Raw genomic sequence first — 114,673 nt, forward strand, 5'->3', positions numbered from 1 at the left:
GCGGCGCGAGCGCATCCGCGCGGGCGTGGCGGCGGGCGAGATCCCGGTCGTGGTCGGCGCCCGCTCCGCCCTGTTCCTGCCGTTCCGGAGCCTCGGCCTGATCGTCGTCGACGAGGAGCACGAGGCCGCCTACAAGCAGGAGGACGGGGTCTGCTACCACGCCCGCGACATGGCGGTGGTCCGCGCCAAGCTCGAGAACGCCGCCCTGGTGCTCGCCTCGGCCACGCCCTCGATCGAGACCCGGGTCAACGCCCAGCGCGGCCGCTACCGCCGCGTGGTCCTGCCCGAGCGCTTCGGCGGCCGGCGCCTGCCGGAGATCCGGGCGATCGACATGCGCCGGGAGCAGATCCCGCGCGGGCGCTACCTCTCCCCGACCCTGACCGCTGCCATCGCGGAGACGAACGGCAGGGGCGAGCAGGCCCTCCTGTTCCTCAACCGGCGGGGCTATGCGCCCCTCACCCTCTGCCGGGCCTGCGGGCACCGCTACCAATGCCCGAACTGCTCGACCTGGCTCGTGGAGCACCGCTTCCGCCGCGCCCTCGTCTGCCACCATTGCGGGCACGCGGAGCGGCGGCCCGAGGCCTGCGTGGCCTGCGGCACCTTCGACACCCTCGCGGCCTGCGGGCCGGGCGTCGAGCGCATCGCCGAGGAGGTCGCGGCGACCTTCCCCGAGCGGCGGGTGATCGTGCTGTCGAGCGACTTCCCGGGCGGGGCCGAGCGCCTGCGGGCGGAGCTGCAGACCGTGGCGGAGGGCGGCTGCGACATCGTCGTGGGCACGCAGCTCGTCGCCAAGGGCCACAATTTCCCGCACCTGACGCTGGTGGGCGTGCTCGACGCCGATATCGGCCTCGCCTCGGGCGATCCGCGGGCGGCGGAGCGCACCTTCCAGCTCCTGCAGCAGGTGACGGGCCGGGCCGGCCGCGGCGAGAAGCCGGGCCGCGCCCTCGTCCAGACCTACCAGGCGGAGCATCCGGTGATCGCCGCCCTGATCTCGGGCGATGCGGAGCGCTTCTACGAGGAGGAGACGGCCGCCCGCTCCATGGCGGGGCTGCCGCCCTTCGGCCGGCTCGCCGCCCTGATCGTGTCGGCGGCCGAGCGCGAGGCGGCGGAGGCGCATGGCCGGGCGCTCGCCCAGGTCGCGGAGCCGCCGCCCGGCGTGATGGTGCTCGGGCCCGCGGAGGCGCCCCTCGCCCTGGTGCGCGGGCGCCACCGCTTCCGGCTGCTGGTCAAGGCCGAGCGCGAGGTCGACATCCAGAGCTACCTGCGCGACTGGCTCGCCCGCGGCCCGAAGCCCCGCGGCAGCGTGCGGGTCGGCATCGACGTCGACCCGCAGAGCTTCCTGTAATCGGGGCGGCTCGGCCGCGCCAGGCAGAGTTGGGCGGGGCACCTCCGCTCCACTCTTGTTCTTGAATCCTCTTCGCCGCCGAACCGGTGACCCCTTCGGCACCGGCCGGTCCCGGCCGGCGGGATGATGTCATCCGACATCCGGTTGATGGCTTCGCCATCTCCGATTTCGGCCATGCGGATGTCGGCTTCGCTCGGGCGCCGCGCTCGGGCGCCGCGCGGGCTTGTGATCCGGGACCCGCTTTGATCAAGCGGATCCCGGATCAGGGCAGGTCCACCCTGGTCAGTTCGGCCGAGAGCGCCCAGAGCCGCTCGGCCTCCCGCGGCGACCGCTTCGCCTTCGCGGGAGAACCCGCCGGGATGCTGCTCCGCGACCTGCCGGCCCTGCTGCACGTGCGCGAGGCCACCGCCCAGGCGGCGGTGCTGCGCTGGGCGCTGGAGCTGTTCGCGGACGAACTGCAACGGCCCCGGCCGGGCGGCGCGCTCATGGCCGACCGGCTCGCGCAGGTCATGCTGGTCCAGGTGCTGCGCCTCTTCCTCGCCGCCGAGCCCGGGAGCCGGACCGGCGAGCCCGAAAGCCGGACCGGATGGCTGCGGGCGCTGGCCGACCCGCAGCTCGCCCGGGCGATCGGGGCGATGCACGCCGCGCCCGGACGGCGCTGGACGGTGGCGGACCTCGCTGCGGTCGCCCGCATGTCGCGGTCGAGCTTCGCCGACCGCTTTCCGCCGCACGGTCGGCCAGCCGCCCCTCGCCTACCTGGCGGGCTGGCGCATGGCCCTCGCGGCCGACCGCCTGCGGCGGACGAGCCAGAGCCTCGCCGCCATCGCGGCCGCGCTCGGCTCCGCGTCCGAGGCGGCCTTCCGCACGCAATTCCGACGCCGGATGGGCTGCACGCCGGGCCGCTATCGCCGACGGGGATGACCATCCGCCGCCCCGGCGCGAGGCACGCGGCGCCCGCGCCGGCAGGGAGGGCCGGGATCGCCAGATGCGCGGCCCGGACTCACTCGGCGAGCGGGCGGGCCTCCTCGGGCAGCATGATCGGGATCCCGTCGCGGATCGGGTAAGCGAGCTTGGCCGAGCGGCTGATCAGCTCCTGGCGGGCGGAATCGTATTCGAGCCGGCCCTTGGTGAGCGGGCAGACCAGCAATTCCAGCAGCTTCGGGTCGATGCGGGTCGGTTCGACGGAGGGCGTATCGGCCATGGCGGGATCCTCTGAGGCTCGTCGCGCACTCCTAAGCGGAGTCGGGCGGGCAGGCCACCGCTTCGTCCGCCGAGAGATCCGCCGCGGGCTCCCGGCGGCGCGGGACCCGGCGCGGCCCCCGCCCCGCCGCTCCGCATCTTCCGAGCATGGCCCGAGCATTGGCGCGGGACCCTCGCCCGACACGGGCCGAGTCCGCCTTCCTCGTCGGAATCCACGCGAGAATACCTGCGGATGAGCGCGGCCGCCTTCATCCGGCCCTTGCATTGCAGCATTGTTTGGGGGCATGACAAGCGGACGCTCTCCTTAGGGAACATTCATCACGGAGGGTCGCCGCCGCTGCCCTCCGTCTTTCCGAGGCGACATCCAGCATGGGCCTTCAGACCATTCGTCCTTTCAGCGTGATCCGCGACATCGCCGCGACCGACGCGCCCGCGCGGCGGGGTCATGCCGCAGATTCTCCCGTGGAGATCCGGGGGCCCGCCTCGTCCGAATACTGGACGATCCCGTCCGGACTCGATGTCGCCGAGGCCCGCGAGGCCGATCCGCCGCGCCTGACCGAGGCGACGACTTCCCCGCTCGGGACGGTCGCGGCGGCCGGTCTCGACGCGCGGGAGGCGGCGCTCACGGCCGCGCGGGTGCGGGACGCCCTGTCCAGCGAGCGCCTGCCGATCGGCAACACGGCGCCGCAGAACCTGCGCACGCTGTTTCGCGTCTGATCCGCTGTCCGGACGATCACGTCCGGACAGCGCCTGATCCGGGATCCGCTTGATCGAAGCGGATCCCGGATCCCAAGCCTGCGCGGCGCCTGAGCGACGCCGACATCCGCATGGCCGAAATGGGAGATGGCGACGCAATCCGTCGGATGGCGGATGATCCCGCCCGCAGGGCGGGCCGCGGCCCGCCGTCTCAGGCGGGACGAAGCGCCGCCAGCGCCGCCGCGCACTCGGCCCCGCTCAGGCGCCGGATCACCGGACCGGCCGTCCAGACGAGGAGCGGGATCACGGCGCGGTCCGGATGGATCCGGGCGAGCAAAGCCGCGTAGAGCGCCACCTGCGCGGCCATCCCGCCCGGGACCGGGGCGCCCTCGGCGGGCGGACGGCCGGTCTTGAAGTCGCAGAGCCAGACCGCCTCCTCGGTCACGGCGAGCCGGTCGATCCGGCCGTGAACCGGCCATTCCACGCCGCCCAGGCTCACCGTCCCGGCGAGCGCCACCTCGGCCCGGGCCAGGGGTCCGAACAGCACCGAGAGGTCGGGATCGGCGAGGAGGCGCAGGACCGAAGTCGCGAGCGCCTCCCGCTCCGCCGCCGGGAGGCCCGGCGCGCGAGCCGCCACGAAGGCGCGCGCCGCCGCCGCGCGCCGCTCCGGCGCCAGGGCCGGCAGGTGCTCCAGCAGGGCGTGGATCAGCACGCCGCGGCGGCGCGCCGCCGGGTCGCCGGAGCGCGGCTGCGACCGGCGCGGCTCGTCGGCGGCGCCGAGGCCGGACGGGCGCAGCGGCGGAAGCGGCTCGGCCTCGGGCGCGACCGGGCGGAAGAGCCAGTCCGGCCGCTCCCCGGGCGGCGCCGGCGGCACCGCCGTGGCCGGGGCGGCCGGCAGCGCGGCCCCGTGCCGCCACGTCTCGGCCGGCCCGTAGGGCATCTCGGCCCGCTCGACGCCGCCGAAGGCCGCCACGAGGCCGCGTCGGACCATCTCGCACCAGGATTCCGGGGTCTCCCGGTCGCGGCCGCGATAGGGGGCGATGACGAGGCGGTCCTTGGCCCGGGTCATCGCCACGTAGAGCAGGCGGTTGTGCTCCTGGCGCGCCCGCTCGTGCAGGGCCTCGCGGGCCGCCGCGCCCGCCGGGCAATCATGTCCCTTGGAGGGCGACCAGACCGGCACCGTCCCGTCGGCGACGCCGCCCGCGCCGCGGACCGGGACGGGCAGGAGCGGCGGGTCGTTGCGGCCGAGGGGCTCGCAGCCGTCGATCAGCACGAGGAGGCCCGCCTCCAGGCCCTTGGCGCCGTGCACGGTCATCACCCGCACCTCGTCGCGGGCCGATTCGAGGTCGCGCTTGACCGTGTGCCCGCCCGCGTCGCGCCCGCCGCTCGGGGCGTAGCGCGAGAGGAAACCCGTGAGGGAGGGCGCGTCCGCCCCCTGCTCGGCCTGGGCCGCCGCGGTGAGGAAGACGTCGATGGCGTCCCCGGCCTCGCCCCCCAGCCGGGCGACGAGGCGCGCCCGCCCGCCCAGGGGCCCGAGCAGGTCCGCGTAGAAGCCGAAGGGGCCGCTCTCCTGCGCGAGGCGCCGCCAGGTGGCGAGCGCCGCCGCGCCCCGCAACGCCGCCGGGTCCCCCGCGCCCGCGTGCCGCGCCAGCGCCGCGGCGAGGGATTCCTCGGGCGCGCGCCGGGCCGCGAGCCGCACGAGGTCGTCGTCCGTGAGGCCGACCAGGGGAGTCTTGAGGGCGCAGGCCAGCGTCAGGTCGTCGTCGGGCAGGAGCGCCGCGCGGCCGGCCGCGACGAGGTCCATGACGGCGATGTGGGCCGCGATGTCGAGCCGGTCCTGGCCGGCCACCGGCACGTCCTCGGCCTTGAGCGCCCGGATCACCCCCTCGAAGGCCGCCGAGCGCTTGCGGACCAGGATCAGGATCTCGCCCGGTCGCCAGATCCGGCCGTGCTCGTCGCCCTCCCGCGTCCAGTGCCGCACCGCGCGGGCGACCCGCCGCGCCACCACTAGGGCCGGCGCCCCGGCCTCGACGGCGTCGACCGGCTGGACCCAGGCGTCGGGTTCCGGCTCCTCGCAGGGCTCCTCGGTCGGCCACAATTCCACCTGCCCGGGCGCGCCGACCCGCACCGTCTCGTGCACGGTGCCGATCGCCCCGTCGCCGAAGGACAGGCCGCGGTAATGCTCGGCGAGGGCGAAGGTGGCGTCGACCCCGCGCAGCACGCCCTTGGCCGAGCGGAAGGAGAGCGTGAGCCCGACATCCTCGAAGGCGAGCCCGGCCCCGCGCGCGGCCCGGCGCCACGCCTGCCGGGTCGTCTCGAACTCCTCGGGCGCCGCCCCCTGGAAGCTGTAGATCGACTGCTTCGGGTCGCCCACGGCGAAGCGGGTGCGCGGCAGGGGGCCGCGGCGCGCGCCCTCGCCGGCGCAGAAATCCTCGGTGATCCGGCGCAGGATCTCCCATTGCTCGGGATTGGTGTCCTGCGCCTCGTCGATCAGCACGTGGTCGACGCCGCGGTCGAGCTTGTAGAGCACCCAGGCCGAATCGACCCGGGTCAGCAGGTCGAGGGTCTTGTGGATCAGGTCGTCGAAGTCGAGGGCGCCGAGGCGGGCCTTCTGGGCCTCGACCCGCCGGTGGATCTCGGCCGCGAGGGTGAACAGGGCGGCGGTGCGCTCCTGCGCGCGGGCGGCCTTCAGCCGCTCGCGCAGGCGCCCGAGCCGGGCCTGCTCGTCGAGGAGCAGCCGCCTCACCGCCTCCGGCACCGCCTTGGTGCCGAGGCTCGCCGGGGCGTAGGGGTCGCCCTCCCCCTCGTCCTTGAAGAACGCCGCGAGGTAGAGCGGCAGGTCCTGCGGCTCCTCCGCCGCCGCGGCGCGCGCGAGCGCGTCGGCCCGCTTCTCGTCCGTGGCCTTGCCGGTGCGGAGCTGAGCGGCGAGCCCGGCCCAGTCGGCGGGGGCGCCCTCCCGCATCCGCGCCTCGATCGTCCCGACCGCCTCGTCCGGGGCGAGGCCGAGCGCCTCGCGCAGGCGCTCCAGGCGCGCCGGCAGGCCCTGCGGGTGGAGGAGGACGGCGCGGGCGCGCACCGCCTCGCCGATCGCCCGGCGCAGGGCCTCGCCCGCCGCCTCGGGCGCGACCCGGGCGAGGGCCTGGGCGAGGTCCGGGCGGGTGCCGTCCACCGCGTCCGCCAGCACGTTGTCGATCGTGCGGTCCACCGCCTCGCGGGTCTGGGCCTCGTCGAGGACGACGAAGCGGGCCGGCACATTCGCCTCGAACGGGACGAGGTGGAGGAGCCGCTCGCAGAGCGCGTGCAGCGTCTCGATCTTGAGGCCGCCCGGCGTCTCGACCGCGCGGGCGAAGAGGCGCCGCGCCCGGCGCAGGGTCGCGGGGTCGGGCCGCTCGCCCTCGAGGGCGGTGAGTTCGGCGCGCAACGCCTCCTCCGGCAGGGTCACCCAGCGCCCGAGCCGCTCGAAGACGCGGATCGCCATGTTGGCGGCCGCCGCCTTGGTGAAGGTGAGGCAGAGGATCTTGGCCGGCGGCGCCCCGTGCAGCAGGAGCCGCACGACCCGGTCGGTGAGCACCTTGGTCTTGCCGGCCCCCGCATTGGCCGACACCCAGGCGGAGGCGCGCGGATCCGCGGCGCGGCGCTGCGCGGTCTGCGTGACCGCATCGACCACGAATCCCTCGATCCCCATCACGTCCCCGCCCCTCGGCGCCCCTCGGCCGCCCGCCGGCTCGGCCCTTCACGCCTGCCGGGAGCTTGGCCCTTCATGCCTGCCGGGGGCTTGCGCGGGGTCAAGGAAGCGGGAAGCGGCGACGCTTATGCACAGGCAATGCCGCCGCACGGGCCGCGCCGAAGCGGCGCGGTGCCGCGTTGCAATTTAGAATCATTCTAATATGTGAGGCGCGAACGCGATGGAGGTGGCGATGGCCCGTTCCGCGACCGCGGCGCCCGAGGAGGCGCTGGTCCGCTACGACACGACGACGATCGTCCTGCACTGGCTGACCGCGCTGCTGGTGGGGCTGCTCTGGATCCTCGGCCAGACCAACGATTGGTGGCCGCGCGGCCCGCTGCGGGGCGGGCTGTGGTCGCTGCACGTCCTGCTCGGCTTCGCCCTGATGGCGACGCTGGCGACCCGGGTGGTCTGGCGGATCGGCCCGGGCCGGGCACTGCCCTCGGCGGAGGACGGGCCCCTGCGCCTCCTCGCCCGCGCGACCCATTCGGGGCTCTACCTGCTCCTGATCGCGGTGGTGGGGCTCGGCCTCGCCGACGCGCTGGTGCGCGGCTTCGTCCTGTTCGGCGCGATCCCGCTGCCGCAGGTCGGCGACCAGGCCCTGCGCCGCCCGATCAACGCGCTGCACGAATGGGCGGCCAACGCGGTGATGGCCGTGGCGGGACTGCACGCCGCCGCCGGGCTCTTCCACCACTACGTGCGCCAGGACGGGGTGCTGGGGCGGATGTGGCGGGCCTCGTGAGGCGCCCCGCGGCCGGGGCGGGCCCCGGTCCGGCCGGGGCGGGCCCCGGTCCGGGGGGCGCGGCTACGCCCCCTCCCCCTCCACCAGCGACCATTCCTTCACCCGCGCGAGGTGGTCGTAGGGCGAGAAGGCGCGGGCGTATTTCGGGTAGGGCCGCGACAGGTAGGCCGCCTCGCCCCGCAGGAAGCGGGCGACGAGGCCCTGGAAGCGGCGCGCATGCTCGTCGATCAGCTCCTCGACCGAGCGGGCCTCGCCCCGCGGCGGCTTGAGCGGCACCGGGTCGAGGGGCACCTTGCCGCCGCTCGCCCGCACGTAGAGCAGCTCCGGCGCGCCGGTTCCCGGGCCGAGATCGCGGAAGCCGCCCGCCTGCAGCATCGCGGCCTCCAGGGTGAGCTGCGGCGCGAAGCCGGCGAAGACCTCCCTGGCGCTCGGCGGCTGGCCGGTCTTGAAGTCGACGATGACGTGGCCGCCGTCCCGGCGCGCCTCGATCCGATCGGCCCGGGCGCGCAGGGTGAAGTCCTCGGCGGGGCCGATCGGGATCCGCCAGCGGCCCGAGATCTCGGCATGGACCCGCCTGAGGCCCGGCCGCCGCTCCACCTCCCAGGCGAGGAAGGACGCCGCCATGCGCTCGAAGCGCGGCCACCACTCCGCGTAGAGTTCCGGATAGGCATCGGCGATCGGCGCGAAGGCGTTGACCGCGAGGTCGTAGAGGGGCAGGCGCGGATCCGCGGGCAGCGCCTCGGGGAAGCGCTGCGCGAAGCCGCCCAGCACGTCGTGCACGATCGTGCCCCGGTCGCTGGCGCTCGGCTGCACCGCCACCGGCTCCAGCGGGTCGAGGCCCAGCACGTGCCGCGCGAAGATCCCGTAGGGGTCGCGCACCAGGGTCTCGACCTCGGTGACGCTGAGCGCGCGCGGGAACAGGGCGGGGTCCGGCCTCGGGGCCGGGCGCGCCGGGCGGGGCGGCAGCGGCTCGGTGCCCCGGTCGAGGGACGCCGCCAGCGCCCGCAGCCGCCCGCCCGCCGCGAGGCAGCCGGACCACGCCGCCTCCCCCATGAAGGCGCGCAGCCGCTGCAGGAAGCGCGACGGCACGGTCGGCGAGCCCTCGCGCTTGTGGGCGCGGGTGATCACCGCGTCCGGGCAGCCGAGCGCCTGCACGAGGTCGTGGGCGGTCTGGCCGAGGCGGCGCTCCGGCGAGGAGAGGCCCACAGCCGCGCGCATCGGCCGGTTCAGGAAGGCGTCCGTCTCGGCCTTGGGCGGCCAGACGCCCTCGTCGAGGCCGCCCAGGACCACGCGGTCGACCCGCAGCAGCCGCGCCTCCAGGAGGCCGAGGATGCGCAGCCGCGGATGCGGGCGCTCCGCCCGCGCGCTCACCACCCGCTCGCGGGCGAGCGCGGTGAAGAAGGCCGGGTAATCCGAGAACCGGCCCTCCAGCATGCCCGCCTGCGCGAGGGCGAGATCGTCGAAGAGCCCGTCGAGCACCGCGACCGAGGGCTCGTCCTGCGGCGCGTCGGGCCCGTCGAGCAGGAGGTCGCAGGTCTCGCGATGGGCCTGCGCCAGGGCGACGAGGTCGCGGACGCCCTCCTCCTGGTCGGGGGCGAAATCTCGGGGGGCGAAATCCCGGAAAGCGCGGTCGAGCCGGGCGACGAGGTCGGCCGCCGCCTCCCAATCGGCCTGGGTCAGCCGCCGCACCGGCCGGGGGGCGTGCGGGCGCTCGCCGCCGCGCGCGACCCGGAGCGCCTCGGCGAGGCCGGCGAAGCCCTTGGCGGGAGCGGGACCGCGCAGCACCCCGATCTCCAGGGCGGCGGCGGCCCGCTCCAGCGCGGGCCGGGCCAGGCCGAGCCGCACCATCGGATGGGCGAGGAGCGCCAGCACCCGCTCGGGCTTGGCGTCGAGGGCGGCGACGTCGGTGGCGAGCCGCGCGAGGCGCCCGGCGAGGCTCAGCGCCAGCGGCTGCCCGGCCGTGTCCTCCGCCACGATCTCCCAGCGCCCGAGCTCCGCCGCGACCCGGCGGGCGAGGCCGCGGTCCGGGGTGATCAGGGCGGCGCGGCAATCCGGCCGCTCCAGCGCCTCGCGCAGGGCCACCGCGATGGCGAGCGCCTCCTCGCGCTCGTCGGCCGCCTCGACGAGGGCGAGCCCGGCGCCGCCCGCGCGGGCGAGCGCCTCGCGCGCCCCGGGATCCAGATCCGCCCAGGCATCCGTGGTCTCGGCCGGGCGCAGGGCCTGCGACAGGAGTTCGGCCCGGGCCCGCGCGGCTGGTCCCGGCGCGCCGAGGGGCCGCACCGCGGCGCGGGGGCAGTCGAGGCCGCGCAGGAGCCGGTGCAGGATCGCCTGCGGGTGGCCGTGCGCGACCGCCTCCCCGGTCTCGATCGCCGCCCAGCCCTCCTCGTCGAGGGCGAGGTCGAGGCCGGGCAGCACCACCGCCCCGCGCGGCATCGCCGCGATGGCCCCGATCAGGGCGGCGGTGGCGGGGATCGAGCCGGTCGAGCCGGCCACCACGATCGGGTCGGCCGGGCGCTCGCGGCGCAGGCGCGCGGCCTCGGCGAGCACCAGGGCGCGGCCCCGCGCCACCGGGTCGCTGACGCCCCGCTCGGCCAGGATCGCCGGCCAATGCTCGGCGGCGATGCGCACGAAGTCGAGGGTAAGCGAGAAGTACTGCGAGTATTCCGCCTCGACGGCGCGCCCGATCTCGTCCCAGGGCAGGCCCTCGACGGTGAGCGCGTCCATCAGCCCCTCGAGATCGGCCGCGAGGCCGACCGCGTCGGCCGGCGAGGACGGCACCCGGAAGGGCACCTCCTCGCCCATCGGCAGGAGCCGGCGGTCGATGCCGGCGGCCCAGGCCTGGACGAGGCGGGCGAGGATCAGGCGCCGCTCCAGGGCAGGGATCGGCGGGTGCGCAACCGCCTCCGGGCACTCGCCGGGGGCGAGCGCCGCGAGGTCGAGCTCGGCCTCGTCCGCCTCGCCGAGGGGCGTCATCCGCGGCAGCAGCACCGCCGGCCCGCAGCGCGCGGCGAGTTCCGCGGCGAGCGCCCGGGTGGCGCGCCGGGTCGGCAGGAAGAGCGTGACGGCGGCGAGGCCGAGCGGCCCCTGCGCGACCGGGCCGACGAGCGTGCCGTCGAGGAGCGCGTCGGCGAGGGTCGCCAGGAACGGCGCGCCGGGCGGGATGGTGAAGATCCGGGCCGCGCTCACGGCTGCACGGCGCTCGCGCGCACGCGCTCCTCGGCGGCCTGCAGCGCCTCGGGCGTGCCCACGTGCAGCCACTGCCCGTCGAGGCGCAGGCCGTGCAGCCGCTCCCGGGCCACCGCCCGGTCGAACAGCAGGTTGAGCGAGAAGGGGCCCTCCGGCGTGTCGGCGAAGAAGGAGGGGCCCACGACGGCGACGCCCGCGTAGACGAAGGGCGCCACCTCCCGCTCGGCGCGGCGGGCGAGCCGGCCGGCCTTGTCCATCTGGAAGTCGCCGAGCCCGTCATAGCCGAGGCTCGTCGCCGCGGAGGCGACGAGGAGCAGCATGTCCATCGCCTCGGGGTCGAAGGCCGCGACCATGCGGGCGAGGTTGGGGCGCGGCCCCTCCAGCCAGAAGGAATCCGAGTTGAGGATCAGGAAGGGCGCCTCGCCGAGGAGCGGCAGGGCCTTGCGCACACCGCCGCCGGTCTCCAGCAGCCGGTCGCGCTCGTCCGAGAGGACGATCCGCGGCGGCCCGTTCCGGCGCCGCAGATGCGCCTCCATCAGGTCGGCGAGGTAGTGGACGTTGACCACGACCTCCGCGATGCCGGCCTCGGCGAGCCGGTCGAGGGCGTGGTCCACGAGGGCGCGGCCCGCCACCTCGACGAGGGGTTTGGGCATGGTCGCGGTGATCGGGCGCATGCGCTTGCCGAGCCCGGCGGCGAGCACGAAGGCGCGGGTGATGGCGGACGTGTGGGGCATGTCGCTGATCGGCGGGATTGGAGGATCGGGCGGGGATCAGGCGGCGGGGACGAGGCCGGGCAGGCAGGCCTCGTACCAGGCCCGCACGCCCGCGAGCGCCGGGTGGGCGAGGTTGCGGTTGAGGTAGCCCTCGATGCGCGGCACGTGGGCGAGGTAGCCGGGCTTGCCGTCCCGCCGGTCGAGGCGGGTGAAGATGCCGAGGATCTTGGTCGCCCGCTGGGCGCCCAGCACCGCGTAGGCGTGGGCGAAGCCCTGCACGTCGAAGTCCGGTTCGCGCAGCTTGCGCTCGCGGGCGTAGAGGCCGAGGAGCCGCAACTCGAACTCCGCCGAGGCGTCGACCCGGGCATCCTGCAGCAGCGAGGCGACGTCGTAGGCCGGGTGGCCCAGAACCGCGTCCTGGAAGTCGATCAGGCCGATCCGCTCCAGCCCGTCCCGGCCCGGCAGCCAGATCAGGTTGGGGGAATGATAGTCGCGCAGGACCCAGGTCGGGCGCTCCGGGGGCAGGCCGGTCAGCGCCTCGGTCCAGGCGGCCGTGAAGGCGGCGCGCTGCGCCCCCGAGAGCGGGGTGCGGGCGTGGTGGGGGGCGTACCAGTCGATGAGGAGTTCGGTCTCGAACAGCAGGGCGTCGAGGTCGTAGGGCGGCAGCGTGTGGTCGCTCCCCTCCGCGACCGGGAGCACCGCCGGCAGGGCCGTGCCGTGCAGCCGCGCCAGCACCTTGACGGCCTCCGCGTAGCGCTCGGGCCGCGGCCCGCTCGCATCCGCCACCGGCTCGGTGCCGAGATCCTCCAGGATCAGGAGCCCGGCCTCGAGATCCTGCCCGAGGATCTTCGGGGCGCTGAGGCCGAGCGCGCGCAGGCCGCGGTCCACGGCCACGAAGGCGTGGACGCTCTCGGCGAGGTGGACGATGGCGCTGTAGGGCTTGCCGTCGCGCACGGGCGGGCCGTCCGCGCGCGGGGGCGAGATCATCAGGATCGCGGTGGTGCCGTCGGGCTGGGTCAGGCGCTCGTAGGCGCGGCTCGACGCGTCGCCCTGCATGGGGGTGCGGGTCGCCTCGCCCCAGCCGCTGCGGTCGAGGAGCGCGCGCAGGGCCCGCGCCCGCTGCAGCCGCTCGGCCATGCCGCCGCCGCCGATGAGCCGGGCGAGCCGGGCGGTGTCGCCGAATTCGGGCTTGAGCGCGAGGTCCAGGGCGAGGGTCGGCCCGCTGCGCGGCGGCAGGCGGTCGGGCCACTCGACCAGGGTGATGGCGCGCTCGGTCAGTTCGTCGAAGCCGAGCTCCACGAGCTCGTCGGGCCCGCGCAGGCGGTAGAGGTCCGCATGCACGACGGCGACGCCGCCCCTGCCCTCGTAGGGCTGGATCAGCGTGAAGGTCGGGCTCGGCACGTCGAGGTCGGGCTCGCCGGTCAGCTCGCGGATCAGCGCCCGCGCGAGGGTGGTCTTGCCCCCGCCGAGCCCTCCGGAGAGCGCCACGAGGTCTCCCGGCTGCAGCAGCTCCGCGAGGAAGCGCCCGAGATCCTCGGTCGCGCTCTCGTCGGGCAGCACGATCTCCCAGGGTGTGCGCGCGTCCATCGCCTCCCGGTCCACTCCGGTCTCCTCCGCGGCCCCGCGGCCTGTGCGTGTCATAAACGAGGAACCTTAATTGAACCACGCGTCCGCGACATGGCGCGTTTCCGGGGTGGGACGGGGATCGGTGCTGCCGAGACGCGGGAGATCCTGTTTCCCCATGGGAATTGACTGGACCGTCGATCCGATTCCTCCTTGCGACCGGAGCGATGCGGCGGCGAAAAGAGATTGAGGATCGAGCAGGAGCTTTCCCGCAAGCCGGTCCGGATTTCAGCGCCGCTGCCGCGCGGCTTCGCTTCGCGGCATCTTGTGCCGGGTCCCGCATCTTCCTCCGCCGACGCCAGCGCAGGACCAGGATATCTGATACCAACCGCTCGGAATGCTGACGCATCGAGCCGTTGATTCATCTCGAATTTTCAACTTCACGCCAACGGCTCGGCGAGAATTCGAGAGCAGCACCACCGGTCATTGGAAATGACCGGTGGTATTACGCCGCCGCCCGCGCGAACTCTCCCCTCACGCAGGTCCCCCAGACGACCAGATCGCGATCGAGCACCACCAGGTCCGCCGCGAGGCCCGGGGCGATGCGGCCGATGCGGTCGTCGCGGCCGATCCAGCGCGCGGGCGTGAGCGAGGCCATCGTGAGCGCCTCGGCGAGCGAGGCGCCGCCCCGGCGCACCATGTGGCGGACCGCGCCCGCCATCGTCAGGGCCGAGCCCGCGAGCGTGCCGTCCGGCCCGGTCAGGCGGTCGCCCCGGCACGCGATCGCGCGGCCGAACAGGGTGAAGCCCGCTTCCGGGCGGGGATCGCCGACCGGCGGCATCGCGTCGGTGACGAGCATCAGCCGGCCCGGCCCCTTGAGGCGGAGGGCGAGGACGAGGGCGGTGTCGCCCACGTGGTGGCCGTCCGCGATGATCCCGGCGAAGACCCGGTCGTCGACGAGCGCCACGCCGACCGCCCCCTCCTCGCGTGCGGTGAGCTGCGACATGGCGTTGAAGAGATGCGTGGCGCCGGTCAGCCCCTCGGCGAGGGCGCGGCGGAAGGCCGTCCCGTCATCCGCCGTGTGGCCGGCGCTGACGCGCGCGCCGCGGGCGACGAGCGCCGCCACGGTGCCGGGCGGGGCGACCTCGGGCGCGAGGGTCACCAGGGTGACGCCGCGCGCGCCCAGGCCGGTCAGCAAGTCGACGTCGCCGGGCGCGAAGGCGGCGAGCCGGGCCGGATCGTGGATGCCGGGCCGGCGGGGGCTCAGGAAGGGGCCTTCGAGGTGGATCCCGAGGATGCCGGGCATCCCCGCGGCGATCGCCTCCGCCACCGCCGCCACCGCCGCGCGGATCACCGGGCGGTGGTCGCTGATCAGCGTCGGCAGCAGCGAGGTCGTGCCGCCGCGCCGGTGCGCCGCCGCGATCCGGGCGAGCGTGCCGGGCGTCGGCGCGTCGTTGAGGAGCGCGCCGCCGCCGCCATTGACCTGGAGGTCGACGAAGCCCGGCGCCAGGATCGTGCCCGGCGGCAGAATCGTGCAGGGCAGGCCGGGCGGCGGCTCCGCCGCGAGGTCCTCGATCCGCCCGTCCCGGATGACGAGCGTGCGCGGGCCGAGTTCGGCCTCGCCGTCGAAGACGCGGGGGGCGGCGAGCGCGAGGCCGGGGCTGCTCACAGAGTCTCCGTCACCTTGGCGAGGCCGGGGGGCGAATCCGGGTCGAAGCCGCGCCGGCGCGCCTCCGCCTCGATGGCCCGGTAGGCCGGGACGAGCATCAGGATCGGGTCGCAGGCCGGGTGGCCGTCGCCGGGCCAGGGCAGGCTGCCGAGGGGCCCGCCGCAGGCCTGGACCGGCACGCCCGCCCCGCGCAGGTCCCGCACGAGGCCGTCGATGCCCGCGCTCAGCCGGTCGGCCTGCCGCAGGGCGAGGACGGGCGTGCGGGGCGAGAGCGCCGCCCGCGGCCCGTGCCGCAGCTCCGCCGCGCTGTAGCCGAGGGCCGGCAGGCGCAGGGTCTCGGCGAGCTTGAGGGCGATCTCGCGCACCGGCCCGAGCCCGTGGCCGCGCCCGGTGACGAAGGCGGCGGTGGCGGCGGCGAGGTCGGTGCTCCAGGCCGACCAGTCGAGGCCGAGCGCCCGGTCGAGCCGCGCCGGCAGGGCCGCGAGGCCCGCCGCCAGGGCCCCGTCCTCGGCCCAGGACGCGACCAGGGCCGCCCCGGCGACGAGGGAGGTCACCACGGTCTTCGTCGCCGCGACGGCGCGCTCGGGCCCCGCCCCGATCGGCAGGACGAGGTCGGCGGCCTCGGCGGCCGGGGAGCCCGGATCGTTGACGATGGCGAGGGTGAGCGCCCCGCCCTCGCGGGCGGCCCGCGTCGCCGCCACGAGGTCGGGCGAGCGGCCGGATTGCGAGATCACCACGAAGAGCGCGCCCTCGACCTGCGGCGGGCGGCCGTAGCCGGTGACCACGGAGGGCGCCGCCGCCGAGACGGCGAGGCCGAGCCGGGTCTCGATCAGGTAGCGCAGGTGGATCCCCGCATGGCTCGAACTGCCCCGCCCGCAGATCACCGCGAAGGGGAAGCGGCGCCGCGCCAGGCCGCGGCCGATCCGCGCCGCCTCCGAATCCCCCGCGCAGAGGGGGGCCGCCACCGCCGGGATCTCGGCGATCTCCCGCGCCATCAGGGTGGCGGGGGGGCTCACGGCCGGGGCTCACGGCCGCCCGCCGCCGCGAGGGCGTGGCGCAGGGAGCCGCCGTGGCGGGCGAGGAGGCGGGCGGCGCCCTCCGGATCGGCGCCGCAGCCGATCAGCACGGCGCGCTTGATGTCGCCCTCCGCCTCCGCCAGGGCCCGGGCCGCCGCCTCGGCGCCGCAGCCGGCGAGTTCGGCCACCATGGCGACGCCCCGCGCCCGCAGCTTCCGGTTGGTGGCCCGCATCGCCACCATCCGGCCGCGATAGACGCGGCCGAGCCGGATCATGATCAGCGTCGAGAGCAGGTTGAGCACGACCTTCTGGGCGGTGCCGGCCTTGAGCCGGGTCGAGCCGGCGAGCGCCTCCTCGCCGGTCGCGACCAGGACGGGGTGGTCGCAGCTCTCCAGGACCGGCGTGCCGGGATTGTTGGCGATGCCGATGGTGACGGCGCCGCGCCCGCGGGCGCCGCGCAGGGCCGAGACCGTGAAGGGCGTGGTGCCGCTCGCCGAGAGGCCGACCACCACGTCCCGCGGCCCGACCCCCGCGCCGGCGATCCAGGCGGCGGCCTCGGCGCTCGAATCCTCCGCGTCCTCGACCGCCTGGGTGAGGGCGCCGTGGCCGCCCGCGATCGCGAAGCCCAGGCGCGCTTCCGGCCAGTCGAAGGTCGGCGGCAGCTCCGCCCCGTCCTGCACGCCGATCCGCCCGGAGGTGCCGGCGCCGACGTAGATCAGGCGGCCGTCCTCGCGCAGGGCCGGGGCGGCGGCCTCGGCCGCGGCGGCGATGGCCGGCAGCGCCGGCCCCACCGCCGCCACCGCGGCGAGCTGCCCCTCCCAGAGGGCGCCGAGCACGTCGAGGCCGTCCCAGGCGTCGAGGTCGACGTAGCGGGGGCTCCCGCGCTCGGTGCTCATCCGTCCCGGTCCCTGAGGCGCCGCAGCCGCGCTCTGGCACGGCTTCCTGGTCTCTAACTCGACCCTTCCGTCAAGGATCCCTCGGGGCGGCCGGGCCGCGGCACGGCGGCGCGGGGCTCAGGCCAGCGTGGTGAGGTCCTGGAACCAGTGCTGCGCCTGGGTATAGCCCTTCACCTTGGCCGAGAGGGCGTGCGGGTTGGTGTCGTGCACCACCCAGACCTGCACGGCGTCGTCCACCACGATCTCGTGGATGCGCGCGAGGAGCCGGTCCTGCTCGGCCGGGTCGAAGCTCGCCTGGACCTTGTCGCAGAGGGCATCGACCTCGGGGTTGCGGTAGTGGCTCCAGTTCACGCCGGTCGGGGCGATCTGCCTGGAGGAGTAGAAGCGCAGGATCGCGTAGAGCGGGTCCGAGGTCACGTAGGCGATGTTGCCGCCGGTGACGCCCTTCAGCGAGGGATCGGCCGCGCCCTGGCGCCAGGCCGTGTAGGCGACCTCCAGCTCCACCGGCTGGAACTCCACCGCGATGCCGATTTCGGCCCAGCTCTGCTGCACGAACTCGTTGATCGGCAGCGACAGCATCTGGCCCGAGCCGCCGGTCGGGATGATGAACTTGGTGCGCAGCGGGTTCCGGACCGAGTAGCCGGCCTCCTCGACGAGCTTGCGGGCGGCCTCGACGTCGGTGCGGATCGCGAAGCTCGGCTTGCCGAACCAGGGGCTCGACGGCTGCACCTGCCCGACCGCCGGGGTGGCGAGCCCGCCCATCAGCGCCACCACGCCCTCGCGGTCGATGGCGAGGTTCGCCGCCCGGCGCAGGCGCAGGTCCCGCCAGGGGCTGCCCTCCAGTATCGACAGGTGGTAGTTCCAGACGTGCGGCGTGTCGTTGCCGACGACCCGCATGCCCGCCGCCTTGAGCCGCGGCACCGCGTCGGGGGCGGGCGTCTCGATCAGGTCGACGGTGCCGCTGAGCAGCGCGTTCGCGCGGGCGAGCGCGTCGGGGATGCAGGTCAGCGTCAGCCGCGCGAGCTTCGGCATCCGCTTCCTGTTCCAGTAGGTCTCGTTGGGCACGAGGTCGAGCCGCACCCGCGGCACGAGCTGGCCCATGCGGTAGGGCCCGGTGCCGGAGGGCTGGAAGGCGAACTTGGTCCAGTCGCGCCCCACCGCCTCGTACTGGGCGGGCGAGGAGATCAGGAACCACAGCATCTGGTAGGGGAACAGCGCGTCGACCGCCTTGGTGGTGACCTGCACGGTCATGGCGTCGAGCTTCCGGTAGGAGGCCACCGAGGGCAGGCGCGGGCGCACCTGCGAGGCCTGCCGCTGGTCGTAGTGCGCGGCCTTGTCGTTGAGCACCTTCTCGAAGTTCCAGATCACCGCGTCCGCGTCGAAGGCGGAGCCGTCGTGGAAGGTCACGCCCTCGCGCAGGCGGAAGATCCAGTTCCGGCGGTCGGCCGGATCGCTCTCCCAGGCGGTGGCGAGGCCCGGGATCAGCTTGCCGGGCCGGTCGGCCACGTCGAGTTCCCAGGCGACCAGCGGGTCGTAGAGGGTGAGCCCGGTGAATTGGTAGCCGCCCGCACCCCGGTCCGGCTGGCCGGTGGTGAGGGGCAGGTCGAACATCGAGATGCCGTAGGTCAGGCTCCCGGAGGCTGCTCCCTGGGCGAGCGCGGACCCGGTCGGACCCAGGGCCGCCAGGGCCGCGGCGCCCGCGACGAAGCGCCGGCGGGAGAGGGACAACTCACTCATCGAAGACCCCGTGTGACGCGCGGCCTTCCCGGCCGCGGCGGTTGCGCGGCCGACCTCTGCAAATTGTATGCAACATGCCAGCGGCCGGCCTGCGGCGGGGCGCCGCCCCGCCCCCAGGCCGGTCCGGGGCCGAGCATCCTTCCGCCGGCCGGGACCGGCCGGTGCCGAAGGGGTCACCGGTTCGGCGGCGATCCGACGGACCGCGTATGCGAAACCAAGAGACCAAGCAGAATTGCCCCATGCAGTTCCGCTTGGCCGGGGCTCGGCGGCTAGAGCATTTTCCGACGAAGGGGATGCCGGTTCGTCGCAGAACATGCGGCAAGATCAAAGATCGAGAGCGGCACCCGGTTGCAACGTGATCGGGTGCTGCTCTAGGCCGCCCGCGCCGCCTCGACCAGGGCCGCCAGGCGCGCCGCGTTCGGGCAGTAATCCGGGTGGGCGACGGCGGCGAGGCCCGCCGCGAGGTCGCGCTCGCAGCGGCTGCCCTGCCCGCATCCCGCGCAGGCCCGCTCCAGCGTGGCCATGGTGGCGGGGGCGGTCCGCCCGACCGCCTCGGGGTCGAGGCCGAGGGCGTGCATCAGGGGCACGAGGCCGAGCGCCGGCCCGGTGCCGTCCGCCGCCGCGGGCGGGGCGAGGCGCTCCTCCAGCATCACGCGCAGGCACTCGTCGTCGACGGCGCGGATCTCCTGCGCGGCGGTGAACAGCCCGGCCCAGGCGGAGAGCGGGGCGAGCATCCAGTCGCAGGGACCGGCAAGGTCTCGGGTGGCGTGCGCGGACATCGGCGTTCTCCCTTCACCAACCCGCCCCGGATCGCCCTTCGGCCCGCCGGCCGCCTTGAGCCAAATCAAGGCGCCGCCCGCAACCGGGGCGAGCGGCCCGCCCGCGACACGCATAAAGACATCTTTATGTCTTGATTGCTTCCTGGCCGGCCCCCTGCTATAGGCCGGCGCGGGACGCCGTCAGGGAGCACCAGGATGCCGAGCAACCAGGATTACATTGTCAGGGACATCGGGCTGGCCGATTTCGGCCGCAAGGAGATCGCGATCGCCGAGACCGAGATGCCCGGCCTGATGGCGGTGCGCGCGGAATACGCGGCGAGCCAGCCGCTCAAGGGCGCCAAGATCGCCGGCTCCCTGCACATGACGATCCAGACCGCGGTGCTGATCGAGACCCTGAAGGCCCTCGGCGCCGACATCCGCTGGGTGTCCTGCAACATCTACTCGACCCAGGATCACGCGGCCGCCGCCATCGCGGCCGCCGGCATCCCGGTCTTCGCCGTCAAGGGCGAGACGCTGACCGAGTACTGGGACTACACCGCCAGGCTGTTCGACTGGCACGACGGCGGCATGCCGAACATGATCCTGGACGACGGCGGCGACGCCACGATGTTCGTTCATGCCGGCCTGCGCGCCGAGCGCGGCGACACCGCCTTCCTCGACGCGCCCGGCTCCGAGGAGGAGGAGATCTTCTTCGCGCTGATCAAGCGCATGCTCAAGGAGAAGCCGAAGGGCTGGTTCGCCGGCCTCGCCGAGTCGATCAAGGGCGTCTCCGAGGAGACGACCACGGGCGTGCACCGCCTCTACATCCTCGCCAAGGAGGGCAAGCTGCTCTTCCCGGCGATCAACGTGAACGACTCGGTGACGAAGTCGAAGTTCGACAACCTCTACGGCTGCCGCGAGTCGCTCGTCGACGGCATCCGCCGCGGCACTGACGTGATGATGGCCGGCAAGGTCGCGATGGTGGCGGGCTTCGGCGACGTGGGCAAGGGCTCGGCCGCCTCGCTGCGCAACGCCGGCTGCCGCGTCATGGTCTCGGAGGTCGACCCGATCTGCGCGCTCCAGGCCGCGATGGAGGGCTACGAGGTCACCACCATGGAAGATGCCGCCCCGCGGGCCGACATCTTCGTGACCGCCACCGGCAACAAGGACGTGATCACCATCGACCACATGCGGTCGATGAAGGACCGGGCCATCGTCTGCAACATCGGCCACTTCGACAACGAGATCCAGGTCGCGGGCCTCAAGAACCTGAAGTGGTCGAACATCAAGCCGCAGGTCGACGAGATCGAGTTCCCCGACGGGCACCGCATCATCCTGCTCTCCGAGGGCCGGCTGGTGAATCTCGGCAACGCGATGGGGCACCCCTCCTTCGTGATGTCGGCCTCCTTCACCAACCAGACCTTGGCCCAGATCGAACTCTGGACCAATCAGGGCAAGTACGAGAACCAAGTCTACACCCTGCCCAAGACGCTCGACGAGAAGGTCGCGGCCCTGCACCTGGAGAAGATCGGCGTGAAGCTGACGACGCTGCGTCCCGATCAGGCCGCCTATATCGGCGTCCAGGCGAGCGGGCCGTTCAAGCCCGACCACTACCGCTACTGAGCGACGCGTTCCGGCCCCGCGGGGCCGGGACCCGACGGATGCGCGGGCCGGGCCGAGGAGCCGGGCCCGCGTCGCGGCCGGACCGCGCTACGGCCCTGCGGGCGGATGCTTTCCGAGATTGCATGCAATACCGCATAATCGCCGCGCCCGTTCCATCTCCGTTCCGCCGCAGGTGTGGCATTTCTGTGCCCAGCCACGCTGAGACGCGGTGCGCATCGGCCGAGCCGGTGTTTTCGCTTCCGGCCGGATTCGGGTGCACGCTACAGTCCCGGTGATTCTGAAGTGTGGCCCGGAGTCGCCGCGTCCGCCGGCGACGGCGGGACGCCGGAGGGCGTGGCGCGGCCCAGCGGGAACGGGACGAGTGATGGGGGTAGGACGGACGCTGCGCCGTCGGCCATCGGCCGGCGCGATCGCGGGCGCTTGGGCGGTTTCGGCCGTGCTCACGGGTCTGCCGGAGGCGGCCATGGGGGCGCCGGCCCTCGTCCCCGTGCCGAGCTCGCTCGCCCACAGCGCGATGGCGCTCGCGCTGCTCGTCGGCCTCATCGTGTTCTCCACCATCCTGTCGCTGCTGCACATCCGCGAGCGGGCGCGCTGGGCACGGCGGGAGCGGGACCTCTCGGCCGAGGTCGCGGACCTGCGCGGGGCCCATGACCGGGCGGCCCTGCTCCTCGGCTCCGAGCGGCAGATCGTGGTGGTCTGGAGCGGGCGGGACGAGCCCCTGATCGAGGGCGACGCGAGCCTCGCCATGGACGGGACCCGCACGGCCTCGCCGCGGCGGGTGCTGGCCTTCGGCACCTGGCTCACGGCCGCCGACGCCGCCGCCCTCGACGCGGCGGTCGATACCCTGCGCAGCCGGGGCGAGCGCTTCCGCCTGACCGCGCGCACCCTCGGCGGGCGCACGGTCGAGGCGCAGGGCCAAGCCGTGGGCGGGCGGGCGCTGCTGCGCCTTCGCGAGATCACCGGCGAGCGCCAGGAACTGGTCGAGCTGCGCGCGACGCTGCAGGAGGCGCGCGGCAGCCTCTCCGTGCTCGCCGCCCTCCTCGACGCCATCCCGCAGCCGGTCTGGCGCCGGGGCCGCGACGGGCGGCTGCTCTGGGCCAACGCCGCCTACGTGGCGGCCGTGGAGGCGACCGACCGCGAGCGCGTGGTCGCGGAGGGGGTGGAACTCCTCGACCGGGCCGCCCGCGACGAGGCGGAGCGGCGCCGGACCAGCCGCGAGGCGGGTGCCCTGCGGGTCTCGGCCGTGGTCGCGGGCGCGCGGCGCACCCTCGACGTCACCGAGGTGGCGCTGGAGACCGGCAGCGTCGGCATCGCCGTCGACGTGTCCGAGCTCGAGAGCGTGCGCGCCGACCTGCAGCGGCAGATGGAGGCGAATGTCCGCACCCTCGACCAGCTGCCGACCGCGGTGGCGATCTTCGACGCCCGCCAGCGCCTGATCTTCCACAACGCCGCCTACCGGCAGCTCTGGGACCTCGGCCCGGCCTTCCTCGACGGCTCTCCCCTCGACGGCGAGATCCTGGACGCGCTGCGCAACGCCCGCAAGCTGCCCGAGCAGGCGGATTTCCGCTCCTGGAAGACCGGCGTGCTCTCGGCCTACCGGGCCGCCGAGGCGCAGGAGAATTGGTGGCACCTGCCGGACGGGCGGACCCTGCGCGTCGTCGCCGACCCGAACCCGCAGGGGGGCCTCACCTACCTGTTCGACGACGTCTCGGAGCGCGTCCACCTCGAATCCCGCTACAACGCCCTGATGCGCGTGCAGAGCGAGACCCTCGACACGCTCAAGGAGCCGGTCGCGGTGTTCGGCTCGGACGGGCGCCTCAAGCTCGCCAACCGCGCCTTCATGGCGATCTGGCGGATCGGGCCGGAGACCCTCGCGGCCCAGCCGCACGTGGACGAGATCATCGGCCTGTGCCGGTCGCTCAGCGCGGCCGAGGAGCCCTGGACCGAGATCCGCGGCGCCGTGACCGGGCTGATGGATGCCCGCCACGCCGTCGCCAGCCGGCTCGAACTCAAGGACGGCACCGTGCTCGACTGCGCGGCGCAGCCGCTGCCGGACGGCGCGACGCTGCTCACCCACATCGACGTGACGGCGAGCGTCAACGTCGAGCGGGCGCTCACCGAGAAGAACGAGGCGCTGGAGCGCACCGCCCGCCTGCGCGACGAGTTCGTGCACCACGTCTCCTACGAGCTGCGCTCGCCGCTCACCAACATCATCGGCTTCACGGAACTGCTCGGGGACGAGACGGTCGGCGCGCTCAACACGCGGCAGCGCGAATACGCCGACCACATCATGCGCTCCTCGGCGGCCCTGCTCGTCATCATCAACGACATCCTCGACCTCGCCTCGATCGATGCCGGCTCGATGGAGCTGACGCGCGAGGTGGTGGACGTGCAGGCGACGATCGCGGCGGCGGTGCGGGGCATCGAGGACCGCCTCGCCGAGGCGGCGATCACCCTCGACCTTGACGTGCCGGCCGATATCGGGGGCTTCGTGGCGGACGGCAAGCGCATCCGCCAGATCCTGTTCAACCTGCTGTCGAATGCGATCGGCTTCTCGGCGCCGGGCCAGACGGTGGTGGTCCAGGCCCGCAAGACGGGCGCCGAGATCGCCTTCTCGGTGATCGACCAGGGCCGCGGCATGCCGCCCGAAGTGGTGGCCCGGGTCTTCGACCGCTTCGAGAGCCACACGCTGGGCACGCGCCACCGCGGGGTGGGGCTCGGCCTGTCGATCGTGCGCTCCTTCGTGGAGCTGCATGGCGGGCGCATCGACATCGCCTCCGCGCCCGGCCAGGGCACCCGCGTCACCTGCACCTTCCCGATCGGCAACGGCAAGGCGAATCTCGCGGCGGCGGAGTGATCCGAACTCCGACGGATCGCGTCGCCATGCGGATGTCGGCGTCGCTCAAGCGCCGCGCGGGCGTGTCACCCGCTGTCCGGAAATGATCGTCCGGACAGCGTCCGAGCCATGATTCCGGACAGGCGATGACGGCTTTGGCCGGTGTCGTGACGGGCCGATCACCAGAGCGCCGCATCGCCCGCCGCGGGCTCCGGCCCCGCCCGCTCACCCCTGCGCCGCCTCCAGCGCCCGCACGAAGCGCCGCGCCAGCCGCCCGCAGGCGACCGGGTCCGCGCAGGGCCGGTGCAGGATCAGCCGGTCTCCCCGGCGCTCCACCTCGGCGATCGCCCGCGCCACCGCCGCGGCGCGGCCCGGATGGAAATCCGCCGCGAGGCCCTGCGGGCCGGCGCCGAGCTGCGCGATGCCGAGGTCGCGGCAGGCCATCCGCAGGCCGGCCAGGGTCAGCAGCGTCTCGGTCTCCGGCGGCAGCGGGCCGAAGCGGTCCTCGATCTCGTCGCGCAGGGCTTCCGCCTCCTCGGGGGAGCGCAGCCGCGCGATCCGGGCCGCGAGGCCGAAGCGCAGCTCCGGCTCGGGCAGGTAGGCGGCCGGGATCGCCCCCGCGAGGCCGAGGCGGATCTCGGCCGGCGCCGCCTCGGGCGGCTCGCCGCGGGCGGCGCGGATCGCCCGCTCCAGGAGGTCGCGGTAGAGGCCGAGCCCGATCAGCTTGACGTGCCCGGCCTGCTCCTCGCCGAACAGGTCCCCCGCCCCGCGCAGGTCGAGGTCGCGGGCGCTCAGCGCGAAGCCGGCGCCGAGCCGGTCCAGGGCCGTCAGGGCGCGCAGGCGCGCCTCGCTCGCCGGCGGGGGCGGCGCCTCCGGGTCGGTGAGCAGGTAGGCCGCCGCCCGGCGCTGGCCGCGCCCCACCCGCCCGCGCAGCTGGTGGAGCTGCGCCAGCCCGAAGCGCTCCGGGTGCCAGACCAGCATCGTGTTGGCGCGCGGCACGTCGAGCCCGCTCTCGATGATGTTGGTGGCCAGGAGCACGTCCCCCTCCCCTTCCGCGAACCGCACCATCGCCTCGTCCATCGCGGCCGGCGGCATCTCGCCGTGGGCGACGGCGAGGCTGAGGTCCGGCACGATGGCGCGCAGCCGCGCCTCCATCGGGGCGAGGTCGGCGATGCGCGGGCAGACCACGAAGCTCTGGCCGCCCCGGCGGTGCTCGCGGGTGAGCGCGGCCCGCACCGTCTCGGGGTCGAAGGGCGCGACCACCGTGCGGATCGGCCGGCGCACCACCGGCGGCGTCGCGATCACGCTCAGGTCCTGGAGCCCGACCAGGGCCGATTGCAGGGTGCGCGGGATCGGCGTCGCCGTGAGGGTGAGGACGTGCGCGCCGGACGCGGCGCGGCGCAGCCGCGCCTTCTGGGCCGCGCCGAAGCGCTGCTCCTCGTCGATGACGACGAGGCCGAGATCGGCGTAGACGAGGCCGCGCCCGGCAAGCGCGTGCGTGCCGATCACGAGGCGCACGCTCCCATCCGCCAGGCCGGCCCTCACCCGCTTGGCCTCGGCGGGCGGCACGAGGCGCGAGAGCTGGGCCGGGACGATCCCGAAGCGGGCGAAGCGGCGCCGGAAGGTCTCGACGTGCTGGCGCACCAGCACGGTCGTGGGTGCCGCCACCGCCACCTGCTTGCCGGCGAACAGGGCCGCGGCGGCGGCGCGCAGGGCGACCTCGGTCTTGCCGAAGCCGACATCGCCGCAGACAAGGCGGTCCATCGGGCGGCCGGCGGCGAGGTCCGCCATCACGGCGTCGATCGCGGCCGCTTGGTCCGGGGTCGGCGGGAAGCCGAACCCGGCGCCGAACCGCTCCATCTGGCGCTCCGGCGGGACGAGGGCGGGAGCCGTCGCGCGCCGGCGCGCCTCGGCGAGGGCGAGCATGCGCCGCGCGCTCTCGGCGACGGCCGCCTCCACGCCGGCGCGGCGCGTCGCCCAGGTACCGCCGGGGAGGTTGCCGCCGTCGAGGCGGTCGAGCGTCACCGCCTCGGCGGCGGCGCCGTAGCGCCAGATCCGGCCGGCCTCCGAGAGGGGGCGAGCCGCACCGCGTCGTCGGCGAAGCGCAGCCGCGCCGCCTCCCCGCCCCCGCCCTCGGGCCCGCGCAGGAGCTCCAGCCCCTCGAAGACGCAGAGCCCGTGATCCTCGTGGATGACGACGTCGCCGCGATGCAGGTCGGGATCGGCGAAGGGCAGCGCGGCGGGGGCGCCCTCCCGGCCGGGCGCGGCCCGGGCGGGCGCGGCCCAGGCGGGCGCGGCCCGCTTGCCGAGCAGGTCGGCCGCGGCGATCACCGTGAGGGCGTGGTCCGGCACCCGGAACCCCTCGGCGATCGGCGCCTCCAGCACCGCCACGCGGCCGGGCTCGGCCCGGAGCGCGGCGGCCCAGTCGCGCGCCCGCAGGAGCTTGTGCCCGAGCTGGTCCACGGCCTCGCGGGCGAGGCGCCCCAGCGCGCGGCCGGGCCCGGCCAGGATGACGCGGTCGCCCGCCTCGCACCGCGCGGCGAGGAAGCGCCCGAAGGCGGCGGCGGGGCGGCGCTCGCGGGCGAAGGCCGGCACCGCCCGGTCCTCGGACGGCAGGGCCGTGGCGATCCGGCGCCGCCCGAGGAGCGCCCGCCACTCCTCCGGCGCGAGGTAGAGCCCCGCGCCCGCCCGCGCGCCGCCCGCCTCCGCCAGCTGCTCGAAGAAGGCCTCGGCCCGCGCCTCCGCCCCGGCCTCGACCACGAGGCGGGCGCCCGGCACCGGGTCGAGGAGCGTCGCGAGGCGCGGGTAGAAGGCGGGAAGGCGGTGCTCCTGCCCGGTGAAGGGCCGCAGCGGCTCGGGGGAATCGGGACCGAGGATGAGCTCGGTCGCCGGGTCGATCAGCAGCTCGGCCGCCTCGCCGAGCGAGCGCTGGGTGACCGGATCGTAGGAGCGGATCGCCGTGATGTGCCCGTCCTCGTGCTCGACGCGGCACGGGACGGGGGCGGCGGCCGGGAAGACCTCGAAGGTGCGGCCGCGCAGGGCGATCTCGCCCGGCTCGTCGACCCGCTCGTCGGGGATGTAGCCGAGGCGCGTCAGGGCCGCCTCCAGCGCCTCGGCCTCCACCTGCTCGCCCACCCGCAGGAGGACGCGGGCCTGCGCCCAGGTCTCGGGCGGCGGCACGCGCTGGATCAGGGCGGGCGCGGTCGTCAGGACGATGGCGGGAGGAGCCGGCTCGGAGAGCCAGCGCAGCACCCCCGCCCGCGCGCCCATGGCGCCCCGCGAGGGCGAGGTGCGGTCGCCCGGCAGGCAATCCCAGGCGGGATAGACGGCCACGCCGAGCCCGGGGGCGAGCGCCCGCAGGATCGCGGCGATCCCGTCGAGGCGCCGCGCGTCCCGGGCCACCAGCACGAGGGGCGATGCCGCCGCGCTCAGGCTCAGGAGCGCCTCCGCGAGGGCGCCGTCGGGGAGGGCCGGCGCCACGATCTCCGCGCGGCGCGCGGCGCGCGGCTGACGCTTCACCATGCTTCCATCGACGTCTGATCCCTCCGCGCGGCGCGGACAACGTCCCGGCAGGCGGCAGGGTTCGCGGCGCGGGCCGCAGGAACAGCGCGCCGTCGCGAGCGGTTCTCCGAGCCCCGTCCCGGCCGCCAGGAGGCCCATGCCGCTCTCGCCCGGAGGCCCGCGCCGCCGCGGGACAAGTCCGCTCACCCGCCGGGGATCCGCGCGATCCTGTCCGGGATCGCCGCGATCCTGCCGGGGATCGCCGCGATGACGCATCAGCAGATCATCGCCTGCGCGCTCATCGCCGGCACGATGCTGCTCTTCGTCTGGGGGCGCCTGCGCTACGACATCGTGGCCGGGCTCGCGCTGCTCGGCGGGATCGCGAGCGGCCTCGTCCCGGCCAGGGAGGCGTTCGGCGGCTTCTCGGACGACATCGTGATCATCGTGGCGAGCGCCCTCGTGGTGAGCGCCGCGGTGGCGCGGTCGGGCGCCGTCGAGGCGGCCCTGCGCCCGATCGCACCGCGCCTGCGCAGCGCCCAGGCGCAGGTGGCGCTCCTCGTCGCGACCGTGGCGGTGCTCTCGGCCTTCATCAAGAACATCGGCGCGCTGGCGATCATGCTGCCGATCGCCTTCCAGCTCGCGCAGAAGGGCGACCGCTCGCCGTCGCTCTTCCTGATGCCGATGTCCTTCGCGGCCCTGCTCGGGGGCCTCGTCACCCAGATCGGCACCTCGCCCAACATCATCGTGGCGCGGCTGCGCGGCGAACTCACGGGGACGCCGTTCCGGATGTTCGACTTCGCGCCGGTGGGGATCGGCCTGATGGTGGCCGGGGTGGCGTTCCTGTGCGTCGGCTACCGGCTGCTGCCGCGCGACCGGCGCGGCACGCCCGGCCTCGACGCGGCGGTGGCGATCAGCGACTACGCCACGGAGGCGCGCCTGCCGCAGGACTCGCCCTTCGCGGGCCGCACGCTCTCCGACCTGACCGCGAATGCCGACGGCGAGGTCAGCGTCACGGGCCTCGTGCGGGACAAGACCCGCCGCACCGTGCCGCTGCCGGACGCGGTGCTGCGCGCCGAGGATCGGGTGATCCTGCGCGGCGACCCCACCGCCCTCGACCGCTTCATCGGCGAGGCCGGCCTGCTCCTCGACGGGCAGGACCGGCCGACCCGCGAGGAGGACGGGGCGGAGGACGAGGTCGGCACCGTCGAGGCGGTGATCGGCCCGACCTCGGTCCTGATCGGGCAATCGGCGGGCCGCATCGCCCTGCACGAGCGCTTCGACGTGAACCTGCTGGCGGTCAGCCGGGCGGGCAAGCGCTTCACCGAGCGCCTGCGCGACATCCGGCTGCGCACGGGCGACGTGATCGTTCTCCAGGGCCGCGAGGCGGGGCTGCCGGCGCGGCTGCGCGACCTCGGCCTGTGGCCCCTGGCGGCGCGCAACCTGCCCCTCGGCAGCGCCCGCCGGGGCTGGATCACCCTGTCGATCCTGGCCGCGACGGTGATCGCGGTCGCCTTCAGCCTCGTGCCGGTGATGGTCGCCTTCTTCGCGGCGGCCCTCGGCGTGGTGCTGTTCCGGACCCTGCCGGCCCGCGAGGCCTACGAGGCGATCGAGTGGCCGATCCTGGTGATGCTCGGGGCCCTGATCCCGGTCAGCGACACGCTGCGCACCACCGGCACCACCGACCTCTTCGCGGGCTGGCTGTCGCAGCTCGGAATCCTGCTGCCGGGCTGGGGCGCGGTCGGTCTCATCATGCTCGCCGCCATGGCGGTGACGCCCTTCCTCAACAACGCCGCGACGGTGCTGGTGATGGCGCCCCTCGCCGCGAGCTTCGCCACGACGCTGGGCTACCGCCCCGACGCGTTCCTGATGGCGGTGGCGATCGGGGCGGGCTGCGACTTCCTCACGCCGATCGGCCACCAGTGCAACACGCTGGTGATGGGGCCGGGCGGCTACCGGTTCGGGGATTACGCCCGCCTGGGCGCGCCGCTCTCGCTGCTGGTGCTGGTCGCGGGCGTGCCGCTGATCCTGCTGGTGTGGCCGCTGGCCTGACGCCCCCCTCCGGGTCCCGGAGGGGCCGCTCCGTCAGGCCTCGGCCGGCGCGGTGGCGAGGCGGCGCAGCAGGTTGCGCAGCCAGCGATGGGCCGGGTCGTCGTCGTAGGAGGCGTGCCAGAGCATCGACATGGCGACCTCGTCGAGGGGGACCGGCGCCGGGCTCACCGTCAGGCCGAGCGCCTCCGCGAAGAGGTGGGCGAGCCGGGCCTGCATGGTGGTCAGGACCGGGGCGCTGCGCACCAGGAACGGCACGGCGAGGAAGCGCGGCGAGGTGACGGCGAGGGTCCGGCTGCGGCCGAGCTTGGCGAGCGCGTCGTCGACCACCCCGTGCGCGGTCTCGCGCAGGCTCGTCAGCACGTGGGGAAAGCGCAGGTAATCGTCGAGCGAGATCGGCGGCGCGAGGCCGACCAGCGCCGCGTTGAACAGGCAGACGTAGGAATCGCGATAGAGCAGGCGCTGCTTGTGGTGCTGCTGGCCGCGGAACGACAGGTCGATGGCGAGGTCGACCCGGTCGGCATCGATCTCCTGCAGGATGTGGGCGCGGTCGACGGAGCGCAGGAGCAGGCTGATGCCCGGCGCCTCGGCGCGCAGGTAGGCGAGCAGCGTCGGGCCGAGCAGCACCTCGGTGGAATCCGGCAGGCTGATCGTGAAGGTGCGCGCGACGGTGCGCGGGTCGAAGGCCTCGTCCCGCCGCACCAGGACCTGGACCTGCCGCAGCAGCGTCCGCACCGGCTCGGCGAGGGAGAGCGCCCGCGGCGTCGGCCGCATGCCCTCCGGGGCCCGGGTCAGCAAGTCGTCGCCGAACAGCGCGCGCAGCCGCCCGAGGCTGCTGCTCATCGCCGACTGCCCCACCCCGACCCGCGCCGCCGCCCGCGTCACGCTGCGCTCGGCCAGCAGCGCGTCGAGGGCGACCAGGAGGTTGAGGTCGATCCGAGAAAGATCGATGTGATCAATAGTCATTATCGATGCGATCTGTTTGATCCATGCTGCGGCGCAGCGCATATGGGGCCCAGACGCGGTGCCGGATTGGGCGCCGCCAGCCTGAAAGTCTCGCCATCATGAACGCTCGCACGCTCGTCGTCGCGGCCGCGGCCGCCCTGTCCCTTCTCGGCCCCGCGCGGGCCGAACCGCTCGCGCCGGCGCGGGCCGGGTCCCTCGGACCCGCCCAGGCCCGGAGCATCGACCTCGGTCCCCTCGCCGGGGTCGCCTACTACACGCCCGAGCCGCGGGGCTACCACGTCGTGGTGACGCTCGCCCCGCGGGCGGCGGCCCCGGCCGTGCGGCTCGAAGGCGTGCTCGCCGAGGGCCAGAGCCTCACGGTCTCGACGCCCCGCCAGAGCGGCGCCGCGGCGCGGGTGATCGAGATCCGCCGCGAGGGCGACGCGGTCAGCGTCTCGGCCGGGCCGGTCGAGGTGCAGGAGACGGCGGCCCTCCGGTGAGGACGCCCGGGCCGGCGCGGAGCCCTCCGCGCCGGCCGCCCGGCCATCCAGGTCCGAGGGGGCCGCCGAGGGGACCGCCGAGGGGGCCGCATCGCTCCCGACCCGGTGTTTTCCCAGCACGACGCCCCGCTGACGCAAGGTTCACCCCGGGCCTGTCACGAAGCCGACACGGACGGAAGTAGTAGAACGTTCCAATTGCGCTCGGCGGGCTCTGCGGCGCCGATCGTCGGCGTGCCGGGACCCCGCCCATCCCGGGATTGCACGATGGACGCCGCAACGTTCTCACCGTCGGCCATGTTCTTCCAGGCAGGATTGGCCGGCCGGGCCGTGATCCTGACCCTCGTCGCCTCCTCGGCGTGGTGCTGGGTCCTGATCCTCGAGAGCCTCTACACCACCGCCAAGCTTCGGCGATCGCTGAGGGGTCTGGAGCGCGGCGAGGTTCCGGACCTCCTGCGGCCGGTGGTCGAGGCGGGGAGGCAGGCGGCGGCCCTCGTGCTCCCCGAGGAGAGCCCCGGCGAGGTGCAGCGGCGGACCGCCGCCGCGATGGAGCGGGCGGCCGCCCGCGCGATGACCGCCACGGAGGGCGGCTACTCGCACCTCGCCGTGATCGCGTCCGTGGCCCCGTTCGTGGGGCTGCTCGGCACGGTCTGGGGCATCATGAACAGCTTCATCAGCATCGCCGACGCCAAGGACACCAGCCTCGCCGTGGTGGCGCCCGGCATCGCCGAGGCCCTGGCGACCACCGCGATCGGCCTGATCGCCGCCATCCCGGCCGCCGTGGCCCACGGCCGCCTGGGCGCCGTGCTCGGCCGGCTGTCGCAGCATATGGGCCATCTCATCGAGGCGCTCGCCGTCGACCTCGTCGTCAAGGCCCGCGCGGTCGACCGGGGAGCCCGCTGATGGCCTTCTCCAGCCGCGGGAGCGGCCCGTACGGGTCCTCCGCCGACATCAACGTCACGCCGCTCATCGACGTGATGCTGGTCCTCCTGATCGTCTTCATGGTGACGGCACCGCTGCTGACGACCGGGATGAAGGTGAACCTGCCGCAATCCCGGGCCGCCAAGCCCATCGACCCGAAGGAGCCGGCGGTCGTCGCCGTTGCCAAGGACGGCAGGGTCTTCATCGGCACCGACGAGATCGCGCTCGACCGGCTCGTCCCGGCGGTGACGGCGGCGATCGAGAACGACCTGTCGCGGGTCGTTCACCTGAGGGGCGACAAGGACGCCTCCTACGGCGACGTGGTCAAGGTCATGGACCTGCTCGCATCGAGCGGGATCACGCACCTCGCCGTGGTCGCCAACCGCAGGAGCGCCGGCGAGGCGGGACACCCCGCGCCCCGGCGGGCGACGGGATCCGAGCCATGACCGCGGCGGGACTCGCCGAGGCGCGGGACCTCGCGCCGCCGCGGTCGAAGGGGGACCATCCCCGCGCGCTGGCGCGCGCAGCGGCCTTCGCCGTCGCGCTCGCGGCCCATGGGCTGCTCCTGTGGGTGCCGCGGCCGTCCCCGGCGCCGCCCTCCGCCGTCGAGACCCTCGAGATCAGCGTGGTGGCGCAGGGCGACGCCACGACCGACGAGGCCGAGGAGACGCGCAGCGCGGCCGAGATGCCGCCGGAGCCCGAACCCGCGCCGCCGGAGCCGCCGCTCCCGCCCCCGCCGGCGGAGGCCGAACCGCCGCCGGTCCGGGAGAGCCCGGCCGCCCCGGCGATCCCGGTCCGCCCGCCGGAGCCGCCCGCGCCGCCGCGACCTGCCCCGCCCAAGCCGCCCAAGCCGCGCCCGCCGGAACGGCCGCGGGCGGAGACGAGGCCGCCGCGCAAGCCCGACTCCAAGCCCAGCCAGGCGAGCATGGCGCAGCACCGGGCGCATGCGGGGGCCGACCAGGGCGCGAATATCCGGTCCGGCCAGGCGGTCGCGGCCTACGGCGCGATCCTGAAGGCGGAGATCAACCGGCACAAATCCTATCCGGCCGCGGCCCGCGACAGGCAGGCATCCGGCGTGGTGATGGTCAGCTTCGCGATCGGGCCGTCGGGCCGCATCGCGAGCGCGGCGATCGGCCGATCCTCGGGCGATCCGGCCCTGGACGCGGCCGCGCTGCAGGCGGTGCGCGCCGCCAGCCCGCCCCCGCCGCCCGGAGGGCATTTCAGCGGCCGCATCGCGATCGAGTACGCGCTGCGGCGATGACGCGGCGGTCCCGCCGCGTCATCGCCGCGCCTCCGCGAAGGGCCGCGTGGAGTCGCGCACCACGAGGCGCCCCGGGTACAGCTTCTGCGCCGGATCGTGCGGCGCCCGCACGCCCTCGATCATCTCGATCAGGGTCGTGACCGCGAACTCCACCATCTCCAGCGTCGGAACCTCGATGGAGGTCAGGCGCGGCACCGTGTAGGCGCACTGGACCAGGTTGTCGAAGCCGACGACGCTGATCTCGTCGGGAACCCGGACGCCCTGCTCGTGCAGCGCCTTCAGCACGCCGAAGGCGACCCGGTCGTTGGCGGCCACGATCGCGTCGGGCCGCGGCGCACGCCTGAGCAGGCGCAAGGTCGTCCGGTATCCGCTCTCCGAACTCCAATCGCAGGGGACCACGAGGTCGTCGCGCGGGCGCAGGCCCGCCGCCGCCAGGGCCTCCCGGTATCCGCTGAGCCGATCGGCCACGGCGGGCAGGTGCCGGCCGTCGCGCTCGCCCTTGTAGAAGCAGATCGCCTTGCAGCCGGTCCGGACGAGGTAGCCGACGATCTGGCGAACCGCGTCGCGCTCCGCCCGCATCGCGAAGCTCGCCTCCGGCACGTCGAGGCCGAACACGAAGAACGGGACGGACTTGGCCCGCAGCGAGGCGATCAGCGGGTCGTCGCGGCGGTCGGCGAGCACGACCATGCCGTCGACCCGGGCCTCGCTCACGAGGCTCGTGATCCTGCTCAGGCCGTCCGGCTCTCCGGCGTTCCAGCGGCGATGGACGAGCATGTAGCCGTGGCGGTCCGTGACGTGGGCGAAGGTCTGCAGCACGATGCCCTGGTAGGTCTCCTGCATCATGCCCGTCACGTCGTCGTAGGGCTGGGCGCCGACCGAGAACACGCAGGCGATGCTGCGGCTCGGCTTCTTGCGCAGCGAGCGGGCCGCGAGGCTGGGGACGAAGTCCAGCTCCCGCATCGTCGCGCCCACCATCTCCCGCGTGGAGCGCGCCACCTTCTCCGGGTGATTCAGCACCAGCGACACCGTCTGAAAGCTCACGCCGGCGCGGCGTGCGACATCCTTGATCGTCACGCGAGCCATCTTCACCTCAGAGAACGTGATGGGATCGAAATTCCGGTCTCCAGAGGCCCGCCAGCCGGTCGGCTCTCCTGCGATCGATGACGGTCATTGCGAAACGTTCATGCTCATTCAGATCGGCCCTGATGTCGAAGATCCGGCTTCGCACGCGGGAGCGCTTCTTCCCAGGTACAGGGGTCGCCAGGTACAGGGGTCGAGTATTGGCGCCGGGTGGAGGACCCGGTCCTCGATCACCCTGGGTTCATGATCCCCGGACATCGTCTTACCGATCGAACCTGAAGCGATCCGGCGCCGTTGTCCAGGCTCGGCCGAAGGATTCGTCGGGCGCGGGGCTGCCGGCCTCGACGGGGAGCCGGAGGTGATCTCGGGCACCGGACGCGGCCGGGCGAGGCACGGCGCCCGACCGCCGCGTTCAGGCCGGGGCGGGCGTTGCGCCGCCTCCATCCCGCCCGCGCTCCCGACGCGCGGGCCGAAAGCCGAGCGGCAGCCGAGGGCGAAGCGCCTCGTCCCGGGACACGATCCACCCTCAGGCCGCCGGATCACGGCGCCCCCGAGCGGACCCGCCTCGGCAGGCCGGCGCCTCGCATGATGCGAAAACAAGAGATCGAGCAGAATCGCCCCATGGCATTCTGCCTAGAGCATTTTCCGACGAAGTGGATGCCGGTCCGTCGAAGACAATGAGGAAAAATCAAAGGCCCGTCGCATGTCCCGCTGAAGTGGATGCCGGCTCGGCGCAGGTGATGCCATAGGTGCCGGATCCGCCGCAGGTTTGCGTGGCAGAACCGGCGACCGCGCTCGTGATCCGGGATCCGCTTGATCGAAGCGGATCCCGGATCCCAAGCCCGCGCGGCGCCTGAGCGAAGCCGACATCCGCATTCCCGAAATGGGAGATGGCGAAGCCATCAACCGGATGGCGTATGAAACCCGTTCAGGGCCGACGGCGCGCGAGACGAAGCCGCGGGCGGAACTGGAACATGTCGTCGAAGAAGCAGAAGGCCGGCGGCCCCAGTTCGAGGACCGGCAGCGCGGCGGCGAGCGCCGCGATCGCCTCGCGCCGGACGACCCGGTAGCGGGCCGCCTCGGCCTCGGTCAGGGGGGCGATCGCGTAGGTCTGCGTGGTGTGGAAGCGGTAGGTGTCGTGACCCGGCTGACGCAGCTTCAGGAGATCGGACAGGCGGTCGCGCAGGCCCCGCAGCTTCGCCTCCTCGGCGGCATCGACCGGGATCAGCCGGATCGCCTCGCCCGGCCGCACGTCGCGGTTGGAGGCGCCCTCGGCCACCTTCATCCGGAAGCGCGGCGCGCAGCCGAGGTCGAAGGTCTCCAGCTTCTCCAGGAAGACCCGGTCGCACTGGCCGAGCGGCGCGTCGAGGGGCAGGTCCGCCGGCCAGAAGCCGGGCTTCCGGACGAGATCGACCACGCCCTCGAAGACCGTCATGTGATAGCTCGACGGGGGCGTGAAGACGAACTTGTCCGCGTAGGGTTCCGCCGCGATGGTCGCGCGATACGCCATCAGGGCGGCGGCCGGACCGTCGATGTCGATGGGGCACACGATGGTGTTGCCGGGACAGGGCAGCAGCTTGCCCCGCGACGTGAACTTGACCCCGATCCAGGGGAAGGGCCGGGACGCCGCCGCCGGATCGGAACTCGCCAGGGCGGCGCTCACCGGCCGTCCCGGCCCGCTGCCCCACGCGGCGGCGCCGGAGAGTTGCAGGATGCGGCGGCGCGAGATGATCCGGCTCCCGCCGTCGCACCGCCTTTCGCGCCTCGTCATGGCTCAGAAATCCAAGGTCAGGCTGGCGGTGACCGCGAAGGGCGAGCCGAGATAGAAGCTCGGCGCGTTCGCCGCGCTGAGCGCGAAGCCGGTCGTGTTGCCAGGGTTGATGTAGATGTACTTCTTGTTGAAGAGATTCGTGACGTTCAGCTTGAATAGCCCGTCCTGCGCGCCCGGGATCGCCTCGACCAGGGATGTGCCCTTCAGCTTGTAGCCGAGACCGAGATCGACCGTGGCGTAGCCCGGCAGGGAGATGTCGTTGGTGAGCGTGGCGTAGACCTCGCTGGTGTACTTGGCGCGGGCGAAGGCGAAGAAGGGCCCGTTCTCGTACATCACGGTCGACGCCGTCAGGGACAAGGGGGAGTTGAAGTAGAACTTGCCCTTGGTGCGCAGCGCCGGCGATTTCGGGTCGGGAACGATGTTGCCGTCGATCGTGTCGTGGTTGATGGCCTGGGAGAGCAGCACGCTCCAGCCCTCGTACGGCTTGGTCGCCACCTCGACCTCGGCGCCGACCGCGGTGGTGCTGCCGATGTTGGTGTACTTGCTCGAGAGGGAGCCGTCGCCGTTGGCGGTCTGGGCGATCCGGTCGCTGTACTTGATCAGGAAGCCGGTCGCGTTGACGTCCAGGAAGTCGCCCTTCAGGCGGTAGCCCAGATCGAAGCTCAGGGCGCGCTCCGCCTTGATGGTCGGCACCTGGATCAGGTTGGTGGCGCCGTTGACCAAGCGGCCATCCGCGAAATTGGGCGGGACCCTGGCATTCATCGACGCGTTCGCGAAGACCTGGTTCGCCGCGTCGAGATCGTAGCGCATCCCCACCGCCGGCAGCAGGAAGGCGTAGCTTCTGTTCACCGTGTAATCCAGGTACGAATCCGTTCTGGTACTCGTGCCGGACGGAAGATTATGGAAGCTGCGCGAGTAGAACTTCTGCCGCAGCGAGAGATCGACGTGCATGGCGTCATCGAGCAGCGATATGCTGTCGGAAATCGCCACCGTCGTATTGTAATAATCCGTCTTCCAGTTGCGGTTCGTGACGATATTTCCGTCGAAGCCGCGCAGAAGGTTCGACTTGAACCAGATATCAGGCAAAGTGTTATTCGTCTGATCGATCTGCTGGAACGGATTCATTTGATGCTGATAGGTGTACTCGGTCCAGAGGCTGCCCGTGACGGTGTGGTTGTCGAGCCGCCCGGTGAGGCTGACGACGTTGCCGACCCGGTCGAAGTCGCTCTGGCTCATCTGGCCGAGCAGGGCGTTGGTGCCCCGGGTGCCGTAGGCCGAGAAGGCGCCGATCGGGCTCGACAGGAGCTTGCCGGCGTAGCCGGCCTCCTTGAGCACGATCTCGCTCGTGCTCCCGGATTCCTGGTGCAGGAAGTAGGGCGTCAGGCGCAGCTCGACGCCGTCCGAGAGCGGGAAGCGCCCGTCGATCGACGCGTAGGCGTGGCGGCCGGGCTCCCAGGAATAGCCGGAATAGCCGGTATTGGCCGGCGTGGGGGTGACCGCCAGACCGATCGCCGAGAAGACCGCGCCCGGACCGGTGAGGATCGTCGGCGGCGTCCGCAGCCAGCCATTGCGATAGCCGAAGGCTTGGTACTGATCCTTCGTCACGGTCCGGACGAAGGTATTGGCGAACTCGTTGTAGAACGACGTGAAGCTGATGCTGCCGCCATTGTCGAGCTTGACGTCGAACCGGCTGTCGACGTGATGCCGCTCCGCCTCTCCGGGGCCTGCGAAGTAGTCCGACCGCGCGTGCGAGTAGGACACGTAGCCCTTCAGCACCTCGTCGAAGAGGGGGCCGGTATTGGCGCGCAGGAACGTCTTGTTGAGGAAGTAGGAGCCGAACGATTGCGAGAAGGTGACCGCCGGCGCGTCGGCCGGTCGGCACTGCTCCATGCTGACCTGGCCGCCGATGGCGCCGTGCTGCGCGACCGTGCCGGCGCTCGTCCCCTGCGTGACGTCGACGGCGCAGAGATTCTCGCTGTCCGTGTAGATCTGGGGCAGGACCGAGAAAGTGCCCGGATCGTTGAGCGGCACGCCGTTGAGGGAGAGGCCGATCTGCGTGCTGTCGAAGCCGCGGATCGAGTATCCCCCGCCGAACAGACCCGAGGGATCGCGCGAATAGGAGTTCACGCCGGCGATTCCGCCGATCCGCTGCGCCAGATTCGCGGTGCCCGGCTGCCGCGCGATGTCCTCCCGGCGCAGGGTGGTGGCCGCCGCAGTACCGTTCTGCTCGGCCAGGAGCGGCGCCCCGCGGTCGCCCGCCCCCTCGCCGCGCGCCGCCGCCGCCTCGACCGAGACCGTGCCGAGGTCGGTTGCCCCCTGTGCCAGGGCGGCGTGCGGGAGGGCGGCCGCGGCCAGACACGCGATCAGCCCTTTATAGAACGTTCTAATTTTCACCGACATGCCCCCACAGCACGCGTCGCGCCGCGGCCCGCCCCCTCGTGACGCGCCGGCTCACGGACCAGATTCGGCGCCGCGCCGCGGCGGGCGGGCCCGATTTCTCCTGGAACGTTCTAATTCTTACCCAGAGGAAGCTGCAGATTTGTGACACCCGCGCGGGACGCGGCCGGACCGGCCGGCTGGCCGAGGCGACCTCATCCGGGATCCCGAATGCCGGCCGCGCCGTTCTAGGGGCTGTGAGGGACCGGAGGCGGGTGTCGTGCTGGCCCGGGCCGAGCGCCCGGCAGGAGCCGAGGGCAGCCCACCCGATGGGCGCGGGCCGCAGCGAGGGAGGCCAAGGTGGAAGCGACTGCAGAGGCGGACCAGGTCCATGCTCCCATCCCGCGCGTCCCGGCCGCCCTGGCGCTCGGCGCCCTCGGCATCGTCTACGGCGACATCGGCACGAGCCCGCTCTACGCCCTGAAGGAAACGATCCGGGCCGCCTCCTCCGGCGGCCCGCCCCGGGCCGAGGCCGTGGTCGGCTCGGTGTCGCTGATCCTGTGGGCCCTCGTCCTCATCGTCTCGATCAAGTACGCGATCCTGATCATGCGGGCCTCCAACAAGGGCGAGGGCGGCATCGTCGCCATGCTGGCCCTGCTCGGCGCCCGCCACGCGCCGCCCCGCTCCTGGCGCGCCATGCTGCTCGTGCTCGGCCTGGTCGGGGCCGCCCTGCTCTACGGGGACGGCGCGATCACGCCGGCCATCTCGGTCCTCTCGGCGATCGAGGGCCTCAAGGTCGACGCGCCCGGGGTGAAGCCCTTCGTGGTGCCGGTGACGCTGGTGATCCTGATCGGCCTGTTCGCGGTGCAGCGCCGGGGCACGGGCTTCATCGGCCGCATCTTCGGGCCGGTCATGCTGCTGTGGTTCTGCGCCATCGCCCTCGCGGGGGCCGCCGGCATCGTCGGCGACCCGCGCATCCTCGCGGCGCTCAACCCCGCCCACGCCGTCGAGACCCTGCTGACGGCGGGCCTGCCGGTCAGCTTCGCGATGCTCGGCGCGGCCTTCCTGGCGGTGACCGGCGGCGAGGCGATGTACGCCGATATGGGCCATTTCGGCTGCGGCCCGATTCGCCTGGCGTGGTTCTCGATCGTGCTGCCGGCCCTGGTGCTGAACTATCTGGGCCAGGGCGCGCTGCTGCTGCAGGACCCCTCCGCCCTCGAGAACCCGTTCTTCCAGCTCGTGCCGTCCTTCGCGCATTACCCGATGGTGGCCTTCGCGACGCTCGCCACGGTGATCGCCTCGCAGGCGATCATCTCGGGCGCCTTCTCGCTCACCCAGCAGGCGATCCAGCTCGGCTTCTTCCCGCGCATGCGGATCGTCCACACCTCCAGCCGGGAGGCGGGCCAGATCTACATCCCGCTCGTGAACTGGCTGCTCGCCGCCGCGACGCTGGGGGCGGTGCTCGCCTTCGGCTCCTCGGACGCGCTGGCGGGCGCCTACGGCATCGCGGTGTCGCTGCTGATGGTGATCACCACGGTCCTGGCGACCCTGATCGCCCTGCACTGGGGCTTCAACCCGCTCCTGGTGCTGGCCGCCAACGGGACGTTCCTGCTCGTCGACCTCACCTTCTTCGGCGCGAACAGCCTGAAATTCCTGGAGGGCGGCTGGTTCCCGCTGCTGCTGGCGGCCGGCGTCGCCTTCCTGATGCTGACCTGGCGCCGGGGCATGCTGCTGATGGAGGAGGCGCGGGTCCAGGTCCGGCTGCCCGAGAAGGAGTTCCTGGCCCGGGTCGAGGCCAAGCACCTGCCGCGCATTCCCGGCACGGCGGCCTTCCTGACCTCGGGCGACGAGGGCATGCCGCTGCCGCTGATGAATTTCGTGCATCATCTGCGCGTCCTGCACGAGCGGGTGCTGCTGGTGACCGTCAAGGGCCTCGACGTGCCGCGGGTCCCGATGGCCGAGCGCTTCACCGTGGTGCCGATCACCCCGGACGTGACGCGCCTCGTGCTGCGCTTCGGCTTCATGGACGGGACGAACGTGCCGGCGGTGCTGCGCGCCGCGGTGGAGGCCGGCCACCTGCCCGGCATCGACCCCGACCGGCTGACCTACCTCATCAGCCACGAGACGGTGGTGCCGTCGCCGCAGCATCCCGGCCTGTCGGGCTGGCGCGAGGAGATCTTCGCGCTCATGCAGCGCAACGCCGAGGAGACGGCGAGCTACTTCTGCGTCCCGACCAAGCAGGTGATGGAGGTCGGGGCCGAGGTGCCGGTCTGAGGCGGGATCCGGCGCAGGCGGGGAGACGGCGCGGCCCGTCCGGCCGCCTCGCCGCCAGCGCAGTGTTGTGCGCCGGCAACAGGCCGCCCGATTCCGCCGCGCGGCGCGGCGTGATCGCGCCGCGCGTGCTGCCAGCCCGCTGACCTTGGGTTATCCGCGCGCGGATCATCGTGCGGCGACGCAGCAGGCCCATGGCGGATCGGACCATCCAGAGCGGCGGGAGCGACGGCGCGCGGGTGCTCAGCCACAAGTTCGAGCCGCCCGCCGATCCGCGCGACCTGGCGCGCGCGTGGTGCGAGCACATCGCACCCGCCTTCGAGGTCGGCCTGCGGCCCGAGGCCGACCTGTCGGCGCCGATCGCGATGCAGACCTACCACCTCGGGGACCTGATCGTCGGGGACGTGATCGCGCCCGCCCACGTCCTGGAGCGCGGATCGCGGATGATCGAGCGGCAGGGGATCGACCACATCCTGATCCAATTCTACCGGCGCGGGCAGAGCACCGTCGAGCGGCGCGACGGGAGCGAGCGGGTCACGGAGGGGCAATGCGTGGTCTTCGATCTCGCCCAGCCCGTCCGCATCGTCGCCGAGCCGGTCGATGCGACGAACCTCGTCGTGCCCCGCGCCCGCCTGGAGGACCAGGGATGCCAAGTGGGCGGCCTCCACGGCCGCGCCTTCGACTACGACGGCGACCCGTTCGGACGGCTGTTCCACGAGTTCCTCGCCAACCTCGTCGCCTGCGGCGACCTGCTCCATCCGCGCGAGGCCGCCGCCGGCGCGCGCGCCCTGGTGCAGCTCTGCGACACCTTCCTGCGCGGGCGCGCGGGGAACGGCCCCCCGCAGAACCTCGACGCGCGCATCCGGGTCCGGCGCTTCATCGAGCGTCAGCTTCACGATTTCGACCTGGGCCCGGCCATGATCGCGGCGCAGCTGGGCCTGTCGCGCTCCACCCTGTACCGCCTCTTCGGTGAGACGGGCGGCGTGCTGGCCTATATCCGGGACCGCCGCCTGATGCGCGCGATGCGCCTCCTGGTCCGGTCCGACGCGGCGCAGCCGATGCGGATCTCGCAACTCGCCTACGCGGTCGGCTTCGCCGACGAGAAGACGTTCCGGCGCGCCTTCCGGCGCCGGTTCGGGTTCCTGCCGAGCGAGGCGATGGCCTACCAGCTCGGCCCCGACGATGCCGGGATGCCGGTCCTGCGCCGCTGGTTCGACAACCTGTAGGGACGATGCCGGGGAGGCTCGGGATCGGTCCGGCCGAAGCGGCCCGCGCGTGCGGCGCCCCGGGCAAGCCCGGGGCGCCTCTCGGAAGAGCGGCCAGGTGATCGGGACTGGGGACGCGTCCGCCGAGATTCGCTCGAGCGCCCGCTCATCCGACATCCGGTTGATGGCTTCGCCATCTCCGATTTCGGCCATGCGGATGTCGGCTTCGCTCAGGCGCCGCGCGGGCTTGGCATATGCCATCCGGTTGATGGCTTCGCCATCTCCCATTTCGGGAATGCGGATGGCGGCTTCGCTCAGGCGCCGCGCTCAGGCGCCGCGCAGGCTGGTGATCCGGGACACGCTTCGATCGAGCGGATCCCGGATCAGTTGGTCGAGAAGGTGTAGTTCAGGCCGCTGCGCAGCACCATGAAATCGTCGCCGAGCGCGCGACGGCCGGGCGTGCGGAGGAAGACGTCGCCGGTCCCCGTGTTGACGGCGAGCAGGCTGGCGCCGCCGTTGCGCGCGAGGTTCACGTAGAGACCTTCGAGCTTGAGCGTCACCGCCGAGGCGCCGAAGACGTTCAGGAAGGAATCCCTCCCGAGGGCGTACTCGACGCCGCCGACGGTCCAGCCGGTACGCATCTGCGCGTTGTCGGTGGCGCCGAAGAAGCGCCGCGCGCTGCCGCCGCCATACGCGAAGCCGCCGGTCGCGTAGACGAGCGTGCGGTCGAAGGCGTAGCCGAGCCGCCCCCGCGCGGTGCCGAAATACTCGAGCCCCGCCGTGGCGCGCGGATCGAAGAAGATCGCGTTCGGGTTCAGCACGGTGTTGGGGCCCGCGAGGACGCCGGAGCGGCGGCGTCCCGCGTCGAGGTACTGCGCGTCGGCCTCGACGCCGACGACGACGCCGCTGCCGGGCGTCATCTGGTAGTTGGCGCCGACCTGAAGGCCGCCCGTGAAGCCGTTCTGGCCCCGGTTGCTGAAGCCGAAGGTTCCCCGACCGTGCCGATGGCCCGGTCGTCGATCAGGAAAGCCGCGTTCCGGTTGCGGCTCTCGCGGGTGGTGAAGGCGTAGCCGACATTGCCGCCCACGGAGAAGCCCGTCCACGTGAAGACCGGAACCGGCGTGAAGCTCGGCGGCTGCACGCGGCGCGGCAGATCCGCCGCGCAGGCCGGACCCGCCACGGCAATCGCGAGAAGAGCGGATGATAATCTCTTTTTATTCATGGCCTCGGACTCGTTTCGTCGAGGCCGGCTGCATGCCCTGATCTTGGAACAGAGTCTATGACGCGCCCGCAACGTCGTTCTTGTTGGCCATGTCCTGAGACTCCGCGACCTCACTTTGGGACAGGAAGGCGGGACGGCGGCGCGACGGCGGCCGGAGCGGAGCCGCCCGGCCGGCGCCGCACGGTTCGCTTCTCATTCCGCGCGGACCCGGCAGCGTCCCGCGGCGCCGTCAGCGGCCGAACAGGCCGGGATGCCGCGCGCGCAGGGCGAGCGTCAGCGCCAGGGTCTTGAGGTCGGTCAGTTCAGCCCGGTCGGCCAAGGCGGCGAGCGCGTCGAGGGGCATCTCCACGACCCGGATGGACTCGTGCTCGCCGGGCGCCCCGCCGCCCGCGCCGACGCGGTCGGCCTGCCGGTAGGGCGCGAGGAACAGGTGGATCCGCTCCGTCGAGATGCCCGCGCAGGAATAGGTGGTGCCGACGGGCTCGAGGTCGCGCAGGCGCAGGCCGACCTCCTCCAGCGCCTCGCGCCGGGCATTGTCCGCCGGCGTCCCGTCCTCGATGAGGCCGGCCGGCGCCTCCAGCAGCGTCTGGGCGCCCTCGGCGTAGAGGGCCGGCACGCGCAGCTCCCGCACCAGCACCGCCACCCGCCGCTCGGGATCGTAGGGCAGCACGCCGACCGAATCGCCGTGGTCCTCGATCTCCCGCACGGCCTGCGACCCGTCGGCGAGCCGCACCTTCGCGATCCCGAAGCGGCTCCAGCCCTCGTGCAGGACACGCAGGTCCAGGATCTTCGCCTCCACGCCGCCCTCCTTCCGCGCCGGCCCGTCCCCGGGCGCGGCGCGCTCCGGGGCGGGAACCGCTCCCGGGCCCGCGACGAGACGGCAACCGCGAGGGCGGCCGGATGTTGCGTGGCGCGGCGCTCAGCCCTTCCAGTTGCGGAGGGCCGCGAAGGGGCTGTCCTCCGCGGCGGGCCGGGGCGGGGCCAGCACCGGCTCGACCTGGGCGACCGCGTCCGCCAGGGAGAAGGCGGTGCCGCTCGGGAGCTTGCCGCCGGCCGCGTCCTGGTGCCCGCCGCCGCGGAACAGCCGCGCCCCCGCGAGGGCCGTGCCGTCATTCGAGCGGAAGGACAGGGTGCCGGTGCGCTGCACGTTGACCACCCGCGCGGCGCGGCCCTCCGCCATGATCAGGTCCGAGACCCGCTGGAAGGTGCCGGGATCGAGGCCGAAGGACAGCAGCGTCCCGTCCGGGAGCGGATGGAACAGCGCGTCGGAACGGGCGAGCAGGCGGGCCACCCTCAGGCGGGTGGTCAGGGCCGGATCGTCCCCAGGCGCCTGCCGCATCAGGTCGTCCACGATGGCGCCGCGGATCTCGGGGACGCGGCGTTCGAGGTCGGCCGGCGTCGCGCCCGCGCGCAGGGCCGCGGCCGCGTCGAGCAGCAGGCGCGACACGACGCCGTCATGGGCCGGATGCCCGGCCGGCACCAGGGTGGCGACGTTGTCCCAGAACGCCTCGTCGAGCGCCTGCCCGCTCGGGAAGCGCGGATCGTGCTTGCGCCAGAGGTCGACCGCGTCCACGGCCTCGACGAGCACGGCGAGGTCCTCGGCGCGGTCGGGCTCCGGGCGGGTCGCGAACAGGGCGCGGTGGGTGAGGGCCATCCGGGTCGCGCTCGATCCCTCGTCGATCAGCACGGTGACCGCCGGATCCTCGACGCCGAAGCGCAGCAGGCCCGGGCGATCCGGGTCGGGCTGCGGCGCGAAGCCCTGGCGCCCGAGCTGCTCGACCGACGAGGCGTGGTGGTCGAGCACGACGAGGCCGTGCCCGTCGCCCGGCTCGCGGCGCCGGTTCATGGCCGCGAAGCGGCGCAGGAAGGCGATGGTCGGCTCCTCGAGCCCGAGATCGGTGAGGAGCAGGGTCTCGCGCGCCCTGGCGCGGCCGAGCCGCTTCAGCTCGGCCTCCACGACTGGGCCGACATCGCCGTAGCGGGGCACGTGCACGACCCGCTCCGGGTCGCAGAGGCAGGCGACGACCGTCGAGGCGCCGTAGCCGTCGAGATCGTGGTGGGTGATCTGGGTCAGGGTCACGGGTGGGTCTCGGCCGGCGGCGATCGGGCGAGCATAGACGCGGCCCGCCCGGTCCGGCGAGTGGGCCGGGACGCCACAGCCCCCGCCGGGGCCCCGCGCCCGAACCCCGCGCTCAGGTCCCGCTGCGGCCGCCGGAGGTGCCGGCCCCGCGGCCGACATCGCCGCCGCCGGCGAGCGGGTCGTCCCCCATGTCGCCGCCGAGGTCGCCCGTGCTGCCGACGCCCCCGCCGATGTCGCCGGTGCTGCCGCCGGCGACCCCGCCCTGGTTGGCGCCGAGGTCGCTGCCGAGATCGCCGGTGCCGCCGCCGGCCAGGGTCCTGCGGCGGGCGAGCCCTCGCCCGCCGTGCCGACCGACCCGCCGCCGGGAAGCCCGTCCGTGCCGGCCCCCGGCGCCCCGGCGAGCCCGCCGAGGCCGCCGCCGCCCGATCCGGGCGCGTTCGCCCCGAGCCCGCCGGGCGCGCCGCCGCCGAGCTGGCCCGTGCCCCGATCGACCGGCTGGCGGCGCTCGTCGGCGCCCTCGCCCCCGGCCGGGCCGCCGCCGAGGCCTCGCTCCGTCTCGCCCACGCTCATTGCTCCGCCCTCCTGTCCGCCGCCCGGGGCGGCGTCAGCCGGGTCAACGATCCGGCCGGGATCCCGGTTCGCCGGCGGGCGCGCCCTCCCCTGCGGCGCGGCGCTCCCGCCAGAGCGCCGCCACCAGAACGAGGTTGGCGAGGGCGAGCCCGGTCAGGAGCGCGAGGGCCGCCTGCGCGCCCGCCGCCGCGAGCACGAAGGCGCCGGCGGAGGGGGCCAGAGCCTGGGCGACGAGGTTCGGCCGGGCGAGCCGGCCCACGAGCGGCGCGTAGCGCAGCGGACCGAACAGGGCGAGCGGCAGCGTGCCCCGCGCGATCGAGTAGACGCCGTTGCCGGCGCCGTAGAGGACGAGCGCGAGGGCCGGCCACGCGACGCCGAACGCCAGCAGGACGAGCCCGGCCGCGATCAGGCCCATGGCGGCGGTGAGGGTCCAGATCGGGTGGTGCCGGCCCCGGTTCGCCATCTCGATCACCCGCGCGCCGACCTGGGCGGGGCCGACCACGGCCCCGAGGGCGACCGCCGCCGCGAGGGACGCGCCGCGCGCCTGGAGCAGGGTGAGGAGGTGCACCGAGACGATCGCGGTCGTCGCCCCGCCGAGCGTCAGGATGCCGGCGAGGCACAGGAAGGCCCGCCGCTCGCCGGGCGCCAGGGCGGCGCTCCCCGCCGGGGCCGCGGCCGTCTCCGGGAGCGGCGGCGGGGCCGGGATGACGAGGAGGACCAGGGGCAGGGCAAGGGCGAGGAGGAGGCCCGCATAGGCCAGGCAGGTGCCCCGCCAGCCGAGCTGCGCCACCAGGACGGCCGAGAGCGGCCAGCAGACCGTGCTGGCGAAGCCGCCCCACAGGGTCAGGGCCGAGATCGCCGGCCGGGCGCCCGCGCCGTAGAGGCGCCCCAGGGTGGCGAAGGCGGCGTCGTAGAGGCCGCCGCCCATGCCGGCGCCCAGGATCAGCCAGCCGGCGAAGAAGACCGGCAGGCTCGGCGCGAGGCCGATCACCGTGAGGCCGAGCGCCAGCACCAGGATGGCGAGCGCCAGGACCGGGCGGCCGCCCGAGCGGCCGATCGCCCGGCCGACCCGCGGCGAGACCAGGCCGGAGACGAGCAGGCCGGCGGACAGGCTGCCCACGATCCAGGGCAGCGGCCAGCCCGTCTCGGCGGCGATCGGCGGCGCCAGCACCGTGAGCAGGTAGTACGACGTGCCCCAGGTCAGGATCTGGACCACCCCGAGGGCGCTGACCACCGCCAGCCGGGGGCGGGCGCTCACGCGGCCCGGCCGCAGCAGGACCCGGCCCCGGACGAGACCGCGCCGCCGCTGTCCCCGCCCGGGTCCGCGCCGCGCGCGGTCGTGCAGATCCCGGTCTCCGGGAGAACCAGCGCGACCTCGTCGGCGGCCGCGCGATCGCCGGCCAGGGCGGCCGCGATCGAGCGCACCTGCTCGTAGCCGGTCATCATCAGGAAGGTCGGGGCCCGGCCGTAGCTCTTGATCCCGGCCGTGTAGAAGCCCGGCTCCGGGTGGGCGAGCTCCCGGTGGCCGTGCGGCGGGACCGAGCCGCAGGAATGCAGGTTCGGGTCGATCAGCGGGCCGAGCGCCCGGGCGCTCTCCAGCCCGGGATCGAGGTCCAGGCGCAGCTCGCGCGTCAGGGCGAGGTCCGGGCGCTGGCCGGTGGCCGTCACGATCCGGTCGACCGGGCCGAGCGTGCACGGGCCGCTCCCGGTCTCGCCCTCGACCAGGAGGCCCGCGCCGGCCGGGCGCAGGGCCGTGAGCGCGAAGCCCCGCACCAGGCGCGCGCGGCCGGCCTCGACCAGGGCCCGGAGCCGCAGGCCGAGGTCGCCGCGCGCCGCCAGCCGGTCCTGCGCCCCGCCGCCGTAGACGCGCGACAGGTCCGTGCCGCGGGTGGCCCAGAGCAGCCGGGTGCCCTCCTCCTCCTCGGCGAGCCGGCCGAGGTCGAGCAGCACGTTCGCGGCCGAGTGGCCGGCCCCGACCACCAGGGTGGTCCGCCCCGCATAGGCGGCCCGGTCGCGGCCGAGCACGTCGGGGATCCCGGTGGCGATCCGGTCCGCCAGCGCCGCCTCGCCCGCGGCCGGCAGGCCGTCGGCGCCGAGCGGATTGGGCGTCGCCCAGGTGCCGGAGGCGTCGATCACCGCGCGGGCGAGGTCGCGCCGGAGGCGGCCGCCCCGCTCCCGCACCGCGAGCACGAAGGGCCGCGCCGCCCGGTCGCGGCCGGCGGCCTTGTCGAGGCCCTTCCGGCTCAGGGCCGTGACCCGGGCCCCGGTCTCGATCGCGGGCGCCAGGTCGGGGGTCGCGGCGAGCGGGGCGAGGTAGCGGCCGACCAGCTCGGCCCCGGTCGGGTGCGCCGATTCGGGCGGCATCTCCCAGCCCCGGCGCGCCAGGAGCGCCCGCGCGGCCGGGTCGACGTTGAACGCCCAGGGCGAGAAGAGCCGGACGTGGCCCCAGTCCCGGACATGGGCGGCGACCTCCGTCCCGGCCTCGTAGACCTTCACCGGCAGGCCGCGGGCGACGAGGTGCGCCGCCGCCGCCAGGCCGACCGGCCCGGCGCCGATCACCGCGACCGGCAGGAAGGTGGGGGTCTCGGACATCAGCTTTCTCCGCTCTTTCCAGAATGATCGAAATAACGGGCACGAGGTCAGGCGGCGGCGTCCCCGCGCGCGCAGCCCGCATCGGCGCAGCACTCCGCCGTCAGGAAGTCCAGCAGGGCGTCCATGGACGGATAGACCGCGCGGCAGATCAGCGTGGTGGCCTGCCGCTCCTGGGAGACGAGGCCGGTCAGGATCAGGCGGTGCAGGTGGTGGGACAGGGTCGAGGCCGCCGCGAGGCCGACCCGCTCCTGCAGCTGCCGCACCGGCAGGCCGGCGGGCCCGGCCCGCACCAGCGCGCGATAGACCCGCAGGCGCGTCGGGTTGCCGAGGGCCTCGAGCTGCTTGGCGGCTTGTTCGACATTCATCGAAATATCCTGCCCCGAGGCCGTGGAACCGTCAAGCCGCGGATCCGCCGCGGCTCACCCCTCCTGGGGCGCGAGCCGCGCCCGCGCCGCCCCGCGCTCGTACCAGTCCTTGGAGCGGTTCACGATCCGGACCACGCTGAGCATGACCGGGACCTCGATCAGCACGCCCACCACCGTGGCGAGCGCCGCGCCCGACTCGAACCCGAACAGCGAGATGGCCGCCGCCACCGCGAGTTCGAAGAAGTTGGAGGCCCCGATCAGCGCGGAGGGGCCGGCGACGCAGTGCTGCTCCCCGGCGAGCCGGTTCAGGAGGTAGGCGAGCCCGCTGTTCAGGTAGACCTGGATCAGGATGGGGACCGCCAGGAGCGCGATCACGGCCGGCTGGGCCAGGATCTGCTCGCCCTGGAAGCCGAACAGCAGGACGAGGGTCGCCAGCAGCGCCGCCAGCGAGGCCGGCCCCAGCCGCGCCAGGAGGCGGTCGAGGGCGGGCTGGCCGCCCGCGGCGAGCAGGCTGCGCCGGGCCGCCTGCGCGACCACGACCGGGATGACGATGTAGAGCACGACCGAGAGGACCAGCGTGCCCCACGGGACCGTGATGGCCGAGAGCCCGAGCAGCAGCCCGACGATGGGCGCGAAGGCCACCACCATGATGCCGTCGTTGAGCGCCACCTGGCTCAGCGTGAAGTGCGGCTCGCCCCGCGTGAGGTTCGACCACACGAACACCATCGCGGTGCAGGGCGCCGCGGCCAGGATGATCAGCCCGGCGACGTAGCCGTCGATCTGGTCGGCCGGCAGCAGCGGCCGGAACAGGTGGCCGATGAACAGCCAGCCCAGCGCCGCCATCGAGAACGGCTTCACGGCCCAGTTGACCAGGAGCGTCACGCCGATGCCGCGCCAGTGCCGCCCGACGTGGCGCAGCGCGGCGAAGTCGATCTTGAGCAGCATGGGCACGACCATGAGCCAGATCAGCCCCGCCACCGGCAGGTTGACCTTGGCGATCTCGGCCGCGCCGACGGCGCGGAAGACGCCCGGCACGGCGTGGCCGAGCGCGACGCCGACGACGATGCAGAGGGCGACCCAGAGGGTCAGGTAGCGTTCGAAGGTGCCCACGGTGTCCTCAGGCGGTGGCGACGCGGCGGCCGCTCTCGTCGACGACGCGCTCGCCGTCCTCCTTCACGAACTCGCCCTGCTGCGCCGGCAGCAGGTCCAGCACCGCCTCGGAGGGGCGGCACAGGCGCACGCCCAGGGGAGACACGACGATCGGCCGGTTGAGCAGGATCGGGTGCGCGGCGATCGCGTCGAGGAGCTGGTCCTCGCTCAGCGACGGGTCGCCGAGCCCGAGCTCCGCGTAGGGCGTGCCCTTCTCCCGCAGCAGGTCGCGCACGGTGACGCCGGCGCGCCGGGCGAGGGCGCGCACCATGGCGCGGCTCGGCGGCGTCTTCAGGGACTCGACGACGTGCGGCTCGATGCCGGCGTTGCGGATCATCGCCAGGGCGTTGCGCGACGTCCCGCAGGCGGGATTGTGGTAGATGACGACGTCCATCAGGCGACCTCCGGCCGGGGTGGGATGGGGCGCGGAGCCTCCGCGCCGTGCGGCGGGCGGGCGGCCGGACCTGCCCGGCATGCCCGGCCGCGGAAGAGGCAGGCCGCCCGCGCGCTCACGCACGGGACACCGTCTCCTGCGGCCCGCAGCAGGCCGCGAGCGCGGTGACGGCCGGGGCGCAGACCTCCGGGCGTCCGCCGCAGCAATCCCTCATCAGGAACTCGATCAGGCCCGAGAGCGCCCCGTAATCGGCGCTGTAGATGATCGAGCGGCCCTCGCGCCGGGACTGGACCAGGCCCGCATGCGCCAGTTCCTTGAGGTGGAAGGACAGGTTGGAGACGGCCACGCCGACCTCGGCCGCCAGGCTGCCCGCCGCCATGCCGTCGGGACCGGCCGCCACGAGGCGGCGCACGCTCCGCAGCCGGTGCGCCTGCGCGAGGGCCGCGAAGGCGGCGAGGGCTTGCCGTTCGTCCATCGACGATCCAATAATTCTACTCTTGTTGAAACGTACGAGACTCTGCGCCCGTGGACAAGCCCCTTCAGCCCTTCGCCGACGGCCTCCCGAACCTCGCCGAGGCCCATTTCGCGGTGCCGAGCCCGGCGGCGCTGGAGCCCGGCCGGCACCTGACGCACGCGCCGCGCTTCCTGATCCTGTACGGCTCCCTGCGCGAGCGCTCGTTCAGCCGCCTCCTCGCCTACGAGGCGGCCCGGCTCCTGGAGCGGATGGGCGGGGAGGTGCGGATCTACCACGCGCACGGCCTGCCCCTGCCGGACGACGCGCCGGCCGATCACCCCAAGGTGCAGGAACTGCGGGCGCTCTCGCTCTGGTCGGAGGGGCAGGTCTGGGTGAGCCCGGAGCGGCACGGCGCCCTGACCGGCGTGATGAAGAGCCAGATCGACTGGCTGCCCCTGGCCGAGGGGGCGCTGCGCCCGACCCAGGGGCGCACCCTCGCCGTCATGCAGGTCTCGGGCGGGTCGCAATCCTTCAACGCCGTCAACGCCCTGCGCGTGCTCGGGCGCTGGATGCGGATGATCACCATCCCCAACCAGTCCTCGGTGCCGATGGCCTACCGGGAATTCGACGAGGCGGGGCGGATGCGGCCCGGCCCGCTCTACGACCGGGTCGTCGACGTCTGCGAGGAACTGGTCAAGTTCACCCTCCTGACCCGCGATCGGGCCGAGTACCTCGTCGACCGCTACAGCGAGCGCAAGGAGCGCGCCCCCGAGCGGCTGCGGGCGGTCGAGGCGGAGATCGGGACGGGGCGCTGAGGCCCCGCCGCGGCGGCCGGCCTCCCGGGGCCGCCGCCCGATCCCGGGCGAGACCGCCCCGCGCGCGGTCCAGGACGCGGACCGGGACACGCGCACCGGCGGTCATGTCCCGTGGCCGTCGGTTCCGTTCCCGCAGGGTCGTCAGGCCATCGGCGCGTGTCGGCCCTGCGAGAGGCTCAACGGCCCGATGCCGCGGCATCCCGCGCCCTCGGCACGAGCGCGCGGCCCTCGGCGCCTGCCCGAGGGCTCCGATCCGGCCGGGTTCTCCGCGGCGCGCCGGAACCAGATCTGCCCCTACGTTACTAGTTGATGGACGATGTCCGCGCGCATTTCATCAATTCATTAAAACCTTCTCGCGTAATTCGGACCCATACGGCACGTGAGATCCGATAATGCGAAGGCAATTGCGAGCGGCGCTGGCCGTCCTCGGGCTCTGCTCCGCGGTGGTGGGCGGTCGCGCCGAGGCTCAGGAGCGCGTTCTGCGCCTGGGCTACCTGTTCTCCCAGGCGTCCCAGCTCGGCGCCGGCGCGCAGCGCTTCGCCGAGGAGGTCGCCAAGCGGACCGGCAACGGCACCCGCGTCGAGCTCTACCCGAACGGCAGCGTCGGCGGCGAGGTCGAGATGGTCGAGGAGCTGCGGCTCGGCCATCTCGACATGGCCTTCCTGACCAGCGCGCCCTTCGCCAGCCTCATCCCGGAATTCGGCGTCTTCGACATCCCGTTCCTGTTCCGGGACGCGCGCCACGCCCAGGCGGTGCTCGACGGGCCGATCGGCCAGGGCTACCTGCGCAAGTTCCAGCAGAAGGGCATCCTGGCGCTCGCCTGGGGCGAGAACGGGATGCGCCACATCACGAACGGCAAGCGGCCCGTCACCGGCCCGGAGGATCTCCAGGGTCTCTCGATGCGGGTCCCGCAATCCGACGTGATGCTGGCGGGCTTCCGCGCCCTCGGCGTCAAGGCGGAGCCCCTCGCCTTCCCGGCCCTCTACGGGGCGCTGCAATCGGGCCGGTTCGACGGGCAGGAGAACCCGATCGCCGTGATCACGGCCTCGCATTTCGAGCGGGTGCAGACGCACCTGACGCTGAGCGGGCACATCTATTCCTGGGCCGCCATCCTGATCGCCAAGCCCGCCTGGGAGGGCCTGAGCCCGAGCGAGCAGCGGGCCTTCGCGGAGGCGGCCCGCGCGGGCGGCGAGGTCTCCCGCGAGGTGGCCGGGCGGGCCGAGAAGGAGGGCGTCGAGGCCCTGCGCCGCGCCGGCATGGCGGTCGTGGCCTCGGTCGACCGCGCGGCCTTCGCGCGGCGCCTCGAGGCCACGAACGCGGAATTCGGCCGCCGCTTCGGCGCCGACCTCATCCAGCAGATCAAGTCCGTCCCCTGACCGCGAGCCCCCCATGCCCACCCTTGGTCTCGACCGGCTGTCGGTCGCGCAGCGCATCCTGGCCGGCTTCGGCGTCGTGCTGCTCCTCCTCGGCGCCTCGGCCCTGCTCACCTTCCGCAACGCGAGCGTCCTCACCGCGGAGGTCGCCCGGGCGGGCGAGCGCGTCGAGGCGGCCGAGAGCGCCAGCGAGTTCGAGCGCTTCCTGAACGGCGTGCGCCGGCTCGTCCTCAACTACATGCGCACCGAGCAGGGCGAGATGCTCGTCGAGCTCAAGGCCGGGCTCGCCAAGCTCGCCGCCGAGAGCGAGCGCATGGCGCGGTCCGGCGGGGCCGAGGCGGGCCCGCTCGCCGCGCACGCGAAGGATTACGCCGCCCAGGCCGAGACGCTCGTGGCGGCGATGCAGGCGCGCAAGGCCGCCCTCGGCGAGGTGGTGAAGCTCGGCGCGGCGCTGTCCAACGCCGGCTACGCGATCGCCGCGCGCGCCGCCCGCGAGCCCGACCTCGCCGCCGCGTCCTTCCGGGCCGACCGGGCGCTGCAGAGCGCCATCGCGGCCGCCATCCTGTTCCGCAGCAGCGGCAACCCGGCCGATGCCGACACGGCCGGCGTCGAGCTGGCGCGCTACGGCCGCGAGATCGACGCGCTCGCGCGGGGCGACGAGGGCGGCACGCTGCAGGCCTCTCTCAAGGTGGTGGCCGCGAAGCTGCCCCCCTTCAAGGCCGCCCTCGGCAGCAGCCTCGACGGGGCGGGCAGCGTCGAGCAGGCCTACCAGGTGCTGAAGCGGACGGGCGACGCGCTCATCGGGCTCGGCAGCGCGACGCGGGCGCAGGCGGTGCGCGAGCAGCAGCACCTGATGGGCCAGGTCGCGGCGGACGCGGCCGAGCTGCGCCTCATGGTGCTGGCGATCGGCGCGGCGGCCGTGATCCTCGGCGGCGTCCTGGCGTGGCGGGTCGGGCGGGGCGTCGCGCGGCCCCTCGCGGCGATGACCGGGGCGATGCAGCGCCTCGCTTCGGGCGACTACGCGGTCGTCGTGCCGGCCCTCGCCCGGCGGGACGAGATCGGCGCGATGGCGCGCGCCGTGCAGGTGTTCCGGGAGGCGCTGGTCGCCAAGCAGGAGGCCGACGCGCGGGCCGCCCGGGAGGCCGACGCGACGATGCGGCGCGCCGACCTCCTCGACCGCGTCACCCGGCACTTCGAGCAGAACGTGTCGCTGCTGACCCAGGGCCTCGCCGGCGCCGCGACCGAGATGGAGGCGACGGCGCGCGCGATGAGCGCCACGGCCGACCAGACCGCGCAGCAATCGGCGGCCGCGATGGGCGCGGCCGCGCGGACGGCGGGCAACGTCCAGACCGTCGCGGCCGCGAGCGAGGAGATGTCCGCCTCGATCCGCGAGATCGGCCAGCAGGTCGGGCAGTCGGCCCGCATCGCCCACCGGGCCGCCGAGGAGGCGAACCGCACCGACGTCCTGGTCGGGCAGCTCGCCGCCGCGGCCGAGCGGATCGACGCGATCGTCGGCATGATCGGCCAGATCGCCGGGCAGACCAACCTTCTGGCGCTCAACGCGACGATCGAGGCCGCCCGCGCCGGCGAGGCCGGCCGCGGCTTCGCCGTGGTCGCGAGCGAGGTCAAGGCCCTGGCGAGCCAGACGACGCGCGCGACCGAGGAGATCGCGGGCCAGATCCGGGCGATCCAGGACGCCACGCACGAATCCGTGGACGCGATCCGGAGCATCGGCCGCACGATCACCGAGATGGCCGGGGTCGCCGGCGCCATCGCGGCGGCCATGGAGGAGCAGGGCGCGGTGACGCAGGACATCGCCCGCACCGTGCAGGAGGCGGCGCGCGGCACCGGGCAGGTCACCGACGGCATCGCGGGGGTCCGCGACGCGGCGGGCTCGACCGGCGCCGCCGCCACCCAGGTGCTCGGCGCGGCCCAGGAGCTGGCCCAGCACTCGGAGCGCCTCACCCAGGAGGTCGGCGCCTTCCTGTCCGCCGTGAAGGCCGCCTGAGCCGGCGGCCACCCGGCTCCCGGGATCGCGGGTCCCGGGGGATGCGAGCGGGGCGCTCCGGCCCTCGCCGACCGGGAGCGCGGCCGACGGCGCTCCGGCCGGACCGCGGCCCGTCCGTCAGGCCGCGGCGCGCGCCACGGTCACCCGGGCCCGGGCGACCTCGGCGATCAGGCCCTCCGGGTCCGAGAAGTCGAGGTCCCGCTCCAGGAGCACCGCCCGGACCGGAGCCCGCGCCGCGAGGGCGGCGAGGAGTTCCCAGCTCACCTCCGAGACCGGCGCGCCGTGCGTGTCGATCAGCCGGCCGCCCTCCCGCGCGCCGCCGGCGAGGTGGACCTGCACGACCCGGTCGAGGGGCAGCGCGGCGAGGAAGGCCCGCGCGTCGAAGCCGTGGTTGGCCGCGTTGACCTCGACGTTGGTGACGTCGAGGCGCAGGCCGCAGCCCGTCGCCCCGGTCAGCCGGTGCAGGAATTCCGGCTCGCTCATAGTGGCGCCGGGAATCGCGAAGTCCGCCGTGATGGTCTCCGGGAGCAGCGGCCTCTCCAGGCCGTCCTGCACGATGCGGACGTCAAGCGCCGCGCGGGCTCCGGGATCCGGGATCCGCTCCGATCAACCGGATCCCGGATCAGGCGTCCGGGAGGCCCGCCTTCCTGAGCCCTTCGGTGATGCGGCGGTACTCGTCGAGGAAGGTCGGGTCGTCCGACCAATCCGCCTTCGCCCATTTCTCGACCGTGTAGCCGGGCATGAGCTTCAGGAGCTCGGCCACCGCGTGCCCGGCCTCGCTCGCGCGCCCCTTCCACGCGTAGGCCGCCGCCAGGTCGATGTAGGTCTGCCAGAACGGCCCGTCCGCGATGGCCTGGTTGCAGGTGGTGATGGCCTCGTCCCAGCGGGCGAGATGCGCGTTGGCGTGACAGATGAAGTACTTCCAGATCTTGGCGGCCGGGTCGCGGGGACTCAGCCGCAGCGCCTTCTCGGTGTAGGCGAACGACTCGGCGGACTTCCCGGACAGGATCTTGACATTTCCGATCGTCGCGTAACCCTGCGCGAAGTTCTTGTCCAGCTCGACCGACTTCAAGTAGAGCGGAAGGGCGGCATCGAAATTCTTGCGATACTTGTAGATTTCCGCCTTGACGTAGAACGCCATGGGGTCGTTCGCGTGCTCGGCGAGGTAGGCCGTGACGATGCGGTCGGCCTCGGCGATCTCGGCGGCGGGATCCGGGCTCCAGCGCGAGATGACGCGCGAGCTCATCGCCCGGGCGAGCCCGAGCTTGGCGAAGCCGTTGGTCGGGTCGCGGCGCAGCGCCTGCTCGAAGAAGGCCACCGCCTCGCCGAGGCTCTCCCGGCTGCGCGGCTTGTTGACCGCGGCCCAGCCCCGCATCGCGAGATCCGCCGCGTCGGGATTGTCGGGCCGCTCGCGCAGGGACCGCTGGCTCTCGGCCTGGATGAGCTGGATGTCGAGGGAGCGGGCGAGGCGTCCCACGAACTCGGCCTGCAGCTCTCCGAGGCGCGCGCGCTCGCCCTCGAAGCGGTCCGCCCAGAGATGCGCCCCGGTCTCGGCGGAGATCAGCTGCGCGTTCACCACCACCCGCTCGCCCGTCCGGCGCACGCTGCCCTCCAGCGCGTAGCGCACGCCGAGGTCGCGCCCGACCTGCTTCACGTCGGTGGGTTTGCCCTTGTAGGTGAAGGCGGTGTTGCGGGCGATGACGAAGCTGCCGGCGAGGTGGGAGAGGTCCGTCGTGAGATCCTCGGTGATCCCGTCGGCGAAGAAGTCCTGCTCGGGGTCGTTGCTCAGATTGGCGAAGGGCAGCACCACGATCGACAGGCGCGGTCGCGGGGCCGGCTCGCTCTCCCGCGTCGCGGTCGCCGGCGGGCCCGGCGCGGGCGCCCGCGCCGGGCCCGTCCGGTACGACCAGCCGAGGGCGCCCGCGGCGAGCAGCGACAGCACGCCCCCGGCGAGCAGGACCGCCCTGAGCGGCCTCCGCCGCGGGGCGGGGTCGGCCTCGTCGGGCCGCTCCTCGCCCTCGGCCAGGCCCGGGATCGCGGCCGCCGGCAGGGCGTAGACGCCGACCGGCCGGGCGATGTTCCTGAGTTCCTGCTCGCCGCGATCCTCGAACGGGTAGCGCAGCTTGTCGCGCACCTGGTCGTGGACGCTGCGCGAGATGCAGATCCCGCCGGGCTCAGCGAGCGGCTCCAGCCGCGCCGCGACGTTGACGCCGTCGCCGTAGAGGTCGCCGTCCGGTTCCGCGACCACGTCCCCGAGGTTGATGCCGACCCGCAGGCGCAGGGCCCGCTCCTGCGCCTCGCCGGCGCCGCGCAGCGCCATGGCCTTCTGGATGGCGACGGCGCAGGCGACGGCCCGCACCGGGCTCGGAAATTCGGCGATCAGGCCGTCGCCGGTCGACTTCACGATGCGGCCGCGTGCAGACAAGATCGCGGGATCGACCAGTTCGCGGCGCAGGGCCTTCAGCCGACGCAGCGTCCCGGCCTCGTCGAGGCCGATGAGACGACTGTAACCGACGACGTCGACAACCAGAATGGCCGCGAGCCGGCGCTCGACGAGCTTGTCCATTGGGCCCTCCCTGGCACTCACTATAGCGAAGGGGAGCGGCCGTGTTGAGGATCGCGCGGGGACGGGGCGGGCCCCGCCGCCTCGGCGCGACGCGCTCCCCGTCCGGGCGGGGCATCGGGTCCCGGATCCGGGGGCGGTCGCGGGGTCCTCGGGGCCGCGCCGCGCCTCGGCGGAATGGCCCGATGCACCTCTGCCGAGGGTCCCGGCCCCGCGTCATCGGCGCCGCCCAGCGGTGGCCCCTTCGGCGAATGAGGCTCAGGCCAGGCCGCGCTGCACCGTGCGGACCGGCTCCTCCTGCACCCCGCCGAGGTCGCGCGGCTTCATCTCCTCCAGGCTCTGCTGGCGCGGCTCGACGCCGAGGGCCAGCACCGTGACGATCTGAACGGCGAGGAGCCCGATCATCAGCGCCATCACGCCGCCGATCCCGTAGGTCTGGAACAGCGAGACCACGATGAAGGGCGTCACGATGGTCGCGCCGCGGCCGAAGGTGTTGCACAGGCCCGAGGCGCGCAGGCGCACCTCCGTGGGGAAGAGTTCGGGGATGTAGATCCCGAACAGGAGCGCGACGAGGACGTAGATCGGCACCGTGAGGCCGAAGCCGACGAGCGGCAGCAGCACGGGGTCGGTGGTGAGCGGGTAGAGGAGGCCGAACAGGATCGCCGCCGCCGAGGCGCCCGCGATGGTGGGCTTGCGGCCCCAGCGGTCGGCCGTGAGGGCGCCGATCGCGCTGCCGATCGGGGCGCCGAGCCCCATCAGCAGCGAGTAGCCGAACGAGGTCGCCACGCTCAGGCCCTGCTTGATGAAGAAGGTCGGCAGCCAGGTCACGAAGCCGTACAGCAGGGTGTTGATCACGATCAGGCACAGGCAGCCGACGATCACCCGCCCGAGGAGCGGCGGCCGGAACAGGGTCGCGAAGGCGGCCTTGGGCGCGGGCGGGCCGAGCGGCGCCGGCGGCGGCAGCGCGCCGCCGCGCGCGGCCTCCCGCTCGATCTCGCGCAGGAGCGCGTCGGCCTCCTCGGTCCGGCCCACGGCCTCGAGCCAGCGCGGCGATTCCGGCAGGCGCTTGCGGAGGTACCAGACGCCCAGGGCGCCGAGGCCGCCGAGGACGAACATCGCCCGCCAGCCAAGCAGCGGGATCACCACGTAGCCGGCGAGCGAGGCGACCGGCAGGCCGGTCACCACGAAGACCGCCATCAGCCCGAGCCAGCGCCCCCGCGAGCGGGCCGGCACGAACTCCGTCATGGTCGAGTAGCCGACCACGTTCTCGGCCCCGAGCCCCACCCCCATGATGAAGCGCAGGACGATCAGCACGGTCATGGAGGGCGCGAAGGCCGCCGCGATGGCGGCGAGGCCGAAGATCAGCAGGTTCGCCTGGTAGGTGAAGCGCCGGCCGTAGCGGTCGCCCAGGAAGCCGGTCAGGAACGAGCCGGCCATCATCCCGACGAAGGTCGACGAGACGAACAGGGCGTTCTCCGGCAGGGTCGAGAACCCGCTCTTCAGCGTCGCGCCGAGCACGGTCCCGGCGATGTAGATGTCGAAGCCGTCGAAGAACATCCCGATCCCGATCAGCCACATGATCCGGTAGTGGAACGGGCCGATCGGCAGCCGGTCGAGCCGGCCTCCCGCGTTGACGGGGGCAGTCGTGGCGTCTGGTCTCATGGCGTTTCCTCGGGGTGATGCGGGCGATGCGGAGGGCCCCGTCTGACGCGGTGTGCCGGCCCTCCGAGGGCGCGTGGGATCAGTTGAGGCGGCGCTGGCCCGCCGTGTCGCGGTACCAGTCGAACGGGGCATCGTGCGTCGCCACCATGATGCTCTTGACGTTGAAGTGGTCGTCGAAGCTCTCGGCGCCGCACTCGCGGCCGAGCCCGCTGTCGTCGACGCCGCCCCAGGGCGAGGCCGGGTCGAGGCGGTGGTGGTCGTTGATCCAGACGATCCCGGCCTTCACGGCGGCGGCGACCCGGTGGGCGCGGGCGACGTCGCGGGTGCGCACGGCCGCCGCGAGGCCGAAGGGCGAGTCGTTGGCGAGCCGCAGGGCCTCGGCCTCGTCCCGGAACGGCGTGACGCTGGTGAAGGGGCCGAACACCTCCTCCTGGAAGATCCGCATCTCGGCGCGGACATCCGCGAAGACGGTCGGCTCGACGAAGTAGCCCTCCTCGAAGCCCGGGATGCGCGCCGCGCGGCCGCCCGCCACCGCCCGCGCGCCCTCGTCGCGGCCGTGGGCCGCGTAGGTGAGCACGCGGTCGCGCTGCTTCTGCGAGATCACCGGCCCGAGCTGCGTCGCCGGGTCGAAGGGATCGCCGATGCGGATGCTCTTCGCCTTGGCGGCGAGCTTCTCCACGAACGCGTCGTAGATCGTGTCCTGGACGAGGTGGCGGCTGGCGCAGACGCAGGTCTGCCCGGCCCCGATGAAGGCCCCGAAGGCGGCGTAGTTGACCGCCTGGTCGAGGTCGAAATCGTCGAAGACCATGACCGGGGTCTTGCCGCCGAGCTCCATGGTCTGGTGGGCGAAGACGCGCGCGGCGGCGCTGCCGGCGATGCGCCCCGCCTCGGTGCCGCCGGTGAGGACGAGCTTGTTGATGTCGCGGTGCTCGGCGAGGGAGCGGCCGGTCGTGGGGCCGAGGCCCAGCACGATGTTGAACACGCCGTTCGGCAGCCCGGCCTCGGTGAAGATCTGGGCGAGCTTCAGGGTGGTGAGCGGGGTGTACTCGGACGGCTTGACCACCGTGGTGCAGCCCGTGGCCAGCACGGCGGCGAGCGACTTGCACAGGATCATCAGCGGATGATTGAAGGGCGTGCAGTTCGCCACGACGCCGATCGGCGTGCGCCGCGTGTAGTTGAGGTAGCTGCCCTCGACCGGGATCACCGCGTCGCGGCGCGAGAGGGCAAGGCCCGCGAAGTAGCGGAAGAAGTCCGGCAGGCGCGAGAGCTGCGCCCGGGTCTCGTTCACCGGGCGGCCGTTGTTGAGCGTCTCCAGCCGGTAGAGCGTGTCGAGATTGGCCTCGAAGGCGTCGGCGAGGCGGTTCACCAGCTTGGCGCGGGCGCGGGTATCCAGGCCGCCCCATTCCCGGGACTCGAAGGCCGCGCGCGCGCTGCGCATCGCCCGGTCGACGTCGGCCTCGGTCGAGTTCGGGATCCGGGCGATGACGGCCCCCGTCGCCGGGTTGCGCACGTCGATCAGCGTGCCGTCGCCGGCCTCGATCTCGCGGCCATCGACGAAGTTGCCGCGCGTCTCGACGGCGAGGTCTGGTCTCGACACCATGTTCAAGAAGGTCTCTCCCTCAGAGGATGACGGCGCTTCGCTCGAGCGCCGGGATGATGCGCCGCTCCGCCCGGGCGACGTGGTCCCGCACCCGGCGCCGCGCGGCCCGCGCGTCGCGCCGCTGCACGGCGTCGATGATCCCCGCGTGCTCGGCGATGAGCTGGGCCGGATCGCGCCCCCGGATGGTGGCGAGGCTCACCCGCACGAGCCGGTCGGCCTGCTCGATCAGGTCGCGGGTCACCGCCGCCATGCGGCGGTTGCCGGACGCCTCGGCGAGCGCCGTGTGGAAGGCGCGGTTGTAGGCGATGAAGTCGCCGCCCTCCGGCAGCTCCCGGAAGGCGTCGAGGCCGGCCAGCACGGCGGGCGGCGCGGACTCGGCCGCCTCCCCCGCGCAGGCCGGCTCGACCACCAGGCGGAACTGCAGCAGGTCGCGGGCGTCCGCGACCGAGATCGGGTTCACCTGATATCCCTGGCGCGGGTGAACCGTGACGAGCCGCTCCCGCTCGAGGCGCAGCAGCGCCTCGCGCACCGGCTGACGGCTGACCTCGAAGCGCTCGGCCAGCTCCTGCTCCCGCACCTCCGCCCCGGGCGGCACGCGGCAGGTGAGGATCTCGGCCCGGATGGCCTCGTAGATGGTGTCGCGGAGCAGCACGATCGTGACCCGTTCAGGTTGCCTCAACATCGCAGTCGTGAAATATCACGTCAACGGCTTTCGCGCGGTTCCCTCCCGGGGGCGGCGGGCCGGACGAGGGCGGCCGAGGGGTTCGGCGCGCGGTGCGGGAGGCGGACGATGCGGGTGACGCTGGCGGGCGGGATTTCGGCGGAGGTTCTGGGGGACGGGACGCCGCTCGTCCTGCTGCACTCGCTCCTGTCGGACCGGGCGAGCTTCGACCGCGTCCGGGAGCCCCTCGCCGCGCGGTTCCGGGTGGTGGTTCCCGACCTGCCGGGCTTCGGCGGATCGCGGCCCGCGGCCGGCGGCCTCGCCGCCGTGGCGGACCGGGTGGCCGAGGCCGTCCGGGACCTCGGCGGGGCGGCGCCGATCCTGCTCGGGAACGGTTACGGCGGCTTCGTGGCCCTGCAGCTGGCGATCCGTCATCCGGGCCTCGCGGGAAGGCTGGTGCTCGCCGATTGCGGCGCCTGCTTCCCGGAGCCGGGCCGCCAGGCCTTCCGGACCATGGCGGCCGTGGCGGCCGAGAAGGGGCTCGCGGCCCTCACCGACACGGCGATGCGCCGGCTGTTCGCGCCCGCCTTCCAGGCCGCGAACGAGGCGCTGATGGCGGAGCGGCGCGCCGCCTTCCTGCGCACCGACCCGGCGGTGTTCCGGGCCGCCTGCGAGGCGCTGGCCGGCCTCGACCTGCGCCCGGACCTCGCGGGCGTGACGGTGCCGGCCCTGGTGCTGGTCGGCGAGGAGGACGAGGCGACCCCGCCCGCCATGGCGCGCGACCTCGCCCGCGGGCTGCCGGACGCGCGACTGGCGATCCTGCCGGGCTGCGCGCATGTTCCGCCGCTGCAGGACCCGGCGCTGTTCCTGGCGGCCGTGACGCCGTTCCTGGAGGAGAGCCCGGCGGGGTCCCGGGCCGCCTGAGGGCGCGTCAGCCCACGCCCGCCAGCCCCTCGACCGCCGTCCCGGGCATCGGCACCGCGACGCCGCGCGGCACGGCCGGTTCGCGGGAGTGCCAGCCGGCCTTGGAGCGGGCGCGCCGCCGGCTCGGCTCGGCCAGGGCCGGGTTGGTGTCGGCGACGCGGGTCACGGGCAGGCCCGCCCCGGCGGGCTTGGCCAGCCGGAGCGGGCTCTCACGCGCACGGGCGCGCTCCCGTCCGACCGCCGAAGCGGCCACTCCGCCCCGGGCCCGCGTCGGCCCCTGCTCGGACGTCGGGGGACCCGTCACCGGGCCTGCGGACGAATCCGCGCGTCTTTCAGTGTCTTGCCGCTCCTCAAGTCGCCGTCCTCCATCCACGATCACACACCCATCCGGTGGTCCGATGCCGATCGCATTCAAAGGAGACGGTCGTGATGAGCAGAGATGCGCCGTCCAGATCATCGTTGTTATCGCAGTTTCCTGCGAAGCTCCGCCTGGAGAAATTCGACGATTGCATCGAAGCTGACTTCAAGGAGGAGGTTCGCAAGCAGTGCATCGATTCCGTCAAGCTCGTCCTGCCCGTCACGGTCGTGCTCCACCTGCTGATGCCGGTCGGTGCGACGTACGTGTTTCCTCATCCCCAGGTCATCATCACGTACCATTTTTTCATCGCATTGAGCTGCGTGGCAGGTGTCATGATGCTGCGCTGGAAGACGTATCGGAAACACATCCTCAATCTAGGCATTCTGGTCTGGTTCGCCTGCGCATCCGCCGCGGTGTTGGCGCTCATATATACAGAAAATGGGATCTATTATTATATCGGCGCGATCATATTCACCACATTTTACGCCGGCGGCTTCATCAGGACAACTTTCGATCGCGCATCGATCTGCTGTATTTTGGTTTTTACGTGCAGCAACGCCGGACTCTTCCTCAAGTCTTTTGACACGAAAGCGTTCGTCTATGTTAATTCCTTCCTGCTCTACACGATTTTCATTACGTTGGCGACCTGCTTCTTCGTTGAAAAGACGGAGAGGCAGAAATTCAAACTTGAAAGAGAATTGAGGAGCGAGCGCGACAGGATCGACAGGATCCTGCGGGATATTCTCCCCATGCAGATCTACGACCGCATCAAGGGCGGAGAGAACCATATCGCCGACCTGAATGATCATGTGACCATCAGCTTTTGCGACATCGTGGGTTTCACTCATCTGGCTTCCCGGACGTCGCCGCACGACGTGATCAGGCTGTTGAACGATCTCTTTTCGCAACTCGACGACATCGCGGCCAAGCACGGCATCGAGAAGATCAAGACGATCGGCGACGCCTACATGGCGGCGGCCGGCGTCGGGGACGCGATCCACAAGGACGCGCACGCCGTTGCCGGCTTCGCACTCGACGCGCGCCGCGCCGTCCTGGAGACGGGAGAGCGGCACGGCGCGGCGATCCAGATGCGGTTCGGCATCGCCACCGGCCAGGTCATCAGCGGAGTCATCGGCGTGACACGGCCCGTCTTCGACGTCTGGGGGTCGACCGTCAATCTCGCCAGCCGGCTGGAAACCGCCTCGCCGCCCGGGGCCATCACGCTCGACGCGCGCACCGCCGAGCTGCTCGACCGCCGCTTCCGGGTCCGCCCGAGCGGATGCATCGCCCTGAAGGGCATCGGGGCCGTCGCGACGTTCCAGCTCGTGCATTCGAACTGAGGCGCCCCGCTCGGGATCGCCCCCGCGCGCCGAGCGGCGCGATCCGCCTCCGCCGCGAGGGGGGACGGGACGCCGCTCCCGAGAGGCCGCGGCCCGCCGCGGCGGCCCACCTGCGGGCGGGACTCATCCGCCATCCGGTTGATGGCTTCGCCATCTCCGATGTCGGCCATGCGGATGTCGGCTTCGCTCAGGCGCCGCGCGGGCTTGGCATACGCCATCCGGGTGATGGCTTCGCCACCTCCCATTTCGGCCATGCGGATGTCGGCGTCGCTCGGGCGCCGCGCGGGCTCGTGATCCGGGAGCCGCTTCGATCAAGCCGATCCCGGATCAGTTCTCCGGGAGGCCGGCCTTCCGCAAGCCCTCGACGACGTACTGGTACTCCTCGAGGAAGACCGGGTTGTCGGACCAGCCCGCATTCGCCCATTTCTGAACCGTGTAGCCGGGCATGAGCTTCAGGATCTCCGCGACCGCGGCCCTCGCCTCGGCCTGCCGCCCCTGCCACGCGTAGGCGGCCGCGAGATCGATGGAGGACAGCCAGTAGGGTGAGAGGGCGACCGACTTGTTGCACCAGGTGATCGCCTCGTCCCAGTGCCGCTGATGCGTATGCGCGTGGCAGACGAAGTAGTACCAGACGTTCAACAGAGGGTCGCGCGGACTGAGGCGGATGGCCTGCAGCTCGCTGGAGATCGCCTCGCTCGCCTTGCCCGTCAGCGTCGAGACGTGCCCCTTCAGCGCCTGCGCCATCGCGTAGTTCCGATTGCCGGCGATCGCGGCCTCGTACATCGAGCGGGCGGAGTCGAACTGACGCCGCGCCCGGAAGACGTCGCCCTTGACCACCAGGGCGACGGCGTCGCCGGGGTAGCTCGCCAGGTACTTGTCGATCAGGTCCTCGGCGTCCTTGATGTCCTTGTCCTTGTCGCGGCTCCACGACATCGACGGCTTGGTGATGAGGGCGCGCGACAGGCCCAGGATGGCGCGGGGAAGGGTGGGATCGAGCGCCAGGGCCCGCTCGAAGTAATCCTGCGCCTCGTTGTTGCTCGCCAGGGAGCGCGGCTTGTTCAGCGCCGCCCAGCCCCGCATCGCCAGGTCGGACGCGCCCGGGTCGGTCGGACGTTCCCGCAACGAGCGCAGGCTCTCGGCCTGCGTCAGCTGGACGTCGAGGGAGCGCGCGAGGCGGGCGACGAACTCCACCTGGAGGTCGCCGAGGCGGCCCCGCTCACCGTCGAAGCGGTCGGCCCAGAGATGGGCACCCGTCTCGGCCGAGATCAGCTGCGCGTTGAGCACGACATTCTCGCCGGTCCGGCGCACGCTGCCTTCGAGCACGTAGCGGACCCCCAGGTCCCGCCCGATCTGCTTCACGTCGACGGGCTTGCCCTTGTAGGTGAAGGCGGTGTTGCGGGCGATGACGAAGCTGTCCGCGAGGTGCGAGACGTCGGTCGTGAGGTCCTCCGTGATGGCGTCCGCGAAGAAATCCTGCTCCGGATCGTTGCTGAGATTCGTGAAGGGCAGCACGACGAGGGACAGGCGCGGCGCCGGATTGACGGCCGCGGCGGCAGGGAGGGCGCCCGGGTTCGGCACGGGTGGCCGCGCCGGCGCCGAGAGCCACCATCCGAGCCCGCCGGCCGCGAGCAGGGCGACGAGGCCGGAGGCGAGCGCGACCCGCCTCAGCGGCCGCTCGGCCCGCCCGGGTCCCGGCTCCTCATCGGTCTCGGGAAGCGACGGGATGACGGCCGCCGGCAGCGCGAACACGCCCAGGGGCCGGGCGATGTTCCTGAGTTCCTGCTCGCCGCGATCCTCGAACGGGTAGCGCAGCTTGTCGCGCACCTGGTCGTGGACGCTGCGCGAGATGCAGATCCCGCCGGGCTCCGCGAGCGGCTCCAGCCGCGCCGCGACGTTGACGCCGTCGCCGTAGAGGTCGCCGTCCGGCTCCGCGACCACGTCCCCGACATTGATGCCGATCCGCAGCCGGAAGACGCGGTCCTCGGGCGTGCCGGCGTCGCGCGTCAGCATCCCCTTCTGGATGGCGACCGCGCAGGAGACGGCCCTGAGCGGGCTGGGGAACTCGACGACCAGACCGTCGCCGGTCGTCTTGACGATGCGCCCGCCCGCGGCTGCGATGCGCGGATCGACCAGTTCGCGGCGCAGGGCCTTCAGCCGACGCAACGTGCCGGCCTCGTCCGCCCCCATCAGGCGGCTGTAGCCCACGATGTCCGCGACCAGGATAGCGGCAAGTCGACGATTGAGCGCCTTGTCCATATGGTTCCCCCCTGCGCCCTCCTATAGCCAGCAGGGTTCGATCTGTTGAGGACCGAGAGGTCGCACTCCCGGAGCGATTTGGCGGGACTTGATGCAAGCGCGCCTTGGTGCCGGCAGAGTTTGGCGCCCAATGAGCATGATCCCGGACCACGCGGCGGCGCTCGCGACGCGGCGCGGGTGGCGAGCGACGCGGGAGCGGTCCCGCCGACGCGCACGGGGACGGGCAGCGCCGTTCGCGCGCGGGGCGCCCTCCCCGTGGGCCCGATCGGCCGGAATTCGCGGGCCGATCTCCGGCCCGGCCGGTCCGAGACGGCGCCGCGCGGGCCTCAGCCGAGGGCCGCCAGCAGCAGGGCCGTGCGGATCGCGCTGCGGCGCGCCGGCTCGGTCGCGCGGCGGTCATGGGCGACGAGATGCGCCCAGCCGTGCGACAGAACCGCAGCGTCGATGTCGAGCATCACGCCGTCGGCGATCACGCGCGGCCCAGGTTTCGTGTCCGCCAGATAGCCGGAGATGGCTTGGTTCAACTGCTCGTCCGAGACGATCCTCGCCCGGTAGAGCTCACCCAGAGTGCCGCAACCAGTCCACATCGCACTCGAACCGCTCTGCTGAGAGTTGCGCGGACGTGAAAGGTAAAGACAGCAGCGGACGTGATCATCGTCTGTTTGAGGTATGCTGCGATCGCGGGCAAAGTTGTGGCGTGCGCGCATCGGTCGAGGACCGAAGCTCACCCCTCCCTGCCGGGCCGCGAGGGTCTCCCGCGGACGGCGCGCGTCAGCGCGTCGAGGGCCATGTGCGGGAGGGTCAGGGCGGCGAGCCCCTGAAGGGTGAGGGCGACGAGGCGTTCCGGGGCCGGCCCCGGATAGAGGGGCCAGAGGGCGGCGCCGATCGCGAAGGTGAGCAGGGTCACGGGAAGCGCCCGGACCGTCGCCTCGCGCAGGCTGCGCACGCGCGGCGCGCGTCCGTCCCGCACGAGCTCCCGCACGTGCCGGGGCGCGTGGACGCAGACGAAGTAGAGCCCGAAGGCGCTGAGGGGCGGCAGGACGGCGAACGCGGCCACCAATCCGGCCATCTCCGCGGCCGTCGCCCGACGCCGCTCCGCGCAGCCGCGCAGGACCCACCCGCAGGCGAGCGCGACCCAGAGCCACGACGAGGCGCCCAGCCACGTCGGCGATTCGCCGAGAGGCACTCCGGTCACCGCCGAGAACAGGCGGGCGACCCCGTCGGGGTGCAGGAGCGACGGGACGGCGATCGGGAGACCTCCCCGCACCAGCGCCTCGATCGGCCGGCCTGGCCCCGCATCCTCGCTGCCGAAGTGCCACACCGACAGCGCGAAGAACCCCGCCAGCGTCGCGAGGGGCGCGACGCGCCAGCACGCCAGGACGAGGGCCGAGAGGCCGAGATACGGCAGGGCGAAGGCCGGGAACCACAGCCGCCCGAAGCGGGGGCGCAGGAGCGGCCGGGCGATCTCGCCGTCCAGGGCCCCGTGCGGGACCCCGAACAGCAGAACGAGAGCCGTCACCCCCTCCCAGCGCGTCGGCACCGGGAGGGCTCCGGTGAGCGCGAACGCGATGGCCAGCACCGCCAGCGGGGCGGCCTCCGGCCGCGACGGGACCGGCCGGGGACCGGCCGCGAGGGTGGGGTGCGCCGCCCGCACGGCGCCTACTCGGCCGGCGCGAGGCTCGGCGCGGAGCGCCGGACGGGCCGGGTCTCGTGGAGGTCGCGGTCCACGATCCTCGCCCGCTCGCCGACCGCCATGAGACCGAACACCACCTTGGCGACGACGTCGAGGACGGCGATCAGCGCCGTGGTGAGGACCGGGCTCACGAGCTTCAGCCCGTCGGTCCCGACGATGAGCACGAGGGGGTAGATGAGCCAGACCACCGACAGGAAGGCCGCGTTGCGCCGGAACGCGGCCCGCACGTCCTCGCGCTCCCTGCGACTCTCCTCGAGCAGCGGCACCCAGATCACGTAGTAGACGCCGAGAAAGGCGCCGCAGGAGACGGCGTACCAGGTCCACTTGATCCACGCCGTCGCCGAGGCGCCGAAGAACAGGGCGGTCGCGATCATCAGCACGTCGGCGGCGAGCATGCCGAACACGGCGCCGTGCCGGCGCATGCCGGAATGCATCGCGTCCGTCGCGAGGGCGTAGAGCAGGATGGGGGTGGTGAAGGTCCAGTCGATGTAGCGCGCGAAGTAGAAGTCCCACTGCGCCGCGGGATCCGCCCCGAGCGGAAGCCGGATCGCGCCCTGACCGCACGCCATCGCCAGGTACGACGCGGCCGCGATGAGGGGGACGATCCCGTGCAGGATGCCGTCCGTCTCCTCTTCCGGAGTTCGGCGCTTGGCTGTGAAGAGAATGGCCGCTGCGCCGAGGGACATCGCGAACAGGGTCAACCACAGCCAAGTCTGCACGGTCATCCGGGCCATCCTTCGCGTGAACAGGTGGCCGGTTCGGCCATCGCCGGCACAATTGCTTTGGGCGCTATCTGTTGCGGCGTGAGGCGACGCGCCGCACGGGCACGGCGGATGAGCGTGGCCGCCCGGACGTGGCCTCCGGCGGGTGGCGCGTCATCGCCCGCGCGGGGCCGCGACGTCCGCGCGGGCGGCCCTTGCGGTCGCGGTGGGCGCTGCCGCTCCGCGCCGTCTCCGGAGCGCGGCCGCGCGCGTCGGGACGCTTCCCGGGGATCGCGGACGCTCGCCCGCATCGGTCTCGATCCCTCGACGGAGCTCGACCATCCGCGTCCGCTGCGTGCGCCGCGCTGAGAGCGGCGCCCGAGCCGCGGCCCGAACTCCGGATTCTCCCTGCGGACGGAGCCTGGAACGCGCTTTCCCGGAGCCGCGAACCCGATCAAGCTGGGACATCGTGGGTCGAGGGCGCGTGGATGCTCGGGCGATGGCTGGTGCCGGCGATCACGTCGGCGTGGGTCGGCTCCTCACCGGCGCTCGCGGAGATGCGGATCCTGGCCGCGAAGATCACGGCTGGCGAGCTCTGGGTGCTCGGCTCCGTCGACGAGCCCGACGACGAGATCACCCTCGATCAACACTTTCGGACCAGGGCCGACGCCAGCGGCCGGTTCGAGTTCCACGTCACCTATCATCCGGCGACCTGCATCGTGATGCTGCAGACGAAGCGCCAGGGCCGCCGCGCCGTGGTCGGCGATTGCGGGCAGCGGGGCGCGGCCGGAGAACCGGGCCCGCAGGGCGCCCCGGGCCCGAGGGGCGAGACCGGGGCCGCCGGGCAGGCGGCCGCCGTCGGCACGGCCGGACCGGCCGGTCCTCCGGGCCCGGTCGGGCCCGCGGGGCCCGCCGGGCCGCCGGGAGAGGTCGGCGCCGCCGGTCCCCCCGGGCCGCGAGGCGAGACGGGCGCGGCCGGACCGGCAGGACCTCCGGGCCCGCCCGGTTCGCCGGGCCCGCCCGGTTCGCCGGGCCCGAAGGGTGACCGGGGAGAGCCGGGTCCGCGCGGTCCGGCGGGCGAACCCGGACCGGAAGGACCGTCCGGCCCCCCTGGCGGGCGGGGAGCCATGGGACCTCCCGGCAAAGTCGGACCGCGCGGTCCGGCGGGACCGCCCGGTCCGCGCGGGCCGGCAGGATCGCCGGCCGCCGCGCCGCGGCGCCCGCCCGCCTCCGCGCGACCGGCCGAGCGGCGCGAGCCCCTGCCGATCCAGCCCGCTCCCGCCCCCGAGACCCAGCCCCCTATTGAGGGCGGCGCTCCCGCCCGGGGCGCGCGTGCGCGTCCCGCGCTCATCGGACGCCCGGAACGCCACCGGCGCCCCGCCGTTCTCCGTGCCTCCCCGCCCCCCGGATCGGAGATCGGCGATGCACCGGGTCGGAACCCACGCGCTCGCGCTCCTCGCCCGCTTCGGCTACGCGGCGCGCGGCGTCGTCTCCTGCCTGGTCGGCGGCCTCGCGGTCCTGGCCGCCCTCGGGTCCGGGGGTCAGGCGGGAGGAAGCCGCAGCGCCCTCGCCACGCTGCTGGACCAGCCCTTCGGCCGCCTGTGGCTCGGCCTGATCGCCGTGGGTCTGCTCGGCTTCGCGGTGTGGCGGGTCGTCGAGGCGGCGACGGATGCCGATCACCTCGGCAGATCGGCCAAGGCGCTGGCGAAGCGTGCCGGGCACGTCGTCAGCGGCGTCGTCTACGGAGGATTGGCGGCCTCGGCCGCGCAACTCGCCCTCGGGCGGCGCCGGGGCGGCGGGGACGACCAGGCGGCGCGGGATTGGACGGCGTGGGTGCTCGAGAAGCCCCTCGGGCAGTGGGCGGTGGGCTCGGCGGGCCTGCTCCTGATCGGGGTCGGACTCGCCCTCGTCGTCAAGGGCTGGAAGGGTGACGTGCTGCAGCGGCTCGCGCCTCCCGAGACGGTCCGCCGATGGGCGGTGCCGCTGGGCCGGCTCGGCTTCGCGGCCCGGGGGGTCGTGTTCGTGCTGATCGGCGGCTTCCTGGTGCTCGCGGCCGTTCAGAGCAGGTCGAGCGACGTCAAAGGGCTCGGCGGCGCGCTGCACGTCCTGCAGCGCCAGCCTTACGGCTGGGCGCTCCTCGCCGTCACGGCCCTCGGCCTCACGGCATTCGGCCTGTTCGGCCTCGTCCAGGCCCGGTACCGGCGGATCGACCCGCCCGACATGTCCGAGGCGAAGGCCGCGGTCGGCGGCATCGTCTCCCGCGCGACGCGCTAGAGCATTTTCCGACGAAGTGGATGCCGGTTCGTCGAAGAGGATGCGGCAAAATCAAAGACCTAGAGCAGGGTTCCGTTGCAACTTGATCGAACCCTGCTCTAGGCGGTGTGGGCACTGACCGGATCCAGAGGACGATGGCGGCGAGGGTGACGACGGCGGCATAGTTGCGGGCCGCCCTCTCGTAGCAGGTAGCCACACGCCGGAACCGCTTGAGCTTGGCGAAGCTGGAGGACGAGAACCGGCTGCGCCGCGTGGGGGCTCCACGCCCCCGGCCCGTGGCCTGCCCGCCCCGCAAGGGACAGAACAGGAACAGACCCAACCTCCGCGTGGCATGAAAACGGGGAGCAGGTCAAAGCCCATGATAGACTTACATCAATGCTGGTCTTGCGCATGAGGGCGCCATTCTCTATGATGACAGCAAGCAAGACCGCTTAGCGATAGGCCCCATCAGGAGGTGTCTATGGCGATACATGGCCGATGGGTGTTCATAGCAGCGATAGCTGGCGTCGTGCTGTGCAGCCCGTCCAGCGCGTGGAGTGCGCCAGTCCAGGGTGCGGCAATTCTCGAGTCTCTGCGGGAAAACCCGCTGATCCAGGATGTGCGGGTTTTCTGCTACAATCGGCGAACCGGGCGATTCCTCCATTGGGGATCCTGTCAACGTCGCGCATACCGCCCGCGAGTGTTCTGCTACAATCGGCAAACCGGACGTTTTCTCCACTGGGGAAGCTGCCGTCGCTGACGATCGGACCCGCTGCCGGCCGAGCTGGTGGTTGATCCCGCGGTGCGGTGATACGGCCGATCACCACTCCGCGAGAGAGGCGCGATGGGCCGGGTTCGTCACGGCCGTGCCGCACGACTGAGCCCAAGGCGACCGCCCGCCGACCCTCACCTCGCAGCCGCGCCCGCATCGCTCCGGCGGGCACGTTCGGGATACCGGCAGCCCGTCTCGCGACCCGGTCGGGCGGAGGGCGCGCAAGGGCGCCGGCCAAGCGCTCTGGCGTCAGTCCGACCACAGTGCAGAAGTGGCGCGCGCGATCACGGCCGACGCCCGGAGGAGGCCTCTGGCGCGGCGGCCCACCATGCTCAGGGGGAGGACGAGGCCATCACCGCCGCCTTCCGCCGCGATGCGCCGCCGCTCCCGCTCCGTGGACGGCCTGGAGCGTCGCGGCGTCGCCCGCCTCCCGGAGGTCGAAGCCGGCAAGCCCGGAACGTCGCGCTTCGCTCGGTGCCCGCCGAGCTCCTTCGATGCCGGCGGTGCTCGGGTCCGGCCGCCATCGACGGCAGGCGCGAGCGTTCAGGGCGCAAGGGCAGGCGGCGAAGACGCGGACGGGCGCAGACACGAGCGACGGTTGGTCAGTGACGGCTTACGGATCGGGAGAGCATCGCCCGACCAGACGCGCCGCTCACATGGATCCGCCAACGCGATTGCTGTATACTGCAAACTTAACCGACGCCGCGAGGTTGCGACAGGTGCTCTCGCCATGGGGTGAAGCCATGCGCAAAGCAACTGCCTTGGTGCTTGCCTTAGGGCTCCTCGGCCAGGCGAGTTCGGGGGCCCGGGCGTTGGACGCGATTGGCCACAATGCTCGCGGCTTCGAACTGCAAAATCGAGGCGAGCATGAGAAAGCAATCGCCGAATTCAATCTTGCCCTGCGGCTCAATCCCAAACTGGTGTCAGCCTACATCAATCGCGGTTTCGCCTTTCGAAACAAGGGTGACTACGATCGCGCGATCGCCGATTATGATCATGCCTTGCAGATCGATCCAAATTCAGTAGTCGCCTTTAACAATCGCGGTGATGCATTTTATCATAAGGGAGAATACGATCGAGCGATTGCAGACTATAATCGCTCAATCAAGCTGAGCTCCGACAAGGCAGCCGTATATAATAATCGTGGGCTCGCATTCTTCAGCAAGGAGGAATACGATCGGGCCATCGCGGATTACAATCAAGCTTTGCGGCTCGACCCTAAATACCTGAGCGCCGCGCTCAACCGCGGGGATGCGTTTCGAAGCAAGGGCGAGTATGATCGTGCGATCGCGGACTATAATCAAGTCCTGCAGATCGATCCCAGGTCCGTGGTATCTTACAACAATCGCGGGCTCGCGTTCCAGGGCAAAGGCGAATACGACCGAGCTGTTGCCGATTACAACCAAGCGCTCACTCTCGATCCGGGCTACACGATCGCTCTCATCAACCGCGGAGATGTGTTCAGGATCAAAGGTCAGTACGATTCTGCGATTGAGAATTATAACCAAGCCTTGCAGTTAAATCCAAAATCAAAGATTGCCTACAACAATCGAGGCTTCGTGTTCTACAACAAAGGAGAGTACGACCGCGCGATTGCGGACTATAATTCAGCGCTGCAGATTGACCCCAGATACGTGGTCGCGCTCGTCAATCGTGGCGATGCCTTTGTGAGCAAGGGTGACTACGATCGGGCGATCGGAGACTATGGCCATGCTCTCCAGATCAATCCGAATTACGCCTTTGCCTATAATGGGCGTGGAGTCGCCCTTCAGAACAAAGGTGAGTATGACCGCGCCATCATGGATTACGATCAAGCCTTGCGACTCGATCCGAAATACGTTTTCGCCTTTGCGAACCGCGGGGATGCCTTCCGGAGCAAAGGCGAGCACGACGTCGCGATCGCCGATTACAATCAGGCCCTTCGCTTAAGCCCAAACTACGCCAAAGCCTATAATGGTCGAGGTCTGTCCTTCCAGAATAAGGCTCAATACAACCGGGCAATCGAGGATTATGAACAAGTCATTCGTCTCGACCCAAGGTTCGTGGCCGCCTACAACAATCGCGGCTTTGCCCTCGTCAGCAAAGGTGAGCCGACCCTTGCGATCGCGGATTACGACAAAGCCTTGTTGCTCGATCCGAAATCTGCGACGGTTTACGCGAACCGTGGGCGTGCCTTTCAGGACAAGGGTGAGTACGATCGCGCAATCGCGGACTATGATCAGGCCTTGCGCCTCAATCCGAAGGACGCCATCGCCTTGAACAATCGCGCGGATATTTTGCGCCTTCGGCACGAGCATGATCGGGCAATTGCAAGCTATGATCAAGCCCTGCAGCTCAACCCGAAATACGTGGGTGCTTATAATAGCCGTGGGTTAGCGTTTCAGGACAAAGGTGAATACGACCGAGCTATTGCAAATTACGATCAAGCCTTACAGCTGAATCCTAGGTATATTACTGCTTACATCAATCGCGGAGACGCATACCGCCGCAAAGGCGAGCACGCGCGAGCGATCTCCGACTATAATCAAGCGCTTCAGATCGACCAAAATTCTGTGATTGCCTACAATAACCGCGGATTATGTTTTCATGAACAAGGAGAGTACGACCGGGCAATCATCGACTACGACCGCGCCCTGCAAATCGATCCGATGTATTCAACCGGGTTCATCAATCGTGGATTCGCCTTTCATAAGAAGGGAGAATATGATCGAGCAATCGCCGATTATGATCGCGCCTTGCAAATTGATCCCAGGTCCGCAACAGCTTACAACAATCGCGGCTTCACTTTCCAAAACAGAGGTGAGTACGATCTGGCAATCGTCGACTACGATAAGGCCATTCTGATTAAGCCCGACTTGGCGAATTCTTATTATCACCGCGGGACAGTGCTGCGGCTCAAAGGAGACCTTGAACGCAGTGTCGCGGATTTAACTGAAGCCATACGCCTCAACCCCAGATATGCTGAAGCGTACCAAGATCGGGGCCTCACCTTCCACGCGAAAGGCGAGGCGGACCGGGCTCTCGCGGATTTCGCCGAGGCTGCCCGGCTGAAACCCGAGTTCGAGAATGATCCGGCCTTCCTCGCGGCCCGCCGCGTGGCGCAGGAGGGTCGCGCGGGTCAGGCTTCGGCTGCCTCGGTTGTCGCGGCCGTCCATGCCCCTCCGGTCGTGGCCCCGCCCCCGGTTTCCGCCGCCGCACCGGTGTCGGAGACGCGCGTGGCCCTGGTGATCGGCAACGGTGCGTATGCCTCCGTGGCCTCTCTCGAGAACCCGACGCGAGATGCCAGGGCCATCGCGCGCTCGTTGCGTGAAGCTGGCTTCAAGATCGTCCATCTGGAGAATGACCTCCGCTATGATGACCTGCGAAGAGCTCTGAACAATTTCTCCGCCGAAGCTGATCAGGCCGATTGGGCCGTTGTTTACTACGCGGGTCACGGCATAGAAGTCGGCGGCCTGAATTACATCGTTCCGATCGATGCGCGGCTGAAAACGGACCGAGCCGTCCAATTTGAGGCGGTTCCGCTTGATCAGGTTCTGAGCAGCATCGAAGGCGCGCGAAAGCTTCGCCTCGTGATCTTGGATGCGTGTCGGGATAACCCGTTCCTGCAGCAGATGACGCGCACGGTCGCTTGGCGTTCGGTGGGACGAGGCTTGGCGAAGGTCGAGCCGGAGACGAGCGGCACGCTGGTGGCGTTCGCAGCCAAGCATGGCCAGGTTGCCCTGGATGCGCAGGATGGCCGTGAAAATAGTCCCTTCGCGACCGCGCTGATCAGGAACATCGCGCGACCTGGCATAGAAATCCGCAAGATGTTCGGGATCGTGCACGATGACGTCATGTCGGGCACGGGGCGCAAGCAGGAACCTTTCGTGTATGGCGCGCTCGGGGGTGAGGATTATTTCTTCAACGTGCGCTAGGGCAATACCCGGGCGTCCTTGAACAGGGCGATCAGCGGCTGCACGGACGTGATCACCTCGACGCGCGCGGCGGACCGTGCGAACTCACGATCGATCGTTTCGCGCGGATGGGCCGCCCGACGGGGCGTCGTGCGCCGCGGCGAGCGAGACCCGAGTCCCCCTCCCCTCCCGGACCCCGCACCAGACCGCGAAGCGGGTTGCCCTGGAGCACTGGGCCCCCGTTCACCGCCGCGGGCCCGGCGGTGCGCGGCGTCGTGGCGGCCGAGACGGCGCGACCCGGACGCTGCCCCCCGGCCCACGGACACCTCGCCGCGGTGGCGGGCGGCCCGGCCGGGAAGGTGGAGGCCGGTCAGGCCCGCGAGCGGTGCTGGGTCAGGCCGCCCCCCGCCGCTCGCCCGGCGCGGTGCCGCTCGCACCAGAACGCGCGGACACCTCGCGCAATGCAGCCACCATCGCATCGGTCTGCTCGTCGAGGGCAGGAAGCGTCGGCGCCTCGGGCCCGCGCCTCATGGCCAAGCCCAAGCCGGCGAGAACGGCACAGGCGCTGCCACCAAGCGGAGCGGCGAGCAGCGCACCGAGAGCACCGTAGTCCCTCATGAGAACCGCGGTCGTTAACCCGCCACCAAGGGCGGCAAAGACAAGCAGGAACATAGGGTCCTCGCCAACCGCGAAGCCTGTAGCCTCTAGGCTGCAGATATTAAGGATTGGTCAGTTCAAATCGTTAAAAAAAGGTTAACACCCAGGTCGATCAGAGCTTCGCGGCGGTCTCGCTGCCCGAAGCGGCGCGATCATGGGAAGCGGCGCAAGCCGGGCGGGGGCCGGTCCCGACCCCGCGCGGGGCGGCGCGTCGGTGCGCGCCGGGACACGGGATCAGGTGCGGGACCCGCGGCCCGTCCCCGGACGACCTCGGACCCGGTCCGGCCGGGGCGCCGGACCGGCGTGACGGGGCATGGATGCGACCGGTCGCGGATGGTCCCGCTGCGGCCGGCGTGCGGGGCACACCTTCGGCCCCGTCGTGGCGGGGCGATCCCGCTCACCCCTAATTGCAACTGGAGCAGATCGACCTTCCAAGCATGTTGCCCTGCCTGATGAGCCGGCTCACGCGCCCTTCGGTCCCGCTCTCGTCGTCGCGCGAGGCGTTGACCGCGGATACGGGCTTCCCGTTCTGGTGCACGCGGGAAGGGCTCGGGACGTCGCGGGACGCGCGCGGACTGCGCGGCCCGGTCCCACGTTGGACCCCGTTGCCGGCCCGCTCCTCAAGTTGAGCCAGTACGGCAGAACCTTGCTGTGGCCGGCCCCTGCAATCCCCTCCGGGGCTCGCGATGATCGGCGCCTCGGGGAGGCATCGCGGTAAATCCACGGGGATCGTGACCCCGCCCGTCCGGAGCAGAGCGAAAAGTCCGAGCGCAAAGCCTGTCGATAGCATGGGTTCAGCCTCTCAATCGCGCCTCGAAGCCACCTCGGCGGCGGCCTCCGCGAGGGCTTGCGCGGTCACGCCCGTGCGCGCGTGGGCCCGGGAACGGAGCGGCAATCCTTGCACCTCAGCGCCGCCCGGATGCTGACGATGGTCAGGTTTCCGAGCGTGAATCTCCGTCCCGATCACCGCATCCCCGTTGCGAGGGCCGAGCCGGCGAGGAGCCCGTGGGCGGTCGCGGCGGCCCTGCCGAGGGCTTCGCCGCGCCGGGGCTGGCGAGGTGACCACCCCTCCCTTTCCTCGGGTGCGAGGCAGACTTTCCCACGGATCCGTCTCAACTTAAGATGGTCGGGGGCGGGACTGTCACATACCCGACCCAGGGAGGAAAAACATGGCCCGCAAGGCGCTCTCGATGTCATTTTTACTTGGTTGCATTGTCCTTGGCTGCACCGCCCTGGCACCGTCCGGTCGCGCGCAGCAGGCGGTCCCGGCCCCGGCGCAGCAAGCGATCCCGCCCTACGGGCCTCCCCTGAGCCTCGACACCGCGCGCAGGGTCGCCGAGGGCGCCGAGGCGGAGGCGAAGCGGAACGGCTGGCCAGTGGCCGTCGCGATCGTGGACAGCACCGGTCACCTCGTTCTGTTCGAGAAGCTCGACAACACCCAGTACGGAAGCATCGAGGTCGCCACCCAGAAGGCCGTCACGGCGATCAACTACCGCCGGCCCGGCAAGGCGCTGCAGGATGCGCTCGCCAACGGCGGCGTCGGGCTGCGCGTCCTCACGCTGCCGGGCATCAGCGCCTACGAGGGCGGCTACCCGCTGGAGGCGGACGGCAAGCTCGTCGGCGCCATCGGGGTGTCCGGCGTGCTCCCGGTCCAGGACGACCAGGTGGCGCGGGCCGGCGTGGAGGCGATGAGGGCGCGCTGAGCGACATTCGCCGGAGCGGTCGCCGGCTCAAGTCATGCGAAACCAAAAGCCTCACGGCCGGGGCGAGGCCCCGGCCGCGTCGTCCTCGCGAACGGCCGGGGCGAGGCCCCGGCCGCGTCGTCCTCGCGAAGTGCGGCGCCGATCAGCGCAGGAGCTGCAGCACGCTCTGCTGCGCCTGGTTGGCCAGCGACAGCGCCGAGATGCCGAGCGAGTTGCGCGTCGACAGCGCCTGAGAGTTCGCCGCCTCCTCGTTCAGGTCCGCGTTGGTCAGGTTCGCCGCGCCCGTGTCGAGCACGTTGATCATCTGCTTGGTGAAGTCCTGACGGTTCTGCACCACCGCGAGGTTCGCGCCCAGCGACGAGGCCTGGCTCTTCAGCGAGCTCGCCGCCGTGTTGATCGACTTGATCACCTTGTTGATCGCGCTGTTCTCCTGAAAGTCCGACTGTGACAGCACGCTCAGGCCGAGCTGCGTGTACGACACCGTCGAGCCCTGCACCGACAGCGTCGACGTGTTCTTCTCGTTGAAGCTGATCTTCAGCGTGTCCCCGGCGAGCAGGTTGACGCCGTTGTAGCCCGAATCCGCCGCGAGCTGGTCGATCTGGGTCAGCAGGTTGTTGAAGGTGCTCACCAGCCCGTTGCGCGCGGTCAGCCCGTCGCCGCCGATCACCGCGCTCGAGGTGCCGGAGTTGAACGGGTTGCCGGTGCCCGAGGCGGTGATCTTGAGGTCGTCGGTGCCCGAGTCGTTGGCGGTGGTGATCGAGATCCGCCCGGTCGCGGTGTCGATCGAGGCCTGGGCGTTGGCCGCCGCCAGCGCGCTGTTGAGCTGCGTCAGGGTCGAGATCTGGCCCGCCGCCGAGCCGAAGGTGAAGGTCGCGCTCGGGCCGGAGCCGACCTGCACGGTCAGCGACTTGCCCGCCAGGGCCGAGCTCGAGCCCGGCGCTCCCAGGCCCGCCGCGAAGGTGGTGGGCGAGTTGAAGCCGAGGTTGGAGAGCAGCGAGGTCGCGGTCGAGCCGTTGCCGAGGGTGATGGCGGTGTTGGTGTCGGCGGCCGTGAAGGTGAACTTGCGGTTGGTGGCGTCGTAGCTGGCCGAGACGGTGCCGCTGGTGGCGGTGCTGACCTTCTGGGCGATGGAGCCGAGCGTGTCGCCGGCCGCGATGTTGACGGATTGGCCGTTGACCGTGAAGTTGTCGCCGGCCTTGAAGCCGACCGCGATCGCCAGGGTGGCGGCGCTCGGCGAGAAGGTGCCGGCCGTGGTCGAGGCCGTCGTCCCGAAGCCGACCTGGCTGCCGGTGCCGCCCTGGACGGTGATGCTCGAGCCATCCGCCGCGCCGGTCAGCTTGATCTTGCCGCTATTGTCGGAGGCGGTGACGCCGGTGGTCGAGGTGACGGCGTTGATGGCGTTGATGACCTGGCTCTCGGTCGAGCCGGTGGCGACCGTGATCGTCGTGCCGTTGATGGTCAGCGTGGTGGAGGACGCGCCGGCGCCGTTCGTGGTGGTGCCGCTGGCCGCGAGGCCGGTCTCGGAGCCGGTCGCCGCGTAGGTGAACTGGGCGCCGGAATTGCTGCCGGTGAAGACGAGCTTGCCGCCGGAGGCCGCCACGGTGACGCCGGTGGTGGCGGATTGCGCGTTGATCTTGGTGACGGCGGCGTTGATGTCGTCGCCGGTGGCGAGCGCGATCGCGGTGCCGTTGAGGGTGACGGTCGCGGAGGCGGTGAGGGTCGTGTAGGAGCCGGCCGTGTAGGTCGCGACGCCGTTGCTGTAGGCGGTGCCGGCCGTGACGGTGGCGGCGGTGGCGGTGGCGTTGGCGCTCAGGGCGGTGTCGCTGACCGCCTGCGTGGCGCCGGTCGAGAGCAGGTTCTGGGCCGAGGCGCCGGTGAGCGCGGTCGAGACCGAGGTGGCCTTGACCGAGAAGGAATTGGCGGAGGCGAGGGCCTGCTGGGCCACCGACTTGAGCTGGTCGGTGAGGGTCTGGACCTTGGTGAGGCCGGTATTGGCGGCCTGGATGGTCTGGATGCCGTTCGAGACGCTGTCGAGGAGGGAGGACAGGGCGGTCGAGCGGGAGGAGAGGCCGTCGGCGGTGAAGAAGTTGGTCGGGTTGTCGAGGGCGGTGTTGACCTTCTTGCTCGTCGCCAGGCGGTTCTGGGTGGTGGCGAGGAGGGAGGCGGTGTCCTGCAACGACAGCAGGTTCTGCCGCGTGGCGGCAGACAGCGTGATAGACGACATGTGGGCAGATCCTGTTGATCTATACGCCCTCCAGTTTTGAGGGCACTCCCACTTGGCGCGGCACTCTTTGCCTATCTCTTAATGGGACCGGCAAACTACCCGGTTATCCCGCCACAGCCAGGGTATGATTAACGTAGTTTTATCAATCAAGCTGCATAACTCTGGCCATACCGATGGGATACAGCCGATCCTGCTCGCAAGCGCGCCTAAGTTTTCCGATGGGGCTCGAACATGCCGCTCAGACTTAATTTGAAGCCATCGGAGACAATTTATATAAACGGCGCCATCATATCGAACGGCGACCGAGCAACTGATATTGTAATCCACAATCATTGCCGCCTCCTGCGCGAGAGCGAGATGATCACGGAGGCGCAAGCAACTACGCCGTGCAGTAAAATCGTACTCCTTTTGCAGAACGTGCACCTGGATGTGGACCCCGATCATGCGCTGGACGACCTCGCGCGGATCTCTGCCCAAATCCTCGCGCGCATGCCGGAGGCGGGGCCCTACGTCAGCAGGATCGAGAAGGCGATCGCGGAGGGGCAGACTTACCTCGCGCTGAAGCACGGCCGCGCGCTCGTCGCCCACGAGGCCGCGCAAGCGCCGGCGGCCCGCCCGGCCGGGGCGGCCGGTGCGCGGCGCGCCGCTCGGCCCGCGCCGCCGAGCGGCGCCTGAGCGCGCCCGCCGGGGAAGCGGATCGCGCAGCTCCCGCGCCGCGTTCGGGCATCACGCGCCGCATTTCGGCCATGCGGATGTCGGCTTCGCTCAGGCGCCGCGCGGGCGCGGGATCCGGGATCCGCTCCGATCAAGCGGATCCCGGATCACACGGCGCAGTAGCGGTCCTGGATCTCCGCATCCTCGCGCAGGGCCGCCGCGCTGCTCTCGTGCACCACCGCGCCCTGGTCGATGATCACGGCGCGATCCGCGAGATTGAGCGCCCACTCGACGTTCTGCTCCACGAGGAGGAGGGTCGTGCCGCCCGCGCGCAGGGACGCGAACAGGCGCCCCATCTCCTCGACGAGGACCGGCATGATCCCCTCCGACGGCTCGTCGAGGAGGATCAGCCTCGGCCGCGCGATCATGGCGCGGGCGATGGCGAGCATCTGCTGCTCGCCGCCCGACATGGTGACGGCGATCTGGTCGAGGCGCTCGGCGAGGCGCGGGAAGGTCTCGGCGATGGCCGCGATGGCGGGCCCCTCCGCGAGATTCCGCGGCGCCCGCAACAGGCCCAGGCGCAGGTTCTCGCGCACGGTCAGCCCCGGCACGATGCGGCGGTCCTCCGGCACGTAGGCGAGGCCGAGCGGGAAGCGGGCATGGGCCGGGCGCCCGAGCAGCTCCTCGCCGCGGAAGCGCACCGCGCCCGAGACCTTCGGCATCAGGCCCATCACGGCCCGCAGGGTCGTGGTCTTGCCCGCCCCGTTGCGGCCGATCAGCGCCAGGATCTCGCCCTCGCGGACCTCGAGGGAGAGGCCGTGCAGGACGTGGCTCGCGCCGTACCACGCGTGGAGGCCGCGGATCTCAAGCATGGCCGTAGCCGCCGCTCTGGCCGAGATAGACCCGGCGCACCTCCGCGTCGGACTGGATCTCGGCGGGGGTGCCGTCCGCGATCAGGCGCCCGTGATGGAGCACGAGGATCCGCTCGCTGAGGCCCAGGATCATCTTCATCTTGTGCTCGACGAGCAGGATCGTGCGCTCCTCGGAGAGGCGGCGCAGCAGCGCCACCATGGCCTTGGTCTCCTCGGGGCCCATCCCGGCGGTGGGCTCGTCGAGGAGGAGGAGCTTCGGGGCGGCGGCGAGGGCGACGCCGATCTCGAGCGCCCGCTGCTCCCCGTGCGAGAGGCTCGCGGCCGGCCGGTCGCGCCGGGCGGCGAGGCCGATCGCCTCCAGGAGCACGTCCGCCCGCTCGGCGAGGTCGCGCAGGGCGTCGCGGCGGGTCCAGAGGTCGTAGCGCGCCGCGAAGGCCTGCATGGCGGTGCGCAGGTTCTCGTGGGCGGTGAGGCGCGGGAACAGGCTGGTGATCTGGTAGGAGCGGGCGATGCCCAGATGCGCGAAGCGGTGCTGCGGCAGGCCCGCGATGGGGCGCCCGCCGAACAGGAGCGTGCCGCTCGTCGGCCTCAGGGCCCCCGAGAGCAGGTTGAAGAAGGTGCTCTTGCCCGCCCCGTTCGGGCCGATCACCGCGGTGATGCGCCCGGCCCGGAACTGCGCCGACACGCCGTCGAGGGCGACGAAATCCCCGAAGCGGCGCCCGAGGCCGCGCGCCTCCAGGAGGACCTCGCCCGCGCCCGTGCTCACCTGCGCCACGCGAGCCTCCCGAGCGCCAGGGCCGCGCCGCCGAGGCCGCGCGGCAGGAACAGCACGAACAGGATGAACACCACGCCCAGCGCGAGCTGCCAGTGGGAGGTCCACAGGCTCAGGCTGTCCTCCAGCACCAGCACCGCGAGCGCTCCCAGGAAGGGGCCGAAGAAGGTGCCGGCCCCTCCCACCAGCGTCATCACGACCGCCGTGCCCGAGAGCGGGTAGGCGAGGCTGTCGAGGGGCACGATCGAGAGGTGCAGCGCCGAGAGCGCCCCGGCGAGGCCGCAGAACAGGCCCGAGAGCACGAAGGCGAGGAGCTTCGTGCGCTCCACGTCGAAGCCGCAGGCGCGGGCGCGGGCCTCGTTCTCGCGGATCGCCTCGATCACGGCCCCGAACGGGGAGGCCAGGATGCGCGACATCGCGGCCAGGGCGGCGGCCACGCAGGCCAGCACGAAGGCGTACTTGGTCGCCGGGTCGAGGATGTCGAGGCCGACGGGCCCGAGGCCGATCCGGGCGACCGTGAAGCCGCGCAGCCCGTTCTCGCCCCCGGTCCAGCCGGAGGCCTGGAGGGCCGCGTAGTAGACGAGCTGGGCCAGGGCCAGCGTCACCATCGCGAAGTAGATGCCGCGGCTGCGGATCGAGAGGGCGCCGATGGCCAGCGCGAGCAGCCCGGCGAGGACGATCCCGAGCGCCATGGCGGCGAGCGGGTGCAGGCCGAAGGCGCCGATGGCGATCCCGGTGGCGTAGGCCCCCGTGCCGAAGAAGGCGGCGTGGCCGAAGGAGAGCAGGCCCGTATAGCCGTACAGGAGATTGTAGCCCGTCGCGTAGAGCCCGTAGATCAGCACGTTCACGGCGAGGGCCTGCGAGGGCAGGACCAGCGGCAGGAGCGCGAGCGCCGCGACCGAGGCCGGCGCCCGCCAGCGCGAGAGCGCGCCGGCGGCGAGCGGAGAGCGGCGGGAGGCGGCCTCGGGGAGGCCCGGCGCCGCGGCGGGATCGAGGGCGGTCACGCGGGTCTCCTCAGGTGCCGAGGCCGGGCTTGCCGAACAGCCCGTGCGGTCGCGCGAGCAGGACGAGCGCCATGAAGGCGAAGACCGCGATGTTGGCCATCTCGGGCGCCACCAGGGCCGTGAGGCTCACCACGATGCCGACGAGGAGCCCCGCCGCGACGGAGCCGAGCAGCGAGCCCATGCCGCCGATCACCGTCACGGCGAAGGCCTCGGACAGGACCGCACTGCCCATCTCCGGGTTCACGCTGCGCATCGGCGCCGCCAGGACGCCGCCGAGCGCCGCGAGCGCGATGCCGAGCCCGAACACCCACAGCCACAGCCGCTGGATGTCGACCCCGAGCACCCGCAGGATCTCGGGGTCGCGCGCCCCCGCCCGCACGATCAGCCCGAGCCGCGTCCGCTCGAGCGCCCACCAGAGCAGCAGGAGCACGAGGGCGACCACGCCGATCACGAAGAGCCGGTAGACGGGGAAGAGGCCGATGCCGAGATCGGCGACGCCGGAGAGCGCCTCGGGCGTCGCCACGGGCAGGCCGTCGCTGCCGAACAGGATCCGCACGCCTTCGACGAGCACGTAGCCGAGGCCGAAGGTCAGCAGCAGCGCGTCGTCCGGCGAGCGGCCGGCGAGCGGGCGGATCAGCAGCCGCTCGACCACGAGCCCGAGCGCCCCGACGAGGAGCGGGCCGAGGAGCAGCGCCAGCCAGAAGCTCCCCGTCCGCTCCAGCACGAAGACGCCCGCATAGGCGCCGATCATGAAGAAGTTGCCGTGCGCGAAATTCACGATGCCGAGCATGCCGAAGATGATCGACAGGCCGAGCGCCAGCATCACGAAGACGGCCCCGAGCGCCACTCCCGAGAAGAGCTGCATCGCGACGAGTTCGACGTCGAGGAATTCGAAGGTCACGCCGGGCTCCCGCTCCTCAGGCCCTGTGGCCGAGTTCCTCGCAGCTGCGCAGGGCGGCCTCGGACCCCGGCTCGATCGCCAGGATGGTGAAGAGGTCGGCCTCGCCCGCCATCTCGGACTTCTTCTTGGATTCGAGGACCAGGACCGACTGCACCGCCTGGTGGTCGCAGGCGCGGTAATGCTCCGGCCCCTTGGCGACGTCGTAGGTGAGCCCTTCGAGGGCGGTCACGACCGCCTCGGTGTCGGTGCCGCCGGCCTTCGTCACCGCCATCAGCAGCGCGCGCACGGCCGTGTAGGCGTAGGCGCCGTAATCGGTCGGGACGGCGCCGCCATGCGCGGCCCGGAAGGCGTCGTTGAAGGCCCTGGCGCTCGGCACCGTCTCCTCCAGGCGCCAGAAGTAGTTCGCGGCGCCGACGACGCCCTCGAAGGCGTCGGGCCCGGCCGCGAGGCGCTGGTTGTGCAGGAGCACCGGCACGACGAGGCGCGAGGCCCGCTTCATGCCGAAATCGTTCGCCTGCTTGATGGCGTTCGCCTGGTCGCGGCCGAAATTGCAGATGCAGAGGATGTCGGGCCTCATGGTCCGCAGCCGCGGCATGAAGGTCGAGTAGTCGGGCGCCCCGAAGGGATGCAGGATCTCGCCCGCGGTCTCGGCGCCGATCGCGGCCGCGGCGCGCTTGAAGCCGCGCAGCATCTCGTGGCCGTAGGCGTAGTCGGCGGCGAGGTAGGCGATCCGGCTGCCCTTGCGGAAGGCGTGCTTGGCGACCGCGGCGGTCGTCATGTGCGGGTTGAGCGCCTCGTGGAAGGTGGTGCGGCCGAAATCCTTGGCCTCGTTGATCGTGTCCGACTGGCTGATCGAGACGTAGAGCACCTTGCGCGAGCGGGTGATCTCGTTGACCGAGAGCTGCACCGCGCTCGACAGGGCGCCGACGATGAAGTGGGCCCTGTCCTTCTCGATCAGTTCGAGGGTGCGGGTGGCGGCCTCGCCGGGGTTGAGCTTGTCGTCGCGGACCAGGAGCTCGGCCATGCGGCCGCCGAGGCCGCCGGCCTCGTTGAACTGGCGCACGGCGAGTTCGGCGCTGCGGACCTGGTCCTTCGCCTCCGCCCCGAACGGGCCGGTGATCGGGACCGGGAAGCCGATGCGGATCGGCTCGGCGGCGCGGGCCGGCCGCCCGAGCCCGGCCAGCGCCCCGAGGGCGAGCCCGCCGCCGATCACCGCGCGGCGCGTCGGCGCCGCCCCGCCCGCCAGAAACCCGCCCATCGTCCCCTCCCCTGTCGGCCGGCGCGCCCCGGCCCCGGCGCATCGGATCACACCGTCCCGAGGGCGCGCAGGATGCGCTCGGGCGTCATCGGCAGCTGCGCCAGCGCCGCCCCGAACGGCCTGAGCGCGTCGTTGACGGCGTTGAGCGCCGCCCCGGAGGCGGCGGCGGTCCCGGCCTCGCCGACGCCCTTGGCGCCGAGATCCGAATCCCGCGTCGGCGTCTCGACGTGGCGGATGACGATGTCGGGCATCTCGCAGGCCATCGGCACGAGGTAGTCGGCGAGGGAGCCGTTGAGCAGCTGGCCGCGCTCGTCGTAGCGGCACTCCTCGAAGAAGGCGGCGCCCAGCCCCTGCACCACCCCGCCGCGGATCTGCTCGTCCACGAGGAGCGGGTTGATGATGCGGCCGCAATCCTCGACGACCCAGTGGCGCAGGATCCGCACGAGGCCGGTCTCGGCGTCGACCTCGACCAGGCTGCCGTGGATGCCGTTGCTGAACGCGAAGGGATACCCGCGCGGCGCGTGGTGATGCGCCACGGTGAGGTCCGGCGCGATGCCGGGCGGCAGGAGGTCGGAGCGGAAGGCGACCAGGGTGGCGAGGTCGCCGAGGCTCATCCGGGCCGTGCCCTCGGGGCCCAGGATCTGCCCGTCGCGCAGGGCGAGGGCGTCGGGCGCGGCCTGCAGGATGGCGCCCGCGATCTCCAGCACGCGGCGCCTGAGCTTGCGGCTCGCCTGGAGCGCGGTCTCGCCGCCGATCCCCGCCCCGCGGCAGGCCCAGGTCGCCCCGCCCGAGGGCGTGACGTCGGTGTCGCCGGTGATCACCCGCACCGCCTCGCGGCGGATGCCGAGGCCCTCGGCGACGATCTGGCCCATGATCGCCTCGGTGCCCTGGCCCTGCTCGGTCACGCTGATCAGGCACTGCACCTCGCCCGAGGGCGTCAGCTTGAGGACGCAGCCGTCCTGCGCGGCGATGTGGGCGCCCCCGACCCCGTAGAAGGCGGGCGAGGGGTTGGTGATCTCCACGTAGGTCGCGAGCCCGATGCCGCGATGGACGCCCCGGGCGCGGAGCGCCGCCTGCTCGGCCCTCAGGGCCGGGTAGTCCATGAGCGCGTGGAGCTGCTCCAGGCAGGTCTCCAGGGACAGGCGCTCGAACCGGTACCCGCTCGCGGTGGTGTGCGGGTACATGTCCTGCGTCACGTAGTTGCGGCGGCGGATCTCGAACGGGTCGAGCCCGACCCGCTCCGCCGCGAGGTCGACGAGGCGCTCGGTCACCGCGCAGGCGATCGGGTGGCCGACCGCCCGGTACTGGCTCATCTGGGTCTTGGTCTGGGCCACGACCCGCAGGTCGGCCCGGTAATCGGCGATGCGGTAGGGCGCCCCGATCAGGCGCACGACCTGGTTGCCCTCGACGGCGCTGGTGCGCGGATAGGCCGAGAAGGGGCCGACGCCGGTCAGGTCCTCCACCTCGATCCCGCGCAGCGTCCCGTCCGGGGCGACGGCGAGGCGGGCGCGCACCCGGTGGTCGCGGGCGTGGATGTCGGACAGGAAGGACTCGATCCGGTCGGCGGCGAACTTCACCGGCCGCCCGGTCAGGAGGCTCGCGCCCACCACCGCCATGTCCTCGTGGTAGAGGTGGAGCTTCATCCCGAAGGAGCCGCCGACATCGGGCGCCACCACCCGCACGCGGGATTCCGCGAGGCCGAAATGGCGGGCGTAGAGGTCCTGGAACTGGTAGGGCGTCTGCGTCGACTGGTGGACGGTGAGGCGCTCCTCGCCGGGATCGTAATCGGCCAGGATCGTGCGGGGCTCCAGCGTCACCGCGGTGTGCCGGCCGAAGCGGAACTCGGCCTCGACCGTCTCGGCGCCCGCGAAGGCGGAATCGGGCGAGCCCGATTCGATCCGGGTGCGGAAGATCAGGTTGTCGCCGAGCGCCTCGTCGATGAGGGCTGCGCCCTGCGCGAGCGCCGCCTCCGGATCGACGACCGGGTCGAGCTCCTCGAACTCCGCCTCGATCGCCTCCAGGGCGTCCTCCGCCTCGGCGCGGGATTCCGCCAGCACCATCGCGACCGGCTGGCCGGCCCAGACCACCTTGCCCGTCGCGAGCGGGCGCTGGGGCGAGGATTTCATGCCGGCGAAATGGCCGAGCGTGCCGGTCCAGGGCGCGCAGATCCCCTCGAAATCGGCGCCGGTCAGCACCCGCCGCACCCCCGGCAGCGCCAGGGCGGCCTCGATGCGCAGGGCGAGGAGCCGCGCATGCGCGTAGGGGCTGCGCAGGAAGGCCGCGTGCAGCATGCGCGGCAGGACGATGTCGTCGGTGTAGCGCCCGCGCCCCTGCAGCAGGCGCTTGGCGCCGGGCCGCGGCAGGGCGGCGCCGATATAGCCGCCCGGCGCCCGGTGGGGGCTGTCGGAGGACGGGCTCACGCCTGCCTCCCCGCCCGCCGCGCCCGGGCGACCTCGGCGATCGCGTCCACGATCGCCTCGTAGCCGGTGCAGCGGCAGTAATTGCCCGAGAGCGCGTCGCGGATCGCCTCGCGGGAGGGCGCGCCGTCCTGTGCCAGGTAATCCTGCGCGGCGACCAGCATCCCGGGCGTGCAATAGCCGCATTGCAGGGCGTTCCGGGCGTGGAAGGCCGCCTGGAGGTCGGCGAGGGTCCCGGCCTCGGTGAGCCCCTCGACCGTCTCGACGGTGCCGCCGTCGGCCTGGACCGCGAGCGTCAGGCAGGCATGGACCGCCCGCCCGTCGAGGCGCACCAGGCAGGCGCCGCAGGCCCCCATCTCGCAGCCCAGATGGGTGCCGGTGAGGCCGAGATCCTGGCGCAGGAAATCCGCCAGCGACAGGCGCGGCTCGACGAAGCGGCGCACGGGCGCGCCGTTCACGGTCAACCGGATGGGCAGCGGCTCGGTCACGGGGCCTCCCCGGCGAGCGAGGCGAGCACGCGCCCGAGGAGCACCCGGGCGAGGTGCAGGCGCACGGCCCCGGAGAGGGACGCGTCGTCGGCCGGCGCGAGGTCGTCGCCGAGGGCGGCCTGCGCGGCGCGGATCGCCTCGCGGTCGAGCGGCCGGCCCGTCAGCGCCGCCTCGGCGCGCGGCGCGCGCATCGGCGTCGGCCCAACGGCGCAGAAGGCGAGCCGGATCGCCGCGACGCGCCCGGCCTCGCGCAGATCGGCGCTGGCGGCGAGGCCCGCGAGGGCGTAGTCGCCGCGCCGCCGCGCGAGTTCGTCGAAGCGGTGGCGCTGCCCCGGCGCCGGCGGGGGCACCCACACGGCCGCGAGGATCTCTCCGGGCGCGAGGGCGGTGTCGTAGAGGTCGCGGAAGAAGTCCTCGGCCGCGACCATCCGGGCGCCGCCCGCGCCCGCGATCTCCATCCGGGCGCCGAGGGCCAGCATGCAGGCCGGGAATTCCGAGGCCGGATCGGCGAGGGCGAGGTTGCCGCCCAGCGTGCCCTGGTTGCGGATCGCCGGATGGGCGACGTGGGCGGCCGCCTCCGCGAGGAGCGGCGCCCGCGCGGCGACGAGCGGGTCGCGCAGGATCTCCGCGTGGCGGGTGAGCGCGCCGAGGCGCAGGCCCCCCGGGCCGTCCGCGATGCCGCGCAACGCCGCGATCCGGCCGATATCGATCAGGAGGTCGGGCGCGTCGAGGCGCAGCTTCAGGGCCGGCAGCAGGCTCTGGCCGCCCGTCAGGTAGCGCGCCTCTCCCTCGCAGGCCGCGAAGGCCGCGAGCGCCTCCTGCAGGCTCTCGACGCGGCGATAGGCGAAGGCGCGTGCCTTCACGGGCGTCCTCCGGGGCTGCGGTCCGTTTCGACCACTTGGTCACAACGCTACGCGCCGAGCCGACGGGCCGTCAAGAGAATTGACCAAGCGCTCACAACGGGGGCAGGGTCGGGCGGTGACGGGGGAGGAGCGGGCCGGCCGTGAGCGAGGGCGTCGTGACGGGTCCGCCGGCCCGGCGGCGGCGGCACCTGCCCGCCGCCGAGCGGGAGCGGATGATCATCGAGGGCGCGACGCGGTTCTTCGCCGCGCGCGGCTTCGAGGGGCAGACGCGCGACCTCGCCCGGGGGCTCGGCATCACCCACTCGGCGATCTTCCGCTACTTCCCGACCAAGGAGGCCCTGATCGACCGCGTCTACGAGCACGTCTACGTCAGCCGCTGGAACCCCGACTGGGCCGGGCTGATCCAGGACCGCTCGCAGCCCCTGGAGGCGCGGCTGGTGCGGTTCTACCGCGAATACGCGGAGCGGATCTTCGACTACGACTGGGTGCGGATCTTCATCCATTCGGGGCTGAAGGGCACCGACATCACCCCGCGCTACCTCACGGTGGTGCGCGACAAGCTGATCCGGCCGGTCTGCGCGGAGCTGCGGGCGAGCTTCGGCCTGCCCGATCCGGACGAGGTCCCGCTCGCCGAGCGTGAGGAGGAGGCCGTCTGGGCGCTGCACGGCAAGGTGTTCTACCTCGCGATCCGCCGCTTCATCTACGGCTGGCCGGTCCCGGACGACGTGGCGCCGATCATCGCCGACGACGTCCGCATCTTCCTGCGCGGCGCCCCGGCGGTGATCGCGGAGTGCTGCCGCCCGGCGGGGGGCGCCGGGGAGGCCGCGCGGGACGATGCCTGAGGCGGGCCGCGGCCGCGGGCCGTGCGCACGATCACGCGACGGGCCAAGCCGATGACCCCACGCCCCACCCCCGCCCGCGCGACGGGCCTCGCCGTGCTCCTCGCCGCCTTCGCCGCGCGATGCGGCGCCCCTCGCCCGGGCGGCTTCCGTCCCGGTCGGCACGACGATAGGCTGGCGATCATGAGCCGTCCGCACGCCCTGACGCCGTCATCCCGTGACCGGGGTCGGGTCGGATGAGTGAGGCGGATTCGCGGGCCGCCCGGCAGGCGCGCGCCTACAAGGTCACGATCTGGTCGATCGCCGGGGGCACGTTCCTGTTCGCGCTGGCGCAAGCCGGCTGGGCCGTCTCGCTCGGATCGGCGCAGTTCCTGAAGGACGCCGTCGACTGGATCTACACCGTCCTGCTCTACGGCATCGCGGCCGTGGTGTTCGGGCGCGGCGCCGCCGTCGAACGCCTGTCGGCCCTCGCGATCGCCGCCATCCTGGCCGTCGCGGGGCTGCACACGCTCTACGACCTGTCGCAGAAGATCGCCGACCCCCGGCCGATCGATCCCGGGCTGCTGGGCTTCTCGGCGGCCAGCGCGATCGCGATCGGGTCGCTCACGGCGGGTGCGCTGGCCCGGTTCCGGCACGATCCGAACCCGCTGATCACGGCCACGTGGCTGAGCGCCCGCAACGACGCGGTGACGACGACCGTCTCGGCGGGGGTGACGCTGGCGCTGCGGCTCGCGCCCGTGCGGTGGCCCGAATACGCGCTGGACGTCCTCGACGCGGGCCTCGCCTTCCAGGCCGCTTGCGTGACGGCGCGCAGCGCAGCCGCGAGCGCCTCCGCCGGGGAATCCGGCCCTCCCTCGGCGCCCGCCCGGTGAGCGCGGCGCGCGGCCTCCCTACGCGGAGGCGGCGCCGAGCGGGGGCAGGCGATGGCTCCAGGGATGGGCCTGCTCCAGCTCGGCCGCCAGCGCCAGGAGCGTCGCCTCCTCGCCGACGCGGCCGACGGCCTGGACGCCGACCGGAAGGCCGTCGGGCGTCCAGTGCAGCGGCAGGCTCGCCGCCGGCTGACCGGTCATGTTCCAGACCGGCGTGAACGGGATGAAGCGGAAGGCGCGCTCGGCCGCCTGGCGCAGGAGGGGCCCGTAGCGCAGGTAGCGGCCGACCCCGAGGCGGGCCGCCAGCGCCTCCAGGACGGCGTCGAGGCCCCTCGACCGCAGGTCGCCGTGCCTCACCGGCGGGCTGGCCAGGGTGGGCGTCAGCAGCACGTCGCAGCTGTCGAAGAAGCTGGCGATCCGGCGGCTGGTCCGGTGCAGCCGCTCCAGGGCGAGGGAGAGTTCGGCCGCCGAGAAGCCGTGTCCGAGCGCGCGGCAGAGCCAGGTGCTCTCCTCGACCTCGGCGCGCCGGGCCCGGTGCCCGGTCGTCTCCTCCGCGAAGGTGAATTCCTGCGCCACGGCGGCGAGGAAGACGGTCAGGAACCAGTCGAAATACGCGTCCGGGATCCGGGGGGCCGCCTCCACGACCGCGTGGCCGAGCGCGGCGCAGAGTCCGGCCGCGTCCTCGACGGCCTGCCGGCATTCCGGATCGACGGGCGCCCCGTTGGGCGCCTGCGAGGACCAGGCGATCCGCAACCGCTCCGGGGGGCGCGCGGCGGCGGCGGCGAAGGACTGGCCGGGCCGCGCGAGCGCGCAGGGCGCGCCCGGATCGGGGCCCGCCACGGCGTCGAGCAGCCGTGCGCTGTCGCGGACGCTGCGGGTGAGCACGTGCCCGACCGCCGCGCCGTGCCAGCCCTCGCCCAGATAGGGGCCGTTCGGGGTTCGCCCGCGGCTGGGCTTGAGCCCGAACAGCCCGCAGCAGGAGGCGGGGATCCGGATCGACCCGCCCCCGTCCGTCGCGTGGGCCATGGGCACGCTGCGGGCCGCCACGTGGGCGGCCGATCCGCCGGAGGAGCCGCCGGCGGTGCGGTCGAGGGCCCACGGATTGCGGGCGGGCCCGAGGTGGCGCGGCTCGGTCACGGGCGTCAGGGAGAGTTCCGGCACCTTCGTGCTGCCGAGGATGATCAGCCCCGCGGCCCTGAAGCGCCGCACCATCTCGCTGTCCCGCGGCGGCACCCATCCGCGCCAGATGCGGCTGCCGTTGTGGTAGGGCAGGCCCGCCGCCACGTGCATGTTGTCCTTGAGGAGGAACGGCACGCCCGCGAAGGGGCCGCCGACGGGCTCCCGGGCCGCCCGGCGGGCCTGGTCGAGCGCCCACTCGGTCATGCCGGCGAGGTGGGGCTCGACCTGCTCCAGCCGCGCGATCGCGGCCTCGACGAGTTCGGCCGGACCGACCTGCCGCCGCCGCACCAGGTCGGCGAGCGCCGTGGCGTCGAGACCGGGATAATCCTCGCCGAGGCTCATGGGCCGCCCCCGGTCCCGGCTCCGCGACGGGCTCGGTCCTGTCCGGATCCGCGCGGGTGCGGAGAGGCCCGCGCCGTCCCCGGAGAGGATGGGCTGCGCTCCCCGCCGTCAAGGGGCGGCGCGGAGCTTCGCCGCCCGTCGTGGCGCGCGGATCCGGGTCGGGGACCGGTGAGGACCGCCCGGACCCTGGACCGCGGGGCCCCGGTGCCCCGCGAGCCGTCGCGCCCTCGCCAGGAGCGCGCCGCGACGCGCGGATGAGCCGCGGCGCGGCACCCGTCCAAGATCCGTCGCGAGCACCGTCTCTCGATGCAGGGGTCCGACCCGGATCATTTGTTCGCTGATTGGCCGCCCCTTGTTGGCTGCGCGCGGGCGGTTCCGGCGGCGCGGCCGAACGCTCTGTTCACGATTGTCTTGCGGCGCCGCATCGCGCGCCGTCGATCCTGATCGTCCCTTGCATCGCGAAATGAACCTCGTGGATCTCGACGGGCGAGAGACCGCGTGTAAGATCCGGATCAACAGCGCAGCTTGACGCTGGTCGGGTGAGGAAACTGAAATGTGGAAGGTCGCGACCGCATTGCTGGGTGCGTTCGTCTGTGGACATTGGGCTCAACCGGCCCAGGCCCGGATCACCGCGATCGAGGTCAGGACGGTCGAGCCCTTCGCGGAGGGGCAGAGCTTCGGCGAGAGCGGCCCTTACGAGCGCGTCATCGGCACGGCGCGCGGCGAGCTGGATCCGGCCGATCCGCGCAATGCCGGGATCGCCGACATCGCCCTGGCGCCCCGCAACGCGCGCGGCCTCGTGGAGTATCGGACCGACTTCTTCATGCTGCGGCCGAGCGATCCGGCCCGCGGCAGCGGCACGCTCCTGTACGAGGTCGTCAACCGCGGCAGGAAGTTCCTGTTCAACTGGGTGCTCGACGCGCCGCCCCAGGGCGCCCAGGCGGTCAACGATCCCCGCACGCTGCAGGATGCGGGCACGGCGCTCGTCCTGCGGCGCGGCGACACCATCGTGTGGTCGGGATGGGAGGCCGATGCCCTGCGCCAGCAGGGCGGGATGGCGATCGACGTCCCGGTCGCGACCCGCGGCGGCAAGCCCATCGTCGAGACGGTCCGCGACGAACTCGTGAGCGCCACCCGCGGCCCGCCCGAGGCGCCGTTCCTCCTCACCTTCAAGGCGGCCTCCCTCGACAGGGCCGGAGCGAGCCTGACGGTGCGCCGCCGCGAGGCGGACGCGCCGCGCCCGGTCCCGGAGAGCGCCTGGACCCTGGCCTCGGCCGGCGAGCTGCGGCTCCTGCCCGAGGGGCTGAAGCCCGAGCCCGGGACCCTCTATGAGTTCACCTACCGGGCCATCAACCCGAAGGTGCTCGGCCTCGGCTTCGCCGCCACCCGGGACGTGGTGGCCTTCCTGCGCGGGCCGCAGGCCGCGCCCGCCAACCCGGCGGGCGGCGCGGTCAAGCACGCCGTCGCGCTCGGGATCTCGCAGAGCGGGCGCTTCCTGCGCGACTTCATCCGGCAGGGCTTCAACCAGGACGAGGAGGGGCGGCGCGTCTTCGACGGCATGCTCCTGCACATCTCCGGCGTCGGCGGCGTCTTCCTGAACGCCCGCTTCGGCCAGCCCTCGCGCACCAACACCCAGCACGAGGACCATCTCTACCCCGAGAACACGTTCCCGTTCTCGGCCGCCGCGATGCGCGACCCGGTCACCGGCCTGTCCGGCGCGCTGCTGCGCGGAGACGGCTTCGACCCGCTGCTGATGGAGGTGAACACCTCCACCGAGTACTGGCAGAAGGGCGCCTCCCTCCTCACCACGGACCCGCTCGGGCGGGCCGATGCGGCGCTGCCCGCGACGGCGCGGGCCTACCTCGTGTCCAGCGGCTTCCACTACGGGCGGGCCGGCCTGACCTCGACCCGGGGGCCCTGCGCGCTGCCTCGCAGCACGCTCAACCCCGCCCCGGCCCTGCGGGCGCTGCTCGTGGCCCTGGAGGAGTGGGTGACGACGGGCGCCGCGCCTCCGGAGAGCCGGGTGCCGCGCCTCTCCGACGGCACCCTGGTGCCCGCCGAGGATGCCGGCTTCCCCTACATCCCGGGCATGCGCGTGCCGGAGGCGCCGAACGCCATCGCGCGGTTCTCGACCTACGTCGATCCGCGCCCGGAGAGCGGCCCGCAATACCGGCCCCTCGTCCCGAAGACCGACGCGGACGGGCACGACGTGGCCGGCATCCGCCTGCCGGAGGTCGCCGCGCCGCGCGCCACCTTCACGGGCTGGAACCTCTACGCGGAGCCCTTCCCGGGCGGGGAATTGTGCGACCGGGAGGGCAGCCGGATCCTCCTCGCGCGCAGCCGCGCCGAGCGGCAGGCGTCCGGCGATCCCCGCCCCTCCCTGGAGGAGCGCTACGCCGAGGCCGGAGCCTATCTCGACCGGGTGAGGCGGGCGGCGGACGCCCTCGTCGCCGAGCGGCTCCTCCTGCGGGAGGATGCCGAGCGCCTCGTCGAGGCGGCCCGCGCGGCGGACGGCCAACCCTGATCGGAGCCGACAGCAGGAGATCCCCCATGACCGTCCGTTCGCGTCGCTTCCCCCGCCCGGGCGGCCTCCTCGCGGGGGCCCTCGCGGGCGCCCTCGCGGCCGGCGCCGCCGCCCAGGAGCCGCCCCCCCTCCAGGTCCCGGCCAAGTCCGTGCCGGTGCCCGCCGACGTCAGCCCGCAGCTGGCGAAGATCATCGGGGCGCCGCTGCGCACCAACTGGAACATCCATCCGCGGACCGGCGAGGAGTGGAAGCCGGTGGCCGAGGCGGGCGCGGCCGCGCTCGGCAAGCTCGTGCCCGGCATGCTCGAACGCCTGCACGTGAAGGTCGAGCGCACCACCATCGACGGGGTGCGCGCCTTCATCCTGACGCCCGAGACGATCCCGCCGGAGAATCGCGACCGCCTGCTCGTGCACGTCCATGGCGGCTGCTACGTGCTCAACCCCGGCGAGGCGGGCCTGCCGGAGGCGATCTTCATGGCCGGCTTCGGCCGCTTCAAGGTGATCTCGGTCGATTACCGCATGCCGCCCGAGGCCTACTACCCGGCCGCGCACGACGACGCCATGACCGTCTGGCGGGCGGCGACCCGGATGGCCGACCCGAGGAAGATGGGGATCTTCGGCACCTCGGCGGGCGGCGCGCTCACCCTGGCGATGGTGCTGCGCGCCAAGCAGGAGGGCGTGCCCCTGCCGGCCGCGATCGCCCCCGGCACCCCGATGTCGGACACCACGAAGGTCGGCGACAGCTTCGTCACCAACGCCATGCTCGACAACGTGCTGGTCTCGCCCGACGGCTTCTGCGACGACGGCGCCAAGGTCTACGCCGCCGGGCACGACCTCAAGGACCCGATGCTCTCCCCGGTCTACGGGGACATGCACGGCTTCCCGCCGACCATCCTGACCACCGGCACGCGCGACCTCCTGCTCTCGAACACGGTCCGGGTGCACCGGAAGCTCAGGGATGCGGGCGTCGAGGCGTATCTCCAGGTCGGCGAGGGCCAGTCGCACGCCCACTACATCCGCGACGACACCGCCCCGGAGACCCGCAAGGTCTTCGAGGAGATCGCGTGGTTCTTCGACAGGCACCTGGGCAAGTAGCGATCGGAAGACGTGACGCCGGCTGGGCGGCACGCAGGGAGGGCACCATGAGCGACGTGACACGTCGGACCTGGCTCGGCGGCCTGTCCGCCGCCGGCATCCTGGCGGCGGCGGGGGCGAGGGGCGCGATCGGGCCCAACGACAAGTTCGACCTCGTGATCAAGGGCGGCGAGGTCGTCGATCCGAGCCAGTCCCTGCGCGCCAAGCGCGACGTCGGCATCCGCTTCGGCGTGATCGAGGCGCTCGACCCCGAGATCCCGGCCGCGCGCGCGCAGCGCGTGCTCGACGCCTCGGGCAAGCTCGTCCTGCCGGGACTGGTCGATCTCCACGCCCACACCTACCCGTACGGGTCGGCCATCGGCATCCCGGCGGACGAGACCGTGCCGTTCTCCGGGGTGACCACGGTGGTCTCGGCCGGCGACGCGGGCGCCAACAACCTCGCGGCCCTGCGCCGGCACATCGCCGCCCAGACCCGCACGCGGATGTTCGCCTTCGTGCACATCGCCAACAATGGCCTCTCGGCCTTTCCGGTCGCCGAACTCTACAACATCGACAATGCCCAGGTGGAGGCCTGCGCCCTGGCCCTGGCGGAGAACCCGGACTTCGTCATCGGCGTGAAGGTGCGGATGTCCGAGAACGTCATCTTCAAGCACGGTGCCGAGCCGCTGCGGCGGGCCATTCAGGCCTGCGAGATGTCCGGGCGCCCCGCCAAGATCATGGTCCATATCGGCGGCGTCGAGACCGCCGCGCTCATGAGCCAGATCCTGGACCTGCTGCGGCCCGGCGACATCCTCACGCATTGCTATTCGGGGGCGCCGAACCTCGCCGGCCAGTTCACGAACATCGTGCAGGACGGGAAGCTGCTGCCCGCCGCCCTGGAGGCGAAGCGGCGCGGCGTGATCTTCGACATCGGCCACGGCGGCGGCAGCTTCGACTTCACGGTGGCCGAGGCCGCGATCGCCCAGGGGGCGCCGCCGGACACGATCTCGTCCGACCTGCACGTGGTCTCGGGCAACACGCCGGGCATGCCGTTCCTGCCCTGGGTGATGAGCAAGTTCCTGCCGCTCGGCTTCAGCCCGGAGCAGGTCGTCGCGATGGCGACCTCCGCCCCCGCCCGGGTGATCGATCGCGGCCCCAAGCTCGGCACCCTCCAGGTCGGCGCGCCCGGCGACGTGTCGGTGATGGAGTGGGTGGAGGGGCCCGTGACGTTCGTCGACACCCGCGGCAACACCCGCGGCGGGACCGCCTTCCTCAAGCCGGTGCAGACGGTGAACACCGGCGTGGTGTTCGGGCGACCGTTCCAGGCGCCCTTCGCCGTGCGCTAGCGCGGAACGCCCGCGCGCGGGACGACCGGGTGTGGGGAGGGGTGGGCCATCGCCCTGTGGACGCTCCACCCCTCGCGGCGGCTCAGCGCCCGCGTCTGCCCACTCCTCGACTACCTGAAGGGGACTTCCCCACCGGGGCGCCGGACGAACCGACCGCCTCCGCGGGTGGGCCGCGGCGCGCTCACCCTCGATCCCGCGCGGATCGGGGGCGGCCTGCCGGCAGGGCGGGAGAACGCGGCGCTGCGCGGGCCAGCCGCCCCGCCACCGCCGCCCCTCCCGGCCTCGGGGCGGATCATCGGCATTCGGCGCGATCCGTGCTATGTCCGACGGACGTCCCTCGCATGCCCCGACACGACCATCGGGCGCGGCCACGCGCGGCAGGAGGAACGGATGGGCTTCTACGAGCGGCATGTCGGTCCCCGCCTCGTGCGGTGTGCGTGCGCGATGGCCAATGTGAGTGCCGAGCGCGAGAAGATCGTGCCGCGTGCCGCCGGCACGGTGCTGGAGGTCGGGTTCGGCCCGGGCCTGAACCTTCCCTTCTACGACCCTGCGCGTGTCTCGCGCGTGATCGGCGTCGATCCGAACGAGGCGTTCCTGAAGCTCGGCGCGGCGCGGCGGCGGGCGGCCAAGATCCCGGTCGAGATCCGGACCGCGCCGGCGGAGAGCCTGCCGCTGGAGGACGCTTGCGTTGACACGGCCGTGATCACCTACACGCTCTGTTCCGTGCATGATCCGATGAGGAGCCTGTCGGAAGTGCGCCGCGTCCTCCGTCCCGGCGGCCGAGCCCTGTTCCTGGAGCACGGGCTGTCGCGCGACCCGAAGGTCGCCCGCTGGCAGTCCAGGCTGAACCCGCTCTGGCGAGCGGTGGCGGTCGGCTGCAATCTCATCCGGCCGGTGGCCGCCTCGTTCCGAGCGGCCGGCTTCGCGCTGACCGAACTGGAGGAGTACTACCTGCCGGGGACGCCCAAGCCGCTGAGCTATTTCAGCCGCGGCGTCGCTCACGCCGTCCAGGGCGGGCCCGCTTCCGGCGGGGGGCCGTGACCGGCCGGAGCTGAGCCGCGCCGGAACGGTGCGGGCACCGGGGCGGCCCGGCCGAAAGCCCGCTCCCCCCGTCACCGCCCAACCGCGGCGGAGCGCGTCCGCCCCCGCCCGGTCGTCGGGGCGGATCCGGCCCGGACAGGTCCGCGGCCCCGTTCCAGTCCCGGCATTCCGGCGGGGTGGTCGCGCCCGGCAAGGGCGCGCCAGCCCTCAGAGGAACCCGGTCGAGAACCAGGGCACGAAGGTGAGCACGAGCAGGCCGAGGAACAGGGCCCCGAGATAGATCCAGATCCGGCGCATCCCGGATTCCGGCGAGACCTGCCCGATGATGCAGGCCGCGTAGTAGCAGAGGCCGAAGGGCGGCGCGAACAGCCCCAGGCCCATGGCGAGGATGACCACCATGGCGTAGTGCACCTCGTGGATCCCGAACTGGTGCGCGATCGGGAAGAGGAGCGGCCCGAACAGCACGATGGCCGGGATGCCCTCCAGCAGGCTTCCGAGCACCATGAAGGCCACGACCGAGATCAGCAGGAAGCCGACCTGCCCGCCGGGGACCGCGGCCATCGCCCGGGCGAGGTCGTGCGAGAAGCCCGATTGCGTGAGCGCCCAGGCCATCGCGCTCGCCGCCCCGACGATGAACAGGATCGCGCCCGAGAGCGAGGCCGTGCGGGCCAGCATCGGCAGCACCGCCCGCCAGCGCAGGCCGCCCCGGTAGACGAGGAGGCCGAGCACCAGCGAGTAGGCGATGCCGATGGTCGAGACCTCGGTGGCCGTCGCGATCCCCTCCACCACGGCGGTGCGGATCAGGAACGGCAGCAGGAGGGCCGGCAGCGCCGCCAGCAGGGTGCGGCCCACCACCGAGGCGGGCGCGCGCGCCACCCGGACCGCGTCCTCCTCCCGGCCCGCCCGGTAGCGGGCGACGGCCGCCAGCACGAGGGCGAGGACCAGGGCGGGCAGGATGCCGGCCGTGAACAGGGCGGCGATCGACACGCCGGTGACCGAGGCGATGGCGATGAGCACGATCGAGGGCGGGATCGTCTCGCTCATCGCGCCGGAGGCCGCGAGCAGCGAGAGCAGCTCGCCGTCCTTCATGCCGCGCCGGCGCATCTCGGGAAACAGCACCGGGGCGACCGCCGCCATGTCGGCCGTCTTCGAGCCGGAGATGCCGGAGACGAGCAGCATCGCGCCGAGGAGCACGTAGGACATGCCCGCCCGCACGTGGCCGAGCAGCGAGGCCAGGAAGGCCACCATCACCCGCGCCATCCCGGTCGCCTCGACGAGCTGCCCGAGCAGCACGAAGAGCGGGATGGCGAGCAGGATCAGGCCGCTCATGCCCTCGTCCATCCGCCCGACCACGATGGTGAGCGGCGTCGAGGTGACGGTCAGCAGGTAGGCCGAGGTCGCGAGCGCGAACGAGAACGCGATCGGCACGCCCGCCAGGATGCCGAGGCCGAGGAGCCCGATGAAGAACACCACGAGGGCCCAGTTGCCGAGATCCGTCAGGAGCGGGGCGCCGAGGGCGAGGAGCCCGGCCAGCCCCGCGAGGACGAGCCCGACCCCGAGGAGGTCGGCGATCCCGTGGCGGGCGAGGCGCAGCGAGCAGCCGAGCAGCGCGGCCACGAAGCCGACCGGCACCGCGAGCGCCCGCACCGTCCCGGGCCAGCCGAGGGCCGGCGTCTCCACGAAGGACTGGTCCTCCGTGTAGTCGGAGGCGGCGCGGAGCAGGAGGACCAGGAAGACGAAGACCGTCCCGACCGCCAGCGCCTCGCACCAGGCCTGCGCCCGCGGCGGGAGCTTGCCGACCACGAAGGTGAGCCGCATGTGCTCGCCGCGCTGGATCGCCACGACGCTGCCCAGCATGGCGAGCCAGAGGAACAGGATCGAGGCGAGTTCGTCGCTCCAGATGATCGGGTGCCCGAGCGCCCGCGCGACGATGCCGGCGAACAGGATCGCCACCTCGGCGGCCACCAGGAGGGCGGCCGGTCCCTCGACGGCCGCGCGCAGGACGCGGTCGGCGAGGGAGAGCCAGTCGGAATGGGGGACGGGGAGCGCGTCGGCGCGGCCCGGCATGTCGGCCGCCGCGCTCATGCGAGCGCCCCCGTCACGGATTCGAGCGCCTTCCAGGCCTCGGGGCCGAACTTCTCCTTCCAGTCGCGGTAGAAGCCGGCCTGGGTGAGGCTGCGGCGGAACGCGTCCTTGTCGGCGGCCTCGAAGACCAGGCCCTTGGCGACGAGCTGGGTCTTGAGCGTGCCGTTCAGCCGCGCCACGTCCTCGCGCTGCTCCTGCGCGGCCCGGTCGAGCTCGCGCCGCACGATCTCCTGCAGCGGCTCCGGCAGCCGGCCGAAGGCCCGCCGGTTCGCCACGATCCAGAACGGGTCCCAGATGTGGTTGGTCTCGGAGACGTATTTCTGGACCTCGTAGAGCTTGCCGGCGTCGATCGCCACCAGCCCGTTCTCCTGACCGTCGACGAGCCGGGTCTGCAGCGCGGTGTAGAGCTCGTTGAAGTTGATCGAGGTCGGGCTCGCCCCGAGCGCCGAGAACAGCGAGGTGAAGATCGGCGAGACCGGCACGCGGATGCGGTAGCCCTTGAGGTCGTCGGGCGTCCTGATCGGCTTCGAGGCCGAGGTGATCTGCCGGAAGCTGTTGTCCGCGGCCTTGGCGGCGACGAGGAGACCGGCCTTCTCGATCTGGGTGCGGACGTACTGGCCGATCGGACCGTCCGCCCCGCGCCACGCCTGGTCGTAATCCGCGAAGGCGAAGCCCACGTTGGTGATCGCCGCCCCCGCCGCGACGGTCGAGATCACCGAGCCGGCGATGTTGAGGAACTCGATCCCGCCCGAGCGCACCTGCGTGATCAGGTCGGTGTCGGAGCCGAGCTGGCTCGCGGGGAAGAACTTCAGTTCCAGGCGCCCGCCGGAGGCCTCGCGGATCCGCTGCGTCGCCTGGTCGAGGCGGGCGTTGATCGGCTGGGTGAGGGATTGGCCGGTCGCGAGCTTGTAGGTGAACTCGGCCGCGCGCGCCGGCCGGGTGCGGATCGCGACCAGCGGGACGGCGGCGGCCGCGGTCAGCAGGCTGCGGCGCGAGAGGCCGCCCTTCGGCTTGGAATCCGTCTCGGTCATGGTGTTTCCTCCAGCGCGCCGTCATCCGCTCGGTCGCGGTGCGGCATCGTTTCTGTCTGGGTTGCGCCGCGGGTCGGGCGGTGCGGGATCGGGGGGCGGGGCGCCCCGGGCGCGCGTCCCGCGCTCCTCCTCCCTGTCGCTCCTGTCGGCGCCCCGCTCCGGGGCGGCTCTTCTGGTGTCCTGCCCGACACTAGGAAGGGCGTTCATGTAGGACAATCCAGATTGTTTGCGCGTTCATGTAGCGCGGCTAAACTGTCGGCATGCCGGTTCCGCTTCGCGCCATTACGGTCTTCCACGCGGTCGCCCGCTCCGGGAGCATCACCCGGGCGGCGGAGGAGCTCGGGGTGACGCCCTCCGCGGTGAGCCAGCAGATCCAGACCCTGGAGGTCGGCCTCGGCACGGCGCTGATCGGCAAGGCGGGCCGCAACGTCGTCCTGACCGAGGCGGGCGAGCGCTACTTCGAGATGATCGGCGGCGAGATCGACCGGATCATGGAGGCGACGCAGCGCATCCAGGGATTCCGGTCGGTCACCACCCTCACGGTGCGGGCGACGCCGAGCCTCTCGACGAAGTGGCTGCTGCCGCGGCTCGCCCGCTTCCTCGACGCGCATCCCGACCTCGAACTGCGCCTCGACGGGACCAACGAGCCGACCGCCTTCCAGAAGGAGAGCGTGGACATCGAGATCCGCCACGGCACCGGGGGCTGGCCCGGCCTCTACGCGGAGGGGCTGGTAGAGGAGTGCTTCCGGCCCGTCTGCGCGCCCGCCCTCGCCGCACCCGGCAGCCTCGCGCCCGGGGAGCTTCACCGGCACCGGCTCATCCACTCGGTGAAGTCGCAGATGCAGTGGGCGCACTGGTTCAAGCTCGCCGGCACCGCCCCGGCGGCGCGCTGGCGCCGGCTGCTCTTCGACCGCACCCACATGGCGATCGACGCCGCGGCGGGCGGGCTCGGCATCGCGCTCGAGAGCGACCTGATGCTGTGGGACGACCTGCGATCGGGGCGCCTCGCCTGCCCGGTGCGCGACCCGCCGCGCACCGCCCTGGTGACGCAGTGGGTCACCTGCCCGCCCGATCACCTGCGCCTGCGCAAGGTCCAGGCCTTCCTCGACTGGATCCGCCGGGAGCGGGACGAGTGGGCGCGGGCGCGGGCGGAGACTCTTTAGCCGGGCTTCACGGTGGGCTCGGAAATCTGGATTGTCCTACACGAAGCGCGCTTCTAAGCATCATTCGCCGAAGTGGTCACCGGTTCGGCGGCGAAAATGATGCAAGAACAAGAGCTAAGCAGAGTTGCCCCGCGCAACTCCGCTTAGCGTCCGACCGTCACGACCTCGCCGCGCGGCCCCGAGACCCGCCGAGGTTGCAAGAGCGTGGACCGCCGCGCCGACGCCGTCCCGGCCCGCGGGGCGCCGCGGCGACCCGGCACCGGTCCCGCGGAGGAGGAAGCGCATGAACCTGTCCACCCTGCTGCTCGCCCGCGCCTCGGCCGGCCGGCCGGTCCGCGTCGGCCTGATCGGCGCCGGCAAGTTCGGCTCGATGGTGCTGGCCCAGGCCCAGCGCATCGCCGGCCTGCACGTGGTCGGCGTCGCCGACCTCAATGTCGGCCGCGCCCGCGACTCCCTCGCCCGCGTCGGCTGGCCGGAGGAGCGCTACGCCGCCCCGACGCTCGGCGACGCGGTGCGCAGCGGCCGCACCTGCGTGCTCGACGACGCGGCGGCGCTCAGCGCCTGCGACGAGATCGAGTGCATCATCGAGGCGACCGGGCACCCGATCGCCGGCATCCGGCACGCGCTCCAGGCCATCGACGCGGGCAAGCACGTGGTCATGGTCAATGTCGAGGCGGACGTGCTCTGCGGGCCGCTGCTCGCCGAGCGGGCGCGCCGCAAGGGCGTCGTCTACAGCATGGCCTACGGCGACCAGCCCGCCATCATCTGCGAGCTGGTGGATTGGGCCCGCTCCTGCGGCTTCGAACTGACCTCGGCCGGCAAGGGCATGAATTTCGAGCCGCGCTACCGCTACTCCACGCCCGACACCGTCTGGGGCTTCTTCGGCTGGTCCGAGGAGGAGGTGCGCAAGGGCGACTTCAACCCCAAGATGTACAACTCGTTCACGGACGGCACCAAGGCGGCGATCGAGATGGCGGCCGTCGCCAACGGGACCGGACTCGATTGCCCGGACGACGGCCTCGCCTTCCCGCCGACCGGCCTGCACGACCTCGCCCGGGTCTTCCGCCCGGTGGCGGATGGCGGGCGCCTGCCCCGCAGCGGCCTCGTCGACATCGCGGCGAGCCAGGAGCCGGACGGGCGCGAGGTGTTCAACAACATCCGGTACGGCGTCTTCGTCACCTTCAAGGCGACGAGCGAGTACACGCGGGCCTGCTTCCGCCAGTACGGCCTCCTGACCGACCCGTCCGGCTGGTACGGCTCGATGTGGCGGCCCTTCCACATGATCGGGCTGGAGACGAGCGTGAGCGTGCTCTCGGCGGTGCTCCGCCAGGAGCCGACCGGCTGCTCGAAGGAGTTCCGCGGGGACGCGGTGGCGACCGCCAAGCGCGACCTCAAGGCGGGCGAGATGCTCGACGGCGAGGGCGGCTACGCCGTGTGGGCGAACGCCATCCCGGCCGCGAAGAGCCTCGCCCTCGGCGCCCTGCCGATCGGGCTCGCCCACAACGTCGCCCTCAAGCGCCCGGTCGGCAAGGACCAGGTGGTGCGCTTCGACGACGTCGAGCTCGTGAACGACCTCGACGTGGTGGCGCTGCGGCGGCAGATGGAGGACGCCGCCCGGCAGGCTCCCCCGAAGGCCGCCTGAGCCTCCCGCCTCGGGGCGGTCGCCCGCCCCTGCGACGGCGGCGCGGGGCAGGACCCTCCGGCCGGATCGCCCCGCGGTCCGGCGCGCGAGGGGGTCCCGCGCCCAGGCCGGCCCGGGCCGGGCCGGCCGGCGCCCCCGGCCTCGGCCGACCCCGTCCCACCCGTCCGCGCCGCAGAGGCGCCGGACCCGCGCGAGCTGCCGATGACCGAGTCCCCTCCCCGCCCCTTCGTGGTGATCGCCGAGTTCAAGGTCAGGCCAGGCTGCCTGGACGCGTTCCTGGACCTCGCCCGCGAGGATGCCCGCGCCTCGGTCGCGCGCGAGCCCGGCTGCCGCAGCTTCGACGTCGCGGTCGGCGAGAGCGACCCGCAGACCGTGCTGTTCTACGAGGTCTACGACGACCGCGCCGCCTTCGCCGCGCATCTCGAGACCCCGCACCTCGCGCGGTTCCGGGCCGGGTTCCCGGCCCTCGTGGCGGAGGAGCGCCCGGTGCGGTTCCTCGCCCTGGCCTGCGCCGGCGCGCAGGTGTCCCGATGACGTCCGCCGCCACGATCGGCTTCCTCGGCACCGGCCTGATGGGCGCGCCCATGGCGCGCCGCCTCTGCGCGGCCGGCCACGCGGTGCGGGTCTGGAACCGCACCCCCGACAAGGCCGCCGCGCTCGTCGCGGAGGGCGCGCGGGTCGCGCAGGATCCGCGGGACGCCGCGCGCGAGGCCGACGCGGTGATCTGCATGGTGAGTTCCGGCCCGGTCAGCGACGAGGTCCTGCTCGGGCCGGAGGGCGCGCTCGCGGCGATGCGGCCGGGCAGCGTGCTCGCCGTGATGAGCTCGATCCCGGTCGAGACGGCCCGCCGGCAGGCCGGGATCGCCGCCGCGGCCGGCCTCCTCTACGTCGACGCCCCGGTCTCGGGCGGCGAGGCCGGCGCGGTCGCCGGGACGCTCGCCATCATGGCCGGCGGCAGCCCGGACGCCTTCGCCCGGATCCGCCCGATCCTCGCCGCGATGGGGCGGCCGACCCATGTCGGGCCGGCCGGCAGCGGGCAATTGGCCAAGCTCGCCAACCAGGCGATCGTCGCCTCGACGATCGTGACCGTGGCCGAGGCGATCACCTTCGTGGAGCGCGGCGGGGCCGATCCGGCCAAGGTGCGCGAGGCCCTGCTCGGGGGCTTCGCCGACTCGACCATCCTGAAGCAGCACGCGCTGCGGATGATCGAGCGGACCTTCGCGCCCGGAGGCCCGGCCAAGTACCAGCTCAAGGACACGGGCACGGCCCTCGCGCACGCCGCCTCCCTGGGCCTGGATCTGCCGGTGCTGTCGCTGGTGGACCGCCTGTTCGCGGGGCTCGTCGCGCACGGGGATGGCGATCTCGACCACAGCGCGGTGATCCGCGAGATCCGGCGCCGGAACGGCCTGTCGGATCAGGCCTGATCAGAGCCGCGCTCCGGCCGCGGCATCCCGCCGATCCCGGCGACGGGGCCGTCTCGGACGCGGTCCGGGCTGCACGGACCGGAGGACGGCCCGCCGCGGCGGGACCGGGCGGGCCGGGATCGCGGCGCCCGCCGCGCGCCTCGGCCCGGGCGGACGCGCGCAGGAGGGCCGAACGGCTCAGCGCCACCGCGGCGGCAGCGGCTGGGGTGGGGATTGAGCCCGCCCGAGGCGGCGTCGAGATCCGCGTCGGACAGAACCGCCTTCGGGTCGAGCTTCGTCTTGAGCTGCGTGTTGGGCTGCGGCTCAGTCCGCGCCTTGGTCCGCGGCTTCGAGGTCTTGCGCATCGTCGTCTCCCGTCGATCAGGGCGCTTGGCCGAGCGTGACGGTGCCGGAACCGGCCGAGCGCGGCCGTGCCGCGCCGCGCACCGGACGGGACGACGGCCGCCGTTGACGCAGGCGGGGAACAAGAAAGCGCGCGCGGCTTTGCTCGCGACCGATGGAATCCCGGCCCCTCGACCTCGCGGTCATCGCCACCGCGCTCGTCGGCGCCCCCGCCCTCGGCCCCTTCCCTCGCTGAGCGGAGACCAGCTCATGGCCTTCAGGAACGACGTCCCTCCCCACCTCTCCGCGCAGCGCGGCGACGATCCGGCGCCGGTCGATGAGGCGCGCCCCAATCCGGCGATGCTCAAGGGCGACATCGACGCCGGCCGCGCGGGCGACAAGGTCGAGGTGTTCGATCCCGGAATGGCGATGCTGGGCACCTGCGAGGAGGCCGGCGGAAACGCGCTGTCGCCCGTCGACATCGCCCGGGCGCGCCGGGCGGAGACCCGGGAGCGCTGGCGGTGGTCCGGGCGCAAGCCCGGCTACGCCCATCGACGCTCCCCCGTGACCATCGCGTATTTCGGCGGCTTCATCGCGGCGGCCGGGACCGGCATGGCCGGGCTCATCTGGTACCTGAGCTGACCGCGAGGTCCGTCTCGGACGCTCCCGGTCCGAGGCGCCTCGGACGCGGGTCGGATGGCGCTCCCGCCGCGTCGCGCGGATCCGAGCGTCGCTCGAAGCCTTGCCGCGGCATCCCCTGGCACCGGATCCCTTGGCACCGGATCCCTTGGCGCCGGATCCCTTGGCGCCGGATCCCTTGGCGCGGGACTTCTTGGCGCGGGATCCCGCCGCGGCCCGATCGGGCCCCTGCTCCACCGCTCGCCCCGCGTCGACCGCGGTCCTGATGATGCGGCGCAGCAGACATTCTGTGCGGTACCTGACAGTTTCGGCCCGATTCAGGTTGAACTTGCTTCGGGTTAATGTCTCGATGTAGCGTCGCTTCTACCTCTTACCCACCATCATCTTGGGGGGTTTTCGATGTCGGCGCTCGACGCCTACAACGTCTTTCTCCGCAAAGAGACGCCGGCGCTGCGCTGCGCCGTGCGGCAGGACCGGCCGGTGCCCGATTTCGTGCGCGGAGACGTTTGGGAATACGCTGGCACGGTCGATGCGGGGACCGCGCCGGCCGGGTTCAAGGTCGCGGCGGCGCGGCAGGCGACCTCCCATGTCGGCTACTACGTGTTCTTCGCCCTGACCGCCTGAGATCCGCGCGGCGGCGGAGCGCGGAACCATCCGGCGGGCTCGGCCATTCCAGGGGTATGAGAGCCACCTCCGCCCTGGTCAGCATCGCTCTGGCGGGCGCCGCCATCGGCGCCTGGGCGGCGACGCGCTCCCCGCAGGTCCCCCCGCCACCGCCCGCGGTCGCCGCCTCCGCGGTCCCGTGGGTCACCCCGCCGACGCGCGATCCCGTCGCGGACGAGGCGGGGGACGCGCCCGCGAGGCCCGCCCCGCCGGACGCGGTCGCGCCGAGCGTCGCGGCCACCGGCTCGCTCGCGGCCGCGAGGCCGCGCGCCCCGGCCGAGGGGGCCGCCCGGCCCCGCGCCGCGCGCGGCACGCGGGTCCACCAGCTCGCGGCGCGCCGCGCCACCGTCCCGCGCCGGGCGGTCCCGGTCGCCCACGCCGCCCTGCCCGGCCGAGCGCGGGCGGTCGCGGAGCCGGCCGAGGCGGAGCGGGCGGAGATCCCGGCCGGCCCGGAGGCCGAGCCGATCCAGTTCGGCCTCGCCAGCCGCTGACCGACCCCGCGCGGCCCCTCGGTCCGCGGCCGGGGCTTGCGCGACGGGCGCCGGCATGCGTTGTTCCCTTTTCGTTCTAAAACGAATCGGAGGCGGCCGTGACGCCAGAGAGCCCGCACATCCCGCCCGAGCACCTGCCCGCCATCCGGGCCGCCCGGGTGCTGCGCGAGGCGCTGACCGGCAGCATGCACCTGCTGCCGCGCCGCTCCGTGATGCGCGGCATCTACCGGACGCTGATCGAGAACATCGACGAGTTCGCCTTCACGGTGACGCGGGAGCCGGACTATTTCAGCCTCAAGGCCCACTCGGCGACGCCGTTCTACGGGCGCCGCGACGGCGATCCCGGCGACGGGTCCGCCGACGGCGCCTGAGCGGCGGCACGTGCCGGGGCGCACGCCGCTCCCCCCGCGGCCCCGCTAGAGCTTGGCCTCGAGGCACGCACCCTCGGGAGCCGCACATGACCCCGCTTCACTCTCTCCCGTCCGACCAGGCCGACCCGCGCGCCGACGCGCCGGCGCGCGCCGCACCCGCCGAGATCGCCGACGCCGACCTCGACGCGGTCGTGGGCGGGGCCGACCCCTGGGTGATCATCCGGATGTGGGGCATGGTCAACTTCCCGCCCAAGACCATCGGCCAGAGCTACAAGAGCCCCTCGCTCTGAGCCTCACGGGCCGGACGGGGCCGCCGATCCGGCGGCCGGAGCGATGCGCGGGCGCGCGTCCGAGCGACGGCGCGTTCGGACCCCGCGCCGCCCGGGCGGGGTCCTCAGTGCAGGCACACCGCCTCGCGGACGTATTGCTCGACCTGTTGCCGCGCCCAGCCCAGCGCCTCGTCCGTCGTCGCGAAGCTCGGTGCCCTGCCGCGGGGCTGGCACGGGCCGAAGCCGGCCTCCAGGAACCAGTGGCCCCAGAATTCCGGATCGAGGAACGCGTCCTGCTCCAGGCGGACCAGGACCGCGACGAGGCGCCGGTCCACGAACAGCAGGCAACCCTGATGGTCGGGGCCGGCGGTGTTCACCAGCACGGCCTGGCAATGTGAGGATGGTGCCATCCGTTACCCCCATCGGTTGCATCGGCGGACCACAAATATAGCGCACTAAGAGTTTTTGCACTCACAGTTTGGTCTCATACCTTTTGGCCTAGGCCGATTGCGGCGGACCATCCGGGGCGCCCGCGCCCAATCTCGGCACCTAGGCGGCCATCATATCCTTATATTGTCAAGTTTGAACGGGTTTTGCATTCGTGCCGGAAGCGGGTAGCATTCATTTAACAAGGATAGCCCGCGCTCGACAATCGGCTATCCGACGGAGGATGCTGATGACGAGGTTGTTTGAGGAACGCGAGAAGGCGGCCGAACTGTTGTTCGTTCGAGCCGAGGAGGCTCGGTTCCTGTCGTACTGTCAGGCTGTTAGATCGCTCGCGGTCTATGTAATGGAGAAGATCGGCCTCGATCGCTATAGCGCCGGCCCCTACGCTCACGAGCTGCTGAGCTGCTTGGTCTATGGGTTGGACAAGTCGGCGCTGATCGAGCGCGTCGCGGCTGACCTGGAAGCGAATGGAGTCGCGGTCGATCGCGACGATCTGCGCCGCGAGCTGGAGCGCTCCGCCACGCAGGCGATCTATGCCGAGGAGGCCCCGGCCCGGAGAGGGAACGCGGCGCTCCACTGATCCCGGCCGCGGGCGGCGACCGGTCCGCCGCGGGACCGGCCGGGCCGGCTCAGGCGCCGTCCTGCCGCTCCCCGCGCGCGACCTCCCGCATCGCCTCGTCCGGCAGGGGGCGCTGCAGGCGCAGCGCCTCCTCGGCGGGCGCTTCGAGCCAGGTGCGCCACGCGGCCTCGTCGGTGAGCAGGACCGGCATCGCCTTCGGATGCACCGGGCCGACCACGCCGTTGGCCTCGGTGGTGAGGAAGGCGTAGAGCCGGTGCTCCTCCTCGGCCGGCTCCTCGCGCCGGGGCCCGCGCGGGCCCGTCCAGGGCCGCCAGATCCCCGCGAAGGCGAAGAGCGGCCGCGCCTCGGACAGGGCGAACCAGACCGGGGTCTTGCGCGGCTTGGTATCGGCGTACTCGCTGAAGGAGGAGACCGGCACGAGGCAGCGCTGGGCGGGCTTCAGCCAGGGGCGCCAGTAGGGCGAGGCCGGGTTGCGCAGGTTGGTGACCGGCTGGGAGCCGGCCTTGGGCGGCGGCGGGAAGCCCCAGCGCATCATCGTGAGGACGCGCGCGCCGTCCACCGCGCGCACCACGGGCGCCATCTGGTCGGGGAAGATCGCGGGCAGCGCCGGCAGGTTGCCGGTCTCGTCGCGGCTCACCCCGAAGATGCGGCGGATCTCGTCGGGCGAGCGGGTCAGGCTATAGAGATTGCACATCGGCGGGGATCCTGCTCGGGGTCTCTGCGGCAGCGCTCGCGGCCGACCGGGTTGGAGGCCGGCGGCGAAGCAGCTATGCAGGAGCCGCGAGCACGGCGGGAGGATTCGGACGTGAGGTGGCGACGGGTCGCGGGCGCGGCCATCATCGTGGGTTCGACCCCCCTGGTTCCGGGGAGCGCGGGGGCGCAGCAGCTCGACATCCAGAACCTCGTCCCCTGCGCCCAGGAGGGGGGCGTGTGCCGGATGCCGCATCCCACCAACGTCTATTACGGCATTCCCGGCAAGACGGTCGGACGACCCTTTCCCCAGGGCGGCAGCATCGCCTGCACCAACCAGAGCTTCGGCGACCCGGTGCCGGGCCAGAGGAAGATGTGCTGGTACGCCCCGCGGGTGGGCGAGCGCGGCCGCGGCGAGGGGCGCGCCCGCGGGGGCGACGAGGATCCCGGCTACGGGCGGCGGGGTGCCCCCGAGCGCTGGGAGCGCGGTTACGACCGCCGCATCCCCGGCGAGGAGATGTCCCCCCGCTTCCGCCGCGAGCGCGAGAGCGACGACGAGTATCTCGGACCGCCCCGCGACCGCGGCTACGGCCGCTACGCTCCGTCCCCCGGCGGCTACGGGTCCCGGGAGGGGCGTCCCTACCGCCCCGATCCCGACGACGAGTGATCCGGGCTCCGAACCCGCAGCGTCGCTCCCGGCGGAGCCTTGCTCCCGGCGGAGCCTTGCTCCCGGCGGAGCCTTGCTCCGCCCACGGGCGCCGGGCCGGCTTCGCTTTTCTTCGCGTCGGCCCCGCACCGATAAGGATCTCTCGGCCCAAGCTCGGCGTTGGACTGCAGGATGACGACCCGCAGGAGGGAGCCTGAGGCATGAGGGTGGAGCTACGTCGCCTGCTGAACCTGCTCGACCATGTCGGCGATTGGATCTCGCTGTCCGAACTGGACGGCGATCCCTACCTGCTGCCCGACGACGACCTGTTCGTGCCGGGCCTGGTCGCCCGGGGATGGGTGACGCACGATCGCGTGACCGGCTCGATCCGGATCAACGCCGCCGGCCGCGCCGCCTTCGAGCGGCTGGAGCTCTGATGCGCTGTCCGGACGATCACGTCCGGACAGCGGATGACCAGCCCGCGCGGCGCGTGAGCGAAGCCGACATCCGCATGGCCGAAATGGGAGATGGCGACGCAATCCGTCGGATGTCGGATGACGGGGAGCGCCGGGGACCCTCATCGCCCGGGCGCCCGGTCCCGCACGGGCGGGTCGCCCCCGGCCCCCGGGACCGATGCGCGGCCCGTGGCATCCCCCTCCTCATCTTGACGAACGGCGCGGGTGCCATCACCGGCCCGCCTCATCGCCCCTCCCTCACGCCCCCTCGCGGCAGGGCCAAGCCGGACAGCTGCGCCTGAATCCGAGAGATCTTCACCGTCTCACACGAGACATCGCCGGAGATTGCGGCTGCCCGCGGTTTCAGATCCGCCATCCTCTCCCGTGCGGACTCGCGCCGTGAGGCGCCACCACTCCGGCACAACGCTGACGGCACTCACGACGTCTTCGCGCCGGTGATGGCGCACGCATCACCAATCCTGTTCACGGGCGGCAAGCGGTATTGATCGGCGCCATGCGCCGATCCTGCTCCCGTCAAGATTGATCTAAATCCAGTATCATGGCTGATTTAGTCGCGCACGTGCTCTGATGCACATGCCGTCTCCATTATCAGTATTACATTTCTTGTGTGACGGGCGGGACCGACCCGGTCCGTTTCTCGCACAGGAGACCAACCATGACGCACAGCTTCGAGACCAAGACGGCCCGGCAGGAGGCGCGGAGCGCCGCGCCCGAGCAGGATTCCCTCCCCGCCCCCGTCGTCCTGACCCCGGAGGAACTCGACGCCGCCGTGGGCGGCGTGCTCGCCACGGGCGGCCTGTCGAACACGCTCAGCGGGCTCCGCAACCCGACGAGCACGATGGGGGTGATCATCGGCCCCCTCGGACCGCTCGGGGCGCTCGGCGGCCTGCAGGCGCGCTGAGGGCGACCGGACCGAGATCCGCCGAGAGCCCGCCAGCAGGAGCCCGGACCATGACCACCCGCATCGATTGCCCCAGTGCTCAGCCGGGCTCCCGCGCGAGCCGGATCTTCGGGGTCGCGACCGGGCCCCTCGCCGAGCGCAGGATCGGCTACCTCACGGCGCCGGTCGAGGCGGCGCCGGAGGTGCTGGCGAAGGCCGGGGACGCGAAGCCGACCGAGCTGTTCCGGATCGCCGCGCCCTGCGCCAAGGCGGCCTGCCGGCACTACAACGGCGCCTGCACCCTCGGGCAGCGCATCGTGACCTCGCTGCCGCCGGTCGTGAGCGGCCCGCCGCCGTGCCAGATCCGGCCGACCTGCCGCTGGCACCACGAGCACGGCGACGCGGCCTGCCTGCGCTGCCCGCAGGTCGTCACGGACAAGGTCGGGGCCAGCGAGGCGGAGATCCGAATCGCCGAGGGCCCGGCCCGGACGGAGCCGGCCTGAGCGCAGGCCCGCGACGCCGCGGCCGACCGGGTCCGTCAGGGTCCGGAGGGGGCCGGCTTCCGGAGGAGCGGTCAGGGCCCGCAGAAGGCGACGTCGCCCATGGCGGTGATCCCGCAGGTGCCGTCGCTCCGCGCGACCTCGTGCAGGCCCTCGCCGGCGAAGGCCCGCGCCGGGACCGCGGCCCTCAGCGCGCCGAAGACGGCCAGCGCGACCGCGAGGGCGCACAGCATCACGACGGTGTTCTGATTGAAGATGAGGCGCGAGATCGCCAGCATCGGATCCTCCGTCCTACAACCAAAGTCGTACGACTTTAGCCGCGCCTGGCGCCCGCTGCGTCATCCGAACGATGGAGGAAGCGCGGCCGGTGCGCCCATGGCGGGCCGGGGAGGTTCGGCCCGCCGCGTCAGCACCCGTTGCAGATCGGCTTCATGGTCTTCTGGGACGTCTTCTCAAGCTGGTCCAGCCTGACCTCGCCGCTGTAGCGGTCCTCCGCGAGATCGCGCACCGTCCTGCCGCTCTTGTCCTTCGGGATGTTTGAGGTTTGAGGCACGTCCTCCGGGACGCGGCCGCCGGCCCGGCCGGCTTGCGCGATGTCCGACCGCCACATCAGCTTGGCGAAGTCGGTCGGCCGCTCCTTCGACCAGCGCGCGCGGTCGGCCTCGGAGCGGCGCAGCGCCGCGAACGGGTCGACGGCGTTCGCCATGACCTGCCTCGCACCAGCGGACCTCGACCGGCGAGGGGACGGCTCCCGCGGCTGCGTCTCGTCGGCATCACCGGCTTGCGCTTCCTCGACGGTCCGATATCCCTGGACATCTGCGGAATTGAACCTCAATGCCGTAAGGTTTGAGCAGCCGCACAGCTGCAATGACACAGCTCCGAGAACCGCAACGCGTCGAACCAACATATGCGACACTCTCCGGGTGCTTGAGTGCGGCCGCTTCCAGGGGTGAAGCGAGGGAAGGCTTAGCAATAAATCAACGCTCTGGCGAGTCGCACCGGTGCCCGCCCGATTCGCCGCAGGCGCCGGCCGGTCGGGCGCGGGACGCGGGCGGCGCCCCGGCATCCTGAGCCGGCGCGGCCCGCCCGAATTGTTGCCGAGGAGGCACACCGGCCGAAGCAGCCCGCCCCCATTGTTGCCGACGAGCCACAATGGTCACCGCAAGCTTGACCGTTTGATCAGGATCAAAGAATGCTCCGCTCCACCTGCGTCAGGTTGCGCCATCCGACGCGCCTGCGCCGGCCGATCTCACTTGAGCAAGAACAGGCACACCATGTCCAAGCGGATCCTCGCCGCCGTAGCGGCCGTCCTCGCCGCGACCACGGCCCAGGCGGCGGACCTTCCCTCCACGGCCGCCCCGCCCCCCGTTCCCGACCTCGCGCTCTGGTCGCCCTGGATGCTGCGCCTGCGGGCCCTGGCGGTGGTGCCGGATCCGGGCGCGCGCCTCTCGGCGCGCGGCGCGCCGATCGTGGGCGCCGGCGTCGCGGTCACGGATTCGGTGATCCCCGAACTCGACATCTCCTACTTCTTCACCAAGAACATCGCCACCGAGCTGATCCTGGGCGTGACCCGTCACGGCGTCCGCGGCACCGGCGCCCTCGCCGGGACGCGCATCGGCAGCACCTGGATCCTGCCGCCGACCCTCACGCTGCAGTACCACTTCACCGATTTCGGGCCGTTCAAGCCCTATATCGGCGCCGGTGTGAACTACTCGGTGTTCTTCGGCGAGCAGGAGCGCCTCGGCTTCACCAGCTTCAAGCTCTCGAACAGCGTGGCGCCCGCCGTCCAGTTCGGCTTCGACTACATGCTGGACGCGCATTGGGGCATCAACGTCGACGTGAAGAAGGTGTTTCTCGACACCCACGTCAAGCTGAGCCCGGGCCTGATCCGCGGCCGGGTGGACCTCGACCCGTGGATCGTGGGCGCCGGCGTGACCTATCGGTTCTGAGCCGAGCCCCCGGCGGCTGCGCCCGGCGCCGCCGCGTCCGGGACGCGGTCCGCCGGGGCGGGCCGCCTTCGTCCCGACGCACACGTCGCATCGGCCGGTCCGGGC

The 114,673-nt window shown here is 72.7% G+C and carries 93 protein-coding genes and 4 pseudogenes (1 of these 97 cut by a window edge); 44 read left to right on the plus strand and 53 right to left on the minus strand.

The features are described 5' to 3' along the window. The 3 genes and pseudogenes from QA634_RS02460 to QA634_RS02470 all read left to right on the plus strand — a co-directional run. A protein-coding gene (locus QA634_RS02460) for a primosomal protein N' (RefSeq protein WP_012330466.1) crosses the window boundary here: on the plus strand, nt 1-1,345 show its 3' portion. Its footprint begins 848 nt before the window's first position; 1,345 of the gene's 2,193 nt are visible here — the last part of the coding sequence; the start codon falls outside the window, past its left edge; the stop codon is at nt 1,343-1,345. A gap of 86 nt (nt 1,346-1,431) precedes the next feature. Beyond that, nucleotides 1,432-1,872 (plus strand): annotated as a pseudogene (locus QA634_RS35720) (cupin domain-containing protein); the annotation flags it as partial. Between the two features lie 244 nt (nt 1,873-2,116). After that, nucleotides 2,117-2,266: a helix-turn-helix domain-containing protein gene (locus QA634_RS02470; protein ID WP_018262767.1), complete on the plus strand. Its 150-nt coding sequence runs from the start codon at nt 2,117-2,119 to the stop codon at nt 2,264-2,266. 79 nt (nt 2,267-2,345) lie between these two features. Here the strand turns inward: QA634_RS02470 and QA634_RS02475 are convergent, their stop codons facing one another. Next, nucleotides 2,346-2,546 carry a Trm112 family protein gene (locus QA634_RS02475; RefSeq protein WP_012330467.1) on the minus strand — a complete coding sequence of 67 codons (201 nt, stop codon included), beginning with the start codon at nt 2,544-2,546 and terminating at the stop codon, nt 2,346-2,348. Between the two features lie 461 nt (nt 2,547-3,007). On the opposite strand from QA634_RS02475, the gene QA634_RS02480 reads away from it, so the two are divergent. Continuing rightward, the gene (locus QA634_RS02480) at nt 3,008-3,262 is read left to right on the plus strand and encodes a hypothetical protein (RefSeq protein ID WP_236728813.1); all 255 of its coding nucleotides are present in this window, start codon (nt 3,008-3,010) and stop codon (nt 3,260-3,262) included. 190 nt (nt 3,263-3,452) lie between these two features. On the opposite strand, the gene addA is transcribed toward QA634_RS02480, so the two are convergent. Further along, nucleotides 3,453-6,926: a double-strand break repair helicase AddA gene (addA, locus tag QA634_RS02485; protein ID WP_012330469.1), complete on the minus strand. Its 3,474-nt coding sequence runs from the start codon at nt 6,924-6,926 to the stop codon at nt 3,453-3,455. A gap of 220 nt (nt 6,927-7,146) precedes the next feature. On the opposite strand from addA, the gene QA634_RS02490 reads away from it, so the two are divergent. Further along, nucleotides 7,147-7,707, plus strand: coding sequence for a cytochrome b (locus QA634_RS02490; RefSeq protein WP_012330470.1), 561 nt, complete (start codon nt 7,147-7,149; stop codon nt 7,705-7,707). Between the two features lie 63 nt (nt 7,708-7,770). Here QA634_RS02490 and addB read toward each other — a convergent pair whose 3' ends face one another. From addB to QA634_RS02530, 8 genes are all read right to left on the minus strand, one after another. Next, nucleotides 7,771-10,893 (minus strand): double-strand break repair protein AddB, encoded by a 3,123-nt coding sequence (addB, locus tag QA634_RS02495; RefSeq protein ID WP_012330471.1) that lies wholly within the window; start codon nt 10,891-10,893, stop codon nt 7,771-7,773. Then, nucleotides 10,890-11,627, minus strand: a complete 738-nt coding sequence (locus QA634_RS02500; protein WP_012330472.1) for a nucleotidyltransferase family protein — start codon at nt 11,625-11,627, stop codon at nt 10,890-10,892. Before QA634_RS02500 ends, addB begins: the two co-directional genes overlap by 4 nt. A 36-nt stretch (nt 11,628-11,663) precedes the next feature. Beyond that, nucleotides 11,664-13,193: a tRNA (adenosine(37)-N6)-threonylcarbamoyltransferase complex ATPase subunit type 1 TsaE gene (tsaE, locus tag QA634_RS02505; protein ID WP_236728927.1), complete on the minus strand. Its 1,530-nt coding sequence runs from the start codon at nt 13,191-13,193 to the stop codon at nt 11,664-11,666. Nucleotides 13,194-13,674: 481 nt separating this feature from the next. After that, entirely contained in the window at nt 13,675-14,838 is a 1,164-nt protein-coding gene (gene nagA / locus QA634_RS02510) for an N-acetylglucosamine-6-phosphate deacetylase (RefSeq protein ID WP_012330474.1), read from the minus strand. Next, entirely contained in the window at nt 14,835-15,833 is a 999-nt protein-coding gene (locus QA634_RS02515; protein ID WP_043701999.1) for an SIS domain-containing protein, read from the minus strand. Before QA634_RS02515 ends, nagA begins: the two co-directional genes overlap by 4 nt. A 17-nt stretch (nt 15,834-15,850) precedes the next feature. Next, on the minus strand, nt 15,851-16,750 hold the full coding sequence (locus QA634_RS02520; protein ID WP_012330476.1) for an N-acetylmuramic acid 6-phosphate etherase: 900 nt from the start codon (nt 16,748-16,750) through the stop codon (nt 15,851-15,853). 117 nt (nt 16,751-16,867) lie between these two features. Beyond that, on the minus strand, nt 16,868-18,487 hold the full coding sequence (locus tag QA634_RS02525; RefSeq protein WP_012330477.1) for an ABC transporter substrate-binding protein: 1,620 nt from the start codon (nt 18,485-18,487) through the stop codon (nt 16,868-16,870). A gap of 371 nt (nt 18,488-18,858) precedes the next feature. Then, entirely contained in the window at nt 18,859-19,266 is a 408-nt protein-coding gene (locus QA634_RS02530; RefSeq protein ID WP_012330478.1) for a DUF6455 family protein, read from the minus strand. A gap of 195 nt (nt 19,267-19,461) precedes the next feature. Here QA634_RS02530 and ahcY point away from each other — a divergent pair, with 195 nt between their 5' ends. Together ahcY and QA634_RS02540 are read left to right on the plus strand one after the other, a co-directional pair. Then, on the plus strand, nt 19,462-20,868 hold the full coding sequence (gene ahcY, locus QA634_RS02535) for an adenosylhomocysteinase (protein ID WP_012330479.1): 1,407 nt from the start codon (nt 19,462-19,464) through the stop codon (nt 20,866-20,868). Nucleotides 20,869-21,232: 364 nt separating this feature from the next. Beyond that, a complete protein-coding gene (locus tag QA634_RS02540) occupies nt 21,233-23,725 on the plus strand; it encodes a sensor histidine kinase (RefSeq protein ID WP_012330480.1) in 2,493 nt (830 codons plus the stop codon). Between the two features lie 204 nt (nt 23,726-23,929). Here QA634_RS02540 and QA634_RS02545 read toward each other — a convergent pair. Beyond that, nucleotides 23,930-27,225: pseudogene (locus QA634_RS02545) on the minus strand (DEAD/DEAH box helicase). Between the two features lie 246 nt (nt 27,226-27,471). On the opposite strand from QA634_RS02545, the gene QA634_RS02550 reads away from it, so the two are divergent. Then, nucleotides 27,472-29,253 (plus strand): SLC13 family permease, encoded by a 1,782-nt coding sequence (locus tag QA634_RS02550; RefSeq protein WP_012330482.1) that lies wholly within the window; start codon nt 27,472-27,474, stop codon nt 29,251-29,253. A gap of 33 nt (nt 29,254-29,286) precedes the next feature. Here the strand turns inward: QA634_RS02550 and QA634_RS02555 are convergent, their stop codons facing one another. Next, nucleotides 29,287-30,216, minus strand: a complete 930-nt coding sequence (locus QA634_RS02555) for a LysR family transcriptional regulator (protein WP_012330483.1) — start codon at nt 30,214-30,216, stop codon at nt 29,287-29,289. A gap of 98 nt (nt 30,217-30,314) precedes the next feature. Between QA634_RS02555 and QA634_RS02560 the strand changes: the two genes are divergently transcribed. From QA634_RS02560 to QA634_RS02575, 4 genes are all read left to right on the plus strand, one after another. Further along, nucleotides 30,315-30,695, plus strand: coding sequence for a hypothetical protein (locus QA634_RS02560; protein ID WP_012330484.1), 381 nt, complete (start codon nt 30,315-30,317; stop codon nt 30,693-30,695). Nucleotides 30,696-30,959: 264 nt separating this feature from the next. Further along, nucleotides 30,960-31,595, plus strand: coding sequence for a MotA/TolQ/ExbB proton channel family protein (locus tag QA634_RS02565; RefSeq protein ID WP_012330485.1), 636 nt, complete (start codon nt 30,960-30,962; stop codon nt 31,593-31,595). Continuing rightward, nucleotides 31,595-32,059: an ExbD/TolR family protein gene (locus QA634_RS02570; protein ID WP_012330486.1), complete on the plus strand. Its 465-nt coding sequence runs from the start codon at nt 31,595-31,597 to the stop codon at nt 32,057-32,059. Before QA634_RS02565 ends, QA634_RS02570 begins: the two co-directional genes overlap by 1 nt. Further along, the gene (locus QA634_RS02575) at nt 32,056-32,874 is read left to right on the plus strand and encodes a TonB family protein (protein ID WP_012330487.1); all 819 of its coding nucleotides are present in this window, start codon (nt 32,056-32,058) and stop codon (nt 32,872-32,874) included. Before QA634_RS02570 ends, QA634_RS02575 begins: the two co-directional genes overlap by 4 nt. 18 nt (nt 32,875-32,892) lie before the next feature. Here QA634_RS02575 and QA634_RS02580 read toward each other — a convergent pair whose 3' ends face one another. From QA634_RS02580 to QA634_RS02590, 3 genes are all read right to left on the minus strand, one after another. Continuing rightward, a complete protein-coding gene (locus QA634_RS02580; protein ID WP_043700746.1) occupies nt 32,893-33,957 on the minus strand; it encodes a LacI family DNA-binding transcriptional regulator in 1,065 nt (354 codons plus the stop codon). Nucleotides 33,958-34,882: 925 nt separating this feature from the next. Continuing rightward, the gene (locus tag QA634_RS02585) at nt 34,883-35,725 is read right to left on the minus strand and encodes a DUF1868 domain-containing protein (RefSeq protein ID WP_012330489.1); all 843 of its coding nucleotides are present in this window, start codon (nt 35,723-35,725) and stop codon (nt 34,883-34,885) included. Between the two features lie 3 nt (nt 35,726-35,728). Then, nucleotides 35,729-38,125, minus strand: coding sequence for a TonB-dependent receptor (locus tag QA634_RS02590; RefSeq protein WP_012330490.1), 2,397 nt, complete (start codon nt 38,123-38,125; stop codon nt 35,729-35,731). A 336-nt stretch (nt 38,126-38,461) separates the two neighbouring features. On the opposite strand from QA634_RS02590, the gene QA634_RS02595 reads away from it, so the two are divergent. After that, a complete protein-coding gene (locus QA634_RS02595; RefSeq protein WP_012330491.1) occupies nt 38,462-40,375 on the plus strand; it encodes a potassium transporter Kup in 1,914 nt (637 codons plus the stop codon). Nucleotides 40,376-40,566: 191 nt separating this feature from the next. Beyond that, the gene (locus tag QA634_RS02600; RefSeq protein WP_012330492.1) at nt 40,567-41,598 is read left to right on the plus strand and encodes a helix-turn-helix domain-containing protein; all 1,032 of its coding nucleotides are present in this window, start codon (nt 40,567-40,569) and stop codon (nt 41,596-41,598) included. A gap of 362 nt (nt 41,599-41,960) precedes the next feature. Here QA634_RS02600 and QA634_RS02605 read toward each other — a convergent pair. The 9 genes and pseudogenes from QA634_RS02605 to QA634_RS02645 form a co-directional block, all read right to left on the minus strand. After that, nucleotides 41,961-42,799, minus strand: a pseudogene (locus QA634_RS02605) (outer membrane protein). Between the two features lie 229 nt (nt 42,800-43,028). Further along, nucleotides 43,029-43,598: an NUDIX domain-containing protein gene (locus QA634_RS02610; RefSeq protein WP_012330494.1), complete on the minus strand. Its 570-nt coding sequence runs from the start codon at nt 43,596-43,598 to the stop codon at nt 43,029-43,031. A gap of 120 nt (nt 43,599-43,718) precedes the next feature. Further along, nucleotides 43,719-44,879 (minus strand): hypothetical protein, encoded by a 1,161-nt coding sequence (locus tag QA634_RS02615; protein WP_012330495.1) that lies wholly within the window; start codon nt 44,877-44,879, stop codon nt 43,719-43,721. Between the two features lie 613 nt (nt 44,880-45,492). Beyond that, entirely contained in the window at nt 45,493-46,707 is a 1,215-nt protein-coding gene (locus QA634_RS02620; RefSeq protein ID WP_012330497.1) for an MFS transporter, read from the minus strand. Beyond that, entirely contained in the window at nt 46,704-48,041 is a 1,338-nt protein-coding gene (locus tag QA634_RS02625; protein WP_012330498.1) for an NAD(P)-binding protein, read from the minus strand. The genes QA634_RS02620 and QA634_RS02625 overlap by 4 nt, the downstream gene beginning before the upstream one ends. A 47-nt stretch (nt 48,042-48,088) precedes the next feature. Then, nucleotides 48,089-48,406: an ArsR/SmtB family transcription factor gene (locus QA634_RS02630; RefSeq protein WP_012330499.1), complete on the minus strand. Its 318-nt coding sequence runs from the start codon at nt 48,404-48,406 to the stop codon at nt 48,089-48,091. Nucleotides 48,407-48,460: 54 nt separating this feature from the next. Then, nucleotides 48,461-49,516, minus strand: coding sequence for an ACR3 family arsenite efflux transporter (gene arsB, locus QA634_RS02635; RefSeq protein ID WP_012330500.1), 1,056 nt, complete (start codon nt 49,514-49,516; stop codon nt 48,461-48,463). A gap of 7 nt (nt 49,517-49,523) precedes the next feature. Then, nucleotides 49,524-49,949, minus strand: coding sequence for an arsenate reductase (glutaredoxin) (gene arsC / locus QA634_RS02640; protein ID WP_012330501.1), 426 nt, complete (start codon nt 49,947-49,949; stop codon nt 49,524-49,526). 115 nt (nt 49,950-50,064) lie between these two features. After that, nucleotides 50,065-50,424 carry an ArsR/SmtB family transcription factor gene (locus QA634_RS02645; RefSeq protein WP_012330502.1) on the minus strand — a complete coding sequence of 120 codons (360 nt, stop codon included), beginning with the start codon at nt 50,422-50,424 and terminating at the stop codon, nt 50,065-50,067. A 50-nt stretch (nt 50,425-50,474) separates the two neighbouring features. Here QA634_RS02645 and arsH point away from each other — a divergent pair, with 50 nt between their 5' ends. From arsH to QA634_RS02660, 3 genes are all read left to right on the plus strand, one after another. Beyond that, nucleotides 50,475-51,218, plus strand: a complete 744-nt coding sequence (gene arsH, locus QA634_RS02650) for an arsenical resistance protein ArsH (RefSeq protein WP_012330503.1) — start codon at nt 50,475-50,477, stop codon at nt 51,216-51,218. A 392-nt stretch (nt 51,219-51,610) separates the two neighbouring features. Further along, a complete protein-coding gene (locus QA634_RS02655; RefSeq protein ID WP_043700748.1) occupies nt 51,611-52,594 on the plus strand; it encodes a DctP family TRAP transporter solute-binding subunit in 984 nt (327 codons plus the stop codon). 13 nt (nt 52,595-52,607) lie between these two features. After that, nucleotides 52,608-54,599 (plus strand): methyl-accepting chemotaxis protein, encoded by a 1,992-nt coding sequence (locus QA634_RS02660; RefSeq protein ID WP_012330505.1) that lies wholly within the window; start codon nt 52,608-52,610, stop codon nt 54,597-54,599. 117 nt (nt 54,600-54,716) lie between these two features. On the opposite strand, the gene QA634_RS02665 is transcribed toward QA634_RS02660, so the two are convergent. From QA634_RS02665 to QA634_RS02685, 5 genes are all read right to left on the minus strand, one after another. Beyond that, complete coding sequence (locus tag QA634_RS02665) at nt 54,717-55,154, minus strand: multinuclear nonheme iron-dependent oxidase (RefSeq protein ID WP_018262740.1); 438 nt, start codon at nt 55,152-55,154, stop codon at nt 54,717-54,719. 67 nt (nt 55,155-55,221) lie between these two features. Continuing rightward, entirely contained in the window at nt 55,222-57,165 is a 1,944-nt protein-coding gene (locus QA634_RS02670; protein ID WP_012330506.1) for an adenylate/guanylate cyclase domain-containing protein, read from the minus strand. A gap of 255 nt (nt 57,166-57,420) precedes the next feature. Then, on the minus strand, nt 57,421-58,824 hold the full coding sequence (locus tag QA634_RS02675) for an MFS transporter (RefSeq protein WP_012330507.1): 1,404 nt from the start codon (nt 58,822-58,824) through the stop codon (nt 57,421-57,423). A 79-nt stretch (nt 58,825-58,903) separates the two neighbouring features. Continuing rightward, entirely contained in the window at nt 58,904-60,424 is a 1,521-nt protein-coding gene (locus tag QA634_RS02680; protein ID WP_012330508.1) for an aldehyde dehydrogenase, read from the minus strand. Nucleotides 60,425-60,443: 19 nt separating this feature from the next. Further along, on the minus strand, nt 60,444-61,076 hold the full coding sequence (locus QA634_RS02685; RefSeq protein ID WP_043700749.1) for a GntR family transcriptional regulator: 633 nt from the start codon (nt 61,074-61,076) through the stop codon (nt 60,444-60,446). Nucleotides 61,077-61,214: 138 nt separating this feature from the next. Here QA634_RS02685 and QA634_RS02690 point away from each other — a divergent pair, with 138 nt between their 5' ends. Then, nucleotides 61,215-62,009 (plus strand): alpha/beta fold hydrolase, encoded by a 795-nt coding sequence (locus QA634_RS02690; protein ID WP_012330510.1) that lies wholly within the window; start codon nt 61,215-61,217, stop codon nt 62,007-62,009. A 7-nt stretch (nt 62,010-62,016) separates the two neighbouring features. Here QA634_RS02690 and QA634_RS02695 read toward each other — a convergent pair whose 3' ends face one another. Next, nucleotides 62,017-62,175 carry a hypothetical protein gene (locus QA634_RS02695; protein WP_236728811.1) on the minus strand — a complete coding sequence of 53 codons (159 nt, stop codon included), beginning with the start codon at nt 62,173-62,175 and terminating at the stop codon, nt 62,017-62,019. 263 nt (nt 62,176-62,438) lie between these two features. Here QA634_RS02695 and QA634_RS02700 point away from each other — a divergent pair, with 263 nt between their 5' ends. Next, nucleotides 62,439-63,707 (plus strand): adenylate/guanylate cyclase domain-containing protein, encoded by a 1,269-nt coding sequence (locus tag QA634_RS02700; RefSeq protein ID WP_012330512.1) that lies wholly within the window; start codon nt 62,439-62,441, stop codon nt 63,705-63,707. 327 nt (nt 63,708-64,034) lie between these two features. Here QA634_RS02700 and QA634_RS02705 read toward each other — a convergent pair whose 3' ends face one another. The 5 genes from QA634_RS02705 to QA634_RS02725 all read right to left on the minus strand — a co-directional run bounded on the left by QA634_RS02705 (nt 64,035) and on the right by QA634_RS02725 (nt 69,049). Further along, entirely contained in the window at nt 64,035-65,963 is a 1,929-nt protein-coding gene (locus QA634_RS02705; RefSeq protein ID WP_012330513.1) for an adenylate/guanylate cyclase domain-containing protein, read from the minus strand. Between the two features lie 326 nt (nt 65,964-66,289). Further along, the gene (locus tag QA634_RS02710) at nt 66,290-66,487 is read right to left on the minus strand and encodes a hypothetical protein (protein ID WP_018262736.1); all 198 of its coding nucleotides are present in this window, start codon (nt 66,485-66,487) and stop codon (nt 66,290-66,292) included. A gap of 200 nt (nt 66,488-66,687) precedes the next feature. Further along, a complete protein-coding gene (locus QA634_RS02715) occupies nt 66,688-67,617 on the minus strand; it encodes a Brp/Blh family beta-carotene 15,15'-dioxygenase (RefSeq protein WP_012330515.1) in 930 nt (309 codons plus the stop codon). Nucleotides 67,618-67,622: 5 nt separating this feature from the next. Then, nucleotides 67,623-68,381, minus strand: a complete 759-nt coding sequence (locus QA634_RS02720; RefSeq protein WP_012330516.1) for a bacteriorhodopsin — start codon at nt 68,379-68,381, stop codon at nt 67,623-67,625. A 515-nt stretch (nt 68,382-68,896) separates the two neighbouring features. Then, nucleotides 68,897-69,049, minus strand: coding sequence for a hypothetical protein (locus tag QA634_RS02725; RefSeq protein WP_236728810.1), 153 nt, complete (start codon nt 69,047-69,049; stop codon nt 68,897-68,899). Between the two features lie 730 nt (nt 69,050-69,779). On the opposite strand from QA634_RS02725, the gene QA634_RS02730 reads away from it, so the two are divergent. Then, nucleotides 69,780-70,631, plus strand: a complete 852-nt coding sequence (locus QA634_RS02730) for a DUF1206 domain-containing protein (RefSeq protein WP_012330518.1) — start codon at nt 69,780-69,782, stop codon at nt 70,629-70,631. A gap of 118 nt (nt 70,632-70,749) precedes the next feature. Here QA634_RS02730 and QA634_RS02735 read toward each other — a convergent pair. Further along, a pseudogene (locus QA634_RS02735) lies at nt 70,750-70,854 on the minus strand (IS5/IS1182 family transposase); the annotation flags it as partial. A gap of 1,271 nt (nt 70,855-72,125) precedes the next feature. Here QA634_RS02735 and QA634_RS02740 point away from each other — a divergent pair. Then, entirely contained in the window at nt 72,126-75,296 is a 3,171-nt protein-coding gene (locus QA634_RS02740) for a tetratricopeptide repeat protein (protein ID WP_012330519.1), read from the plus strand. 372 nt (nt 75,297-75,668) lie between these two features. Here QA634_RS02740 and QA634_RS02745 read toward each other — a convergent pair whose 3' ends face one another. Further along, entirely contained in the window at nt 75,669-75,947 is a 279-nt protein-coding gene (locus QA634_RS02745; RefSeq protein ID WP_012330520.1) for a hypothetical protein, read from the minus strand. Nucleotides 75,948-77,101: 1,154 nt separating this feature from the next. Between QA634_RS02745 and QA634_RS02750 the strand changes: the two genes are divergently transcribed. Beyond that, nucleotides 77,102-77,635 carry a GlcG/HbpS family heme-binding protein gene (locus tag QA634_RS02750; protein WP_236728809.1) on the plus strand — a complete coding sequence of 178 codons (534 nt, stop codon included), beginning with the start codon at nt 77,102-77,104 and terminating at the stop codon, nt 77,633-77,635. 142 nt (nt 77,636-77,777) lie between these two features. On the opposite strand, the gene QA634_RS02755 is transcribed toward QA634_RS02750, so the two are convergent. Beyond that, nucleotides 77,778-79,859 (minus strand): flagellin hook IN motif-containing protein, encoded by a 2,082-nt coding sequence (locus QA634_RS02755; RefSeq protein WP_012330522.1) that lies wholly within the window; start codon nt 79,857-79,859, stop codon nt 77,778-77,780. Nucleotides 79,860-80,090: 231 nt separating this feature from the next. Between QA634_RS02755 and QA634_RS02760 the strand changes: the two genes are divergently transcribed. Next, nucleotides 80,091-80,534 (plus strand): flagellar biosynthesis repressor FlbT, encoded by a 444-nt coding sequence (locus tag QA634_RS02760; RefSeq protein ID WP_043700753.1) that lies wholly within the window; start codon nt 80,091-80,093, stop codon nt 80,532-80,534. 146 nt (nt 80,535-80,680) lie between these two features. Here the strand turns inward: QA634_RS02760 and QA634_RS02765 are convergent, their stop codons facing one another. The 8 genes from QA634_RS02765 to QA634_RS02800 are packed head-to-tail and all read right to left on the minus strand — an operon-like array spanning nt 80,681 to nt 89,088. Then, nucleotides 80,681-81,385, minus strand: coding sequence for an ABC transporter ATP-binding protein (locus QA634_RS02765; protein WP_012330524.1), 705 nt, complete (start codon nt 81,383-81,385; stop codon nt 80,681-80,683). Continuing rightward, the gene (locus tag QA634_RS02770; protein ID WP_012330525.1) at nt 81,378-82,160 is read right to left on the minus strand and encodes an ABC transporter ATP-binding protein; all 783 of its coding nucleotides are present in this window, start codon (nt 82,158-82,160) and stop codon (nt 81,378-81,380) included. Before QA634_RS02770 ends, QA634_RS02765 begins: the two co-directional genes overlap by 8 nt. After that, entirely contained in the window at nt 82,148-83,161 is a 1,014-nt protein-coding gene (locus QA634_RS02775) for a branched-chain amino acid ABC transporter permease (protein ID WP_012330526.1), read from the minus strand. Before QA634_RS02775 ends, QA634_RS02770 begins: the two co-directional genes overlap by 13 nt. A 10-nt stretch (nt 83,162-83,171) precedes the next feature. Continuing rightward, nucleotides 83,172-84,026, minus strand: a complete 855-nt coding sequence (locus tag QA634_RS02780) for a branched-chain amino acid ABC transporter permease (protein WP_050777538.1) — start codon at nt 84,024-84,026, stop codon at nt 83,172-83,174. Nucleotides 84,027-84,078: 52 nt separating this feature from the next. Continuing rightward, on the minus strand, nt 84,079-85,320 hold the full coding sequence (locus QA634_RS02785; protein ID WP_012330528.1) for an ABC transporter substrate-binding protein: 1,242 nt from the start codon (nt 85,318-85,320) through the stop codon (nt 84,079-84,081). Nucleotides 85,321-85,367: 47 nt separating this feature from the next. Further along, a complete protein-coding gene (locus QA634_RS02790) occupies nt 85,368-87,740 on the minus strand; it encodes a xanthine dehydrogenase family protein molybdopterin-binding subunit (protein WP_012330529.1) in 2,373 nt (790 codons plus the stop codon). Beyond that, on the minus strand, nt 87,737-88,225 hold the full coding sequence (locus QA634_RS02795; protein ID WP_012330530.1) for a (2Fe-2S)-binding protein: 489 nt from the start codon (nt 88,223-88,225) through the stop codon (nt 87,737-87,739). Before QA634_RS02795 ends, QA634_RS02790 begins: the two co-directional genes overlap by 4 nt. Then, nucleotides 88,222-89,088, minus strand: a complete 867-nt coding sequence (locus QA634_RS02800) for an FAD binding domain-containing protein (RefSeq protein ID WP_012330531.1) — start codon at nt 89,086-89,088, stop codon at nt 88,222-88,224. The genes QA634_RS02795 and QA634_RS02800 overlap by 4 nt, the downstream gene beginning before the upstream one ends. 140 nt (nt 89,089-89,228) lie before the next feature. Here QA634_RS02800 and QA634_RS02805 point away from each other — a divergent pair, with 140 nt between their 5' ends. Both QA634_RS02805 and QA634_RS02810 read left to right on the plus strand, forming a co-directional pair. Continuing rightward, on the plus strand, nt 89,229-89,930 hold the full coding sequence (locus QA634_RS02805; protein ID WP_012330532.1) for a TetR/AcrR family transcriptional regulator: 702 nt from the start codon (nt 89,229-89,231) through the stop codon (nt 89,928-89,930). 233 nt (nt 89,931-90,163) lie between these two features. Then, complete coding sequence (locus tag QA634_RS02810; protein WP_012330533.1) at nt 90,164-90,799, plus strand: hypothetical protein; 636 nt, start codon at nt 90,164-90,166, stop codon at nt 90,797-90,799. Nucleotides 90,800-90,817: 18 nt separating this feature from the next. On the opposite strand, the gene QA634_RS02815 is transcribed toward QA634_RS02810, so the two are convergent. Further along, on the minus strand, nt 90,818-92,317 hold the full coding sequence (locus QA634_RS02815; RefSeq protein WP_012330534.1) for an amidase: 1,500 nt from the start codon (nt 92,315-92,317) through the stop codon (nt 90,818-90,820). A 553-nt stretch (nt 92,318-92,870) separates the two neighbouring features. Between QA634_RS02815 and QA634_RS02820 the strand changes: the two genes are divergently transcribed. The 4 genes from QA634_RS02820 to QA634_RS02835 all read left to right on the plus strand — a co-directional run bounded on the left by QA634_RS02820 (nt 92,871) and on the right by QA634_RS02835 (nt 98,301). Beyond that, nucleotides 92,871-94,841: an alpha/beta hydrolase domain-containing protein gene (locus QA634_RS02820; RefSeq protein ID WP_012330535.1), complete on the plus strand. Its 1,971-nt coding sequence runs from the start codon at nt 92,871-92,873 to the stop codon at nt 94,839-94,841. A gap of 26 nt (nt 94,842-94,867) precedes the next feature. Further along, complete coding sequence (locus QA634_RS02825) at nt 94,868-95,935, plus strand: alpha/beta hydrolase (protein WP_012330536.1); 1,068 nt, start codon at nt 94,868-94,870, stop codon at nt 95,933-95,935. Between the two features lie 47 nt (nt 95,936-95,982). Continuing rightward, nucleotides 95,983-97,260, plus strand: coding sequence for an amidohydrolase family protein (locus tag QA634_RS02830; protein WP_012330537.1), 1,278 nt, complete (start codon nt 95,983-95,985; stop codon nt 97,258-97,260). Between the two features lie 390 nt (nt 97,261-97,650). Further along, nucleotides 97,651-98,301 (plus strand): class I SAM-dependent methyltransferase, encoded by a 651-nt coding sequence (locus QA634_RS02835; protein ID WP_012330538.1) that lies wholly within the window; start codon nt 97,651-97,653, stop codon nt 98,299-98,301. 207 nt (nt 98,302-98,508) lie between these two features. Here QA634_RS02835 and QA634_RS02840 read toward each other — a convergent pair whose 3' ends face one another. Both QA634_RS02840 and QA634_RS02845 read right to left on the minus strand, forming a co-directional pair. After that, on the minus strand, nt 98,509-100,386 hold the full coding sequence (locus QA634_RS02840) for a TRAP transporter large permease (protein ID WP_012330539.1): 1,878 nt from the start codon (nt 100,384-100,386) through the stop codon (nt 98,509-98,511). After that, nucleotides 100,383-101,417: a TRAP transporter substrate-binding protein gene (locus tag QA634_RS02845; protein ID WP_012330540.1), complete on the minus strand. Its 1,035-nt coding sequence runs from the start codon at nt 101,415-101,417 to the stop codon at nt 100,383-100,385. The genes QA634_RS02840 and QA634_RS02845 overlap by 4 nt, the downstream gene beginning before the upstream one ends. 260 nt (nt 101,418-101,677) lie before the next feature. On the opposite strand from QA634_RS02845, the gene QA634_RS02850 reads away from it, so the two are divergent. The 9 genes from QA634_RS02850 (at nt 101,678) to QA634_RS02890 (ending at nt 108,421) form a co-directional block, all read left to right on the plus strand. Then, complete coding sequence (locus QA634_RS02850; RefSeq protein ID WP_012330541.1) at nt 101,678-102,580, plus strand: LysR substrate-binding domain-containing protein; 903 nt, start codon at nt 101,678-101,680, stop codon at nt 102,578-102,580. Nucleotides 102,581-102,863: 283 nt separating this feature from the next. Then, a complete protein-coding gene (locus QA634_RS02855; protein ID WP_012330542.1) occupies nt 102,864-104,222 on the plus strand; it encodes an NAD(P)H-dependent oxidoreductase in 1,359 nt (452 codons plus the stop codon). A gap of 201 nt (nt 104,223-104,423) precedes the next feature. Then, a complete protein-coding gene (locus tag QA634_RS02860) occupies nt 104,424-104,756 on the plus strand; it encodes a putative quinol monooxygenase (RefSeq protein ID WP_012330543.1) in 333 nt (110 codons plus the stop codon). Beyond that, nucleotides 104,753-105,646 (plus strand): NAD(P)-dependent oxidoreductase, encoded by an 894-nt coding sequence (locus QA634_RS02865; protein ID WP_012330544.1) that lies wholly within the window; start codon nt 104,753-104,755, stop codon nt 105,644-105,646. Before QA634_RS02860 ends, QA634_RS02865 begins: the two co-directional genes overlap by 4 nt. Nucleotides 105,647-106,237: 591 nt before the next feature. Continuing rightward, complete coding sequence (locus QA634_RS02870; RefSeq protein ID WP_012330545.1) at nt 106,238-106,609, plus strand: hypothetical protein; 372 nt, start codon at nt 106,238-106,240, stop codon at nt 106,607-106,609. A 396-nt stretch (nt 106,610-107,005) separates the two neighbouring features. Next, complete coding sequence (locus QA634_RS02875; RefSeq protein WP_012330546.1) at nt 107,006-107,230, plus strand: hypothetical protein; 225 nt, start codon at nt 107,006-107,008, stop codon at nt 107,228-107,230. Between the two features lie 56 nt (nt 107,231-107,286). Continuing rightward, the gene (locus QA634_RS02880) at nt 107,287-107,760 is read left to right on the plus strand and encodes a hypothetical protein (RefSeq protein ID WP_012330547.1); all 474 of its coding nucleotides are present in this window, start codon (nt 107,287-107,289) and stop codon (nt 107,758-107,760) included. A 98-nt stretch (nt 107,761-107,858) separates the two neighbouring features. Beyond that, the gene (locus QA634_RS02885) at nt 107,859-108,131 is read left to right on the plus strand and encodes a hypothetical protein (RefSeq protein WP_012330548.1); all 273 of its coding nucleotides are present in this window, start codon (nt 107,859-107,861) and stop codon (nt 108,129-108,131) included. Between the two features lie 86 nt (nt 108,132-108,217). Continuing rightward, nucleotides 108,218-108,421, plus strand: coding sequence for a hypothetical protein (locus QA634_RS02890; RefSeq protein ID WP_012330549.1), 204 nt, complete (start codon nt 108,218-108,220; stop codon nt 108,419-108,421). Between the two features lie 104 nt (nt 108,422-108,525). Here QA634_RS02890 and QA634_RS02895 read toward each other — a convergent pair whose 3' ends face one another. Continuing rightward, nucleotides 108,526-108,810, minus strand: a complete 285-nt coding sequence (locus tag QA634_RS02895) for a hypothetical protein (protein ID WP_236728808.1) — start codon at nt 108,808-108,810, stop codon at nt 108,526-108,528. Nucleotides 108,811-109,076: 266 nt separating this feature from the next. Here QA634_RS02895 and QA634_RS02900 point away from each other — a divergent pair, with 266 nt between their 5' ends. After that, the gene (locus QA634_RS02900; protein ID WP_236728807.1) at nt 109,077-109,427 is read left to right on the plus strand and encodes a DUF1476 domain-containing protein; all 351 of its coding nucleotides are present in this window, start codon (nt 109,077-109,079) and stop codon (nt 109,425-109,427) included. A 49-nt stretch (nt 109,428-109,476) separates the two neighbouring features. Here the strand turns inward: QA634_RS02900 and QA634_RS02905 are convergent, their stop codons facing one another. Further along, nucleotides 109,477-110,121 (minus strand): SOS response-associated peptidase, encoded by a 645-nt coding sequence (locus QA634_RS02905; protein WP_012330552.1) that lies wholly within the window; start codon nt 110,119-110,121, stop codon nt 109,477-109,479. Nucleotides 110,122-110,232: 111 nt separating this feature from the next. Between QA634_RS02905 and QA634_RS02910 the strand changes: the two genes are divergently transcribed. The 4 genes from QA634_RS02910 (at nt 110,233) to QA634_RS02925 (ending at nt 112,622) form a co-directional block, all read left to right on the plus strand. Continuing rightward, nucleotides 110,233-110,784, plus strand: coding sequence for a hypothetical protein (locus QA634_RS02910; protein WP_012330553.1), 552 nt, complete (start codon nt 110,233-110,235; stop codon nt 110,782-110,784). Nucleotides 110,785-110,984: 200 nt separating this feature from the next. Then, nucleotides 110,985-111,200 (plus strand): hypothetical protein, encoded by a 216-nt coding sequence (locus QA634_RS02915; RefSeq protein ID WP_012330554.1) that lies wholly within the window; start codon nt 110,985-110,987, stop codon nt 111,198-111,200. A gap of 694 nt (nt 111,201-111,894) precedes the next feature. Next, on the plus strand, nt 111,895-112,140 hold the full coding sequence (locus QA634_RS02920) for a hypothetical protein (RefSeq protein WP_012330555.1): 246 nt from the start codon (nt 111,895-111,897) through the stop codon (nt 112,138-112,140). Between the two features lie 50 nt (nt 112,141-112,190). Further along, complete coding sequence (locus QA634_RS02925; protein WP_012330556.1) at nt 112,191-112,622, plus strand: hypothetical protein; 432 nt, start codon at nt 112,191-112,193, stop codon at nt 112,620-112,622. A gap of 71 nt (nt 112,623-112,693) precedes the next feature. Here QA634_RS02925 and QA634_RS02930 read toward each other — a convergent pair whose 3' ends face one another. Both QA634_RS02930 and QA634_RS02935 read right to left on the minus strand, forming a co-directional pair. Continuing rightward, nucleotides 112,694-112,897, minus strand: coding sequence for a hypothetical protein (locus QA634_RS02930; protein WP_012330557.1), 204 nt, complete (start codon nt 112,895-112,897; stop codon nt 112,694-112,696). Between the two features lie 128 nt (nt 112,898-113,025). Continuing rightward, entirely contained in the window at nt 113,026-113,325 is a 300-nt protein-coding gene (locus tag QA634_RS02935; protein WP_012330558.1) for a hypothetical protein, read from the minus strand. A 568-nt stretch (nt 113,326-113,893) separates the two neighbouring features. On the opposite strand from QA634_RS02935, the gene QA634_RS02940 reads away from it, so the two are divergent. Continuing rightward, nucleotides 113,894-114,568: an OmpW/AlkL family protein gene (locus QA634_RS02940; protein ID WP_012330559.1), complete on the plus strand. Its 675-nt coding sequence runs from the start codon at nt 113,894-113,896 to the stop codon at nt 114,566-114,568. Nucleotides 114,569-114,673 lie beyond the last annotated feature (105 nt).

This window comes from Methylobacterium sp. CB376 (genome assembly GCF_029714205.1).
Lineage (GTDB): Bacteria > Pseudomonadota > Alphaproteobacteria > Rhizobiales > Beijerinckiaceae > Methylobacterium.

Bases quoted from the DNA above. Each gene is read 5' to 3' on its own strand.
- QA634_RS02470 (WP_018262767.1), top strand. From the start codon at position 2,117: ATGGCCCTCGCGGCCGACCGCCTGCGGCGGACGAGCCAGAGCCTCGCC.
- QA634_RS02475 (WP_012330467.1), bottom strand. From the start codon at position 2,546: ATGGCCGATACGCCCTCCGTCGAACCGACCCGCATCGACCCGAAGCTG.
- addA (WP_012330469.1), bottom strand. From the start codon at position 6,926: ATGGGGATCGAGGGATTCGTGGTCGATGCGGTCACGCAGACCGCGCAG.
- QA634_RS02490 (WP_012330470.1), top strand. From the start codon at position 7,147: ATGGAGGTGGCGATGGCCCGTTCCGCGACCGCGGCGCCCGAGGAGGCG.
- QA634_RS02500 (WP_012330472.1), bottom strand. From the start codon at position 11,627: ATGCCCCACACGTCCGCCATCACCCGCGCCTTCGTGCTCGCCGCCGGG.
- tsaE (WP_236728927.1), bottom strand. From the start codon at position 13,193: ATGGACGCGCGCACACCCTGGGAGATCGTGCTGCCCGACGAGAGCGCG.
- QA634_RS02515 (WP_043701999.1), bottom strand. From the start codon at position 15,833: ATGGCGCGGGAGATCGCCGAGATCCCGGCGGTGGCGGCCCCCCTCTGC.
- QA634_RS02520 (WP_012330476.1), bottom strand. From the start codon at position 16,750: ATGAGCACCGAGCGCGGGAGCCCCCGCTACGTCGACCTCGACGCCTGG.
- QA634_RS02525 (WP_012330477.1), bottom strand. From the start codon at position 18,487: ATGAGTGAGTTGTCCCTCTCCCGCCGGCGCTTCGTCGCGGGCGCCGCG.
- QA634_RS02530 (WP_012330478.1), bottom strand. From the start codon at position 19,266: ATGTCCGCGCACGCCACCCGAGACCTTGCCGGTCCCTGCGACTGGATG.
- ahcY (WP_012330479.1), top strand. From the start codon at position 19,462: ATGCCGAGCAACCAGGATTACATTGTCAGGGACATCGGGCTGGCCGAT.
- QA634_RS02540 (WP_012330480.1), top strand. From the start codon at position 21,233: ATGGGGGTAGGACGGACGCTGCGCCGTCGGCCATCGGCCGGCGCGATC.
- QA634_RS02550 (WP_012330482.1), top strand. From the start codon at position 27,472: ATGACGCATCAGCAGATCATCGCCTGCGCGCTCATCGCCGGCACGATG.
- QA634_RS02555 (WP_012330483.1), bottom strand. From the start codon at position 30,216: ATGACTATTGATCACATCGATCTTTCTCGGATCGACCTCAACCTCCTG.
- QA634_RS02560 (WP_012330484.1), top strand. From the start codon at position 30,315: ATGAACGCTCGCACGCTCGTCGTCGCGGCCGCGGCCGCCCTGTCCCTT.
- QA634_RS02565 (WP_012330485.1), top strand. From the start codon at position 30,960: ATGGACGCCGCAACGTTCTCACCGTCGGCCATGTTCTTCCAGGCAGGA.
- QA634_RS02570 (WP_012330486.1), top strand. From the start codon at position 31,595: ATGGCCTTCTCCAGCCGCGGGAGCGGCCCGTACGGGTCCTCCGCCGAC.
- QA634_RS02575 (WP_012330487.1), top strand. From the start codon at position 32,056: ATGACCGCGGCGGGACTCGCCGAGGCGCGGGACCTCGCGCCGCCGCGG.
- QA634_RS02580 (WP_043700746.1), bottom strand. From the start codon at position 33,957: ATGGCTCGCGTGACGATCAAGGATGTCGCACGCCGCGCCGGCGTGAGC.
- QA634_RS02585 (WP_012330489.1), bottom strand. From the start codon at position 35,725: ATGACGAGGCGCGAAAGGCGGTGCGACGGCGGGAGCCGGATCATCTCG.
- QA634_RS02590 (WP_012330490.1), bottom strand. From the start codon at position 38,125: ATGTCGGTGAAAATTAGAACGTTCTATAAAGGGCTGATCGCGTGTCTG.
- QA634_RS02600 (WP_012330492.1), top strand. From the start codon at position 40,567: ATGGCGGATCGGACCATCCAGAGCGGCGGGAGCGACGGCGCGCGGGTG.
- QA634_RS02625 (WP_012330498.1), bottom strand. From the start codon at position 48,041: ATGTCCGAGACCCCCACCTTCCTGCCGGTCGCGGTGATCGGCGCCGGG.
- QA634_RS02630 (WP_012330499.1), bottom strand. From the start codon at position 48,406: ATGAATGTCGAACAAGCCGCCAAGCAGCTCGAGGCCCTCGGCAACCCG.
- arsC (WP_012330501.1), bottom strand. From the start codon at position 49,949: ATGGACGTCGTCATCTACCACAATCCCGCCTGCGGGACGTCGCGCAAC.
- QA634_RS02645 (WP_012330502.1), bottom strand. From the start codon at position 50,424: ATGGACGAACGGCAAGCCCTCGCCGCCTTCGCGGCCCTCGCGCAGGCG.
- QA634_RS02655 (WP_043700748.1), top strand. From the start codon at position 51,611: ATGCGAAGGCAATTGCGAGCGGCGCTGGCCGTCCTCGGGCTCTGCTCC.
- QA634_RS02660 (WP_012330505.1), top strand. From the start codon at position 52,608: ATGCCCACCCTTGGTCTCGACCGGCTGTCGGTCGCGCAGCGCATCCTG.
- QA634_RS02670 (WP_012330506.1), bottom strand. From the start codon at position 57,165: ATGGACAAGCTCGTCGAGCGCCGGCTCGCGGCCATTCTGGTTGTCGAC.
- QA634_RS02675 (WP_012330507.1), bottom strand. From the start codon at position 58,824: ATGAGACCAGACGCCACGACTGCCCCCGTCAACGCGGGAGGCCGGCTC.
- QA634_RS02680 (WP_012330508.1), bottom strand. From the start codon at position 60,424: ATGGTGTCGAGACCAGACCTCGCCGTCGAGACGCGCGGCAACTTCGTC.
- QA634_RS02690 (WP_012330510.1), top strand. From the start codon at position 61,215: ATGCGGGTGACGCTGGCGGGCGGGATTTCGGCGGAGGTTCTGGGGGAC.
- QA634_RS02700 (WP_012330512.1), top strand. From the start codon at position 62,439: ATGAGCAGAGATGCGCCGTCCAGATCATCGTTGTTATCGCAGTTTCCT.
- QA634_RS02705 (WP_012330513.1), bottom strand. From the start codon at position 65,963: ATGGACAAGGCGCTCAATCGTCGACTTGCCGCTATCCTGGTCGCGGAC.
- QA634_RS02720 (WP_012330516.1), bottom strand. From the start codon at position 68,381: ATGACCGTGCAGACTTGGCTGTGGTTGACCCTGTTCGCGATGTCCCTC.
- QA634_RS02730 (WP_012330518.1), top strand. From the start codon at position 69,780: ATGCACCGGGTCGGAACCCACGCGCTCGCGCTCCTCGCCCGCTTCGGC.
- QA634_RS02740 (WP_012330519.1), top strand. From the start codon at position 72,126: ATGCGCAAAGCAACTGCCTTGGTGCTTGCCTTAGGGCTCCTCGGCCAG.
- QA634_RS02745 (WP_012330520.1), bottom strand. From the start codon at position 75,947: ATGTTCCTGCTTGTCTTTGCCGCCCTTGGTGGCGGGTTAACGACCGCG.
- QA634_RS02750 (WP_236728809.1), top strand. From the start codon at position 77,102: ATGGCCCGCAAGGCGCTCTCGATGTCATTTTTACTTGGTTGCATTGTC.
- QA634_RS02755 (WP_012330522.1), bottom strand. From the start codon at position 79,859: ATGTCGTCTATCACGCTGTCTGCCGCCACGCGGCAGAACCTGCTGTCG.
- QA634_RS02760 (WP_043700753.1), top strand. From the start codon at position 80,091: ATGCCGCTCAGACTTAATTTGAAGCCATCGGAGACAATTTATATAAAC.
- QA634_RS02765 (WP_012330524.1), bottom strand. From the start codon at position 81,385: ATGCTTGAGATCCGCGGCCTCCACGCGTGGTACGGCGCGAGCCACGTC.
- QA634_RS02780 (WP_050777538.1), bottom strand. From the start codon at position 84,026: ATGCAGCTCTTCTCGGGAGTGGCGCTCGGGGCCGTCTTCGTGATGCTG.
- QA634_RS02785 (WP_012330528.1), bottom strand. From the start codon at position 85,320: ATGGGCGGGTTTCTGGCGGGCGGGGCGGCGCCGACGCGCCGCGCGGTG.
- QA634_RS02810 (WP_012330533.1), top strand. From the start codon at position 90,164: ATGAGTGAGGCGGATTCGCGGGCCGCCCGGCAGGCGCGCGCCTACAAG.
- QA634_RS02815 (WP_012330534.1), bottom strand. From the start codon at position 92,317: ATGAGCCTCGGCGAGGATTATCCCGGTCTCGACGCCACGGCGCTCGCC.
- QA634_RS02820 (WP_012330535.1), top strand. From the start codon at position 92,871: ATGTGGAAGGTCGCGACCGCATTGCTGGGTGCGTTCGTCTGTGGACAT.
- QA634_RS02825 (WP_012330536.1), top strand. From the start codon at position 94,868: ATGACCGTCCGTTCGCGTCGCTTCCCCCGCCCGGGCGGCCTCCTCGCG.
- QA634_RS02830 (WP_012330537.1), top strand. From the start codon at position 95,983: ATGAGCGACGTGACACGTCGGACCTGGCTCGGCGGCCTGTCCGCCGCC.
- QA634_RS02835 (WP_012330538.1), top strand. From the start codon at position 97,651: ATGGGCTTCTACGAGCGGCATGTCGGTCCCCGCCTCGTGCGGTGTGCG.
- QA634_RS02840 (WP_012330539.1), bottom strand. From the start codon at position 100,386: ATGAGCGCGGCGGCCGACATGCCGGGCCGCGCCGACGCGCTCCCCGTC.
- QA634_RS02845 (WP_012330540.1), bottom strand. From the start codon at position 101,417: ATGACCGAGACGGATTCCAAGCCGAAGGGCGGCCTCTCGCGCCGCAGC.
- QA634_RS02850 (WP_012330541.1), top strand. From the start codon at position 101,678: ATGCCGGTTCCGCTTCGCGCCATTACGGTCTTCCACGCGGTCGCCCGC.
- QA634_RS02855 (WP_012330542.1), top strand. From the start codon at position 102,864: ATGAACCTGTCCACCCTGCTGCTCGCCCGCGCCTCGGCCGGCCGGCCG.
- QA634_RS02860 (WP_012330543.1), top strand. From the start codon at position 104,424: ATGACCGAGTCCCCTCCCCGCCCCTTCGTGGTGATCGCCGAGTTCAAG.
- QA634_RS02865 (WP_012330544.1), top strand. From the start codon at position 104,753: ATGACGTCCGCCGCCACGATCGGCTTCCTCGGCACCGGCCTGATGGGC.
- QA634_RS02870 (WP_012330545.1), top strand. From the start codon at position 106,238: ATGGCCTTCAGGAACGACGTCCCTCCCCACCTCTCCGCGCAGCGCGGC.
- QA634_RS02875 (WP_012330546.1), top strand. From the start codon at position 107,006: ATGTCGGCGCTCGACGCCTACAACGTCTTTCTCCGCAAAGAGACGCCG.
- QA634_RS02880 (WP_012330547.1), top strand. From the start codon at position 107,287: ATGAGAGCCACCTCCGCCCTGGTCAGCATCGCTCTGGCGGGCGCCGCC.
- QA634_RS02890 (WP_012330549.1), top strand. From the start codon at position 108,218: ATGACCCCGCTTCACTCTCTCCCGTCCGACCAGGCCGACCCGCGCGCC.
- QA634_RS02895 (WP_236728808.1), bottom strand. From the start codon at position 108,810: ATGGCACCATCCTCACATTGCCAGGCCGTGCTGGTGAACACCGCCGGC.
- QA634_RS02900 (WP_236728807.1), top strand. From the start codon at position 109,077: ATGACGAGGTTGTTTGAGGAACGCGAGAAGGCGGCCGAACTGTTGTTC.
- QA634_RS02905 (WP_012330552.1), bottom strand. From the start codon at position 110,121: ATGTGCAATCTCTATAGCCTGACCCGCTCGCCCGACGAGATCCGCCGC.
- QA634_RS02915 (WP_012330554.1), top strand. From the start codon at position 110,985: ATGAGGGTGGAGCTACGTCGCCTGCTGAACCTGCTCGACCATGTCGGC.
- QA634_RS02920 (WP_012330555.1), top strand. From the start codon at position 111,895: ATGACGCACAGCTTCGAGACCAAGACGGCCCGGCAGGAGGCGCGGAGC.
- QA634_RS02925 (WP_012330556.1), top strand. From the start codon at position 112,191: ATGACCACCCGCATCGATTGCCCCAGTGCTCAGCCGGGCTCCCGCGCG.
- QA634_RS02930 (WP_012330557.1), bottom strand. From the start codon at position 112,897: ATGCTGGCGATCTCGCGCCTCATCTTCAATCAGAACACCGTCGTGATG.
- QA634_RS02935 (WP_012330558.1), bottom strand. From the start codon at position 113,325: ATGGCGAACGCCGTCGACCCGTTCGCGGCGCTGCGCCGCTCCGAGGCC.
- QA634_RS02940 (WP_012330559.1), top strand. From the start codon at position 113,894: ATGTCCAAGCGGATCCTCGCCGCCGTAGCGGCCGTCCTCGCCGCGACC.